Source organism: Nitrobacter hamburgensis X14 (genome assembly GCF_000013885.1).
Lineage (GTDB): Bacteria > Pseudomonadota > Alphaproteobacteria > Rhizobiales > Xanthobacteraceae > Nitrobacter > Nitrobacter hamburgensis.
On sequence record NC_007959.1, the window covers coordinates 114,045 to 225,847 of the forward strand.

At 59.8% G+C, this 111,803-nt stretch carries 103 protein-coding genes, 33 pseudogenes and 1 other annotated feature (2 of these 137 cut by a window edge); of the genes and pseudogenes, 69 read left to right on the forward strand and 67 right to left on the reverse strand.

Translation table 11 applies throughout. The annotated features are described in order from the left end of the window. A protein-coding gene (locus tag NHAM_RS21285) for a chemotaxis protein CheB (protein ID WP_049769464.1) crosses the window boundary here: on the reverse strand, positions 1 to 2,679 show its 5' portion. 432 nt of this gene lie to the left of the window's left edge; the window shows 2,679 of its 3,111 coding nt (coding positions 1–2,679); it begins with the start codon at positions 2,677 to 2,679; the stop codon falls past the left edge of the window. Between the two features lie 609 nt (positions 2,680 to 3,288). Between NHAM_RS21285 and NHAM_RS27180 the strand changes: the two genes are divergently transcribed. Both NHAM_RS27180 and NHAM_RS21295 read left to right on the forward strand, forming a co-directional pair. After that, positions 3,289 to 3,471, forward strand: coding sequence for a hypothetical protein (locus NHAM_RS27180; RefSeq protein ID WP_157043818.1), 183 nt, complete (start codon positions 3,289 to 3,291; stop codon positions 3,469 to 3,471). 846 nt (positions 3,472 to 4,317) lie between these two features. Then, a complete protein-coding gene (locus tag NHAM_RS21295) occupies positions 4,318 to 4,824 on the forward strand; it encodes a ferritin-like domain-containing protein (protein WP_011504950.1) in 507 nt (168 codons plus the stop codon). Positions 4,825 to 5,135: 311 nt separating this feature from the next. Here the strand turns inward: NHAM_RS21295 and NHAM_RS29480 are convergent. Then, positions 5,136 to 5,574: pseudogene (locus NHAM_RS29480) on the reverse strand (hypothetical protein). 350 nt (positions 5,575 to 5,924) lie between these two features. Between NHAM_RS29480 and NHAM_RS21305 the strand changes: the two are divergent. Both NHAM_RS21305 and NHAM_RS21310 read left to right on the forward strand, forming a co-directional pair. Next, positions 5,925 to 6,257, forward strand: a complete 333-nt coding sequence (locus tag NHAM_RS21305) for a hypothetical protein (protein WP_041359424.1) — start codon at positions 5,925 to 5,927, stop codon at positions 6,255 to 6,257. A gap of 167 nt (positions 6,258 to 6,424) precedes the next feature. After that, the gene (locus NHAM_RS21310) at positions 6,425 to 6,658 is read left to right on the forward strand and encodes a hypothetical protein (RefSeq protein ID WP_011504948.1); all 234 of its coding nucleotides are present in this window, start codon (positions 6,425 to 6,427) and stop codon (positions 6,656 to 6,658) included. Between the two features lie 132 nt (positions 6,659 to 6,790). On the opposite strand, the pseudogene NHAM_RS25645 reads toward NHAM_RS21310, so the two are convergent. The 3 genes and pseudogenes from NHAM_RS25645 to NHAM_RS21330 form a co-directional block, all read right to left on the reverse strand. Then, positions 6,791 to 7,548: pseudogene (locus NHAM_RS25645) on the reverse strand (IS5 family transposase). A gap of 162 nt (positions 7,549 to 7,710) precedes the next feature. Next, positions 7,711 to 7,968 (reverse strand): (2Fe-2S)-binding protein, encoded by a 258-nt coding sequence (locus NHAM_RS25650; RefSeq protein ID WP_011504947.1) that lies wholly within the window; start codon positions 7,966 to 7,968, stop codon positions 7,711 to 7,713. 434 nt (positions 7,969 to 8,402) lie between these two features. Next, positions 8,403 to 8,624 (reverse strand): annotated as a pseudogene (locus NHAM_RS21330) (transposase); the annotation flags it as partial. Positions 8,625 to 8,877: 253 nt separating this feature from the next. On the opposite strand from NHAM_RS21330, the gene NHAM_RS21335 reads away from it, so the two are divergent. Next, positions 8,878 to 10,095, forward strand: a complete 1,218-nt coding sequence (locus NHAM_RS21335; RefSeq protein WP_198137033.1) for an IS110 family transposase — start codon at positions 8,878 to 8,880, stop codon at positions 10,093 to 10,095. Positions 10,096 to 10,146: 51 nt separating this feature from the next. On the opposite strand, the pseudogene NHAM_RS25655 reads toward NHAM_RS21335, so the two are convergent. The 3 pseudogenes from NHAM_RS25655 to NHAM_RS21340 form a co-directional block, all read right to left on the reverse strand. Next, positions 10,147 to 10,503 (reverse strand): annotated as a pseudogene (locus tag NHAM_RS25655) (transposase); the annotation flags it as partial. 38 nt (positions 10,504 to 10,541) lie between these two features. After that, positions 10,542 to 10,751, reverse strand: a pseudogene (locus NHAM_RS25660) (IS5/IS1182 family transposase); the annotation flags it as partial. 79 nt (positions 10,752 to 10,830) lie between these two features. After that, positions 10,831 to 11,281 (reverse strand): annotated as a pseudogene (locus NHAM_RS21340) (IS256 family transposase); the annotation flags it as partial. A gap of 3 nt (positions 11,282 to 11,284) precedes the next feature. Between NHAM_RS21340 and NHAM_RS27185 the strand changes: the two are divergent. Continuing rightward, complete coding sequence (locus NHAM_RS27185; RefSeq protein ID WP_157043819.1) at positions 11,285 to 11,515, forward strand: hypothetical protein; 231 nt, start codon at positions 11,285 to 11,287, stop codon at positions 11,513 to 11,515. Then, a complete protein-coding gene (locus NHAM_RS27190; protein ID WP_041359432.1) occupies positions 11,506 to 11,838 on the forward strand; it encodes a hypothetical protein in 333 nt (110 codons plus the stop codon). Before NHAM_RS27185 ends, NHAM_RS27190 begins: the two co-directional genes overlap by 10 nt. A gap of 23 nt (positions 11,839 to 11,861) precedes the next feature. Here the strand turns inward: NHAM_RS27190 and NHAM_RS27195 are convergent, their stop codons facing one another. From NHAM_RS27195 to NHAM_RS21360, 3 genes are all read right to left on the reverse strand, one after another. Continuing rightward, entirely contained in the window at positions 11,862 to 12,584 is a 723-nt protein-coding gene (locus NHAM_RS27195; protein ID WP_157043820.1) for a hypothetical protein, read from the reverse strand. Between the two features lie 300 nt (positions 12,585 to 12,884). Continuing rightward, entirely contained in the window at positions 12,885 to 13,274 is a 390-nt protein-coding gene (locus NHAM_RS27200) for a recombinase family protein (protein WP_157043821.1), read from the reverse strand. 48 nt (positions 13,275 to 13,322) lie between these two features. Further along, complete coding sequence (locus NHAM_RS21360) at positions 13,323 to 13,904, reverse strand: DUF1236 domain-containing protein (RefSeq protein WP_041359435.1); 582 nt, start codon at positions 13,902 to 13,904, stop codon at positions 13,323 to 13,325. 246 nt (positions 13,905 to 14,150) lie between these two features. On the opposite strand from NHAM_RS21360, the pseudogene NHAM_RS27205 reads away from it, so the two are divergent. Beyond that, a pseudogene (locus NHAM_RS27205) lies at positions 14,151 to 14,300 on the forward strand (IS630 family transposase); the annotation flags it as partial. A gap of 54 nt (positions 14,301 to 14,354) precedes the next feature. Here the strand turns inward: NHAM_RS27205 and NHAM_RS28630 are convergent. Continuing rightward, positions 14,355 to 14,519: pseudogene (locus tag NHAM_RS28630) on the reverse strand (IS481 family transposase); the annotation flags it as partial. A gap of 287 nt (positions 14,520 to 14,806) precedes the next feature. Then, positions 14,807 to 15,154: pseudogene (locus NHAM_RS21370) on the reverse strand (IS630 transposase-related protein); the annotation flags it as partial. A 175-nt stretch (positions 15,155 to 15,329) separates the two neighbouring features. Here NHAM_RS21370 and NHAM_RS28635 point away from each other — a divergent pair. Further along, positions 15,330 to 15,710, forward strand: coding sequence for a transposase (locus NHAM_RS28635; RefSeq protein ID WP_086008377.1), 381 nt, complete (start codon positions 15,330 to 15,332; stop codon positions 15,708 to 15,710). A 43-nt stretch (positions 15,711 to 15,753) separates the two neighbouring features. Continuing rightward, on the forward strand, positions 15,754 to 16,257 hold the full coding sequence (locus NHAM_RS28640; RefSeq protein ID WP_086008378.1) for a transposase: 504 nt from the start codon (positions 15,754 to 15,756) through the stop codon (positions 16,255 to 16,257). 219 nt (positions 16,258 to 16,476) lie between these two features. Here the strand turns inward: NHAM_RS28640 and NHAM_RS21380 are convergent, their stop codons facing one another. From NHAM_RS21380 to NHAM_RS21455, 16 genes are all read right to left on the reverse strand, one after another. Further along, on the reverse strand, positions 16,477 to 18,666 hold the full coding sequence (locus NHAM_RS21380; RefSeq protein ID WP_011504942.1) for an amylo-alpha-1,6-glucosidase: 2,190 nt from the start codon (positions 18,664 to 18,666) through the stop codon (positions 16,477 to 16,479). Positions 18,667 to 19,033: 367 nt separating this feature from the next. Next, entirely contained in the window at positions 19,034 to 20,815 is a 1,782-nt protein-coding gene (locus tag NHAM_RS21385; protein ID WP_011504941.1) for a glycoside hydrolase family 15 protein, read from the reverse strand. A gap of 68 nt (positions 20,816 to 20,883) precedes the next feature. Next, positions 20,884 to 21,879 (reverse strand): SDR family oxidoreductase, encoded by a 996-nt coding sequence (locus NHAM_RS21390; RefSeq protein ID WP_011504940.1) that lies wholly within the window; start codon positions 21,877 to 21,879, stop codon positions 20,884 to 20,886. Between the two features lie 19 nt (positions 21,880 to 21,898). Next, positions 21,899 to 22,240, reverse strand: a complete 342-nt coding sequence (locus NHAM_RS21395) for a cytochrome C oxidase subunit IV family protein (RefSeq protein WP_011504939.1) — start codon at positions 22,238 to 22,240, stop codon at positions 21,899 to 21,901. Then, positions 22,237 to 22,872 carry a cytochrome c oxidase subunit 3 family protein gene (locus NHAM_RS21400; protein ID WP_011504938.1) on the reverse strand — a complete coding sequence of 212 codons (636 nt, stop codon included), beginning with the start codon at positions 22,870 to 22,872 and terminating at the stop codon, positions 22,237 to 22,239. Before NHAM_RS21400 ends, NHAM_RS21395 begins: the two co-directional genes overlap by 4 nt. Beyond that, the gene (locus tag NHAM_RS21405; RefSeq protein WP_011504937.1) at positions 22,869 to 24,542 is read right to left on the reverse strand and encodes a cytochrome c oxidase subunit I; all 1,674 of its coding nucleotides are present in this window, start codon (positions 24,540 to 24,542) and stop codon (positions 22,869 to 22,871) included. The genes NHAM_RS21400 and NHAM_RS21405 overlap by 4 nt, the downstream gene beginning before the upstream one ends. Further along, the gene (coxB, locus tag NHAM_RS21410) at positions 24,539 to 25,483 is read right to left on the reverse strand and encodes a cytochrome c oxidase subunit II (protein WP_011504936.1); all 945 of its coding nucleotides are present in this window, start codon (positions 25,481 to 25,483) and stop codon (positions 24,539 to 24,541) included. The genes NHAM_RS21405 and coxB overlap by 4 nt, the downstream gene beginning before the upstream one ends. Continuing rightward, positions 25,483 to 26,271: an SCO family protein gene (locus NHAM_RS21415; RefSeq protein ID WP_011504935.1), complete on the reverse strand. Its 789-nt coding sequence runs from the start codon at positions 26,269 to 26,271 to the stop codon at positions 25,483 to 25,485. The genes coxB and NHAM_RS21415 overlap by 1 nt, the downstream gene beginning before the upstream one ends. Then, complete coding sequence (locus tag NHAM_RS21420; protein WP_011504934.1) at positions 26,268 to 26,660, reverse strand: hypothetical protein; 393 nt, start codon at positions 26,658 to 26,660, stop codon at positions 26,268 to 26,270. Before NHAM_RS21420 ends, NHAM_RS21415 begins: the two co-directional genes overlap by 4 nt. Then, positions 26,650 to 27,696, reverse strand: coding sequence for a hypothetical protein (locus NHAM_RS21425; RefSeq protein ID WP_011504933.1), 1,047 nt, complete (start codon positions 27,694 to 27,696; stop codon positions 26,650 to 26,652). Before NHAM_RS21425 ends, NHAM_RS21420 begins: the two co-directional genes overlap by 11 nt. Beyond that, positions 27,693 to 28,214, reverse strand: a complete 522-nt coding sequence (locus NHAM_RS21430; protein ID WP_011504932.1) for a c-type cytochrome — start codon at positions 28,212 to 28,214, stop codon at positions 27,693 to 27,695. The genes NHAM_RS21425 and NHAM_RS21430 overlap by 4 nt, the downstream gene beginning before the upstream one ends. Then, entirely contained in the window at positions 28,211 to 28,735 is a 525-nt protein-coding gene (locus NHAM_RS21435; protein WP_011504931.1) for a DUF3341 domain-containing protein, read from the reverse strand. Before NHAM_RS21435 ends, NHAM_RS21430 begins: the two co-directional genes overlap by 4 nt. Beyond that, positions 28,732 to 30,102 (reverse strand): NrfD/PsrC family molybdoenzyme membrane anchor subunit, encoded by a 1,371-nt coding sequence (gene nrfD / locus NHAM_RS21440; RefSeq protein WP_011504930.1) that lies wholly within the window; start codon positions 30,100 to 30,102, stop codon positions 28,732 to 28,734. The genes NHAM_RS21435 and nrfD overlap by 4 nt, the downstream gene beginning before the upstream one ends. Continuing rightward, positions 30,099 to 32,942 (reverse strand): 4Fe-4S dicluster domain-containing protein, encoded by a 2,844-nt coding sequence (locus tag NHAM_RS21445; protein WP_011504929.1) that lies wholly within the window; start codon positions 32,940 to 32,942, stop codon positions 30,099 to 30,101. The genes nrfD and NHAM_RS21445 overlap by 4 nt, the downstream gene beginning before the upstream one ends. Beyond that, positions 32,939 to 33,595 carry a cytochrome c3 family protein gene (locus tag NHAM_RS21450; protein ID WP_011504928.1) on the reverse strand — a complete coding sequence of 219 codons (657 nt, stop codon included), beginning with the start codon at positions 33,593 to 33,595 and terminating at the stop codon, positions 32,939 to 32,941. The genes NHAM_RS21445 and NHAM_RS21450 overlap by 4 nt, the downstream gene beginning before the upstream one ends. Positions 33,596 to 33,687: 92 nt before the next feature. Further along, positions 33,688 to 34,065: a sensory rhodopsin transducer gene (locus NHAM_RS21455; RefSeq protein WP_011504927.1), complete on the reverse strand. Its 378-nt coding sequence runs from the start codon at positions 34,063 to 34,065 to the stop codon at positions 33,688 to 33,690. 387 nt (positions 34,066 to 34,452) lie between these two features. On the opposite strand from NHAM_RS21455, the gene NHAM_RS21460 reads away from it, so the two are divergent. The 5 genes from NHAM_RS21460 to NHAM_RS21480 are packed head-to-tail and all read left to right on the forward strand — an operon-like array spanning position 34,453 to position 40,632. Beyond that, positions 34,453 to 36,237 carry a thiamine pyrophosphate-requiring protein gene (locus NHAM_RS21460; RefSeq protein WP_041359438.1) on the forward strand — a complete coding sequence of 595 codons (1,785 nt, stop codon included), beginning with the start codon at positions 34,453 to 34,455 and terminating at the stop codon, positions 36,235 to 36,237. A 1-nt stretch (position 36,238) separates the two neighbouring features. Beyond that, positions 36,239 to 37,333 (forward strand): enolase C-terminal domain-like protein, encoded by a 1,095-nt coding sequence (locus NHAM_RS21465; protein ID WP_011504925.1) that lies wholly within the window; start codon positions 36,239 to 36,241, stop codon positions 37,331 to 37,333. A 9-nt stretch (positions 37,334 to 37,342) separates the two neighbouring features. Next, the gene (locus NHAM_RS21470) at positions 37,343 to 38,347 is read left to right on the forward strand and encodes a hypothetical protein (RefSeq protein WP_011504924.1); all 1,005 of its coding nucleotides are present in this window, start codon (positions 37,343 to 37,345) and stop codon (positions 38,345 to 38,347) included. After that, a complete protein-coding gene (locus NHAM_RS21475; RefSeq protein ID WP_011504923.1) occupies positions 38,340 to 38,996 on the forward strand; it encodes a gluconate 2-dehydrogenase subunit 3 family protein in 657 nt (218 codons plus the stop codon). Before NHAM_RS21470 ends, NHAM_RS21475 begins: the two co-directional genes overlap by 8 nt. After that, positions 38,986 to 40,632, forward strand: coding sequence for a GMC family oxidoreductase (locus NHAM_RS21480; protein WP_011504922.1), 1,647 nt, complete (start codon positions 38,986 to 38,988; stop codon positions 40,630 to 40,632). Before NHAM_RS21475 ends, NHAM_RS21480 begins: the two co-directional genes overlap by 11 nt. 256 nt (positions 40,633 to 40,888) lie before the next feature. Here NHAM_RS21480 and NHAM_RS21485 read toward each other — a convergent pair whose 3' ends face one another. Both NHAM_RS21485 and NHAM_RS28645 read right to left on the reverse strand, forming a co-directional pair. Further along, positions 40,889 to 41,965, reverse strand: a complete 1,077-nt coding sequence (locus NHAM_RS21485; protein ID WP_041359441.1) for a flavodoxin family protein — start codon at positions 41,963 to 41,965, stop codon at positions 40,889 to 40,891. A gap of 124 nt (positions 41,966 to 42,089) precedes the next feature. Then, positions 42,090 to 42,305, reverse strand: coding sequence for a hypothetical protein (locus NHAM_RS28645; protein WP_011504920.1), 216 nt, complete (start codon positions 42,303 to 42,305; stop codon positions 42,090 to 42,092). A 309-nt stretch (positions 42,306 to 42,614) separates the two neighbouring features. Here NHAM_RS28645 and NHAM_RS21495 point away from each other — a divergent pair, with 309 nt between their 5' ends. Both NHAM_RS21495 and NHAM_RS21500 read left to right on the forward strand, forming a co-directional pair. Continuing rightward, positions 42,615 to 43,370, forward strand: a complete 756-nt coding sequence (locus NHAM_RS21495; RefSeq protein ID WP_011504919.1) for a DUF72 domain-containing protein — start codon at positions 42,615 to 42,617, stop codon at positions 43,368 to 43,370. A gap of 177 nt (positions 43,371 to 43,547) precedes the next feature. Beyond that, positions 43,548 to 45,323, forward strand: a complete 1,776-nt coding sequence (locus tag NHAM_RS21500) for an ABC transporter ATP-binding protein/permease (protein ID WP_011504918.1) — start codon at positions 43,548 to 43,550, stop codon at positions 45,321 to 45,323. A gap of 105 nt (positions 45,324 to 45,428) precedes the next feature. Here the strand turns inward: NHAM_RS21500 and NHAM_RS27215 are convergent, their stop codons facing one another. Next, positions 45,429 to 45,620 carry a hypothetical protein gene (locus tag NHAM_RS27215; protein WP_157043823.1) on the reverse strand — a complete coding sequence of 64 codons (192 nt, stop codon included), beginning with the start codon at positions 45,618 to 45,620 and terminating at the stop codon, positions 45,429 to 45,431. 526 nt (positions 45,621 to 46,146) lie between these two features. Here NHAM_RS27215 and NHAM_RS21510 point away from each other — a divergent pair. After that, positions 46,147 to 46,464: a hypothetical protein gene (locus NHAM_RS21510; RefSeq protein WP_245270091.1), complete on the forward strand. Its 318-nt coding sequence runs from the start codon at positions 46,147 to 46,149 to the stop codon at positions 46,462 to 46,464. A 581-nt stretch (positions 46,465 to 47,045) separates the two neighbouring features. Here NHAM_RS21510 and NHAM_RS21515 read toward each other — a convergent pair. Beyond that, positions 47,046 to 47,484: pseudogene (locus tag NHAM_RS21515) on the reverse strand (type IV secretory system conjugative DNA transfer family protein); the annotation flags it as partial. A 92-nt stretch (positions 47,485 to 47,576) separates the two neighbouring features. Between NHAM_RS21515 and NHAM_RS21520 the strand changes: the two are divergent. The 3 genes and pseudogenes from NHAM_RS21520 to NHAM_RS27220 all read left to right on the forward strand — a co-directional run bounded on the left by NHAM_RS21520 (position 47,577) and on the right by NHAM_RS27220 (position 48,392). After that, a complete protein-coding gene (locus NHAM_RS21520; RefSeq protein ID WP_245270092.1) occupies positions 47,577 to 47,714 on the forward strand; it encodes a TraC family protein in 138 nt (45 codons plus the stop codon). A 4-nt stretch (positions 47,715 to 47,718) separates the two neighbouring features. Then, positions 47,719 to 47,911: pseudogene (gene traD, locus NHAM_RS25680) on the forward strand (conjugal transfer protein TraD). Positions 47,912 to 48,224: 313 nt separating this feature from the next. Beyond that, positions 48,225 to 48,392: a hypothetical protein gene (locus NHAM_RS27220; RefSeq protein ID WP_157043824.1), complete on the forward strand. Its 168-nt coding sequence runs from the start codon at positions 48,225 to 48,227 to the stop codon at positions 48,390 to 48,392. A 489-nt stretch (positions 48,393 to 48,881) separates the two neighbouring features. Here the strand turns inward: NHAM_RS27220 and NHAM_RS21530 are convergent, their stop codons facing one another. Together NHAM_RS21530 and NHAM_RS21535 are read right to left on the reverse strand one after the other, a co-directional pair. Further along, a complete protein-coding gene (locus tag NHAM_RS21530; RefSeq protein ID WP_011504914.1) occupies positions 48,882 to 49,214 on the reverse strand; it encodes a hypothetical protein in 333 nt (110 codons plus the stop codon). Between the two features lie 346 nt (positions 49,215 to 49,560). Beyond that, on the reverse strand, positions 49,561 to 49,758 hold the full coding sequence (locus NHAM_RS21535) for a twin transmembrane helix small protein (RefSeq protein ID WP_011504913.1): 198 nt from the start codon (positions 49,756 to 49,758) through the stop codon (positions 49,561 to 49,563). A gap of 239 nt (positions 49,759 to 49,997) precedes the next feature. Between NHAM_RS21535 and NHAM_RS21540 the strand changes: the two genes are divergently transcribed. The 3 genes from NHAM_RS21540 (at position 49,998) to NHAM_RS29485 (ending at position 51,205) form a co-directional block, all read left to right on the forward strand. Beyond that, on the forward strand, positions 49,998 to 50,195 hold the full coding sequence (locus tag NHAM_RS21540) for a hypothetical protein (protein ID WP_041359447.1): 198 nt from the start codon (positions 49,998 to 50,000) through the stop codon (positions 50,193 to 50,195). A 413-nt stretch (positions 50,196 to 50,608) separates the two neighbouring features. Continuing rightward, the gene (locus tag NHAM_RS27225; protein ID WP_157043825.1) at positions 50,609 to 50,791 is read left to right on the forward strand and encodes a hypothetical protein; all 183 of its coding nucleotides are present in this window, start codon (positions 50,609 to 50,611) and stop codon (positions 50,789 to 50,791) included. Positions 50,792 to 50,986: 195 nt separating this feature from the next. Beyond that, a complete protein-coding gene (locus NHAM_RS29485; RefSeq protein ID WP_430707716.1) occupies positions 50,987 to 51,205 on the forward strand; it encodes a DUF6894 family protein in 219 nt (72 codons plus the stop codon). Here NHAM_RS29485 and NHAM_RS27230 read toward each other — a convergent pair. Together NHAM_RS27230 and NHAM_RS25690 are read right to left on the reverse strand one after the other, a co-directional pair. Then, a pseudogene (locus tag NHAM_RS27230) lies at positions 51,185 to 51,380 on the reverse strand (IS3 family transposase); the annotation flags it as partial. The gene NHAM_RS29485 and the pseudogene NHAM_RS27230 overlap by 21 nt on opposite strands. A gap of 365 nt (positions 51,381 to 51,745) precedes the next feature. Continuing rightward, entirely contained in the window at positions 51,746 to 52,072 is a 327-nt protein-coding gene (locus tag NHAM_RS25690) for a transposase (protein ID WP_081435090.1), read from the reverse strand. A 15-nt stretch (positions 52,073 to 52,087) separates the two neighbouring features. Here NHAM_RS25690 and NHAM_RS29490 point away from each other — a divergent pair. The 5 genes and pseudogenes from NHAM_RS29490 to NHAM_RS28655 form a co-directional block, all read left to right on the forward strand. Then, positions 52,088 to 52,231: pseudogene (locus NHAM_RS29490) on the forward strand (IS481 family transposase); the annotation flags it as partial. Positions 52,232 to 52,462: 231 nt separating this feature from the next. Continuing rightward, positions 52,463 to 54,127 (forward strand): sensor histidine kinase, encoded by a 1,665-nt coding sequence (locus NHAM_RS24265; RefSeq protein ID WP_245270093.1) that lies wholly within the window; start codon positions 52,463 to 52,465, stop codon positions 54,125 to 54,127. Between the two features lie 354 nt (positions 54,128 to 54,481). Beyond that, a protein-coding gene (locus NHAM_RS21555; protein WP_086008380.1) for an IS3 family transposase occupies positions 54,482 to 55,713 on the forward strand; the annotation gives its coding sequence in 2 pieces (ribosomal slippage) (positions 54,482 to 54,773 and positions 54,773 to 55,713; 1,233 coding nt in all). Beyond that, positions 54,766 to 54,882 (forward strand) — a sequence feature (AL1L pseudoknot). It overlaps the preceding gene by 117 nt. Positions 55,714 to 56,260: 547 nt before the next feature. Continuing rightward, positions 56,261 to 57,186 (forward strand): annotated as a pseudogene (locus NHAM_RS21560) (DEAD/DEAH box helicase); the annotation flags it as partial. 433 nt (positions 57,187 to 57,619) lie between these two features. Further along, positions 57,620 to 57,809: pseudogene (locus tag NHAM_RS28655) on the forward strand (hypothetical protein). Positions 57,810 to 57,829: 20 nt separating this feature from the next. On the opposite strand, the gene NHAM_RS25710 reads toward NHAM_RS28655, so the two are convergent. The 9 genes and pseudogenes from NHAM_RS25710 to NHAM_RS21605 form a co-directional block, all read right to left on the reverse strand. Further along, positions 57,830 to 58,590 (reverse strand): IS5 family transposase gene (locus NHAM_RS25710; protein WP_086008381.1). Its coding sequence is split into 2 segments (ribosomal slippage): positions 57,830 to 58,257 and positions 58,257 to 58,590, totalling 762 coding nucleotides; the frame shifts between segments, so codons are not numbered across the junction. 155 nt (positions 58,591 to 58,745) lie between these two features. Further along, positions 58,746 to 59,306, reverse strand: a pseudogene (locus NHAM_RS25715) (carbon starvation CstA family protein); the annotation flags it as partial. Beyond that, entirely contained in the window at positions 59,225 to 60,187 is a 963-nt protein-coding gene (locus NHAM_RS21580) for a L,D-transpeptidase family protein (protein WP_011504903.1), read from the reverse strand. The pseudogene NHAM_RS25715 and the gene NHAM_RS21580, both read right to left, overlap by 82 nt. Before the next feature lie 420 nt (positions 60,188 to 60,607). Next, positions 60,608 to 62,587 carry a glycosyltransferase family 2 protein gene (locus NHAM_RS21585; RefSeq protein ID WP_011504902.1) on the reverse strand — a complete coding sequence of 660 codons (1,980 nt, stop codon included), beginning with the start codon at positions 62,585 to 62,587 and terminating at the stop codon, positions 60,608 to 60,610. After that, positions 62,587 to 63,756, reverse strand: a complete 1,170-nt coding sequence (locus NHAM_RS21590) for a hypothetical protein (protein ID WP_011504901.1) — start codon at positions 63,754 to 63,756, stop codon at positions 62,587 to 62,589. The genes NHAM_RS21585 and NHAM_RS21590 overlap by 1 nt, the downstream gene beginning before the upstream one ends. 53 nt (positions 63,757 to 63,809) lie before the next feature. Beyond that, the gene (locus NHAM_RS21595; RefSeq protein ID WP_198137069.1) at positions 63,810 to 65,030 is read right to left on the reverse strand and encodes an HlyD family secretion protein; all 1,221 of its coding nucleotides are present in this window, start codon (positions 65,028 to 65,030) and stop codon (positions 63,810 to 63,812) included. A gap of 19 nt (positions 65,031 to 65,049) precedes the next feature. Beyond that, a pseudogene (locus NHAM_RS27240) lies at positions 65,050 to 65,157 on the reverse strand (IS5/IS1182 family transposase); the annotation flags it as partial. A gap of 79 nt (positions 65,158 to 65,236) precedes the next feature. Continuing rightward, positions 65,237 to 65,623 carry a hypothetical protein gene (locus NHAM_RS21600; protein WP_347336458.1) on the reverse strand — a complete coding sequence of 129 codons (387 nt, stop codon included), beginning with the start codon at positions 65,621 to 65,623 and terminating at the stop codon, positions 65,237 to 65,239. A 37-nt stretch (positions 65,624 to 65,660) separates the two neighbouring features. Further along, a pseudogene (locus NHAM_RS21605) lies at positions 65,661 to 66,863 on the reverse strand (glycogen synthase); the annotation flags it as partial. Positions 66,864 to 66,914: 51 nt separating this feature from the next. On the opposite strand from NHAM_RS21605, the pseudogene NHAM_RS25720 reads away from it, so the two are divergent. Then, a pseudogene (locus NHAM_RS25720) lies at positions 66,915 to 67,184 on the forward strand (helix-turn-helix domain-containing protein); the annotation flags it as partial. Between the two features lie 129 nt (positions 67,185 to 67,313). Here NHAM_RS25720 and NHAM_RS25725 read toward each other — a convergent pair. Beyond that, positions 67,314 to 67,553, reverse strand: a complete 240-nt coding sequence (locus NHAM_RS25725) for a glycogen/starch synthase (protein ID WP_011504897.1) — start codon at positions 67,551 to 67,553, stop codon at positions 67,314 to 67,316. Positions 67,554 to 67,909: 356 nt separating this feature from the next. Between NHAM_RS25725 and NHAM_RS29135 the strand changes: the two are divergent. Both NHAM_RS29135 and NHAM_RS21610 read left to right on the forward strand, forming a co-directional pair. Further along, positions 67,910 to 68,210: pseudogene (locus tag NHAM_RS29135) on the forward strand (hypothetical protein); the annotation flags it as partial. 314 nt (positions 68,211 to 68,524) lie between these two features. Next, entirely contained in the window at positions 68,525 to 69,130 is a 606-nt protein-coding gene (locus NHAM_RS21610; protein WP_198137059.1) for a YoaK family protein, read from the forward strand. Positions 69,131 to 69,518: 388 nt separating this feature from the next. Here NHAM_RS21610 and NHAM_RS29140 read toward each other — a convergent pair whose 3' ends face one another. Continuing rightward, positions 69,519 to 69,947: an SDR family NAD(P)-dependent oxidoreductase gene (locus NHAM_RS29140; protein WP_347336459.1), complete on the reverse strand. Its 429-nt coding sequence runs from the start codon at positions 69,945 to 69,947 to the stop codon at positions 69,519 to 69,521. A gap of 6 nt (positions 69,948 to 69,953) precedes the next feature. Continuing rightward, entirely contained in the window at positions 69,954 to 70,178 is a 225-nt protein-coding gene (locus tag NHAM_RS29145) for a hypothetical protein (protein ID WP_347336460.1), read from the reverse strand. Between the two features lie 124 nt (positions 70,179 to 70,302). On the opposite strand from NHAM_RS29145, the gene NHAM_RS21620 reads away from it, so the two are divergent. The 6 genes and pseudogenes from NHAM_RS21620 to NHAM_RS21640 all read left to right on the forward strand — a co-directional run bounded on the left by NHAM_RS21620 (position 70,303) and on the right by NHAM_RS21640 (position 73,491). Next, complete coding sequence (locus NHAM_RS21620) at positions 70,303 to 70,524, forward strand: twin-arginine translocation signal domain-containing protein (protein ID WP_081435092.1); 222 nt, start codon at positions 70,303 to 70,305, stop codon at positions 70,522 to 70,524. 68 nt (positions 70,525 to 70,592) lie between these two features. After that, positions 70,593 to 70,787, forward strand: a pseudogene (locus tag NHAM_RS28660) (hypothetical protein); the annotation flags it as partial. A gap of 703 nt (positions 70,788 to 71,490) precedes the next feature. Next, a pseudogene (locus tag NHAM_RS21625) lies at positions 71,491 to 72,127 on the forward strand (phosphatase PAP2 family protein). Beyond that, entirely contained in the window at positions 72,114 to 72,716 is a 603-nt protein-coding gene (locus NHAM_RS21630) for a cupin (protein ID WP_011504892.1), read from the forward strand. Before NHAM_RS21625 ends, NHAM_RS21630 begins: the two are co-directional and overlap by 14 nt. Beyond that, positions 72,713 to 73,060, forward strand: a complete 348-nt coding sequence (locus NHAM_RS21635; RefSeq protein ID WP_011504891.1) for a DUF3147 family protein — start codon at positions 72,713 to 72,715, stop codon at positions 73,058 to 73,060. The genes NHAM_RS21630 and NHAM_RS21635 overlap by 4 nt, the downstream gene beginning before the upstream one ends. Further along, the gene (locus NHAM_RS21640) at positions 73,057 to 73,491 is read left to right on the forward strand and encodes a DUF3147 family protein (protein ID WP_011504890.1); all 435 of its coding nucleotides are present in this window, start codon (positions 73,057 to 73,059) and stop codon (positions 73,489 to 73,491) included. The genes NHAM_RS21635 and NHAM_RS21640 overlap by 4 nt, the downstream gene beginning before the upstream one ends. A gap of 24 nt (positions 73,492 to 73,515) precedes the next feature. Here the strand turns inward: NHAM_RS21640 and NHAM_RS21645 are convergent, their stop codons facing one another. Further along, complete coding sequence (locus NHAM_RS21645; protein WP_011504889.1) at positions 73,516 to 74,619, reverse strand: IS630 family transposase; 1,104 nt, start codon at positions 74,617 to 74,619, stop codon at positions 73,516 to 73,518. A gap of 672 nt (positions 74,620 to 75,291) precedes the next feature. Between NHAM_RS21645 and NHAM_RS21650 the strand changes: the two genes are divergently transcribed. Further along, positions 75,292 to 75,873, forward strand: a complete 582-nt coding sequence (locus NHAM_RS21650) for a hypothetical protein (protein WP_011504887.1) — start codon at positions 75,292 to 75,294, stop codon at positions 75,871 to 75,873. A 116-nt stretch (positions 75,874 to 75,989) separates the two neighbouring features. On the opposite strand, the pseudogene NHAM_RS25750 reads toward NHAM_RS21650, so the two are convergent. After that, positions 75,990 to 76,458: pseudogene (locus NHAM_RS25750) on the reverse strand (NAD(P)/FAD-dependent oxidoreductase); the annotation flags it as partial. Continuing rightward, positions 76,440 to 76,634 (reverse strand): annotated as a pseudogene (locus NHAM_RS21660) (IS5/IS1182 family transposase); the annotation flags it as partial. The pseudogenes NHAM_RS21660 and NHAM_RS25750, both read right to left, overlap by 19 nt. 1,195 nt (positions 76,635 to 77,829) lie before the next feature. Between NHAM_RS21660 and NHAM_RS21670 the strand changes: the two are divergent. The 5 genes and pseudogenes from NHAM_RS21670 (at position 77,830) to NHAM_RS21690 (ending at position 83,648) form a co-directional block, all read left to right on the forward strand. Next, positions 77,830 to 78,900, forward strand: coding sequence for an IS630 family transposase (locus NHAM_RS21670; RefSeq protein WP_011504885.1), 1,071 nt, complete (start codon positions 77,830 to 77,832; stop codon positions 78,898 to 78,900). Positions 78,901 to 79,221: 321 nt separating this feature from the next. Continuing rightward, a complete protein-coding gene (locus tag NHAM_RS27245; protein ID WP_041359452.1) occupies positions 79,222 to 79,437 on the forward strand; it encodes a hypothetical protein in 216 nt (71 codons plus the stop codon). Positions 79,438 to 79,937: 500 nt separating this feature from the next. Further along, a complete protein-coding gene (locus NHAM_RS21680) occupies positions 79,938 to 80,615 on the forward strand; it encodes a gluconate 2-dehydrogenase subunit 3 family protein (RefSeq protein ID WP_198137060.1) in 678 nt (225 codons plus the stop codon). Between the two features lie 11 nt (positions 80,616 to 80,626). Then, a pseudogene (locus NHAM_RS21685) lies at positions 80,627 to 82,392 on the forward strand (GMC family oxidoreductase). A 368-nt stretch (positions 82,393 to 82,760) separates the two neighbouring features. Beyond that, positions 82,761 to 83,648, forward strand: coding sequence for a c-type cytochrome (locus NHAM_RS21690; RefSeq protein WP_245270095.1), 888 nt, complete (start codon positions 82,761 to 82,763; stop codon positions 83,646 to 83,648). Positions 83,649 to 84,046: 398 nt separating this feature from the next. Here NHAM_RS21690 and NHAM_RS27250 read toward each other — a convergent pair whose 3' ends face one another. Continuing rightward, positions 84,047 to 84,277 carry a hypothetical protein gene (locus NHAM_RS27250; protein WP_157043830.1) on the reverse strand — a complete coding sequence of 77 codons (231 nt, stop codon included), beginning with the start codon at positions 84,275 to 84,277 and terminating at the stop codon, positions 84,047 to 84,049. Between the two features lie 22 nt (positions 84,278 to 84,299). Between NHAM_RS27250 and NHAM_RS27255 the strand changes: the two genes are divergently transcribed. Both NHAM_RS27255 and NHAM_RS21700 read left to right on the forward strand, forming a co-directional pair. Beyond that, the gene (locus NHAM_RS27255) at positions 84,300 to 84,443 is read left to right on the forward strand and encodes a hypothetical protein (protein ID WP_157043831.1); all 144 of its coding nucleotides are present in this window, start codon (positions 84,300 to 84,302) and stop codon (positions 84,441 to 84,443) included. Positions 84,444 to 84,550: 107 nt separating this feature from the next. Then, positions 84,551 to 85,021 (forward strand): annotated as a pseudogene (locus NHAM_RS21700) (IS110 family transposase); the annotation flags it as partial. Between the two features lie 8 nt (positions 85,022 to 85,029). Here NHAM_RS21700 and NHAM_RS25765 read toward each other — a convergent pair. The 3 genes and pseudogenes from NHAM_RS25765 to NHAM_RS21710 form a co-directional block, all read right to left on the reverse strand. Beyond that, positions 85,030 to 85,321, reverse strand: a pseudogene (locus NHAM_RS25765) (IS21 family transposase); the annotation flags it as partial. 213 nt (positions 85,322 to 85,534) lie between these two features. Beyond that, positions 85,535 to 86,107: a LuxR C-terminal-related transcriptional regulator gene (locus NHAM_RS24280; RefSeq protein WP_081435093.1), complete on the reverse strand. Its 573-nt coding sequence runs from the start codon at positions 86,105 to 86,107 to the stop codon at positions 85,535 to 85,537. A gap of 828 nt (positions 86,108 to 86,935) precedes the next feature. Then, positions 86,936 to 87,959: pseudogene (locus tag NHAM_RS21710) on the reverse strand (IS110 family transposase). A gap of 309 nt (positions 87,960 to 88,268) precedes the next feature. Here NHAM_RS21710 and NHAM_RS27760 point away from each other — a divergent pair. From NHAM_RS27760 to NHAM_RS25780, 6 genes and pseudogenes are all read left to right on the forward strand, one after another. Then, complete coding sequence (locus tag NHAM_RS27760) at positions 88,269 to 88,481, forward strand: hypothetical protein (RefSeq protein ID WP_041359455.1); 213 nt, start codon at positions 88,269 to 88,271, stop codon at positions 88,479 to 88,481. 29 nt (positions 88,482 to 88,510) lie between these two features. Further along, a complete protein-coding gene (locus NHAM_RS21720) occupies positions 88,511 to 88,825 on the forward strand; it encodes a hypothetical protein (RefSeq protein ID WP_245270096.1) in 315 nt (104 codons plus the stop codon). Positions 88,826 to 89,074: 249 nt separating this feature from the next. Beyond that, a pseudogene (locus NHAM_RS25775) lies at positions 89,075 to 89,643 on the forward strand (IS5/IS1182 family transposase); the annotation flags it as partial. A gap of 262 nt (positions 89,644 to 89,905) precedes the next feature. Next, on the forward strand, positions 89,906 to 90,283 hold the full coding sequence (locus tag NHAM_RS21730; RefSeq protein ID WP_011504876.1) for a PRC-barrel domain-containing protein: 378 nt from the start codon (positions 89,906 to 89,908) through the stop codon (positions 90,281 to 90,283). Positions 90,284 to 90,537: 254 nt separating this feature from the next. Continuing rightward, positions 90,538 to 90,585 (forward strand): annotated as a pseudogene (locus NHAM_RS29150) (hypothetical protein); the annotation flags it as partial. A 51-nt stretch (positions 90,586 to 90,636) separates the two neighbouring features. Further along, positions 90,637 to 90,992, forward strand: a pseudogene (locus NHAM_RS25780) (SDR family oxidoreductase); the annotation flags it as partial. 618 nt (positions 90,993 to 91,610) lie between these two features. On the opposite strand, the gene NHAM_RS27265 reads toward NHAM_RS25780, so the two are convergent. The 5 genes from NHAM_RS27265 to NHAM_RS29155 form a co-directional block, all read right to left on the reverse strand. Then, entirely contained in the window at positions 91,611 to 91,778 is a 168-nt protein-coding gene (locus tag NHAM_RS27265) for a hypothetical protein (protein ID WP_157043832.1), read from the reverse strand. A gap of 97 nt (positions 91,779 to 91,875) precedes the next feature. Beyond that, positions 91,876 to 92,130 carry a hypothetical protein gene (locus NHAM_RS21740; RefSeq protein WP_011504875.1) on the reverse strand — a complete coding sequence of 85 codons (255 nt, stop codon included), beginning with the start codon at positions 92,128 to 92,130 and terminating at the stop codon, positions 91,876 to 91,878. 198 nt (positions 92,131 to 92,328) lie between these two features. After that, positions 92,329 to 92,508 (reverse strand): hypothetical protein, encoded by a 180-nt coding sequence (locus NHAM_RS27270; RefSeq protein ID WP_157043833.1) that lies wholly within the window; start codon positions 92,506 to 92,508, stop codon positions 92,329 to 92,331. Between the two features lie 123 nt (positions 92,509 to 92,631). After that, entirely contained in the window at positions 92,632 to 92,850 is a 219-nt protein-coding gene (locus NHAM_RS21745; protein WP_245270097.1) for a hypothetical protein, read from the reverse strand. 68 nt (positions 92,851 to 92,918) lie between these two features. Further along, complete coding sequence (locus tag NHAM_RS29155; RefSeq protein ID WP_081435094.1) at positions 92,919 to 93,122, reverse strand: hypothetical protein; 204 nt, start codon at positions 93,120 to 93,122, stop codon at positions 92,919 to 92,921. A gap of 214 nt (positions 93,123 to 93,336) precedes the next feature. Here NHAM_RS29155 and NHAM_RS21750 point away from each other — a divergent pair, with 214 nt between their 5' ends. The 6 genes and pseudogenes from NHAM_RS21750 (at position 93,337) to NHAM_RS21775 (ending at position 97,432) form a co-directional block, all read left to right on the forward strand. Then, the gene (locus NHAM_RS21750; RefSeq protein ID WP_011504873.1) at positions 93,337 to 93,555 is read left to right on the forward strand and encodes a hypothetical protein; all 219 of its coding nucleotides are present in this window, start codon (positions 93,337 to 93,339) and stop codon (positions 93,553 to 93,555) included. Between the two features lie 32 nt (positions 93,556 to 93,587). Next, the gene (locus NHAM_RS21755; RefSeq protein WP_245270098.1) at positions 93,588 to 93,908 is read left to right on the forward strand and encodes a hypothetical protein; all 321 of its coding nucleotides are present in this window, start codon (positions 93,588 to 93,590) and stop codon (positions 93,906 to 93,908) included. 180 nt (positions 93,909 to 94,088) lie between these two features. Further along, positions 94,089 to 95,045: pseudogene (locus NHAM_RS21760) on the forward strand (IS5 family transposase); the annotation flags it as partial. Between the two features lie 440 nt (positions 95,046 to 95,485). Beyond that, entirely contained in the window at positions 95,486 to 95,668 is a 183-nt protein-coding gene (locus tag NHAM_RS21765) for a hypothetical protein (RefSeq protein ID WP_041359457.1), read from the forward strand. Positions 95,669 to 95,783: 115 nt separating this feature from the next. Further along, positions 95,784 to 96,863, forward strand: coding sequence for an IS630 family transposase (locus NHAM_RS21770; protein ID WP_081434946.1), 1,080 nt, complete (start codon positions 95,784 to 95,786; stop codon positions 96,861 to 96,863). Between the two features lie 113 nt (positions 96,864 to 96,976). Then, positions 96,977 to 97,432: a hypothetical protein gene (locus NHAM_RS21775; RefSeq protein WP_011504870.1), complete on the forward strand. Its 456-nt coding sequence runs from the start codon at positions 96,977 to 96,979 to the stop codon at positions 97,430 to 97,432. Between the two features lie 27 nt (positions 97,433 to 97,459). Here NHAM_RS21775 and NHAM_RS21780 read toward each other — a convergent pair. Continuing rightward, positions 97,460 to 98,295, reverse strand: a pseudogene (locus NHAM_RS21780) (IS5 family transposase). 1,283 nt (positions 98,296 to 99,578) lie between these two features. Between NHAM_RS21780 and NHAM_RS21790 the strand changes: the two are divergent. The 3 genes from NHAM_RS21790 to NHAM_RS21800 all read left to right on the forward strand — a co-directional run bounded on the left by NHAM_RS21790 (position 99,579) and on the right by NHAM_RS21800 (position 100,642). Beyond that, complete coding sequence (locus NHAM_RS21790; protein WP_157043835.1) at positions 99,579 to 99,755, forward strand: hypothetical protein; 177 nt, start codon at positions 99,579 to 99,581, stop codon at positions 99,753 to 99,755. 92 nt (positions 99,756 to 99,847) lie between these two features. Beyond that, positions 99,848 to 100,357, forward strand: coding sequence for an ArdC-like ssDNA-binding domain-containing protein (locus NHAM_RS21795; protein ID WP_011504868.1), 510 nt, complete (start codon positions 99,848 to 99,850; stop codon positions 100,355 to 100,357). A gap of 99 nt (positions 100,358 to 100,456) precedes the next feature. Continuing rightward, positions 100,457 to 100,642, forward strand: coding sequence for a hypothetical protein (locus NHAM_RS21800; RefSeq protein ID WP_049769479.1), 186 nt, complete (start codon positions 100,457 to 100,459; stop codon positions 100,640 to 100,642). A 35-nt stretch (positions 100,643 to 100,677) separates the two neighbouring features. Here NHAM_RS21800 and NHAM_RS27280 read toward each other — a convergent pair whose 3' ends face one another. Further along, positions 100,678 to 100,953, reverse strand: a complete 276-nt coding sequence (locus NHAM_RS27280; RefSeq protein ID WP_157043836.1) for a hypothetical protein — start codon at positions 100,951 to 100,953, stop codon at positions 100,678 to 100,680. A 244-nt stretch (positions 100,954 to 101,197) separates the two neighbouring features. Here NHAM_RS27280 and NHAM_RS21810 point away from each other — a divergent pair, with 244 nt between their 5' ends. The 5 genes from NHAM_RS21810 (at position 101,198) to NHAM_RS21825 (ending at position 104,275) form a co-directional block, all read left to right on the forward strand. Continuing rightward, a complete protein-coding gene (locus NHAM_RS21810) occupies positions 101,198 to 101,479 on the forward strand; it encodes a hypothetical protein (protein ID WP_041359464.1) in 282 nt (93 codons plus the stop codon). A 54-nt stretch (positions 101,480 to 101,533) separates the two neighbouring features. Next, complete coding sequence (locus NHAM_RS21815) at positions 101,534 to 101,953, forward strand: hypothetical protein (protein ID WP_011504866.1); 420 nt, start codon at positions 101,534 to 101,536, stop codon at positions 101,951 to 101,953. A 617-nt stretch (positions 101,954 to 102,570) separates the two neighbouring features. Continuing rightward, on the forward strand, positions 102,571 to 102,738 hold the full coding sequence (locus NHAM_RS27285; RefSeq protein WP_157043837.1) for a hypothetical protein: 168 nt from the start codon (positions 102,571 to 102,573) through the stop codon (positions 102,736 to 102,738). A 301-nt stretch (positions 102,739 to 103,039) separates the two neighbouring features. Continuing rightward, a complete protein-coding gene (locus NHAM_RS21820) occupies positions 103,040 to 103,201 on the forward strand; it encodes a DUF2934 domain-containing protein (RefSeq protein WP_081435100.1) in 162 nt (53 codons plus the stop codon). Between the two features lie 81 nt (positions 103,202 to 103,282). After that, a complete protein-coding gene (locus NHAM_RS21825; protein ID WP_011504865.1) occupies positions 103,283 to 104,275 on the forward strand; it encodes an IS5 family transposase in 993 nt (330 codons plus the stop codon). Positions 104,276 to 104,484: 209 nt separating this feature from the next. Here the strand turns inward: NHAM_RS21825 and NHAM_RS21830 are convergent, their stop codons facing one another. Continuing rightward, entirely contained in the window at positions 104,485 to 106,815 is a 2,331-nt protein-coding gene (locus NHAM_RS21830) for a relaxase/mobilization nuclease domain-containing protein (protein ID WP_011504864.1), read from the reverse strand. Further along, complete coding sequence (locus tag NHAM_RS21835) at positions 106,812 to 107,240, reverse strand: hypothetical protein (RefSeq protein ID WP_011504863.1); 429 nt, start codon at positions 107,238 to 107,240, stop codon at positions 106,812 to 106,814. The genes NHAM_RS21830 and NHAM_RS21835 overlap by 4 nt, the downstream gene beginning before the upstream one ends. Positions 107,241 to 107,836: 596 nt before the next feature. On the opposite strand from NHAM_RS21835, the gene NHAM_RS21840 reads away from it, so the two are divergent. Both NHAM_RS21840 and NHAM_RS27765 read left to right on the forward strand, forming a co-directional pair. Next, entirely contained in the window at positions 107,837 to 108,526 is a 690-nt protein-coding gene (locus NHAM_RS21840) for a ParA family protein (protein WP_011504862.1), read from the forward strand. Beyond that, positions 108,523 to 108,936 carry a hypothetical protein gene (locus NHAM_RS27765; RefSeq protein ID WP_011504861.1) on the forward strand — a complete coding sequence of 138 codons (414 nt, stop codon included), beginning with the start codon at positions 108,523 to 108,525 and terminating at the stop codon, positions 108,934 to 108,936. Before NHAM_RS21840 ends, NHAM_RS27765 begins: the two co-directional genes overlap by 4 nt. 290 nt (positions 108,937 to 109,226) lie before the next feature. Here NHAM_RS27765 and NHAM_RS21850 read toward each other — a convergent pair whose 3' ends face one another. Next, positions 109,227 to 110,411 (reverse strand): extracellular catalytic domain type 1 short-chain-length polyhydroxyalkanoate depolymerase, encoded by a 1,185-nt coding sequence (locus NHAM_RS21850; protein WP_011504860.1) that lies wholly within the window; start codon positions 110,409 to 110,411, stop codon positions 109,227 to 109,229. 4 nt (positions 110,412 to 110,415) lie between these two features. Continuing rightward, positions 110,416 to 110,835 carry a CopG family transcriptional regulator gene (locus NHAM_RS21855; RefSeq protein ID WP_041359469.1) on the reverse strand — a complete coding sequence of 140 codons (420 nt, stop codon included), beginning with the start codon at positions 110,833 to 110,835 and terminating at the stop codon, positions 110,416 to 110,418. An 846-nt stretch (positions 110,836 to 111,681) separates the two neighbouring features. On the opposite strand from NHAM_RS21855, the gene NHAM_RS21865 reads away from it, so the two are divergent. Continuing rightward, positions 111,682 to 111,803: the beginning of a transcriptional regulator gene (locus NHAM_RS21865; RefSeq protein WP_011504857.1), read on the forward strand. It continues 250 nt past the right edge of the window; only the first 122 of its 372 coding nucleotides appear in the window; its start codon is at positions 111,682 to 111,684; the stop codon falls past the right edge of the window.

Below are 111,803 nucleotides of genomic sequence, written 5' to 3' on the forward strand. Positions count from 1 at the left end.
CGGTCGAACACGAAACTGGTCATAGAAGGCGCGATTGGCGGACTGCACCCGCAGATCTCCATTCAGAACGAGCAACGGCTGCCGGATCGTTTCGACGATGCTCTCGGCATAGATCCGTGCTTCGTCAGCGGCGTCGGCGGCGTGTTTCCGATCGGTGATGTCGCTGAACGTGACGACGACCCCCGCGATGTGGTTATCCTGCGTTCGGTAGGGAAGCATGCGCCGTAGATACCAGCGTCCCGCATCGCTCGGCACCTCGGCCTCGATCACGGTGAGCTTGTTGAGCACTGTTTCGGCATCGGCAAGCAGGTTCTCATCGGAAAATTTGCGCGCGAAATGCGCAATCGGACGGCCGATATCGGGCGCGACCAGATCGAACAGCTCCCTAGTCGCGGGTGCGAACCACCTGATGCGGAATTTCTCATCGAGGAACAAGGTCGCGGTTTCCGACCCCGCCAGCAAGTTGGTGAGGTCGTTGGTGGCGGCTTCCAGTTCGCCGATCTTGTGCTGAAGCTGATTGTTGACGGTGTTGAGTTCTTCGTTGAACGACTGAAGCTCCTCCTTCGAGGTCTCCAGTTCCTCGTTGGTGGACTGAAGCTCCTCGTTCATCGAGGTCGCTTCTTCGTTCGACGCTTTCAACTCCTCGTTGGCGGTTTCCAGATGCTCGATGGTGTTGCGCAATTCGGCGCGGGTCGAGACCAATTCATCCTGAAGCGCCTGCTCGCTCGCGGACGTGTCGGCGACGTCCTCGCGGAGAACCCTCGCCCCAACCGGCTCGGATGCGGGTAGGCCCGGAGCGAAACTGACGAGCAGAAAGCTGCTGTCACGCGAGGACGCCGGCAGCGGCACGACCGTCATCGCGACAGTCCGGGCCGTGTTGCCGTGCCGGATGTGGGCGTCGACCGTGACACTGCCGGTTCCCTCTGAAGCCTCTCGGATTGCGCCGCGAAGTTTCAGGGCCAGGCCATTGCGGGCCATGCGCAACAAATCCCGCGTCGGCTCGCCCGGCGGCTGCTCCAGATAATCCCGCGTCGCGCCGTGAAAATACAGCACGCGGCCTTTTTGGTCGATCAACACCGACGCCGGGGCGTAGCGCTCCAGCAGCACGCGCCGCGCCGTCTCGGTCACCGAGGCGTTGGCTGGCTCGACGAGCGGCGGTTCAGCCCTCTCGCGTGGCTCGACGGGTCGGCGCGCTGTTGGCGGATAATCGATCAGGTCGTGCCGGGTCGAGCCTTCCCGGCGATAGATCCGCCATTTCTTGGACACGGTCTCGAACAGGTCGCCGTGCCGCCCGACCGTTTCAGCATTGCCAAGAAACAGATGGCCACCCTGGCGCAAGCCGAAATGACAAAGCGCGACGATGCGCTGTTGCCCCTCCGGTTCAAGGTAGATCAGGCAATTGCGGCACGAAATGAGATCCAGCCGTGAGAACGGCGGGTCGCACAGCAGATTCTGTTGCGCGAACACGACCATGTCGCGAAGCTCCTTGCGGACCTGAAAGGAGCCATCGAGCTTCTCGAAGAAGCGCTGCAAACGTTCCGGCGGAAAGTCGGCCGTGGCGGCGGCTGGATAAACGCCGTCGCGCGCCTTGCGCAGATTATCCTCCTGGGCATCGGTCGCGAACACCTTGAGGTCGAACCGCTTCCGGGCCACCTCCGCCCGCTCCGTCACCAGCATGGCGATGGAATAGGCCTCCTCACCGGTGGCGCATGCCGGAACCCAGATCCGGATCGCGGCGCCGGAATCGCGCGCCGCGACGAGCGGGTCGATCACCGATACGGTGAGGGCATTCCACGCCTCAATGTCGCGAAAAAACCCGGTGACACTAATCATCAGGTCCGCCACCAGGGTGCGGACTTCATCCGGATTGGCGCGCAACTCCTCCAGATAGCCGTTCAGCGTCCCGATGTTTCGGAGTCCCATCCGGCGGTGAATGCGCCGACGCTGCGTGCTGCGCTTGTAGCTGCCGAAGTCGTGTCTGGCGCGGGCTCGCAACAGTTCCAGAACTTGTTCGATGGTTGCCTGATCGTCCGGCGACGCCGGTCCCGGTTCGGCCGGTGCGGCGACATAACCATGGCGCGTGTAGGCAATGATGGTCTCCGGCATCTTTTCCGGAGCCAGAACGTGATCGGCCATATCCGCCGCGATCGCGCTTCGCGGCATGCCGTCGAATTTCGCGGTCTCAGGCGTCTGCACCAGGCTCATGCCGCCCTCGGCCCTGACCTCCTTCAATTCATCGGTGCCGTTGCTTCCGGTCCCGGAGAGCACGACGGCAATCGCCCGTTCGCGCTGATCCACGGCAAGCGACTTGAACAGCACATCGACCGGATGGCGGTGACCACGGGCTTCCGACGGTTTGGACACCTGCAGCCGACCGTTGCGCACCTCCAGATCGGTATCGGGCGCGATCACATAGACGTGGTCGCGATCGATCTGCATTCCGTGCTGGATCTGCGCGACCGGCATCGCCGTGCGGGCGGCCAGAATGTGCGCCATCTCGCTTTCGCGATCCGGATCGAGATGCAAAACGACCACGAACGCGCAACCGCTATCGCTCGGCATGGCCTCGAAGAAGCGGCTAAGCGCTTCGATGCCGCCCGCCGATGCGCCGATGCCGACGACGGTCGGCGATGGTCCCGCTTGGTCTGCGCGTTCGGTTGTGCGAGATTCTGCTTTCACCAGGTCCTATCCTCTCGCGACGTCCTGACGAGACGCGTATTACCCGATCAGCCTGTCGTCGCCTTGGTTGTATCATTTTCAGAATTCGACAGAAATTGAATTCAGAACTCCTATCGCGGCGCAACAATGCGAGAGACGCCCAGGATCGTCCCTTTGCGCGCCGATATCACGTTTAGGCAAGGCAGGACCGACGAGCATGTCAAGCAAAGCGAGGTGAGCTGGATATCTTTTTGTCGTTGCGGAGCCACCCAGCGCCGCGATTGGCTCCCCGATCTGTTCCAGCGGCGGTTGGAGGGTTTACTCACGCGCGGCAGTCACAAAATATTTCTTCTTCATTTCACCGGTGTTCGAATTGCTAACGTGGCGCGCCCCGACTGCGGGCGCGACCGCGCGAAAATCGCTGAACATTTTGGCGGTCGCACGAGCAGGCATAACGTGAGCAGAGTCGAACCGCCGATTCGTTCCGCTCCATGCCGTTAAATAATTCACTGGCGTCCCGAAGATTGGGACAGCAAACTCTGCCCCTCAGCGTCCGGCCCCTGAGTAATCATCGGTGATCGAGAACGCCGGTTGCGCTCCCGCCTCCCTCGAAGCAAAAGGAGCAGTGCCGTGCAGCAGATCGATCTCCCACTCCAAGGTCTTTCTGAACTTGCAGCTGACATCCGCGAAAAGATCAGCTCTCTTCCTTATGGACTCGAGCGACACACAATGCTGAAAGCAATCTGGCAGAGCGATGACGTCGCAAAACTTGAGGAATGGGTAAGTTCACTGGGATTGCAGCTGCCAAAGTAAAGGTCGCACTTCCTCGCTCAGAGCAGATCCTGCTCAGTGAGTAGCAGACCGATCTTCCGGATCAAGATACAAAAAGGCGCGGCTACTCGCGCTCACTTTGTCGAATTTAGGAGCAACGTGCGGAAATCCTACGGCATCTCATATTTGCGGCGACGCGACGGTCCTTCTTGAGATCGCTCCGCACCAGCCCGGCCGTCGGAGACATGGCGTGCCGCTGCAGACATAGCGATGCGCGAGGCCTTCGTTGATCAGAACATTGCCGACATCCCGCCCGTCAACGGTCAGCACGCCGCGAGCTGCCGCTCGGAATCGCAATGAGCCAGATCATCTTTTTCCGAAATGTCGAAGCCGACCAGGCGATATTGATCGCCGCCTGATGCGACGTTATCTCCCTCGATCACGCGGAGGCCACCGAACGGAGCTCGCAGGATCTGAGTCGCTACCGGCAAGCGGTCGGTGAGGATGGCGAGGTCGAAGTGTTATTGCAGCACAGGCCACTGTCGATCGCCGCCATAACGGTGTCGCAAACGACAACAGGCAAGTTGACCGGCGTCTGCCATCCCACCCGCGCGCGTCGTGGTTTCTAAGCGCACCGGCTGGCGACGCCATCTCTGTCCCCCAGTCGAGGTTCATGGTGCCGCTGCAACCGCGGCGAAAATCGAATTCACGATGAAACGGCTGCGCAGCGCTGATTGACGGCCTCTTCGAGGACCGGGGAGTGCCAGGCGGAACGTTTGTGGCGCGCCGAGCATTGGAATGCTGCGGGCCACCTTTTCCCCTCCAATCATCCCCACGGCCTGCCGACTTCCCCTCGGCGGGCCGCCCCCTGCGAGCGAGATGCTGATTATGAATCGCGCTGAAGAAAACCTCATGGCGTGGCTTCGCGACGCCCACGCAATGGAAGAACACGACGTGACCATGCTGAACAGTCTGGCAAGCCGGACCGGTGACTACCCGGATGTGAGGGCGCGGCTCGAACAGCATCTGCTCGAGACGCGGAGGCAGGCTGAAGCGCTGGAAGGATGCATTCTACGCCGGGGCGGCGACACTTCAACCTTGAAGGATCTGGCCGGTAAGATGATCGCTTTTGGCCAAGGCATGAGCGGCATGTTTGCCGACGATGAAATCGTGAAGGGCGCGATGGCGAGCTACGCGTTTGAGCACATGGAGGTTGCAGCCTACCGAGTGCTGATCGTCGCGGCCGAAACCGCCGGCGACGCGCACACGAAAGCAGTTTGCGAACGCATCTTGAAGGAAGAACTTTCGATGGCGTCCGATCTGGAAGCTCATTTGCCAGACTTGGCGCGCGAATATTTGAGGCGCTCCCAGGTGAGACGTTCCCAGGCCAGGTGAAGCCTAGATATGTCGTGCAAGACAATTCAACATGGGTCGGAGGCCCCGGATAATCCCCGGGGGGGCGGCGGGATGTTCCTAATTTAAGCCCAACAATGGCTGCGAACAAAAAAGTCCGCGCCTCGAGAACGCGACACTCCGACTTCGTCCGTCGTGCGCTGGCGGCGGCGTGTAGCCAACGGAGTATACTGCTTTGCCCTGCCACAGATGGGAACGAAGGGCGGTTGCCAATGCTGTGCGGATGCGGCGGTTATCGGGCGGATCACAATCGTGGCCGCCCGCTGTCACCTCACAACCTACCGGCATCACGGCTAAACAGCATCCCGCTCACGCCGCGCGGCAACCGGAGCATCTTGCGACCGCATGGTGCCCGGCTCGGCCGTTGCGCGCACTGCGCCATGCGGAAGTTGCAGCACGATGGCGATCTGGCCTTCGACCAGACGGGTGAGCAGCACGATCTCGCCGTTGGCGAATTCGAGCGCGTCGTGATGCGCCGTCGGCTTGTCGAGCGCGACCTGGCGGAAACGCGCCACCCGCTCGCCGATCCGACGCTTCGGCATCAAGGGAAAGTTCGCCCTTGACCTCGCGGTCGAACGCAATTTCCGTCCCCGGAAGCAGGCAAATCACGACGGCGGGCTCACCAATTTCGGTGAAGCCGCGCGTCATCGATGTGGGGAACCGGGTCGTCACCAGTCGCTGGCCGGCGGCGGCGGGACGAGACGCAACGTGCTGCAAGCTGTAATCGCACATCAGAAGCCTCCATCGTGAGCCAGCCGCGGTCGGGGTCGGAAGCCGGCGCTCACGCCGCGCGCTGATCGGCTGGACGTGCCACTACTTCTCTGGCGGCTGCAATCCCGGCGAGTTTGCCTACGCGTCGATCTTTGCCGTCGGCCTCAGCCACCTCGTGTATCACTAGGCCGGCATAGATCGCCCGGCAGTTCTCCAAAAATATCCATCTCGTTATCCTTCATTGTTGAAACACGCGTCGCCGCATCACCCCGATCAAGCCTCCCTAATGGAACCGAACCCTAGGAACGATTGGTCGGCGGAGTATGTTGTCTGCGCGGCGGTATTGTTGCCGACCAGAAGGAGAGACTTCCATGAAGAGGATCGCGATTGCGTTCTTGGCTGGCTCCGGCGCTCTGCTCGCACACAGCGCCATGGCCGCCGACATTTCCACGACGGGGCCCTCGCCTATTGGCATAAGCGAACCTGGTATTGAGCAAGTCCGGCTCGTTTGTGATGACTTCGGGCGATGCTATCGAACAAGACCGCGGCGAGTGATCATCGACGAGGACGCCTACGATGACGGCCCACGTGAGCGCTATATCGAGCGCCGGCATTATGACGAGGGGCCGCACATCGGCGTGTATGGCGCTCCCCGGTTCGGTGCTCCAAGCATTAGCATTGGCGTCGACGACGATCGCTGGTAGGCGCGAGAAGCGGAACTAGCGGCAATTAGCAAACAACCGCCGGCTTCAACCGGCGGGCCATTCATCAAGCGCCGACGCTGCACGCGTCTTCCACCGGAACGTTCGCGCCCGAGCCGAGTTTATGCACAACACGGGAATGGACTGTGTGACAAACAGGAGCGTCAAAAATGAATTTGAAATTATTGGCTGCGGCCGCCATCATCGCTGCTTTCTCGGCTCCCGCGTTCGCGGCGAACTCATACTATGTCGTGCAAGATTCCACGACGAAGAAATGTACAGTCGCACATGAAAAGCCAATGACAACTACATCTGTGGTGGTTAGCCCGGCTGGCAAGGTCTATACGACAGAGGCCGATGCCGAAGCCGCTATGAAGACAATTACTGCTTGTGAAAGCAAGTAAGTCCTTGGTGTTTTTTGGTGGCCGGGAAGTCATCCGGCCACCTGAATTCTTGAGGTCGAGGCTCCCCTGGCGGCGCTGGCCATTTGATAAAGCCACTCGACCCTTTTCGAAACCGACTCTTAGGGTCTGGACTCATAACCAGTAACTGACAGCCGCAGCGATGCAGACGGCTGCGAGGAAATTGATTGCGAGACGATCGTATCTGGTTGCGATGCGACGGAAGTCCTTCAGGCGACAGAACATGCGCTCGATCGCGTTGCGGCTTCGATAGAGGACGGGCGAGAAGCAATTCTTCCAGCGTCGGTTCGCCTTGGGCGGGATGTTCGGCATCGCACCCTTTCCCTCGACCTGTCGGCGGATGGCATCGCTGTCATAACCCTTGTCGCCGTGCAGGATCGCGGAACGTGGCATCTCTTCGAGCAGAACCGCTCCGGCGGTGCAGTCGGCTATCTGACCCCCGGTCAACAAGAACGCGACGGGACGACACTCGGCGTCGGTCAGAGCATGGATCTTCGTGGTCCGCCCGCCGCGCGATCGGCCGATGGCCTGCTGATGTTCCCCCCTTTGCCGCCAGATGCGCATCGATGCGCCTTCACGGCCGAGCTATCGATCAGGACCTGCGCAGGAGGTCCGCCGGCCGTTGCGAGTGCGTGGAATATGTCTACCCATACGCCCTTCGCTGCCCAGCGGACGAAGCGATTGTAGAGTGTTTTGCGCGGACCATAGACCTCCGGCGCATCGATCCAGCGTCCACCGGACTTCAGCACCTGGATGATGCCGCTGATGACCCGCCGATCATCGACCCGTGGCTTGCCGCGCGTATCGTTAGGCAGAAGCGGCTTGAGCCGAGCAAACTGATCCTTCGTTAGCCAAAAGTAATCGCGACTCATGAGGGGCCTCCTGTCGGAGACCGTGAATCACAAACTCAGCGCAGAAGGAATCATTTTATGGGTCCCGACCCTAGAAAGGATCATGCCGGTTGTAATCTCGCACTGCTTGATACAATCGCCCGGGAGGGTTCCGCAGCAGAAAGAAATCCGCGAGAGGATCCGTCAGAGGGTGATTTCGATCTGAATCTGCTCGACTTCTGCGTGCATTGCGGAGTGGGGACACCCGTCGCAACATTTCCGAGCACAGGCGCCGAGCGCTTCCTTGATGATAGTCTTGATGGTCCGGGCACATCGCCCACATTCCGCGCTGCACCCAAGACATCCGTAAACCTGTTTGGGTGAACGCCGCAGATCGTCTGCTGCGGTCACGGCGGAACGGACGTCGTGATCGGTCAACACGTTACAGGAACAAACGATCATGAAGACGGAATCCAATTACGACACGCGGACACGGGCCAGATATTGTTAGACCGTGTCGCGAAACGCAAAGGGAAATCCGCCTCTTTCAAGCTATTCCAAACTATCGGTAAGTCCGAATACCGGTCGCGATTTGATCCCTCCGCTCTGGGGTCTCTGGCCGGTCAATGGGGCGACCTTTACGGTTGTTCTTGATGAGCTTGTGACCGGCTCCCGGGCGTCCCCCTGGTTATGCAGCCGAGAACTCCCGTCAGTGAGCGTGTGAGCTTCGTGCTGAGAGGCAAAGGATCGTTGAACGCTGCGAGAGGTGACCTCCGAGGCAAATGTTCTTCCAAGGTTTCAGCAGTGGGGCACGATAGGCGAGCTGTTCGGCCTTACTTCGGTGGACGGCGTCCGGGACTGTCAGGATTTCCGTGTGAGAGCGGGGCGGTTAAACATTACGCTGCCATGGCCTTGATGAAGCGTTCGCCGAAGATAACGGCGAACTGAGCCTTGGCTATGGACCACTCACGCGGCGGCATTTTCCACTCTTTCTCGGACCTGTTCAAGATCAGATAGAGAAGCTTGGTGGCGGCTTCGTCATTGGGGAAGTGCCCTCTGGCCCTGACGGCCCGCCTGAGTTTTGAGTTCAGCGCCTCGATCGCGTTGGTAACCGGTATGAGATTCTTGGTGCCGATGTCCGGCTGCGGTTTCGTGATCGCGGCGTATGGTGCGACCATCCGGGACAGAGGCACCGGGAGCACGAAGTGCGGGCAGGCCGATCTTGCACGTTGAGCTGCGAGCTCGTGTTAGTAGATGGCCGCCTCTGCGACTCGCCCGGTTGCGCTGAGAGCGCGGATCCGTAGTTGTCGTGTCGCCCGCTGCTCCCCCTCTGATTATCGAGAGGAGACAGGAATGCGACGTGTAATCGGAATTGATACCCACCGTACCTTTGGGGAAGTAGTAATCTGGGAAGATGGTCGACTGCGACACATGGGTCGGGTCGATATGACGCGAACTGCGCTGGAAGGCTTCGGCAAAACGCTTCTGACCACCGACGAGGTGGTCATCGAGGCTACCGGTAACTGCATGGCGGTCTCTCGGGTGCTGTCACCGTTCGTGAAGCGGGTAGTGATCGCCAATCCACTGCAGGTGAAGGCGATCGCGCACGCCCATGTGAAAACCGACAAGATCGACGCCGGCACGCTGGCCAACTTGTATGCAGCCGGCTACCTGCCGGAGATCTGGACACCCGATGCTGTCACGGAGCGGATGCGCCGCCTGGTGGCGCGACGCTACCAGGTTGTCCGGCATCGGACCCGAATCAAGAACGAGGTGCACTCGATCCTCTATGCTCACCTGATTCCGCAGTGCCCTCATGCCGACCTGTTCGGGCGGCTCGGTCGTGCCTGGCTCATCCGACAGCAGGTGCCGGATGACGAGCGCGCCGCGATCGAGCGTCATATCCGGGAACTGGATCGGTTGGGAGAGGATCTCGGCGTGCTTGACCGGGAGATCGCTGAGGGCGCCCTCAGCGATACGGCGATCGAACGGCTGCTCACAATCACTGGCGTCAATCTCACGGTGGCCGCCGGGCTAGTGGCGGCGATCGGCGATATAGGCCGCTTTTCCAACCCCCAAAAGCTGGTGAGTTACTTCGGCCTGAACCCACGCGTGCGCCAGTCGGGGCTTGGGGCAGCCCATCACGGGCGGATCAGCAAGGTCGGACGCAGTCATGCCCGCGCGATGCTGGTGGAAGCCGCCTGGGCAGCCGCCAAGACGCCAGGCCCACTCCATGCCTTCTTCGTCCGCGTCCGGGCCAGGCGGGGCCATCAGGTCGCTGCCGTTGCAGTGGCGCGCAAGCTGACCGTCCTGTGCTGGCATATGCTGACGAAAGAAACGAACTACCTCTGGGCACGCCCCAGTCTCGTTGCCCACAAAATGCGCGGCATGGAGTTGCAAGCCGGCCGACCGCAGAAGAAAGGCAACACGCGCGGCCCCGCCTACGCCTACAACGTCAAGAAACTCCGGAACCAGGAAATGCGCGTCGCCGAACAGGCACAGAAGGGCTACGAGCACTTTGTCGAAGCCTGGCGCCCGCGCCCGCCAAAAAAGGCGCGCGGGCGCCTCAATCCGGCAAGGCTCGAATAAGGCTGCCCGGCAGCGCTTTCAGCCGATGCACCGCGCTCCGCCACGAGGTCGCCCACGCAGCAAAATAATATCACGACCGGAAAGAAACTGCTTGTCGATCTCATCCGTCGTATAGATATATCCGGCGTACGGCCTCCGGGAAGGCAAAGACGGGGACGACCTCGCTCCATACGCGCCGCCAGCTCTGACCGATCGCCGGATAGCGCTGCCCCCATTCGCTGGCTTCAAAGGCCGTCAGCGCCTGCTCGGCGGCTTTGGCGTCAACGGCGCGATAGATGCCCTTCAGGGCCTGACGAGCGGCTTGTGGTCTTTCCAGGACACCAAGTCCATGGAGTTGCGTAGCAGGTGGACAATGGGGTCATTGAGAAAGCCGAGTTTTGGCGGGAATGCTGAGCGAGCGCCCGAAGGCATCACCTCTCGCCAAAATCCGTGCCGGCGCCCACGCCCATCAGGCGACGATCATGAACGATGCCGAGCAGGAAACCGGCCAGCATCAGGCGAACCGCAACCTCAGGATCGATGCCCGGTCGACCGTTGTCGAGGCAATATAGATCGGAGAGGTCGTTCCGGAGCCAGGAGAGATCGAGCACGCCGTCTACCCGAACCAGAACGTGCTCGTCGGGAATGAGTTGTCGGAGCGAGCCGGAAATGAACAGCTCTAGTTAGTCCCGTTCCTTGCGACCCAGCATGCCGACCCCCAATCGCGATCAGATCGAGAGAATCACGCGAAGACAGGTTTTTCAACGACCCCACAATGCAGGTCTGGACCACGGCTTCGGGGAATACGGCGGTGATGGCATCGGGGAAGCCCTTGAGGCCATCGACGACGGCGAGCATGATATCCTCAGTGCCGCGGTTCCGATCTCGTTCATGACTCGCAGCCAGAACTCGGCGCCTTCATTCTGCTCGACCCACATGCCGAGCACTTCCTTGCCGCCATTGGCGCGCACGCCCAACGCAATGTGGATCGCCTTGGAGCGGACCATGCCCTCGTCGCGGATCTTCACCCGGATTGCATCGAAGAAGACCAGCGGATAGGCGGGATCGAGCGGGTGTTGCTGCCAGGCCGCGACTTCCTCGAGCACGGCGTCGGTGACGGTCGATATCAGGTTCCGGCGAGACGTCGATGACGTAGAGTTCCCGCAATCTCCCGCGTGCTCATGCCGCGCGCGTACATCGATACAACTCCGTGATGTACGTGCGGAACGTCTACTCGCACACGATAGACAGGCTGGACTTCCGCGCGTCCTGCCTCGACATCTTCAACGGGGCGCTCATCGGCGGCGACCCCATATCGAACAACGTCTATACCCTCTTCTCGGGCTTCGATGACGACGAGGCCCCGATTGAGAACTACTGGCAGGACGGGCAGCTCAACCTCGGCACCGACCGCTCAAACGGGCGCACTATATGCGCGTGACCAGCCTCATCATGAAGGACCAGAGCATCAAGGTATCGTTGGTGCTCGACGATGGCCAGCCGGTGGAGGCCTTCACCATCGAGGGCGATGGCGCCTATGTCGACCAGGGCATCAACACCACCATCGGCAGCGAGACTATCGGCTCCCATCTGGTCGGCGGCGGGGGCGAGGCGACTGCCCACCCCTTCGACGTGAGCTTCGAGATACACACGGACAAGTTTCAGCACATCAGCGCGCGCTTTCTGAAAGACGCGATGAACAACCAGGACGCGAAGGCCCAGGGGGGACGAAGGACAATCCGTGCATCCTCTTTGACGTGGTGACCGAGCTCCAGACCAACGACCTGCTAATCGCCGACTTCGGGCAGCTCTACAACCAAACGCGCACAAAGGACGAGGCCACGCTCAAGCGGGTTTCGAACTTCGTGACGAACAACCGCATCCGCGTTGAGGCGCATACGGCCCTTACGCCGATGCGCGGGCGCCTCTACCAGCAGCATCGCCCTGACTTCATCCTCAGGGACGACCTCGAAAACGCCGTCACGGCGGACAGTCCAGCCATCACCGAGAAGATCATCCGGCTTCTCGACGAGGCAAAAGGCGGCATGGCCGGGCGCGGGGTGTCGCTTACTCTCGGAAATTTCATACTCGAAGCGGGAGTCATGGGCTACGTGCGCAAAGCCGTGAATGGATCGGGCGGACGGGCGCGCTTCATCCCAATCGTGAACCGGCAGGGAGAGCCGGCCTGGCCCGACAAATACGTCAAAACCGACGCTGACGCTGCCGCCGTCAACGCCGATATCGCGGACCCGAGCAAACGCAAGATATCGTTTGAAGGAAAGCGGCGCGAGCTGAACGCCGGAGGGCGGCGCGTCTACGAGGTCGAAATGCTTCTCGATCCAGTCGCGGCCGGTTCCCCATTTTTCGACCGCCCAACGATCGAGCGGCTTATCGCGCAGTGCGTTAAGCCGACGGGCGAGAAAGCGGGCCTTTTCCTTTGGCAGGAATACAACCCCTCGCATCGCTACGCGATAGGGACTGACACCGGCAAAGGCAACGGCAACGACCATAGCACGTCCGTCCTCATAGACTTCTCGACGATCCCGGCCCGGAAGGTCGGGTCCTACGCGAACAATCTCATTCCCGCGGACCAGTTCGCCTACGAGCTTAAACGGCAGGCCGACCTCTTCGGTTCCTGCCTCATCGCGCCTGAGAAGAACAGCGAGAGCGGCGGCTCGTGCCTCACGACGCTCAAGATGATCTATGACGCGAGCCTGATCTACCGGCAGGTGCCGCTGGACCGCTTAACCGCCAACACGTGCAGCAATCAAGTATTTACCGCAGCTACGGCGGCGGGCGTGTTCATATGCTCAACCGTCTCGAACGCGATGCTCACGAATTCGACCATATCGGGTGTTGCCCTGGGCGGCACGCTCAATGCACTCACCGCCACCGACAGCACGCTCACCTTCTCGGGCAGCTACAACGGCTCGCCCGCGCGCCATCGGCATCAATCTTGCCAACACGAATACGTGGACCGCCTTACAGTGCTGGCTTTCACCGCTGGCCAGGCGCTCGCGTATCTCCGCCAGCTGCTTGGTATTGAGCTTGGGCCGTCTGCCCATCTTCACGCCGCGTGCCCTCGCCTGCCGGCGGCCCTCGCTGGTGCGTTTGTGAATGCGCTCGCGCTCATCCTCGGCCATGGCGGAAAACAGCGCCATGAACCCTTTGCCCGAGCACGCGGATAGTGGCACCGGCATCAATGACGGACTTAATGATGTGCAGACCCGAATAAGGAATTAATTCGATCATTTGACGCCGCCGATGATGGCAGCGACGCGGCGGGAACGTTGGTCCACGATGACAAGTTCGTCGCCGGCGATAACATACTTATCTCCCGAAAATCCTTTCAATGCTTTGGGCACTTCAGGCGGTAGATCCGCCAGCGGAGTCTGTTCTGCCACTGAAGCGCCTATCATCAACTCGAAGTTCGGGCGCGCGACCGTTGGCGGATGGCCAGAGGCAAAAATCGCGCGCAGCGTCGCACGTTGCGCGTCATCTATGTTGATCGGCTCAGAGGTTTTGATAGCGCTGGCGTGGCCACCAGATGCACGTTCCTCAATTCCGGGATTTTGCTTCGCGGTCTCCCCGCCTCCGGGATTTTGCTTGGCGGCGATGCTCGTGGATTGGCTCTGCGCCGGAATGGCATTGCCCGCATTAGTTGCTGGGGTATGGACGTCTGAGCCGGTGGAAGGTGTTGCTAAAAGCTCTTTGCTGCGCTGGAACCAAGAAAAGGCGAACCAAGCTCCAACCAGCAGTATGAGGGCCACAACGGCAGCGCGATTCAGGAGCTTGCGGGAGCCTTCTTCGCTGTGCGGGAAATCTATCATTACTGTGCCTTTCACGGATTCTGGGGACCAATTCTGAACTGTTATATTCGTTCCCAGAGTGATCGCTCGTACCCTGGAGCGAAGACGACGCGGCAACTTTTTTACAACGAAAGACACGCGTGAGGTCCGATCATGCAGGCAAAAGCAGCGCAAACCGGGTCGGTAGTTGACGAGTCGTCGTCGGCACTGACAATTTCACCTGAGAAGGTGTGCTTCATCGTTATCAAGTCGTGATTCAAGATCGGGATGATCCCCGAAGCAAGAAAAGTTCGCCTTTCGAGGAAAGATCACAACGTGCTTGAGGCGCGTTGTCGCTCACCGGTGACGTTGCAGCGCGATTTGAAGCGAGCGCGGATAGTTCTGTTGGCGGCGGACGGGCGCAGCACGCTGAGCCTCTTGGACTCACGTATCGCCCATTCTGTAACGACTCCCGCACTGAGCCCCTGAATCCTCCGCCTTGCCGCAATACTCCGTGCCGCCGTCCGTCAGCACCCGGCATAGCACAATGCCGTGCTCCTCGACCTGATCGTTCAGAATCTCAGCCGCGGTGATGGGCGTCTTGCGGTCGCAGAGCGTGGCATTGATGAAAGTCTGTTGAAAAATTCGGCCGAAACCAGGCTTTACCGCGACGGACCCACACGCGTCGTTGCCGTACAGCGACCAACTTAGACTCAAACAATGTTGAGCCTCCATGGTTAAATGGGTGAAAGCCCGTCGCTCAAGCCCCGCAAAGCGCCGCCACAACTAACATGCGCGAACGTGGGGGCAACTGCCGGGCTTACGACCCAGCGCCTGGTCGAGCGCCGCCACGCTCTAACCAGCTTGCCCGTCGGAGCGCGCGCGACGGGTTTGGAAACGTTGTGGTTTTCTTTGACCTTTTTCATTTTTCAATCCATGCGCTGTCTTTTTTTAAGTGTGATCTTTCTGCGCTGGAAGAAACGCCAGAGCGAAGCAATGCCGGCCGATATTCCACGACGTTTCAACAGGTCTCGCAACTCGGCGAGCGTGATATCCGGCTTCGCTGTCACCGCGTCCAAAATCAATTGTGAATGTGCTTCGATGCGCTGCGATTTGCGGTCTCCGCCCTGGCGTTTAGGAACGATGTCGCCAACTTCCTTGAGGCGAGTGCGCCAGCGGATCGCGCTGGCCGCGCTGACACCATAACGCTCGGCGGCCTGTCGACAGGACAAGCCACCGTCAATCGCGGCCACCACCCTTTGGCGAAGATCAACGGAAAGCGCCTTGGTCATGCATGCTGACCTCCTTCGCCAGCATGCAACTTGAATCTGACTCGCACCGTTTTGGGAATCCCCACCGATTCATTCCGGTCGGAAAATGCTCTAAAGGAGACCTGTGCGCGGGTAGTTCTGGACGCGGCGCGTTGCTTTTGATTCCATCCGTTTGAGCAACGGATTGAGGTTTGCAATGGGGCGCCGTCGGATTGGTCAGGAGACATTTTCATTTTCGGCGGCGGGTGACCGCCCGCGCTCATCGCTGGATGAGCTTTCGAACCTGATCGATTGGACGGCGATCGAGCGCCATGTGAGCTTAATTTCCTGCGCGGCCAAGGGCGAGCCGGCGTGGCCGCCTCTCGCGTTGTTCAAGGCGATGCTGCTGGCAGTCTGGTACGATTTGTCTGATGTGAAGCTCGCCGAAGCGCTGGACGATCGAGCTTCCTTTCGGCGGTTCTGCGGGTTTTCAGCTTCGGAGCCAACGCCCGAACGCACGGCCTTCGTTCGTTTCCGCAAGGCCCTTGTAGATCATAAGCTGGACAAGCCCCTGTTCGAGGCGATCACCGGCCATTGAAGGCCAAAGGGGCAAGACCGGCACGCTTGTCGATGCGACGTTCATCGCATCGGCCAGCGAAGATGATGGCGAGGCGCATTGGGTCAAACACAAGGGCAAACCGGCTGTTCATGGCTTTAAGGCCCATGTTGGCGCCGATGCCGATACGGCGCTTGTAGAACAAATCGCCGTCACGCCCGCCAACATCAACGATGGCAAGGCCGGCCCCGCAGCACTGCCCGACAATCCCGGCGAAGTATTTGCCGACAGCGCCTATCGGGGAAACCATTTCGGCGATGCCGTCCGCGCCAGGGGCGGCACACCGCGCATTGTCGCCACCGGCATGTGGGGGCGCGATGAAGCCGAAACGCTGGCGCGCCTTGCTGCCTGGAACCAACCCATTCATCGGATACGAGGTCGGATCGAGAAGATCTTCGGCACCTGGAAGCGAAGCTACGGGCTGCGCCGAATGCGATGGCGAGGACTGGCCAAGGCCGCCGCTCAGATTCGTCTCACCGCGATCGCCTACAACCTCAGGCGCACCTTGACGATCATCGCAGCGGCTTGACGATCACCGCTACAATATGCGCGGCGGGCCTCATCACATGACGAGGCCTTGTGTCAGCTCCATCCAAAAACCGTCAATACTCTTGCACAGCCCAAACTGCCCAGAAATCAAGCGTCCAGAACTACCCGCGCACAGGTCTCCTAAATCCGGCTGGTGCAAACGTTCTGCAAACGTTCTATGTGCGATCTGAAAACACCCCCGGCCAGCCTGACGCGCAAATCAAGCTTCGGAACAATACCGCTGTGCATCCGTTGGACCTGAATCAACGTCACATGCACTCAACCGCTCTACCGCGTCGGGACTGCCCTTCAATATCTTGAAGATCGTGCTCTTGCCGTCCCGCCAGAAACGGATATTGAAGCGCCGCCGCCCCAGCCGCAGATCGGTGAGCGTCACGTCCGTCAACCAATCAGGCAAGGCTGGGTCGACGTACAGCTTGCCGCGCGGCGCATCCTGTTGGAGGCCCAGCATGGCCTGTAGCAGCATGAAGGGGGCTCCCGCCGCCCAAGCCTGCGGAACGTTGGCGCCGAGATACTGCACGGGGAAGCTCGTGGGGTCGCGCTGCAGCCCGGCAAATAGCTCAGGCAATTGATTCAGCAGGAAATGGCTGGCGGCGCCGCTGATGTCGCGCGCCACCGCGGCGGCCTCGGCAGCAAAACCGTAGCGCCGCATACCCAATGCGATCAGAGAGTTGTCATGCGGCCATACCGCGCCGGTCTGATAATTGTAAGGATTGAACGAGGGATGGTCCGATGACAGCGTACGGATTCCCCAGCCGCTCCACATATCCTTTCGCATCAGCCGCTTCACCACGATGCCGGCTCGTTCGGGCGCGATGATGCCGGACCATAGGCACTGCCCGACATTCGATGCCACTGACATCACCTTTTTCTTGTTGCCGTCCAGTGCATAGGCGTAGAACTGAGATTGCTCGTTCCAAAATATCTCGTTGAACTTCCTGAACAGCACTGCCGCCTTCTTGCGTAGCGCGTTGGCACGCCGCTTGTTGTCCAGTTCGTCGTAGATCTCGGCCATGCGCAGCCATGCGTCGTAGACGTAGCCCTGCAACTCACACAGGGCCTTCGGCCCGCGCACCAGCGTGCCGTCGGGATACATCACCGCGTCGCCGGAATCCTTCCAAGCCATGTTCTCGTAGCCGGCTGGCGAGCGTGTCTGATATTCCTGAAAACCATCGCCGTCGCGATCACCGTATTTGTCGATCCAGGTCAGGCAGGCTTCGGCATTTGGCAGGTACCGTTCGATCAACGCGCGGTCGCCGCTGGCTCGCCACGCTCCATGCAGCGCGATCAGATAGAGGGGCGTTGCGTCCGCCGTGCCGTAGTACGGCGTGTGCGGGATCAACTTGAAATGCGCGAGTTCGCCATAACGAAGCTCGTGCAGGATTTTGCCCGGCTCAGCGTCGCGGTAGTCGTCGCGCTGCGTCGCTTGATATTGCGCCAGAATCTCGAGCGTCCCGGCGGCGAATTCCGGATAGACGATCATCGTCTGCAGCGAGACTATAAGGGTGTCGCGGCCGAACAGCGCCACGAACCATGGCAACCCGGCAGCGGGAACGAACACCATGTGATCCGTGTCTTTTAGTGGTAAGCGCAAGGCGGCCATGTCCTGCACGCCTTGACTGAAACAGCGGTAGAATTCCTCGTTGCTGGTGTCGATTTTCAGAACCGTCCGCCGCCATTTGTCCATGTTTCCGGCATGTTCCGATGTCGTGCCGGAATGACTGCATTTCCGCGGCGCCCGGATGTGTTTCGTGCCGTCCACCAGGTCGTAGATCAGGCAGCGATGCCAGGCTTGCCCGGCTTTCAGAATGACATCGAAGCTCAGGCGCCCGTTGGCATTCACCGCCGGCTCGCCGTCTCCCTCGCCAGTGCGGACCATGACTTCGCGGCAAAAGTCCTTGTTGCGGTAGGTGATGCGAAGGATCCCTCGCTTCGCCGACCAGGAGGTGACGGTGCGGCCGCGGCGTACGATATTGTCGCCCTTCACCTCGAAGACGTCGGCGAAATCAGCCCGGATTGCGATCTCGAGGTTGAAACGAACCGGCTTCTGACTGTTATTGGTGATGTCGAGATCTTCGTGCAGGCCGCCATCGATATGACGGCCGATCACAAGACCCAGCGTCCGCGCCGCGATCGGCCCGTCTTTTGTCACAAAGCCGCGATTGGTGAGTAAAACGCGTGCCACGTGCGGCGCAGCGCCGCCGCCGTTCAACAGCTCCCAGCGCTCGCCGTTGGCATAGATTCCCCAGGCACTGATGACCCTGGTGTCGCGGAAATACAACCCGCGCTTGCTGGGCCAGTTTATCTGTCCATCCGGCTCGGTCACCAGCACTGTCTGCCCCTGATGAATGGCGATCTGCGCCGGACCTACCTGAACCTTGAATGACATCGGCGATTCACTTTCCGGGAGCGATTGCTCGTCCGGCATTCTGATCAACAGGCGATGACCTGAATGGTTCAACAACCCGGAAGCTTCAAACTGGCAGTCCTTGCGGCGATGGAACCTGACGAAGTGCAGGCGCTTCGCCTTGTTAATCTGCGTATTTCCCAGGCCTAGTATCGGCCAATTGGTACCACAGGAGCGCTTGCAATCACGGCGACCGCGGCGATGCTCAGAAAGGCAGTCTTCTCGCCCGCGGGCTGCCAGACCAATCCGCTCAGCAGTCTTTCACATCAGCCGGTGCGGCAATAGCTCCAGCAAAGCTCGAACCGAGAGTGAAGAAGACTACGGACATGCAAGCCTAATTGAACTTTAATCAATCGGATGCGGCTTTCTTCTCGGATCGTTGATTCAACGACTTCTCGGCCTGCGAGAGGTTGTGTGCGGTATTGATAAGCGAAATATGTGAAAACGCCTGGGGAAAATTTCCGACCAGGCAGCGATGATCGGGGTCGTATTCCTCCGACAGCAAGCCAAGGTCATTACGGAGGGCGAGCAACCGTTCGAATAATGCCTCAGCATCCGCAATACGCCCCAACATCTGGTAGGCGTCGGCAAGCCAGAAGCTGCATGCCAGGAACATGCCTTCCCCCGGCGGAAGGCCGTCATCAGTTCGACCGGTGTCGTAACGCCGAACAAAACCATCAACCAGCAAGTCCCGCTCGATGGCTTCGACAGTGGCACGCACGCGACGATCCGTCGGCGGCAGAAAGCCTATCGAGCACATTAGCAGAAGGCTGGCATCCAGCTCCTTGCCGCCATAGGCTTGAACGAAATGTCCCAGATCGGGATCACACCCGTTAGCGCAAACGTCACGGTGAATATCATCCCGGATGCGACGCCAGTCCTCGACAGGACACGGAAGATCGAATTCTTGCGAGCTCTTGATTCCTCGGTCGAACGCAACCCACGCCATCATCTTCGAATATGTGAAATGACGGGGTTCACCGCGAATTTCCCAAATGCCAGAGTCAGGCTGTTGCCAGATCGAAGCCAAGTATTGAAGGAGGGCACACTCCATGTCCCAAGTCGGTTCGCTCGCCGGAAGACCGCCGCGCCGCGCCTGATAAAGCGCATCCATTAGCTCGCCGAATACATCAAGTTGCAACTGGTCGTGAGCGGCATTGCCGACGCGCACGGGCTTTGAATCTCCGAAACCGCGCAGCCACGGCACCTCCCATTCCCACAGCCGCCGCTCGCCCGCCACGCCGTACATAATCTGGAGCTGATTGGGGTTGCCGGCGACCGCCCGGACTAGCCAGTCACGCCAGGCGCTGGCCTCCTGAAAGTATCCCGAGCCCATCAACGCCAGCAAAGTGAGCGTCGCATCGCGCAGCCAGCAAAACCGGTAATCCCAGTTGCGGCTGGCGCCGATCTTTTCCGGCAACGAGGTCGTCGGCGCCGCTACAATGCCGCCGGTCGGTGAAAAGGTCAGCGCCTTTAGCGTGATCAGCGAACGCAGAGCTGCTTCCGACCACTTGCTAGTTCCCTGGTAAGTGGATGACCACTTGCGCCAGAACTGTTCGGTGTTGGCAAGTGCGCTGAAAGGATCCGGCAATGCCGGAACTGGCAAATAGGAGGGCGCATGGGTCAAGACGAAGGGCACCCGGTCACCGGCCGCCACCGTAAAGTCGCCGATGGTTTTCATGTCTTTGCCGCGAACGGAAACCGGCGTGCGGAGCAGAAGCATGTTTGGTCCGGCAGTGGCACGCAGGACACCATTTTCTAATCGGCTGACCCAAGGGATCGCGCGACCATAATCGAAACGGATCACGAGTTCGCTTCGCATTCTGACGCGGCCTTCAATACCGACCACAATTCGTATCACGTCGGACGCTTGGCCTTTTGGCGGCATGAAATCGATCAGGCGGACACTTCCTTCGGCATTCGTGAAGGTGGTCTCGAGGATGAGCGTGCCCTCACGATATCGCCTGTCAGTGACTTCGGACGGCGCTCGCGGAGCGATCTGCCATCGGCCGTCCTTTGGCTCACCGAGCAGCGCCGCAAAACAGCTATCGGAATCGAAGCGCGGCAGACACAGCCAGTCGATCGATCCGTTTCGTGCAATAAAGGCCGCAGCTTCGCAATCACCGATCATTCCGTAGTCTGCGATACCATCGGCCAAGGATTGCGCTCTCTATCGGAAGATGACTTTGCCGGTGACTCTCAGGCACGCCGTGAGCTGGCGATAGCGACCAAACCCGCAACGCCCGCAATCAACGCACAAGCAATCCCGACCCGAAGGCGAACCGGATCAAAGCCCATCACATCGCGGCGGGCGGAGCGGTCGAAACGCCCGTGGACCCCAGGGTCACATGGAACGGGTTCAAACAAATTGTCTTTTCGATCCGGCGAGGCCAATTCCGCTGTCATCTGCCCACTGTAACCTTCGCTCGCAAGGATCCGGTCACCTAGCAAGGGCAGCAACATTGCGCCAAAAATGGCCTTTAGCGCCGATCTGCCGATCCAGAGTTCACGGGGAGCCTCAAGCGCGGCGCGCACGATCTCTTTTGCTATGGCTTCCGGCTGATAGATTGGGGGCACCGGCTGCAATTTGCGCGGCATCCGCGAGCGAGCCCAATCGAACTGCGGCGTATTGACGGCCGGCAGTTGGACCATGGTCAGGCGAATGCGGCTTCGCTCGTGATCGAGTTCACTGCGCAGCGCATCGGTGAAGCCGCGAATGGCGAACTTGGCCCCGCAATAGGCCGACTGTAACGGGATGGCGCGATAGCTCAGCGCGGAGCCCACCTGAACGATCGTGCCCCGGTTGCGGGGCCGCATGTGCTTGAGCGCGGCCATCGTGCCATAGACCTGTCCGAGGTAAGTGACTTCGGTGACCCGGCGAAACTCGTCCGGTATGATCTCCTCGACCGGCGCAAAGATCGTAACCATTGCGTCATTGACCCAGACGTCGATACGCCCCCACTCTGCCATCACCTGATCTGCCGCAGCAAACACCGCGCCGGCATCCGCGACATCCAGTGGCAGCACGAGAGCGTGACCTCCAGCCGCTTCCACGTCCCGTCGCGCGCCCTCGAGGCCTTCTTTCCCGCGCGCGATCAAGGCCACGTTCCAGCCTTTTTGCGCGAACGCGATTGCCACGGCGCGGCCGACGCCGGCGGATGCGCCGGTAACGACCACTGTGCTTCGGTTGGACATCTGGCTACCTCCGTCTGTCTCAACGGTTGCGAGAGAGCGATTGTTCCCCGCGCGTCGGTTGCGGGTGAGCGTTCCCGAATTGACGGCTGGCGATCACATCGGTGAGGGTCAGGACGAACAAGATGGTGAGCCAGAATACGCCAGCGGCCGCGGCAAGCCTGATGAGCGAAGGCGAGTTGCCAAGCCCCATGAAGATCACGATGACAAGCGTGACTTTGATCCCGGCGATCGCAAGTGCGATCACCACGTTGAAGTCACCAAGGGGAAGACGGGCAGCCCCAAACGTGAGCCCCAGCAAGACCAGGAGCGCCAGCCAGACGAGGCCGTTCTTTCGCCAAATCGCGTATGTTTGCGCACTCATGATCGTCCCATGAGATAAATCAAAGGATAGAGGATAATCCAGATCACATCGACGAGATGCCAGTACAACGCGGTTACCTCGACCTGCGGATTCTCGCGCAACTCAACCCTGCGCAACGCGCCGAATATCGCAAGGCGTCCGACCAGGCCGAGGCCGATGCTGAGATGGACCGCGTGGACCGCCGTCATGATCCAGTAGAGCGCAAAGAAGAGCTGCGCCGCGGGTTCTTTCATTGCAAAATTGACGCCGGGTACGAGGTGCTTACCGATGTCCTCTGCGTACTCGAAGCCCTTGAATACCAGGGACATCAGGCCAAGGACCACGGTAGCTCCGAGGCTCCAGATCGCAAGGCGTCGCATATCGGCTTCAGCCGCCTGGGCGGCCACCGCCATGGTGAGGCTGCTTGTCATCAGGACGGCCGTATTGACTGTGCCGTACCAGAGGTCGGTTTCCCGGCCGGCGATGGTAAAAACATCTGGATTGGCGACACGGTAAGCCGTGTAGAGCAGCAACATGGAGCCGAAGAACAGCAGTTCGCTCGCAAGAAATACCCAGATGCCAAAGGTCGCGCCTTCACGCTGCCGCGTGAGCTCCTGCCATGGCGCTCGAAGGACGCTGGTTGGCGTTGTCACGCCCGATCTCCCTCAGTGCGGTAGTTATCTTCGCCGTGTTCCGGGGCGAAGCCTTCCGGATGGTAGCGATAAGGACCTTCTTCGACATGAGGCGTTGCTGCGAAATTCTCCCGTGAAGGAGGCGAGCTTGTCTTCCACTCGAGACCTGTGGCGTTCCAGGGATTTCGGCCCGCTCGGGCGCCCCATATCAAGGACCAGGTCAGATAAAGAGGCGGCAAAAGGTAGGCGGCGGCAAGCACGAAAGCTCCCGCCGAGGACAGGACATTGTAGAGCTGAAACTCGGGCGGGTAGACATGGTAACGCCGCGGCATTCCCAGATAGCCAACGATGAATTGTGGAAAGAACGTGAAGTTAAAGCCAAAGAACATCAGGATGGCGGCGAAACGCGCCCAAACATCGGGATACAAACGTCCGGTGATCTTCGGCCACCAGTAGTGCAGTCCCGCAAAAAAAGCAGAGACCGTGCCACCTACCATGATGTAATGGAAATGCGCGACCACGAAGGTGGTATCGGTTACGTGAACATCGACCGGAATCGACGCGAGGAATAGTCCGGTCAGACCGCCGATCGTGAACAGCCCCAGAAAGCCCAGCGCATAAAGCATCGGAGCATCGAAGCTGATCTGGCCGCGATAAAGCGTCGCCGTCCAGTTGAACACCTTGATGGCGGATGGCACCGCGACGATGAAGGACAGAAACGAGAAAACAAGGCTCGCGTAAGGCGACTGGCCCGATACGAACATGTGGTGGCCCCAGACGAAAAAGCCGATCACTGCGATCCCGACCATGGCGTAAACCATGAAGTCGTAGCCGAAGACGCGGCGACGGGCGAAGCATGTGATGACTTCCGAAATGACCCCCATTGCCGGCAGGACCATGATGTAGACCGCGGGATGGCTATAGAACCAGAACAGGTGCTGGAACAGCAGCGGATCGCCGCCAAAATCGGGATTGAAGATGGGCAGATGCAGCCAGCGCTCCGCGATCACAAGAAGCAGCGTAACGGCGAGTACGGGCGTCGCCAGCACCATCACGAGGCTTGTTGCGTAGATCGCCCAGACGAAGAGCGGAAGGCGAAACCAGGTCATGCCGGGCGCGCGTAGCATGTGCGTCGTCGCGATGAAGTTCACGCCCGTGGCGATTGAGGAGAATCCCGCGATAAACACGCCGAGCGCCGCTGCGATGACGTGCGTGTTGGAGAACATGGTCGAGAACGGGGTATAGAAGGTCCATCCGGTATCGACGCCGCCGGCGATCAGTGCGTACAGCGTACATGCGCCACCGGTCACGATGAGATACCAGCTGAACAGATTGAGGCGCGGAAATGCGACATCTCGCGCGCCGATCATCAATGGCAGCAGGAAATTGCCAAAAGTGCCGGGAATCGACGGCACCATGAAGAACCAAACCATGATTACGCCATGGAAAGTGAAAAGCTTGTTGTAAGTATCGTCCGAAAGCAAATCACCTGCCGGCGTAAACAGATCCAGCCTGACCAGTGAGATCGCAATGCCGCCGAGAAAGAAGAAAAAGGTAATCGTCGCCGCATACAAGATCGCGATGCGCTTATGGTCCGTCGTGGCAAGCCACGATGCCACGGTGTGGCCGGCAGCGAGGTAGCTGGGTTCGCGCGGAAGCGGAAGTTCGCCGCTGATCGCAACGTCGGTCATTGGCTGTTTCCCTCTCTTCCCGAGAGCGAGCGAATATAGGCTGTCAGCGAAATGATTTCGCCGTCGGTGAGAATTCCGGCGTAGCTCGGCATGATCGGTTCGAATCCAGCGACAACATCTCGCCGCGGCATCAGCATCGAATCGCGCAAATAAGCCTCGTCGGCAGTTACGGTACGGCCGTCCGCCAGCTGAACCTTACGTCCGTAAAGGCCGTTCAGATCGGGGGCATGCACCCTGGAGGCTTCAGAATGGCAACCAGAGCAACCCCGCGCGCGAAAGACAGTCGCGCCTGTTTTTGCCAGGCCGTCGTCCTCCGGCTGGGCCGCGAGCCATCGGGCGTAGGCCTCCTTCTGCACCACCACGATCCGGCCGGTCATGCGGGAATGTTCGCTACCGCAGTATTCCGCGCAGAACAGATGAAAAACGCCGGGTTTGGTCGCTCGAAACCAGGTTTCGGTGTACCGGCCCGGCAGGACATCTTTTTTCATTCGGAACGCCGGAACGAAAAACGAGTGTATGACGTCTTCGGACGTCATAACGAGTCGCACCGGCGTGTCGAGCGGAACATGAAGTTCATTGATTTCACGCGCGCCATTGGAATGCTGCGTTTTCCACATCCATTGCTTGGCGACGACATGGATTTCGAGCGCATTCTTCGGTGCGGCAAGGGCCGACAAATGGGTTGAACTGACCCACCAGAAAATGAACAGCGCCAGGAACAGCGTCGCCGACGTCCATCCGATTTCGAATTCCCTGCTCATGACCTTAGGCAACGCGCCACGTTTGGCTTTCGACCCGCGCCGATAGCGGATCGAAAAGACCAGGATCAACGCCGCCACCAGCAAGACGATCAATCCCGAGAACGCCAGAAGTACAAAGTAGATTTGATCGGTCCGCACGGCCTGCTGCGAAGCGGCGTCTGGCATAAAAATGGATGACATCAGCGAATGTCCTTGCTCATGCGCCGGCGTCTTTCGAGAACCGCAATCGCACCAAGGACACTGATGACGGTGAGCGCGGCGAAGAGTTTCAACATTCGCGCAATCGCGGGTGCATATACTCCATGCGCGGCATCAAATCCGTAGCAGAGTAAAGTTAGGCGGTCGGCGAATGTTCCGATATGTCCCGCCCCCGCCTCGACGAGCGCGAGACGCAGATCCCTTGGATTGAGCGCAAGGCTCGACAGGGCTCTCGAAACCCGGCCATCGGCTGTCATGACCAGTGCGCCGGCGGGATGGGCGAACTGATCCGCGGCGACATCGTATCGATAGCGATAGCCGAGGGCGTCGGTGAGCCGATGCACGTTACCGGCATCGCCCCGAAGCAGGATTGTGACGCGTTCGACGGCGGAATCTCCGATCTGCCGGGCCATCAAGCGAGCGTCTTTAGCGCTGTCCTTCGGATCAAGACCGATCACGACGAGCCGGTACTTCGCGGGATCGAGACCGGTCTGCGCCAACGCCCCCGACGCGATCGCCAGCGCGGGCCCGCAAATGGTCCGGCAGTTGTAGTCCACAAACAGCAGAAGACTCGGCCGTCCGCCGATCGCCTCGCGCAGGGTCAAGCGCCTGTCGTCAATATCGCGAAATTTTAGCGCGAGCGGCGCGGCCGCATCGGCTGCCGGCGAAAGAAACACTCCGTCAAGCTCGTTGCGGGTCAACGCGGCCTGCGCACCGGTCGCAAGAACCAACGGTGCCATGATGAAAAGGGCGGCGAATAGCGGCTTCACGGCGACTGTCCTCCGCCTGCACCGGCAGGTTGTTTGGCTGAAGTGTTCGAATCGATCGGCGCATAGGCATCGGCGCCCCGCGCCACGACACGTTTCATCGCTTCTTCGATCGGGATGGCGATGATGCCCTTCTCCCGGTCAACCCACGCATACCCGCCAAGCCGGCCGCGTTGTTCGGCCTGCAGCCTGGCAAGATCGGCGGCGTCGTTTGTTTGAAGCCGCGGCTTGGCAAACAGGGTCGGCGGCACAAAGACCACGTGGCCGGTCCGTTCGCCGTAAAAGATGCGCAGCACGACGAGGGATATCCCCACAAAGACCAGAAATCCTATCGCCGTGAACAGCACGGCGCGCGTTGCGACGGCAGGTGATTCCGGCCGGTCATTCGGCATGGGCGGCTCCGCTCAATCGGACAACGACGCGATCGAAAAGGCCGAGGCCGAGGCCGACGAGTGCGACGACGGCGCTCGAGGCCGCGACAATCGCACCGCTCCCGAAAGCCGGTGCGATCAGCCAGGCCACATGCAGAAAAATGCCGAGCAGGATCAGGCTGCCGATCAGGCGAAGCGCGATACGGCTTTGCCGGAAACTCTGCTTCAGCAGCAGGCAAAGCGGCACCAACGCACCGATCACCACGGCGCTGGCAATAAGCCATTGCCACCCATCGCGCCCTCGCAGCAGATACCACGCAGCCTTGTCCGGCAGATTGCCGTACCAGATGACGATGAACGACATGAGGGCGAGATAGACGGTGCCGAGCAGGGTCGCCAGGATCAATCCGGCAAGATCCGCGATTGCTCCGGGTTGTCGCGCCTCCGGTCCCGCGATCGCGGCAAGCGCGAGGGCGGAAAGAAGCTGCTGAATCGCAATGGCGGCGGCGAATGCTGACGAGGAAAATCTGCTGTCGATCGACAGGACCCAGTCCACTGCGACAAGGCTGATGACGACCGCATGAAAGACGAGGCCGAGTCCTGCCATCAGTGCCGTGCAGCGCTTCCTGACCACGGCAACGGCGAGCACCGACCAACCGAGGAGAGCGACCGCCGACCGTAGCAGGAAGGCAGGCTGGTTCAGATAGACGTGCGCCACCGCAGGCCGGAGCATCGAGGTGTCCGAGGCCCAGCGGTAGAGCGCGGACAGACCGAACGCCAGCGGCAGAAAGGCGAGCGCGAGCAGCGGCAACATGGCAGCGGCCGGCATCAACACCGGCGCAAGCGCTGCTCCCCAACGCCCTCCCGTCAGCCTGTGGATCAGCAGCAGGACGAGACTGCCAATCGTGATGCCACTGACGAACACAAACGCGATCAGCCAGCCCTGCATCACGGATTTCGGGCTCGCCACGAGACCGACCGCGAGGGCTACGAGCGCGCCGGCTGCTGCGATCAGCATCGGCCACCGCCAGAAAGGACGTGCCACGCGCGCGCTCATGGCAGTTTCTCCCGTGCCTGCGGCATGTCGGCGACGCGCACATGCCTGGACTCTTGCAGGGCACGGATATACGCGACGATGGCCCAGCGGTCGTGCGGAGGAACGCGCGACGCGTAGGAATACATCACGCCATACCCATTGGTGATGACGTCGAAGAAGTACCGGGCTGGCGCTTCCCGCAATCGGTCGCTGTGGTACGACGGCGGCGCCGGAAAGCCGCGTTGAACGACCATGCCGTCGCCGTCACCAGCCAGACCATGACATGGCGAGCAGAAAATCTCGAAGTCTTTGCGGCCCGTCCGCATCAGGGAATCGGTCACGGGTGGAGGCTCTTTTACATCCCGCGCGCGGGCAAGATCGCCCTGCGCGACGACCCCCGCAGGCAACGGCTGGGCTTCGCTGCCGTTTGGCCAGATTTTTGAAGGAGCATAGGTGTCATACCGGTTCTGCTGCCGCATCGACTGGTCGTCGCAGCCAGCGACGGCAAGCACGATTGCAAGCAGAAGCAGTCTCGTCATGACCCCTGCTCCCGCACGGCCACGGCGCCCGAATGCTTCAACAGCTTGCGGAGCGAGGCGCTTCGTTCTTCCTTGCCGGTCTGCGCAGCAAGCAGAAAAAAACGGTCCTGAGTCGCGCGCGCAAAATCTGTTGTGTCGAAAATCGGGTGATAGAGGCGCGGCAGCCGACAGGTCCACAGGAATGCGGCGAAGCCGCTCAATGCAGCGGCAAGCATTCCGACTTCGAACGGCACGAGGAGGAAAACCGGCCAGCTATTGAGCGGCCGTCCGCCCGTGTTGAGCGGGTAGTCGATCACCGAGCTGTACCATTGCAGAAAATAGAAGAAAGCGGCCATCGCCAGACCGCCAACCAACATCGAAAGCCGAATCCTGGATGGCTTCACGATGAGGATGCTGTCCAGTTCGGGCAAGCGGAACGGCGTAAACGCATCCAGAAGCTGATGGCCCTCCCGCTTGAGGCGGACGGCCGCGCTGATCAAGCTGTCAGCATCGCTGAATTCGGCGATGAGCGGCTTTGTCATGCCACATGCTCCTCGCGGCACAGTTTGCGCAGTTCGTTCATCGGTACCGCCGGCACCAGGCGGACAAAGCAGAGGAAGAAGAAGACGAACAGCCCGACGGGACCAACCAGGAGGATCCAGTCCCACAGCGTCGGATAGAACAGCCGCCACAGCGAAACCGCATAGCCATGCGAGAGCGTATTCCAGATGATAAGGATTCTCTCGAGCCACATGCCGATATTGATCCCGATCGCAATCAACACCACGCAGAGAATGCTGCGCCGGACCCGCGGGAACCAGAGTGCCTGAGGCAGCAGGCAATTGAACGACAATTGCATCCAGTAAAGCGGCGCATAACTTCCCGTGAACAGGAACACGAGAAGCGAGCGGTCCGCGGCGGCGCCGGCGTACCAGGCCATGAACCACTCTGTTGCGTAAGAGCAGGTCATCACGACCGACGCCAGCAGCAGAATCTTTGCCATGGCGTTGAAATGGTGGACCGTGATGACAGCCTCGAGCCGCAAACCCCACCGCACCAGCGCCGTGAGAATGGCGACCGAGGCAAAGCCGGAAAACAACGCGCCGACGACGAAGTAAGGAGGAAAGATCGTCTCCTGCCAGCCCGGCATCAGGCTGGCAGCAAAATCGAGACCAACGATCGAGTGCACCGATACGACAAGCGGGACGGCCAGCGCGGCGAGCGTGATCTGGAACGTCTCATAGCAGCGCCAGTGGTGCGCAGAGCCTCGCCACCCGAGCGCGAAGGCCCCGTAGAACACCTGGCCATAGACGGTGGTTGCACGGTCACGCATGGTAGCGAGGTCGGGCAGCAGCCCGATGTAAAGGAACAGGAGGGAGAACAGGAGATAGCTCACGATCGCCCAGAAATCCCACACTAACGCGCTGCGCCACTGCGGCCACAAAAGCATGGTGTTTGGATATGGCGCCAGCCAGTAGAAATATTGCGGTCTGCCCAGATGCAGGATCGGAAACAGGCCCGAGATCGATACCGCGAAAATCGTCATTGTCTCGGCGAAGCGATTGACCGATGCGCGCCAGCGCTGACGGGTGATCAGCAGCATCGCCGAAATCAGGGTGCCGCCGCTCCCGATCGCGATCCACCAGACGTAGCTGGCAATGGCATATCCCCACACGACGGTGGAATTGACCCCCCAGACGCCGATGCCTTCCGTAAAAAGCACGTAGATGGCCACCATGGTCGCAAGGACGAACAATCCGCTCACACCCAACGCGATCCACCAGCGCCACCCGGCTGGCCGGAGCAGGACGGAATCGGCGATCAGAGCAGTCACCTCACCGTAACTGGCGTGGTCTGCGGCTATCCAGGGATGAGCCGGATTGGCGGGAGCGGACGCAATGACGCTCATGAACGCTCCCCTTTGAGCGCGCCGTTCGGGTTGCGGAGGTCCGCCAGATAGGTGGTGCGCGGACGCGTATCGAGGTGACCGAGCAGCGCATAATTCCGCGGATCGTTCTTGAGACCCTTTACTGCACTGCTCCGATCGTTGAGGTCGCCAAAGGTAATGGCCTGCGTCGGGCACGCGCTCTGACAGGCGGTAACGACTTCGCCGTCGGCAATCGTGCGATCCTCCTTCTTCGCCTCACGGCGGGCGCGGCTGATGCGCTGAACGCAGTAGGTGCATTTTTCCATCACGCCGCGCTGCCGGGTCGAGACATCCGGGTTGCGCTGTGCCTTGATCGTCTCGGCGCCGAGGTTGGCGTACTCCTGACCATCCGCGTAGCCGAAGAAATTGAAGCGACGGACCTTGTAGGGACAGTTGGCCTCACAGAAGCGCGTGCCGACACAGCGATTATAGACCTGTGCATTCAGGCCCTCGCTGTCATGGACGGAGGCGGCGACGGGACAAACCGGCTCGCACGGCGCGTTTTCGCATTGCATGCACGGCACTGGCTGAAATCCCGTCTCTGGCATGTCGGATGTGCCGTGATCGTAGATATCGATGCGCAACCAATGCATGTCGCGGCCGCGTGCAATCTCCTCGGGACCGACGACCGGCACATTGTTTTCGGCCTGGCAGGCGACGACGCAGGCGTTGCAGCCGATGCAGGCCGCGGTGTCGATCACCATGCCCCAGGCATAGGTGTCCGAGGCCACCGGAGGATAAAGCGTCGGCAGCGGACGATCCGTTGCATCTGGCCCGGTTGCTTCTGCGATATCCTTCAACGACCGGATGGGATAAAGATCGCGCGCATCCCCCTCCAGCCGGACGTGGTTTTGGGTAGTCAGGATCTCTCGTCGCTCGGCAGTGGCTGCGATGGTAACGCCTTCGATGGTCCACAGTGCATCGGATGTGCGAAGGCGATAGGCATTGGCGCCGATCGAACTACCGATGGCGCCGGCATTCCGGCGGCCATAGCCGAGTGTGAGGTTGACGACGCCGGGCGGGCATCCGCCGGTCACGAGAACTGGCGTCTCGACCGCACGGTCCTTGACGGACAAACGAACCACGTCACCGGTCTTCAGGTTGCGCCTCTCAGCGTCCGCGGTGCTGATCCACAATGCATTGCCCCAAACTTCCTTGCTGACGGGCTTGGGACACTCCTGGAGCCAGGGGTTGTTGGCAAACCGGCCGTCCCATGCGCTGGAATCGGGAGACAGAACGAGCGTCAATTCACCCTGCGCTTCGGTCGAGGTGATCTCCGGGCGCTTCGGCGTTCCGGCGGTCACGGGCTGAGCCGCGGATGCCGGCACGACGCCGTCATGCAAAGTTTGCCGCCACCAGTCTTCGAACGAAGCCGCTCCGCTCGATCGCCACGTTTCACGAACAAGATCGTAAGACGAGACAGCATCCTGCCCAGTCAGCATCGTCAGGAAATCGTGCGCGGAACGGGTCGCGTAGAGCGGGCGGATCAGCGGCTGCACGATCGCAGCCGTGCCGTCGATCGCGCGCAGGTCGGACCAGCTTTCAAACGGATGGGACTGCGGAAGGTGCCAGTGACACAATCCGGCTGTCTCATCGGCGTATAAACCGAGATGAGCGCTGAAGGAAACCTTATCCAGCGCGGTAGCGATCGACATATCCGCGGGCGCGTCGTAACCGATGTTCGTATCAACGATTACAAGCGTTTCGACCCGTCCAGCCTGAAGATCGTCGGCGAGCGCCGCAAATGCGGACGGTTCATGAGCCGATGAGCGGTCGAACGGCGCGATGAAATCAAGTGGAGCATCGAGTCGGGCATTGATCCAATGAGCGAGGGCATGAATGTCTGCCCTCTGCGTGCGTCCCGCCAGAACCAGCGCGTGGCCCTTGTGCGCGATAAGGTCGCCCGCCGCCGCCTTGGCAAAGCGCTCTGCGGCCGGCGAGAGTTTCGGCTGAGCCATTCCCGCGCCGAGGGTGTTGGCGACCGCGATTGCAATGTCGGAAATGCCAGCGGGATGCAACGCCAGACGATGGTCGGCCTTGGTGCCGGTCAGCGTCGGCCCGCTTTCGACGACGTAGGACCTCGCAAAACCGGAAGGAGTTTTGGGATTTCTAGCCTCGATCCAGTGCCGCGCGTTGGCGATCTGGCTCGGACCCGACCCCAGCGGATCGGCATCCAGACAGAGCATCACTTCGGCTTTGTAGAGACGCGGCAATACATGCAGCGCCCGGCCGAACGCCAGAACAGTGCCTTGGCGCTCCAGGCTGTCGTCGATCGGCTCATGGACGTGCCACATCGCCTGTGGATAGCGCGCGAGCAGGCCGTCGATCTGGCGCAACAATGTGGGCGAGGTGACGCGCCCGGTCAGCAGGCGCAGGCCGTTGCCTCTATTCCTGTCGTGCTTTCCAAGCTGCGGCAGCAGCGCGGCACGGAATGCATCCCACGATGCGATACTCCCCTTCTGGGTCGGGGTGCGGGACCGGTCCGGATCGTACAACGACAAGACCGCCGCTTCGGCGAAAACGTCGGTCGCCCCGAGGCTGGCGAAATGACGCGGATTGCCCTCGACCTTGATCGGGCGGCCATCCACCGAAATCCCCATGATCCCCAGGCCATAACCGCCCATTGGCACGGCGGTGGCGAACCGCAACGGTTCGCTGGGCACGAGGCCCTCCGGCATGTTTACATAGGGGACGATTTCTTCGACCGGCTTGCTGCATCCGGCAACGGCGAGCGCCATGTGCGCGGCGAATATCCGAAGCGCATCGCGCCGCGAAAATCGCAAGACGTCGTCCGACTTCACCCCGGACAAGTCTGGCTTCATCGGTGACACTTTGAACAATCCGTGAGGTGAGCCGTATCGATATGATATTCGCTCATGAGCCGACGCCCTTCCGCGATCTGGTTTCTTGGCGGCGTCCACTTCATGTCGAAGACCTTGTCGCGTGGACGAATCGCGGTTTCGGGATGGCGATGGCAGTCGAGGCACCAGCCCATGGTCAACGGCGCCGCCTGCCGCATCAGAGGCATCCGATCGACTGCGCCGTGACAGGTAGAGCAACCGACGCCCTTCGCGATGTGAATGCTGTGGTCGAAATAGACGTAGTCAGGGAGGACATGGACCCGCTGCCAGCGAATCGGCTTGTTGGCGGCCAGGCTTTCGCGGACCGGCGCCAGCATCGCCGCATTGGTCCAGAGCTGCGAATGACATGTCATGCAGGTTTCGGTGGGAGGAATTCCCGCAAAACGCGCGGTCGTCACCGAGGTGTGGCAATATCGGCAATCGAGCCCCAAGCCGCCGACATGGTGGGCGTGACTGAATGGCACCGGCTGCTCCCGGGTAACCGACTGGCTCGTGATATAGGACGATGTCATCAGCGAATAACCAAGGCCTGCGGCCAGAACGGGGACCGCGCCAAGCGATGCCATGACCAGCAATGCGATCGTGTTCGCTGCCGGACGAAAAACCTGCGCCACTTACAATGCCCTCGCCGCGGGGACTTGCCTGACTGATCTGAGTTCGATCACGGTCGATCGAGGACCGGTTTCAGCGATCCTTCGGACTTCGGTCACGCAGCAAACGCCACTGTCGAGAGCAGCGCGATATTCGGATTTCTGGAGTCAAGTCTGGTGTGCTGTACAACTATCGGCACCGTCGATTCGATCACCGACGCGTAGCTCGTGTCACGTGGCACCGGTTCCGGATCCGCCAGATCGTTGAATCGCAGATGCAGCGTGCGGCGCGCGCCAACTTTCGTCCGGTATGGGCCGCATGGCTCCCGATCCGTGAAAAACAGCGTGATCGCGATTTCAGCATCTTCATCGGACGCATTGAGAATGCACGCTGTCTCGTGCGAGACAAGCGCGCGATCACCGCTGACGCTCTGGCCGGGAATATAGCCCTCTGCAATTGCCCAGACTCTACGGCCCACCGCTACCCCGCTCATTGCTTTGGCCCTATCCGGACGAGACCAGATTTGGAGCGAACAAACTCTTGCAGGCAAGCCGTCGTCTCGTCACCGGTCTCCAGGGCGACCGCGAACGTCCCTTGGCCGTGATCGTTGCTTGGCAGTTGATGACCCATGATCGGATGGCCGGCAGATTGATGCAAATCATAACCGGGCCGCCAAGCGAAAGTTCCGGTGCGAGTTCGCTATCCCGCTTTAAATCACGCGCTAGGGAGCATCTTCGACTTTGGCCTAACGAAATTTTGGTGGCGCCAGAACTTACGGAATTCGCACGTCAGCTGCCCGCAGTGACTGCAACGTTTCATGCCCTTCGGCGTTGCCGATGTGGCGGCCGCAGCACGCATCCCTCTCAGAGTGGACACACCCATGGCTCAAAACGTCAGCGATTTCATTTGGCATCGGCTTTCAGAGTGGGGATTGAAACGTGTCTACGGCTACCCGGGCGATGGAGTCGGCAGCCTGGATGTGGCGCTGGAGAAGGCCAAGGATGTCATGGAATATGTCCAGGTGCGCCACGAGGAAATGGCCGCCTTCATGGCATCCGCTCATGCCAAATTCACCGGTCAAGTCGGTCTTTGCTATGCGACCTCCGGACCGGGAGCGATCCATCTGCTCAACGGACTCTATGACGCCAAACTCGATCACATGCCGGTGATCGCACTGGTCGGCCAGCAGGCTCGCACAGCACTTGGCGCGAGCTATCAGCAGGAAGTTGACCTGCAGAACCTGTTCAAGGACGTCGCAAGTGAATTTGTCGGAATGGCGAGCGTCCCCGAGCAGGTTCGCCATCTGATCGACCGCGCGGTCCGGATTGCGCACACCAGACGGACAGTGACTTGCGTGATTTTGCCAAACGACCTGCAGCAGCTCCCTTACGAAGACCCTCCGGTAGCACATGGCGCGACACATACCGGCATCGGCTATGCGGGGCCCGCAAAGCTGCCGGATGAAGCGCTGCTCCGTGCCGCAGCCGATGTGCTGAACCGCGGCAAAAAGGTTGCGATGCTGGTCGGTGCCGGAGCGCTCGATGCGACCGACGAGGTGATTGCCGTCGCGGAACGCCTCAAGGCAGGTGTCGCGAAAGCGTTGTTGGGCAAGGCGGCCCTGCCGGACGATCTTCCGTTCGTTACCGGTTCAATCGGTCTGCTCGGGACCAAACCGAGCTGGGACTTGATGAAGGGATGCGACACCTTCTTCATGGTCGGCTCGTCCTTTCCTTACAGCGAGTTCCTCCCCGAGCCGGGTGCGGCGCGCGGTGTGCAGGTCGACATCGACGGTAGCCGGCTTAGCCTGCGCTATCCCATGGACGTCAACATGGTCGGCGACAGTGCGACTACCTTGCGTGCACTGCTGCCGATGCTGAAGCAAAAAACCGACAAGGCGTGGACTAAAGAAATTGAGAGCAATCTCAAGTCCTGGTGGCAGACGCTCAAGGATCGCGCGATGGATTCCGCGGAGCCGCTCAATCCTCAACGCGTGTTCTATGAGCTGTCGCCTCGGTTGCCGGACAACGCCATCATCACGGCCGATTCCGGATCGGTCGCCAACTGGTATGCGCGCGATCTCAAGATCCGGCGCGGCATGAAAGCCTCGCTCTCCGGCGGGCTCGCCTCGCTGGGCGCGGGCACTCCTTATGCCGTGGCGGGTAAAATGGCATTCCCGGACCGCACCGTGATCGCCTGCATGGGCGATGGCGCGATGCAGATGAACGGCCTCAACGTCATGATCACGATCTCCAAGTACTGGAAGAAGTGGTCCAATCCGCGGCTGATCGTGCTCGTGCTCAACAACCGCGACCTCAACCAGGTCACCTGGGAAGAACGCATCCAGCTCGGCGCCGGCAAAACCGAATCGACCCAGAGCATTCCGGACTTTCCCTACCATCGCTACGCGGAACTGATCGGGCTCAAGGGCATCTTCGTCGATAACCCCGACAAAGTAGGCGCCGCCTGGGATGAAGCCCTGTCGGCAGACCGACCCGTGATCCTCGAAGCCTATACAGATCCCAATGTTCCGCCGCTGCCGCCGCACATCACGCTGAAGGACGCGAAAAACTTCATGATGATGATGCGGGATGAGCCGGAACTCGGAAGCGTGTTGAAGAATAGCGCCAAAGAACTTCTGACCAGTATCATTCCCGGCAAGCGTTGAAATGAAAATACAAGCCCCGGTCGAACGGGTTCGGACCCGCGCATTCAGGATCCCAACCGACAAGCCAGAAGCGGACGGTACGATTGCGTGGGACGCCACCACGCTCGTTCTGGTCGAGGTTTCGGGCGGGGGAATGACGGGACTCGGCTACACTTATTCGGGCGCGTCGATCATAGGATTGATTCAGGGCGAACTGGCAAAGGCGATCGAGGGCCTCGACGCTCTCGATCCGCAAAGCGCATGGCTTTCGATGCAGCATTGCGTTCGTAATCTCGGTCGCGAGGGCCTGGCTGCCACCGCCATCTCCGCCGTCGACGCCGCATTGCACGACCTGAAGGCGCGGCTGCTGGACCTGCCATTGGCAAAGTTGTTAGGCAGTTATCGAAACAGCGTTCCGATTTACGGCAGCGGCGGCTTCACCAGCTATTCGGATGACGCACTCGCAAACCAGCTTTCGGGCTGGGTGTCCGATGACGGTTGCGCCTTCGTCAAGATGAAGATCGGCTCTCATCCGGAAGATGACCCGCGGCGTGTCAAGCTGGCGAAGCGCGCGATCGGCGACGCTCAATTGTTCGTGGATGCCAATGGCGCCTATACTGTCCGGCAGGCGCTGAGCCTCGCCAATTCCTTCGCGGAACAAAACGTCGGCTGGTTCGAAGAGCCGGTGTCGTCCGATGACCTCCAAGGCCTCGCCGCGATCCGTGCGCGGATTCCGGCGGGAATCGAGATAGCGGCAGGCGAATATGCCTACACCGTTGGCTATGTCCGCCGAATGCTCGAAGCCCATGCTGTGAATGTGCAGCAAGCCGACATGACGCGATGCGGAGGCGTGACGGCTTTCCTTCAGATCGCTGCCGTATGTGAAGCCTTTCACATCGACTTGTCCGGTCATTGCGCTCCCGCGCTGCATCTGCATGTCGCGTGCGCGGCGCCGCGGTTGCGCCACCTCGAATGGTTTCACGATCATGTCCGTATCGAACACATGCTGTTCGATAACGCACCGGTGCCCAGGAAGGGCCTGATCGAACCCGATCTGTCGCGGCCCGGACACGGACTCGTATTCAAGGAGAGGGATGCAGCGCGCTATGCGGCATAGGGAGAGGCAATGAGACGAACGAATGAAGCAACGGCGGCGCAAATCGCGCTTGGCCTGGCGACGCTGGCGGCGGGCTCCGTCATGCTTGACAGACGTTCTCTCTCCCGAAGGCAGAAAAATCGTGCCCGCGCCATTAAACGCCACGCCGCAGCCATTTCCGAGGTCCGCGCTCTGCGCCCGAAGCTCGATCCACCCGCCACGGTGACCGCGGCGAAGCGGCTCAATCGCGCGGCCGGTATGCTTGCGCTCTCGGTGCTGGCTGACAGCGGCATCGAGCATTACCGCGGTTCGTTCCGGAACAAGGCGATGTTCACCCCGCTGATCGTCTCGGCGCTGACGCTCGGCATCAGCATCCATGGCACCGCCGACCGGCGCGAAAGCGCCCACGTCATACGCGACACGACCTATCTGCTGACCGCGGCTACCGGCCTGATCGGTACCGGCTTCCACTTCTACAATGTTGCGAAGAAATCCGGCGGGTTTAGCTGGCAGAACCTGTTCTATGGCGCGCCACTCGGCGCCCCGATGGCCATTCTCCTGTCGGGCCTGATCGGATTCTGCTCCGAGCGGGTGCGTGAAACGCCTCGCGGCACGACGCCTTCAATTTTTGGTCTTCCCGCCGGCCGGGCGATGGCGGCGCTCACAAGCGGCGGACTGCTGGGAACGGCCGGCGAAGCTGGCCTGCTTCATTTCCGCGGCGCCTTTCATAACCCGTTCATGCTGTTGCCAGTGACGCTGCCGCCGATCGGCGCAGCGCTACTGGCGCGCGCCGCTGCCGCGGGTCCCGGCCGCCGCCATCCGTTCGCACGCTGGTGGATGCGGCTGCTCGTGACGATGGGCATCGCGGGGGTCGGCTTTCACGCCTATGGCGTGTCCCGGAACATGGGCGGGTGGCGCAACTGGAGCCAGAACGTGCTGAACGGTCCCCCCCTACCCGCACCTCCAAGTTTCGCAGGTCTGGCCCTCGCAGGTCTGGCCGCATTGGCATTGATGAGAGATCATCCCGATGCCTGACTCCAGACCTGGCACCCGCTTCCCGGGCTACGACGTGTTGTCGAAACGGCAAGGCCCGTCGTGGAACGACAAGACTCGAGAAGTGATTGCCCGGCGTTTGTCCACCGGATCGGAGCCGCAGTTCTTCGCCGCCGACGAGTTTTTGACCGTCGTTGCCGCCGCAAACCGGATCGTGCCCCAGCCGCCAACGCGATCGGCAATTCCCGTCGCTGCGCTCGTCGATCGAAAGTTGCACCTGGCCCAGTCCGACGGTTACCGGCCGCCGGGCACGCCGCGGGACGGCGATGCCTGGCGGCTCGGCCTCAAGGCTCTCGATGCCGAGACGCGGGCCGCATTTGACGCTCCCTTTCACATCTTGCTGGAGGCCGACCAGGACGTTCTGCTTCAGCGCATGCAGAAGGGGGAACTGCGAAACCCCGCATGGACCGAAATGACCTCGGACGTGTTTTTCAGGATGCGTTTGGCGAGAGACATTGTTCTCGCCTACTACGCCCATCCGACGGCGTGGAGCGAAATCGGCTGGGGCGGTCCGGCGAGCCCGCGCGGCTATGTGCGGATGGGCTATGACGAGCGCGACCCCTGGGAAGCCGCCGAAGTCAGGGACGGGGACATCGAATCCGCGCGCCGGAAGAACAATCGTGTCAGATGATCCCTTCGCCGCTCCGCGCGCCGCCCATGGCCGCGCCCCCGATGTGTTCCGTCCCGGCGGATGGATTCCGATGCGACAGCACCGGCAAGACGAGCCCGTCGACTTTGTCATCGTCGGCACCGGCGCCGGCGGCGGCACGCTCGCTTGCCGCCTTGCCGAGCACGGCTTCTCCGTCGTTGCCATGGATGCGGGACCGTATTTCCGGCCACTCGAGGATTTCGCATCGGACGAGTCGGAGCAGACCAAATTGTATTGGACCGATGACCGCATCGTCGACGGAGCCAATCCGCTCCAGATGGGCGGCAACAACAGCGGCAAAGCCGTCGGCGGATCCACCGTGCACTTCGCGATGGTCTCGCTCCGGTTCCGTCCGGCATGGTTCAAATCGCGCAGCCTGCTCGGCTATGGCGCTGACTGGCCACTCGATTGGCGCGAGATGTGGCACTATTACAGCGAGGTCGAGGACGCATTGAAGATCGCCGGCCCGGTCAGCTATCCCTGGGGGCCGCGCCGGCCACGATATCCCTACCGGGCCCACGAGCTCAATGCCGCCGCACGCGCGCTCGCCGACGGTTGCGAAGCATTGGGAATCAAATGGACGGAAACGCCTATCGCCACGCTTTCGGCACCACGCGGATTGGCGCATCCGTGCGTGTATCGCGGATTTTGCACGTCGGGTTGCGCGACCAACGCCAAGCAAAGCGCGCTGGTGACCTGGATTCCGCGCGCCATCGCAGCCGGCGCCGAAATCCGCGATCTCGCAATGGTCGGCAGGATCGAAACGGACAATTCAGCCGTAGCGACCGGCGTGCACTACTATCGCGACGGCCAGTGGCGTTTTCAGCGCGCGCGCAATGTCGTCGTCGCAGGCTATGCGATCGAAACGCCGCGACTGCTGCTGAATTCCGCGACCGGTCGTTTCCCCGACGGACTCGCCAACGGCTCCGGTCTGGTCGGCAAGAATCTGATGGTGCAGTCGAACCAGGCCGTCTGGGGCACGATGGAGAGGGAAGTGCGCTCCTACAAGGGGCCGCCGTCCCTCGCCATCACCGAACACTGGAACTACGAGGATAAGGGCAAGGACTTCTTCGGCGGCTATTGCTACATGAGCCAGGGCCCGCTGCCGCAGTTGTGGGCCAACACCCTCATGAGCGCCCGCGGCCTTTGGGGAGCGCGGCTGATCGAAGAAATGGAGAAGTACAATCACGTCGTCGGTCTCAAGATCGTCGGCGAAATGTTGCCGCAGGAGACCAATCGCGTCACGCTTGCCGACGAGACCGATCAATACGGACTGCGGATCCCGCGCATCACCTACGCGTGGTGCGACAACGACCGGCGCCTGATCGATCACTCCCTCGCGTTCATGACCCAGGCGCTCGAGGCCGTCGACGCAACCGACCTCTGGCGTCAGAATGACGACACCTGTCATTTGAACGGCGCGGCGAGGATGGGAGATGATCCGTTCACCAGCGTCGTCAATGCCGATTGTCGAAGCTGGGACGTTCGCAACCTCTGGATCTGCGACGGGTCGGTCTTTCCCACCGTCGGCGGCGTCAATCCCTCCCTGACAATCCAGGCGATCGCCTGTCGGACGGCCGACCGGATCAAGACCATGGCCGGCCGAGGCGAACTTTAGCTGCACGACGAAGATGGATCAAGGTGGTGATCAAGGCCGCGAGCGAGTTTCGACCATGGCATATGCCCGCGGATCTCGGACGCGTGCGTCAGGGAGGTGGAGTTGGCGAACCAGATGGCAGAGGCAGCGAGAAAGGTGCAGCGCGCAGGATGTATCTGTTGTCGCGCAGCCAATCCGGCAAAATGGATTACTTGTCGATGCAGACGATTGTCATCCGGCATGTGCATAATCGCTCCGGCGCTGACTCGTTGCTTTTTTATTTCGGAACGGGATCGCTTAGCCCTTCAGCGGGATTATCGAGGCGACCGGCACGCGCGAGTCTGACGGCAGCGCCCAACGCCCGGGCCGCGTTACCCACTTCCTCCTGGAAAGCCGTGTCCTTGTCGAACTCCTCGTGAGAGGTCGCATAGGGTTTCATGTAGCCTACGTAACCGTCGCACTCCGCCATGTTGCCGGCGGATATCAACTTCATATCCGTCAGCCAGTCGGAGAGCGACCGCCGCAATGTTTCCGCGCCAATGCTGTCGCCATGCACAATCAGGCCAAAATGCCGCCCGGCCAAATGGCGAGGATAAGGCCAGCCCCGCAGTTCGAGCTCTTTTGCTTCGCTGACGGTTTTGCCGTGGGTTGAAGATGGATCGGGATTGCCACCGTCGGCGCAGACCAGCCGATCGATCATCGCCTTCAACGCTGTCGGTGCCTGATACCAGTTGACCGGCGTGACGATCATAATGCCATGAGCGGCGACCCAAAGCGGATAGATCTCGTTCATCCAGTCGTCGGTCTGCCCCAGCGAATAATTGGGATAGCAACTGCACGGCCAGTGGCAAAGCGCCATCGACGTCGATGCGCAAGACTTGCACGGATGAATCTGCTTTCCAAATTCCGACGCCAGTCGCGACAGGTTGAGCACATCGACATCAAATCCCATTTCGACAAAGCAGGATTTTGCAATCTCCACCATCCGCCAGGTCTTGGACATTTCGCCCGGGCAGGTGTGTTCGCTGCGCGACGAGCCGTTAATCAGAAGAATACGCAAGCTCAGACCCGTGTCATCATAACGTTGCTGCGCCTGATCGATCGCGTCGCGCGCCTTGAGCCAGTCGACGGCGAGGTCATAGTCAGGATCGGCAAACCCAGCACCGGCCTTGCGGGTCGCCGGTGACTTGCGCGAATGGCTATAGGCATCCCATGCCGCTGCTATGATCGTATCAAGCTCGCGCCCGAGCGGCGAAAACACAGGATCCCGAAAGCGCTCACGATAACGTCGTTCAAATTCATTACGATCTAATCTAACAGGAGGCATTCCCGTTCGGACCATCGATTCAACCATGAGTGCCTTCTTTATAACGTGTTTTTATAACGTGTTCGTCCGCACCGCCAGAAACTCATTGATCTAAGAACCCGGCCGGCAAACGTCGAGTGCGCCGCCATGTTTGGAGACCGCGACGGGAGGATCACCTTGTTTCCGCGCCTAGTGCAGTCCTGTTGCCCGCCGATCGACCCGGAACGCTGATGTGAATTTCGTGCCCTTCACGTATCGCCAGGCTTGCCGTGGCAACCGCCGCCTCAAAGGCGGCTTCCTTAGTTGCGTAATCGTTCGTTGCATCTCCATCGTACAGGATCGTCCATCCCTGCCCGCGCACGACCACTGCATATTGTGCAAGTCCCATAACTGAAGCCCTCTCGATCCATCGAATCCCGGTCGCTGTACATCGGCGCCAACCGACGTGGAGCCTCCGCTGCCACTCTGCCACTTCCATCGCACTCCTTGGCACCAATTCCGGCCCGCAGCCGAGGTTCCTGAATCATGCCGCGAATCTTTTTCCGGGCCATGAGGCAGCCAAACAGGCCCACACACCTGTCTGATTTGGTCTGCTTGCTTAGTTGCTCTTGCAGCACATCTGCCCCAGGAACCGGCGCGCCGAGCTGCCGTTAATACTCGGTGTCCGCTCAATTCGAGGCAAGAGGCTTTCCGAGCGATGAGCAAGAAACCAAAGCCGGTTCTTCTCATCGGAACCTCTGGCTGGAGTTACAAATCCTGGCGCGGTCCGTTTTTCCCGCCGCAACTTCCGGCCCGGTTTCACCTCGACTACTACTCACATCACTTCCGCACGACGGAACTTAACGGGGTTTTCTATCGGACACCGACAACCGGGGCAGTCCGTGCCTGGGTCGAACAGACTCCCCAAGAATTTGTCTTCGCCTGGAAGGTCTCAAAGTTCATCACGCACTGGAAACGGCTCGGCCCGAAATCCGGCAACAGCCTCGCCCTGCTGGAACGTCGCCTCCGCCTTCTGAAGGCGAAGGCTGGTCCCGTGCTGTTTCAGCTTCCACCGCAATTTCAGAAGGACACCACGCGGCTTGCGTCGTTTCTCAAGCGGCTCCGCAAACCGCGCCCTTACGTCTTTGAGTTTCGTCATCCGAGCTGGTACACGCCGGAAACCTTCGATCTTCTGCGCGATCATAGCAGCGCCCTTTGCATCTCGGACCATCACGACGCACCGGCACCATGGAAGGTAACCGCACCCCATGTCTACGTCCGCGCTCATGGACCATCGGGAAACTATCGCGATCGTTATGCGCCGCAAACACTGACGGCTTGGGCGCGGCGGCTATCACGCCTGCGAAACGAGGGACACAGTATCTACGTTTATTTCGACAACGATCAGAAGAGCGCGGCTCCGCTCGATGCCGCACGGCTGATGCGGCTGATGCACTTGAAAGCTGACGCATAGGCGGCCTTTCAAGCAGTTGTCACCGCGGCACATTTTTTGGAACATTTGTTCTCGGAGAGGATGCAGGAGCCGTGATCTGCAATATGTGGCAAACCATCGGAATGTTCCCGTTGGGCACGTCTCGGTTATCACTGAATGCTCATGGAATTCTCCCTGGGTTATTAAAAGGAAAAGCGGTTGGAGCGGCAAACGTTCCGGCGCGGGGCCGAGGACCGGTTCCAGAGCGACCAGGAGTTGGCTCTTCTCGCCTTGATTATTACAAACGTCGGGTTCCAATACGCCATCAACGTCTGGAATCGCGCGATCTTTGACGCCATCGAGAAGCGCGACTCCGCTACGGTTTTTTATCTAACGGGGGTGTTCTTCCCGCTCGCGATCGGCAGCGTGGCACTCGGCGTATTTCAGGTGTTCGCCCGCATGGGCATCCAGCGCCGCTGGCGCGCGTGGCTGACCGATTCGGTGGTGTCGCGGTGGTTGACCAACGGCCGCTATTATCAACTCAATCTTGTCAGCGGCGACCACGAAAACCCGGAATATCGCATCGCCGAGGATCTGCGGGTTGCCACCGACGCGCCGGTGGATTTTGCTTCCGGCGTGATATCCGCGTTCCTTTCGGCGGCAACTTTTATTGTGGTGCTCTGGACCATTGGGGGGGCGCTGACCCTGACGATCGGCGGGTCGACATTTACCATGCCCGGTTTTCTGGTGGTGGCGGCGGTGATCTATGCCGGAGTTACCAGCACTTCGATGGCCTACATCGGCCGCCACTTTGTCGCGGTTTCGGAGGGTAAAAACCAGGCCGAAGCCGAATATCGCTACGCGTTGACGCGTGTTCGCGAGAACGGCGAAAGCATCGCCCTGTTGGGTGGTGAGGAGGAAGAGCGCGACGGAATCGACAAAACGTTCGCCAGCGTCATCAAGCAATGGGCGCTCCTGTGCGGTCAGCACATGCGTACCACCATCGTATCGCAGGGATCGAGCCTGATCGCTCCGGTCATCCCGCTGTTACTATGCGCGCCGAAATTCCTCGATGGCAGCATGACGTTGGGACAGGTGATGCAGGCGGCGTCGGCCTTCACCATCGTGCAAAGCGCGTTCGGCTGGCTTGTCGATAATTATCCGCGTCTGGCTGACTGGAATGCCTGCGCGCGGCGGATCGCGTCGCTGATGATGTCGATTGACGGGCTGGATCGCGCCGAGCGTGGCGACGGCATCGGCCGCATCCAGCGCGGCGAGAGCGCGGGCGACGCGATCCTCAGCCTTAACGACTTGTCCGTGACGCTCGACGACGGCACCGCCGTGGTGAGAGAAGCGGAAGTGATCATCGACACAGGCGAGCGCGTGCTGGTCGCGGGTGAGTCCGGGACCGGCAAAAGCACGTTGGTGCGGGCTATCGCTGGCCTGTGGCCATGGGGTGGCGGCAGCGTCAGCTTCCATCCGGACCGTCGGTTGTTCATGCTACCGCAAAAGCCGTACGTGCCGTTTGGAACCTTACGTCGCGCTGCCGCCTACCCCGCGGGTGCGGAAGACTGGACTCTTGAACAAATTGGCACCGCGCTGGACAAAGTAGGGCTGGGTCATCTCAAGGAGCGACTTGAGGAAGAAGCGCCCTGGGACCAGACGCTTTCGGGCGGCGAAAAGCAGCGGCTCGCTTTCGCCCGGCTGTTTTTGCACAACCCCGATATTATCGTGTTGGACGAGGCAACGTCCGCGCTCGACGCAAAGAGCCAGGATAAGATGATGGAACTCCTCAATAAGCAGCTTCCCAACGCCACCGTCGTCAGCGTGGCACATCGGGTCGAACTCGAAGCCTTTCATACTCGAAAGGTCGTTCTAGAGCGACGCCAGGGTGGCGCGAAGCTGGTAAGCGATATTGACCTCATTCCGCGCAAGGGAAAACGCCGCCTGCTGGGTCGTTTCCTGCGCCAACGCCAGAGCAATGCATCTCGTTGAGCGAGAGCGCTGCGACGACAAGTGAGATATCCTCGCGGCCGCGCCAGGCCTGACCACAGCTGCGTCGCGGCAACAATCGGCATTATGCGCGCCAAGCATTGCGTTTCAGTTGATCAGCTGCGGCCGTCCGAACCCACGCTCCAACCGGTCGATCGCGACCACCAACTCGTGCCGATCCAGAATTTCGACCAACCGATCAATCGTAATTTCCGGAAACCCGGTGCCGACTTCAAGATATCGGTCGATAATATCCTTTATCTCAACGATGACGTGAAGCAATACATCATGGTCTCTCATGTCCACCTCCTGCGGAGACTGGCCACAAAAACATAAGTCAACCGTCGCTGGCTGTCGGTTCAAATGCAGATCGGCTTCTAGGAGAAACTCGAACGTCCTCATCCCGCCAACGTTGTCGTCGGGACCGGTCCGCACGCTTCGGATCGCGCTGGCCAGGCGCCGCCAGAGACAATATGTACATGGCGGATCAATTGTGACCGACCTTGTTAAGGAGAGTCCTCGGCAAGGCGAGTGGCGGCGTGAAGCGCGCGGCTGGCAAGGCCGTCCAATCCGGATTCGAAAATGCCAAGGATGCGGTGTTGTCGGCGGCCGATGCCGCCGCAAAGAGCGTGTCCCAGGCGGATCTCGGCAAATCCGCCGACGACATGACGCGAGATGTGTCCGAAAGACTGAAGGAAGCAGCCGACGACATCGTATCCGCGGATCCGACGCCGCAAACGCGATCAAAGATCGGTTCGGAGAAGGGGTCACTTACGCGCGCGAGAGTTTCAGCGAGGCGGCCGACGCGCTGCCCCCGAAGGAGACCATGGCGAAGGTCCAATCCTCCCTTTCCGATCTGCTCGAGAGACAGCCGCTGGTGCTCGGCGCCATAGGTTTGGCGGTCGGGGTTGCCGTTGCAGGGGCGTTCACTGCGTCGGATCTCGAAAATGAATGGGTCGGTGAAGTCAGTGACCGCGTCAAAGAGGACCTGAAGGCACGTGCCGGAGCCGTCTCGCATAGCGTGCGAGAGGCTTCCGACACGCTAAAGGCCGAACTTGGTGACATCGGATCGGAAGCCGTAGATCGGCTGCGCGAGACCGGCCGCAACGCGATGAATGCAGCCCGTGGGAAGGCGAGCGCATAAGTTCGAACCGCCTCGACAGGAGAGCACGCCGTGACATCCTCGCACAGCTGACCAGAGACTAAGGTTCATCTTTTAACGGAGAAAGTCATGAGCCGAGAAATGCCATCCCGATCGGTGGCGACGTCAGCCACTGCAGGAGACCCGGCGGCATCAGCTCCAGCATCGGCAATTTTGAAAGAAGAAGGGTCGGTCGATTGTTCAAAAGGGGTTTGGCCTCACTTTTCATCCTCGTGTCTTCGAAATGATCATGGGACTGAGGTTCGTTTAATCACAGCCAACCGTCGTTGATAAATGGACGACGGTCCCCTGAGCAAAAAGAGCTCGGCCTACCTTTGGATAAAGCGATGAAAGACTTTGCCAATGCATCCTTCTCGCCGGAGGTCGTGGCGATCCTAAGATCCGCCATGGATGCGGCCGTCGAAACACTTCCCGAGCCCGTGAGTTCAGCCAATGACCCGGTCGCTCCGCGGCGTTCTGATAGCTTCGGCCGCGAATTGCCATCGTTTTTTTCTTATCGGCCAAGTGCAATTAGAAAGAGGTCGGATTTGCACCTCGAACAATAATTCCGCTCCGGTCGGCGACAGGCCGCCGCCCCATTTGAGTGCGGTCGGCACCGTGACCGATGTGGTCTTGAAGCCGCCGGAGCCCGCGAAGACGATGCCATGTGAGGAGCCGAAGGAGGCATCGAAGCAGAGCAGCGGGGATTTGCCGCCGGCTCCCCATGTGTCCACCTCGTCGGCGCGAAAGGCCCGGTCGGCGACCGCGTCTCGATCGACGCGATAACGCTCGCCGACCACGATGCCGCCCGTATCGGGAAACAGCCGCGCGGCCTCGGTCATTGGCATCCAGTCGGACTCGCCATGGATGGCCCGTCGTCCCCGGATGCGGCGCGGCGTCCGCGAACGCGGCATTGCCGCGCATCGCCACCCGCAATCCGAACACGGCCACGAGCGCCGCGATCGTCGCGCCGATCACGGTCGAGGGATCGGCATAGGCGAGCAGCCGGTCTCCGGCCGGCACGGCGTTGGGGAGCCGTAGCGGCTGAATTCTCGTGGCGCCGCCCCGCATTTTCTGGTGAAGAGCACCAAGTCCCGGAAGACATTACGACGTCCGTGCGGATCGAAGAGGCCGCTCTGCTGTCGGCCTTCGAGGAGGTAGCGAGCAGGTTTCGCAAAAGCGGCGGCCGGACGTCGAAGGCGGCCACGGGCGTCGCATCTGGCGCGTCTGCGGGCGCGGCTCAAGAGGGCTGAGCGGATGCGCCGCTCCGATTCCGTGGAGGCCCGCAAGAAGGACACGCGGGAGAAGATCGAGCTCGGCGGCCTGATCGCCAAGGCCGGGCTGCGCTACGAGAAGCGCGCGCTGCTGCTCGGCCCTGCTGCTCGATGCCAAGGCTCGTCTTCACGGTAACGAGACGGAGCGCGGGCGCCTGACGGCGAAAGGCCGATGATTTGGGTTCGCGCGTGAAACCTCCACCCAGCCTCGAGACAAGGTACGCCGGACGGCAATGGCGTCCTTCGATCACTGTCCTGCCGCGGCATGCTTGTCGGAAGTCGGAGCGGCCTCCGCCGCGTCTGGACTGGCCTACTTTTACTCCGCCCAAGTGTCCGGGTTTTGCTCCGCCGTTGACAAATAATCGCGCGTACGGCGACAGGTCCGACAGCAATTCGACGTCGAGACAAGCTCACGGTCAACGCGCTCAAGGTGGCGCGCCTCTTGGTGCCAGGCCTGAGATCTTCACACGTCTTTCCTGGAACGCGCTGGTGCACTTGGCGTCGCCTGCGCTCACAGCGGCCGCTCGGGAGGCGCTGGAGCGGCGCACACTTGCTGGCGAGAAGATCGGCGCGCCCGAGATCCGTGCAGCGCGCGAGGCGCTCAGAGCAGGTAAGGGGCATCAGACCAACCAGCGGGCGCGGCGGATGGCGGTGTGACTGCGGCTCGGCGCCAACAGGCGCAGGCCGACCACCGCTTTTGTCCGGGAGACTTTCAGGCAGCGCAGGAAACCAGCGAGGCATTCCTTGAGATCGGGCTAAAACAAACCCGCCGGCGCGGGAATGAGCACGGACGGGTCCGGCCGGGACACCGCAACCCCATCCAGGAACCCTTACGCTGGGAGTGGCTACAGACCCGTCCGCACTGGCAACGCCGCGAACAGAGGGTGCGTTCCGGATAGAGGGGCCCCACCAAAAAGGCCCGCCGGAAGGAGCAACGGCGGGCCTGATCGGGTTCGGGGTTGTGTGAGGTGCTGGTTCTTCCCCCATCCGGTAAATGCGGCCCGCTGTAAGACGTTCCTATAAAAGAGCCAGAGCGAACTCTAAGTTTGGAGCAAGACAATCCGGCCCCGGCGAGGTTTTCTATAATGGAAAAGGCCGCCCAGTGGGCGGCCTTCATGTAAGGGTTAGCGCGACTGCGCGGCTCGATTAGGGTCCGCCGCTGAATCCGGTTTTTTCTTGGCCCCGAGGGTTGTTGTCCGGATCATCTTCCTCTACGGCCTTCCTGATTTCGGCCTTTCGGGTGGCTTCATCCTGCTCCTGCTGCACCCGCGGCCTCTCGCCTCGGTTCTGCTGTTGGTCAGGGTTGTTCTGATTCATAGACGTCTGGTCGGGATATCCAGGGTCTGGGTTCGGCGTGTTTGCGGGCGCCGGTGGACGCCCCTGGCGCATGTTATTAGGGGCCGCCGGCGGATGAACACCTTGCGGGTCCTGATGCACATCTTGGCCCACACTGGGCCGCGTTTCGGGATCGTTGCTCATAGGGACGCTCCTTTCCACGTTGTGAAGACATCAATCCCTCAACTAGCCCTTCGTTCCTTTGCGGCGCGCGCCCGGCGCTGCTTGGGCCTCTCAGAGGCATACAGGCCGTCCCAACACAAACGTCAGCGGCGCGCGCCGGCGTTCGTAGCATTGGTGAGGCGGCAGCATTCAGCGTAAAAGTCCGAGGCTGGCCGCCACAATCAGTCCGACCGCCACGAGCGCCGCTACAAATCCAAAGCCGCCGACGGCAAGGAACAGATTGTCGGTCGGCCCCTGGGGCATTGGGCTTTCCCTGTCTTCATCCATATGAACTCATCCTTATTTTTTGGTACCGGTGAGGACCCTATTACTGTGTGCCCATTACCCAGATCGTCGCCATGGTGATGACAATCGCGATGAACTGTAGGAGGATCCGCATTCGCATTAGGTTCTGCGAGCGGGTGGGACTGCCACCGCGCATCATGTTTGTGAGGCCCATCAGCAGCACCGCCGCGACGGAGGCTAGTGAGATTGGCACCAAAACTTGGCTAAGGAATGTGATCATGGGCAGTTGGATCTCACCGCTAGATCTCTAGCAACTGTGTGGGCGGAGATGAGTTCCTAGCCACGTGAGGTGCGTCGCGGCTACATCAAAAAGGCCCACCGTGGGGGCTGGCGGGCCTAATCGGGACCGGGAATTTGGCGGGTGGGAGCAAGTTCCAGAATCGGACCTCCGATCTGGTCCATCAAATAGAAGTAATTCCGCTGGCGTTCCCGAGGCCTTCCTCAGCAGGGAGAAGCGCCATGGCAAAACGCTTCCAGCAAATCAAGACATTGACTGAGCGGCTCGGCGAGTTCGCCCAAAACGCGCGCGACGAAGCCAAAAGGTTGGAACCGGGAGGACCTGAGCGTCAAGCGCTATTGGAGAAAGCTCGCAAAGCCGATGCTACGAGCGAGCTTAAAGCATGGGTCAACTCTCCCGGCTTGCAGAGGCCTAAATAGAGGCCATCATCCGCGTGGACAGTCGAACACGAGCAACAAAGAAGCGCAGTTTAAAAAGGCACATTTTGATCATTCGCTTCCCTAGCGATGAGGTCGATGATTGCTCATCGCCGGGCAATCATAAAATATTACATCCTCATTTCATCCGTGTTCGAATTGCAGAACGTGGCGGGCCGTCGCTGCGGATGCAACCGCGCGAAAATTGCTGAACATTTTGGCAATCCTACGAGTAGGAATAAAATGTCCAGAACCGAACCTCCCGATTCGTTCCGCCCCATGTCGTTAAATAATTCAGTAGCGTCCCAAAGATTGGGACCGCACACTCTGCTCATCAGCGCACGGCTCTTGGCAAATATTGGTCACGAGAACGCTAGCTGCGCACCCGCCTTCCTCGAAGCGAAAGGAGCAGTGCCGTGCAGCAGATCGATCTTCCACTTCACGGTCTTTCTGAACTTGCAGCTGACATCCGCGAAAAGATCAGCTCGCTTCCATATGGACCCGAGCGACACACAATGCTGAAAGCAATCTGGCAGAGCGATGACGCCGCAAAACTTGAGCAATGGGTAAACTCACTGGGATTACAGCTGTCAAAGTAAACGGCCGCACTTCCTCGCTCGGATCAGCGAATGCGTTGGCGCCCCGCGCGTCGGTCCCCCCGTGGTCGCGCGGTGGCCGGTTATTATGGAGATATGTTCCGCGTCACAATGTGGACGCACCAGTCCACACTTCCAAGGAGTGGAAGGAGATGTGCTTTGTTTAAGTTCGAATCAAACTCGACGACGTCGGGTGCTATGCCGCGCTACTACTTCCACGTCGTAGGACCGGCGGACCTTCGTGATCGCTTTGGACTGATACGTTGCGACGATGCCGCTGCGATCGCTTGGGCACAAAATGTCGCTGATGCATTACAGAAACGCCATGCATCAGCCTCTGTTGTGGTTATAATGCATGAGGACGGTCGAGAGATTGCACGGATTCCAGCTCCTCATGCTCTTGAGCCACTTGGCTAGGTCGTCCGCCACATAACTCGATCCATTGTCGCTCAGAAGACAGCGGTTGTGTGATCGAGGCCGGAGGCCGAGAGTGCTTGGTCGAGCGTGGCCGTGACGTCAGAGGCACACATCGTGGGACCCAGTCTCCAGGCCACGACAGATAAAACCAGCCCCAGCCGATCATCTTCAAGTAGGGTCTTTAATTGATCATCGACGCTCGGTAAGTTTGTAGCGTATGGCCACCTGCAAGGTTCTTTTCGAAGTCGCCCCAATTTGGCGCTTCATCTCGGCATTCAAGGCACCGGAATCCGAAATGTGAAGTTCGCGATGCATTTGCCCGCATGTACCTCGATCGGGTTTTCCCGGTAGCCTGCCGCTCTGACCGGATACGAACTGTCGCCGGCGCTGTTGGCGCGGGACTTTCTGATCAGGCCTCCCTGGACTCGAACTCTGTGCCGTCTGTCCAGATAGCATGCATGATCACTGCCAGGTTCCGGGCCAAGGCTACGACGGCCTTCTTATGGCTCGTGCGCTTCTTTATGGCGTTGGCCCATTCTTTCAGGTGCTGCCCAGGCCAGATTTCACCCGGCATAGCAAGCTGTTGGCCGCTTCATAAAGGATTGTGCGCAACATTCGATCGCCTCGCCAGGATATCCGGCCACCATAATCAATCTCGCGCGATTGGTATCGTCTTGACGTTAACCCAATGTATGCTCCGACCGACTTGGATCGGGCAACAAACCGATCTACTGTATCGCGACGCACGAGTTCTGCGGCCAGCATCACGGCTGCAAGCAACGCTGTCAGCTTGATTGCAGTTCCGATGGCGAAAGGATTGCTGATTTGAAGTTCAGGCGTCTCCTGCTGGACATTTCTGAACAACATAGGGTTAGTCGTCTATCCTATCCAACATCAGATCGGCGCGCCCAGGAGCTGCCGGTCTGGCTGCGCATCTGGCACCCGACCCATGGTGGTATAAAATCTCAAACGCAGATCAGCGGGTTCGGTTTGAGCAAGGACAACGTTTTGAGGTTCCACACCTAGATGGCGCAAAGCGGCTCGTGCTCTACGGCCGGCACGCGAAACTCGCGGGCGAAGGGGGTATCACCGGCGGGTCGAAGGTTCGCGCCCTTCTTGGCATATTCAAATCGGATTGGCGCCTCTCCTGAATTCAAGTTCGAACCGGCAATCGTATGTCACCCGCGCTCGCCCCGTCTCCGCAATCCGACCAGGTCGCATGGGGGCAAGCGCCACCGGGCAGGACCAAGGAATGAAGTGGCTGACAGCAACCCGCAATTGAAAGCGCCGGTTGACACACCGTGCGATGTTAAGCTTGAGACTGACGGAGGGGAAGTTAAAGCCGAGGCCAAAGCCGTAACGATGATCAACTGGTTCAAGACTCCGACCAACCCACGCTGGGCTTGGTTTTATTTTCTGATGTTTGGTGGAACTTACTCGGTACTCTGCATTTTCGGTGCCCTCACGGCAAACGATAAGATCTTGTCGTTGATCTGGCCCGCCAACCCGTTCATGCTCGGTATGCTCATGCGCTTTTCTTTATTGGCGCTTCCCCTGGGCTGGGTCGCTTGTCTTGCCGGATTCGCAATCGCGATCCCGATTATCGGTTGCGGGCTTATGACAGGCGCGGGTCTGGCCGCATATAATTTCGGTGTCGTGGTCATCGGCTATGTCTTGCTATCCAGGCTCGATCGGGTCGACCAGCGTCTCCAGCGCCTGACTTCGGTTTTCTACCTGCTCTTTGCGGTGGGCGCCGCGTCCATATTCGCCGGCATCGTTGGCTCAATCATGATCGGTCCTTTATTCCATGATCCGGCAGCAGTAAGCTCCTTTCGGTACTGGTTTTCCGTCGAGCTAATAAACCAGCTGGCTTTTTTGCCGATAATCCTGTCCTACCCGGAAGGCCGTAAATGGGGGCGGCGGCAACTGCCGCAGCCGACCTTTCACGACCAAGCGCCGATTATTGTGTTGGTGCTCTCGGTCGTCACGGGGATCTTTTTCGGAGGAGTAGGAGCTCTCGCATTCCCTGTACCGGCCCTTCTCTGGTGCGCAATTTCCTATCGCGTGTTTCTGACGGCCTTACTGACCTTCGCATTCTGTATATGGGCGATCATGGCGACAACGTTGGGCTACATTGACGTGTCGCATGTCGATCAATCGCTAGTGCTGTCGATCAGCATGGGGGCTGCACTTATTACTCTGGGCCCGCTCATCATCTCCACGACCACTGCGACGAGAAATGAAATCCTTGACCAGCTCAGGCAGCTGGCGGCCGAGCGTGAGATTGTGGCCAATGAACTTGATCATCGGATCAAGAATCTGTTCGCGCTCGTCAACGGGCTGATCAGCCTGTCAGTCCGTGGCAAACCCGAGATGAAACCGCTGGCAGACACACTGAGAAACCGGCTCGTGGCATTACACCATGCGCATGGTCTTGTTCGCATTCGCACCGGGACCGCGTCGTCTGACGCTGCCGGGGGATTCACTTCACTCAAGGAGTTCATCGGTACCCTGCTTCGGCCTTATGAGGATGGTGAAGACAAACACTTCGTCGTCGATGGCGATGAAGTGTTCATCCATGGTAGAACCGTTACGCCGCTGGCTCTCGTTTTCCACGAACTAGCGACAAATTCGACCAAGTATGGTGCGTTGAATGATCCGGACGGCGCCTTGGGCGTCCATATCAGCCGCGGCATTGACGACCTGCGTATCAAGTGGATCGAGAGGGTGCCGGTGAAGACGGGCTATTCTGATGCCGCGGACAGTGGCTTTGGTTCGAAGCTTCTGGATCTTACAATCAACAAACAATTGCAAGGCAGCTATGCCCGTACCTATCCAGAAGGCGGCATGGATATCGAGATCATTCTGCCGGGCAAACTGTTTGGCGACATCCCATCCAATCCTTCCCTCTTGTCATCGTAGTTCAGCGCGAACTGCATTCGCATGACGTGGTGCATGCGCTCCGTAACCTGCCGCGCGGATCGCCGCCTGTAGGCTTCCGGTCCTTTCTCTGTCGTCAGTCGGCCGAGGAAGGCGAGGTAGGAGCCGACCTCGAAAGGCCGTAACAGGTCGGTCGGCAAGCCGTGGTAAATGGTGCCGATCCAGTTGGCCTCATTTAAGGGAGCGTGCTGATTATCCGATATTGAAACGAACGGCGCGTCGGGAAAGCGGCGGCGCGGCGCTGCGGATGCCGGGACATCTAAGTCCGACGCCGAAAACGGCGCCATGAACCGTACCGGGTTTGCCGGAGGCTCCAACTCCTGAGAGGATGGAGCCATGACAAGCAAGACGACGAACAAGTTTTCACCGGAGGTTCGGGCCCGAGCGGTTCGGATGGTTGTGGATCACGGCAGCGAGTATCCGTCTCGCTGGGCTGCGATTGAGGCGATAGCCCCCAAGATCGGCTGTTCCGGCCATACCCTGCTGGAATGGGTGAAGAAGGTGGAGATCGACAGGGGCAAGCGAGCAGGTGTTCCGACGGACGTGGCGGAGAAACTGAAGGCGCTCGAGCGGGAGAACCGCGAGCTTCGGCAGGCCAATGAGATCTTGCGCAAGGCGAGCGCTTATTTTGCGACGGCGGAGCTCGACCGCCGGTCCAAGCCATGATCGCCTTCATCAGCGGTCATCGCGAGGCGCACGGGGTCGAGCCGATCTGCAAGGTCTTGCCGATCGCCCCCTCGACCTATTACGCCGATGTGGCCAGACGGCGCGACCCGGCCAGGCTGTCGGCACGCGCCAGGCAGGATGCCGCCATGAAGATCGAGGTTCGACGCGTGTTCGATGAGAACTTCCGGATGTATGGCGTGCGCAAGGTCTGGCGGCAGCTCAAACGCGACGGCTTCGATATTGCTCGTTGCGCGGTGTCGCGATTGATGCGCGACATGGGCTTGCAGGGAGCCATCCGCGGCAAATCCGTGAGAACCACGATGAGCGACAAAGCCGCGCCATGCCCGCTGGATCACGTCAATCGCCAGTTCAAGGCGCCTCGGCCGAATGTCCTGTGGCTCTCCGACTTCACCTATGTCGCGACCTGGACCGGCTTCGTCTACGTCGCCTTCGTCATCGACGCCTATGCCCGCAGGATCGTGGGTTGGCGAGCGTCGCGCACGGCGCACGCCGGCTTCGTGCTCGATGCGCTGGAGCAGGCCCTGCATGATCGGCGGCCGGTCCATCGCGGCGGGCTCGTGCACCACAGCGACAGGGGCAGCCAATACGTATCCATCAGGTACACCGAGTGCCTGACTGAGGCTGGCATCGAGCCGTCGGTCGGCAGTGTCGGAGATTCCTATGACAACGCTCTCGCCGAAACCATCAACGGTCTCTACAAGGCCGAAGTGATCCATCGGCGCGGACCGTGGCGCAGCTTCGAGGCCGTCGAGTTCGCCACTCTCGAATGGATCGACTGGTTCAACAACCGAAGGCTGCTGGAGCCCATCGGCAACATCCCGCCGGCCGAAGCCGAGCAACGCTACTACGCTATGCTGGAGCAACCAGGCATGGCGGCGTAATTTACACCAAACGGCCTCCGGCAAACCCGGTACGGTTCACCAGCAAGCGTGCTGTGATATGTTCGATCCGCACGCCAAGCTTCTCGCGCCCCTCCCGCCGAATGAGACTCACCACGCTGCTCATCAGCCGCCTCCGGCGGCTTCCGGCCGCACGCACGATGGCGCTTTTGCCCGACCAGGCTACTTCACTACCTACAGTTCAACTTCGTTAAAACCGGTCGCAAGGTCCCGAAAAGGCGCGCACCAACGCATGCAGATGCACGCGCTAAAACTGTTTCCAGCCTCCGCCGATACCAACAATGAATCAGCGATCTCACCCCCTCAACGGCGGAGTTTTCAACACAATCGACCCAAGGCGGACAGTGGAGATGCACGACGAAAAAGTCCCCGAACATGCGAGATATGGGCAGCCGGCCGCTCTTTAGCGTAAAGCGCTTCAATCTCAATTAAATCTCCCACATATGCGGCTGTGAATCTGCCAGCACGCAGCTTTATCCCGTTCGATTCGATGTGATGGGGTCTGAACGCCAACAAGATTTGTCATCCGGTGCCATTTCCGACCACACCTCCGCCACTCGCCCGAGCTTTAGCCGAGCGCAGCTACGATCAGCCGACCCCTGTTCAGATTGCCGTGCTTGCGGACGAAGCTGTCGATCGCGACCTTCTTGATTCGGCGCAAACCGGATCCGGCAAGACGGTCGCCTACGGGCTGGCAATCGCAAAAAACCTCCTGGGTGGCGTCGAATGGTTCCAGCGAGCGACCATGCCGCGCGCCTTGATCGTCGCGCCGACGCGCGAACTTGCCTTGCAGGTCCATCGCGAACTCGCATGGCTTTATCAATACGCGAATGGGCGCGTCGTCTCGTGCGTCGGCGGCATGGATCCGCGCCGCGAACAGCGCGAGCTTGCCGCGGGCGCCCACATCGTGGTTGGCACGCCGGGGCGATTGTGCGATCACTTGCGGCGCGGGCGTCTCGACGTCTCGGACTTGAAGGCGGTCGTGCTCGACGAGGCCGATGAAATGCTCGATCTCGGTTTTCGCGATGATATGGAATTTATCCTCAAGACCACGCCGGAAATGCGCCGCACGTTGTTATTCTCGGCGGCTTTACCGCGCGGCATCGTCGTGCTGGCAAAGCGATATCAGCAAAGGGCCTTTCGGATCGAGGTCGCTGACGACGAAGGCGGTCATGCCGATATCGAATACCGCGCCATCAGAATCGTCGCCAGCGATGTCGACCACGCGGTGGTCAACGTCTTGCGATTCTTTGAATCGCCGAGTGCGTTGGTGTTTTGCAACACCAGAAATGCCGTTCGGCATTTGCAGGCGACACTTCTGGAGCGCGGCTTCTCGGTGGTCGCGCTCTCCGGAGAGCTGACGCAGAACGAGCGACGCAGGCCTTGCGGGACGGACGTGCCCGAGTCTGCGTGGCGACCGATGTGGCCGCGCGCGGCATTGATCTGCCGAACCTCGGCGGGTCTGACGTCGGATGTCCTTCAGCACTTGTTCTGCCGGCGCTTTGTCCGGCCCGGATTTCTGTTTCATTTGCGCTCCTTACGGCTACGATGAACCAGAAATCCTACCTCCGTGAAGTCCCTCAATTGGTCTCAAAGGCCCTGACGGCGAACAATAAGGCGACCTATTGGCGAACGCCGCACAGCATCGTAGCCGCCGTCATAACTGCGCCCGCGCAGCTCTTCGAAGATATGGATCCACGTCAGCGGTTCGCGAGCGGATTTGGCCACGTTCGCGCCACCAATCCGTCGAGAGCCTCCCTTCGCAAGCCGCTTAATCAGTCTCAAATTATCTGACGACGGACAATCAAATTGGAACCGGAGGAACTGCGCAACAGGTTGCCGCTTTATCCTGAGATTGGGCTTAGACACAAATTCATGGAGATGATCGATGCGCCAACTAATGCTCGCCGCTATCGCCTTACTGACCGGAGCGTCCTCGTCATTAGCTCAGGGCCATATGGGCAGCCCGCAGGAGCAACAGGCGTGCACACGAGACGCACAGCGACTTTGCCGGACAGAAAAACCGCACGAAGCTGAGCAAGCGGTGCCAGAAGGTATTCCAGAGCCACGGAATGTAACTAGGCTCAGGACTCATTGATTAGAGCCAGAAGATGACTGCGGCTGCGATGCAGATTGCGGACATGAAGGTATGAGCGCATCGATCGTAGCGGGTATGGATGCGCCGCCAGTCCTTGATCCTGCCGAACATGTTTTCGATCTTGTGCCGCTGGCGATAGAGCACACGATCATGGTCGATCGGCTTCTTGCGGTTCGACTTCGACGGGATGCATGGCGTGATGCCGCGCGCGGCGAGCGCCTGACGGAACCAGTCGGCGTCGTATCCCTTGTCGCCGAGCAACTGCTTCGCCGGCGGCAACGGCAACGCGTCGATCATCAACGCAGCGCCCTTGTAATCGCTCATCTGGCCTTCGCTGAGCAACATGATGATGGGACGTCCCTGGCCATCACATACGGCGTGCAGCTTCGAGTTCAAACCGCCCTTGGTGCGCCCGATACGTCGGGGAACAGGCCCTTTTTTAAAAGGCTCGCAGCGGTACGGTGCGCCTTCAGATGAGTCGCATCGATCATCAATCGGGATGGTTTGCCGGCCTTGCGGGCCAGTTCCGCGAAGATTTTGTTGAACACGCCAAGTCGGCTCCAGCGCACGAACCGATTGTAGATGGTCTTGTGCGGGCCGTACTCACGCGGCGCATCGCGCCAGCGCAGCCCGTTCCTGATAACGAAGACGATGCCGCTGATCACTAGCCGATCATCAACCCTCGCAACTCCGTGCGACAACGGAAAATACGGTTCGATCCGGCGCATCTGCGCCTCCGACAGCAAAAACAGATCAGCCATGGTGACGCCCCCTCGCGACACCAATGAATCAGCCAATCATGCCAACCGCAAGAATTTAATAGGTCCTGATCCTAGAGAGTGCCGGCGTCCGGTGGCAACAGGCTATCAGACATCCAGCGAGCCAAAAACGTCCGGATGGTGAAATAGCCCATCATCACGATCAGCACGAACATCACCGTAAGCGTGCCGCAGATGTAATTGCTTAGCGCGACGCGCTACATTTCCGCGATGCTCTTCGCAGGAGCCAAGATAGTACCGGCCGATGTCGCCTCGCTGTACTTGTTTGCCAGCGAATAAAAGCCGATTCGCGGATCAGACGAGAACACCTTCATCCATCCGGCTGTGAACGTGCACACCAGGAGCCATGCAGTCGGCACGAGCGTCACCCATGCGTAGCGCTCGCGCTTGAGCTTGATGAGCACAGTTGTGGCCAAGAACAGTGCGATACCGGCGAGCATCTGATTGCTAATACCGAACAGCGGCCAGATCGTGTTCACGCCGCCGAGGGGATCAATGGTGCCTTGGTAGACGAAGTAGCCCCAACCGGCGACGCATAGCACTGTAGCAGAGATATTTGAGAAAATAGACTCGGTCTGGCCAAGCGGCGCGTAAATGTGGCTGAGCAGATCCGGAATCATGAAGCGGCCCGCCCGCGTCCCGGCGTCGACCGCGGTAAGGATGAACAGCGCTTCAAACAGGATAGCGAAGTGGTACCAAGGCTTCCAGCGTCTTCGGCGACGCGCTCGGCATCCCAGTTCGTGAGGCGGATGCAGCCGTGCGACTCGGATTTGGACACCTTCCCAGGAGATGACGTGCCATGGACGCCGTAGCCCTCGCCGGAAAGACTGATCCAGACCGTGCCGACCGGATTGTTCGGCCCTGGCGCTATAGTGAACGGTTTGCGTGAATGGACGCCACCGAAGTAATAAGCTGGATTATAATGATAGGTCGGATTGCGTTTGACCGTCGTCACCTTCAGGGTACCTGAGAGCGATGGTTTCTCCTCGCTGCCGACGGTCGCGGGGTAGAATCCGATCAACCCGTTCGACTTGTCAAAGAGCTTCACGGTCTGCCGTTTTTTGTCGACTTCCACCTTTGCCGCCTTTTTAGGAATTTGGCCGGTACCGGTATCGATGACGACGATGGTTACTCCGGCGCGGTCGATATGCCGTCCGGGATTTAAAGCCACGAGCAGGTCCTCGCTCACGTGAAACTTTTCGGCCAACCCCTCTCTTGCGCTCACATAGGACAGCTTTGGGATGCCCTTCATTTCTTCCAATTTGGCAGGAAGCTTGTGGAGAAACGGCCCGGCAATATCCCTATCCATGATGGTGTGGTTCGCGATCACTGGACGGTCGTCCGTCGCGAGCTTTCTCCAGGCCTCGACGCTGACATTGTCCGAGCTTGGCAATTGCTGGGCCTCTTCGTAGGCGCGCAGCGCCTTCTTCGCGTTCTCTCCGAATACGCCGTCAATCTCGCCCGGCGAGAAGTGCGCCCTATCCAGCAGGACCTGCAGCCTAACGCCTGCCGGGGTCGGCTTCTCGTTCGACAGGGTCGTCTTCGAAGGCTCAGCGGAGTTAATGGCAGGCGCGTTCATCTCGGCGCCGGCCGCGGAGTTAGCGGCCCATGCCAGCACAAAGCCAATGAAGATGTACTTCGCAGTCAGGTTTCATAGCGGCAGCTCCGGCTTCCAAGGAAGTCCTCAGACAGCCAGGAAGAACGAGTTCAGCCTCGGCACCCCGGGCTCCCAAGGTGCTTTTCGACCTTCCTGCGGCTTTTCTGTCGCCAACGTTCTTGACCGCCATCTTCACCGCGCCACCCCGCTCTGTCGTACTTGATTCATTATGCGCACCGTATCCTGTACTACCCGCGCCAGGTCTTGCTTTGCGCACGTGGGCCTTCGCTGTCTTTTTCGCCGCGGCCTTGTCGTTCCTCTTCGTGGATCGCGACTAACGCCCGAAGGATTCCCGGGTTCCGGAACGAGTCCAGCCACCGGCTATAATCGTGTCTGATCAGATTAGCGCCCGCGAAAACCGCGTCTAACCAGGCCCGCGATGACGCCGGTGATGCGCACGGTCTCGACGACGTCACTCGGAGGCAACCCGAACAGCCAGATCACGAGCCGCCTTCGCTGCTCGAAGGTCGGATGAAGATGCCCAAGGGCGGTCTTGCCGGTCGCCGCCGCGACGGTGACCGCGACCCACCCCAGCCGCTCCATGTAGAGCCAAGGCTGGGCGCTTTCGGTCAGCGGACGCATTGCTGCCGTCCATGTCAATTCCACGGAAGAGGTGGAGAGCGCGGCGACGCGGCAGGGAACAGCATGATCATTGCCCGCGAGCGCCAGCGCGCCGGCCTCGTTGACAGGAAAGAACTTGTCGCCTCGCGGCAATTCGAAACAAGCCACGAACGCGATGAATGCGATCAGCATCGAAATGCCGGCCCACAGCAGATTGAAGTAATCGCGAGACGAAATTTCGCTGGCCGCATAGGGAGAAAGAAAAGCCCATGCGATGCTCGCCGCGGAGCCGAACGCAATCAGGCCGAACGTCAGCGCCAGCTTCCACCGCAGCTTCGGCGCCGATCGGTCACCGCCCTTGTCGGTGATCTTGAACGGCCGGCCGAACGGCTTGACCACGGCGCTGATCAGCGTCGCGGAGACCGCAAACGAAACGATCGCGTGCGTCGCCTCCATGAACAAGGGAACGGTGCGCGATCGTGAAATCCAGGCCATGTAGATGGTCTGACCCAGAATGGCCGGCGCGCCGTAGCGCAGGAACGCCAGATAGTCGGCCTCGAATGCCGGCAGACCGGCGAACCAGTACATCATCGGCGCGATGAGAAGTAGAACCAGGAACGGCTTGCAGAGCCAGTTCAGAATTCCGTGGATGTAGTGCAGCCGTTGAATCGCGGAGTGTCCGCGACCGAACAACGGCCCGTCGCGCAACAGTGCGACCTGGATTGTGCCGAGACACCAGCGGCTGCGCTGCGTGATGTATTCGGGAATGCCTTCGGCGGACAATCCGCAGCTCAGTTTCTCGTTGAGCCACCAGGTCTGATAGCCATGCGCCAGCATCGTGTAGGTCAGGTTGATGTCTTCCGAGATTGCCTGACTGGGAAATCCGCCGATCTCAACCAGACGATCGCGGCGCACGACGAACGAGGTGCCGACGCAAAACGCGCATCCCCAGGCATCCTTGGCAGGCTGAAAGACGTCGAAGAAGAACCGCTGGTCATCGACCATGCTTTGCGTGGCCAGCAGATTGTGCTGGATCGGATCGCTGTTGTAGTAGAATTGCGGCGTCTGAACGATCGCTACACCCGGGTCCGCCAGCAAGCCAACCGTTCGTTTCAGCAAATGCCGTTGCGGGGCGAAGTCCGCGTCAAGAACCAGAATGACGGGCGCATTGGTCGCGGCGGATGTCACCGTAAGCGCGTTGTTGAGATTTCCGGCCTTCGCCGCCTTGTTGTCCGATCGCGTGATATATCGCGCGCCCGCTTCCAGGCAGTAGTCGCGAAGCCAGCTTCTGCGCGTGTCGTCAAGCACCCAGACGGTGAAATCCGGATAATCCAATTCGAGCGCTGTCAGGATGGAGCGCTCGATCACCTCAAGCGGCTCGTCATAGGTGCAAATGAAGACATCGACGGTGGGCCAGGCGTTGCGGACGCGCATATCGTGCTCCGTCCGATCGGCCTGTCCGGACCGATCGACGCTGCGGAACAGAATGACGATCGACATCAGCGTGTAGACGACCGCGATGAATTCGAGCGTGAAAAACAGGTGCGGCCAGAGGCTTTGCGCGGACATCGAAAGCCGCGGCAAGGTGTCGTGCCAACACCAGAAGATATAGATCACGAGCAATGCTCCGGCTGTCGACCCGAAGATCATCCGATCGAGCGCCCGTGAGGGGTTGAGCAGGCGCGCGCTCACAAGCAGCCCGATCCACAGTCCAAAATCGATCATTAGGATCGACGAATTGTCGGCGGCGCTTTCCAGCATCAGCTCATCTTTCGCCCGGTGAACGGGTTCCAGCCGGTTGCCGCCAGCGCGGCCCATGCGGTGGCGCCGAGGTGGGGCCTGCGATAGTAGAAAAAGTCGGCGTTCGTGCTGGTGGGGTCGATCGACAGGCCGGTGGTCACCCTGGCGCTGCGCGTGGCGTTGAGCAGGCCTGATTCCGTTTGATCCGAGCGAAGCGCGGCCAAAATCGCCCGGCTGCGCGCAAGGTCGCCGGACATGCGATAGGCCAGCGCCGCTTGCGCGGTTCCTTCAACCCACAGACCGTCGCGGTCTCCATTGAAGTCGAAGCCTCCGGGCACAGCCAGATGCGTCTCTGCGAAACGAAGCGCGCTGCGCCACTCGGCGGGCGCATCGGGGACCGCCATCCATGGCCAGAGCTGAACGTCGAGCGCGAGCATGGCGTCGTCAGCCGGTTTTCCGTCGGGGTTGCGTCCGAGCAGAAAGTGGTCGTCGCGAAACGAAGCGTCGAGAAGCCGCCGCGCCTTCGACGCCGCCTCGGCATATTTCGTGTCGCCCGTCAGCCGCAACAGCCAGTTGGCAACCGCGTACACATCTGCGTTGTGTTCGGTCGACACCCAAGCGAGCCGCACCTGGGCGGGATCGTAGCCGTGGAAACCGCCGCGAAAGCCCTCGGTTTCGGCGGCGGTGTTGCGGATGATCCACGCGAGCAGCCGCTCCGCATCGGCGAGATAGGCCGCGTCATGGGTCGCTTGATGCAGCGTCAGCAACGCCAGCGCAGCCCACGCGACGTTGCCGGTGGCGGTGCCATCCTGTGCGGGATCTTCCGCCCACAATTTCTTGTCGCTGTCCCACCAGCCTGGAAGCGCGGGCGGTCCCTTGCCGACTGGGCCGGCGCGATAGGCGTTGCGGATGCGGCCGTCATGGAACGTGCGGTCGGCGCGAACCGCCTTGCTCAGCGCGTCGCCAATCAGCCGCGCTTCCGGCAGGTTTCCACACGCCACCAACGCGATCGCGGCCAAGGCGTTGTCATAGACAAATGCCGTCGTGGCCAGTCCGCGAGGCAGATGATCTTCACCCTGCCCGGGTTCATAGCTTCGGATAAAGACAGGCTCCGAACCGCGCGCCTGGGACGCCACAGCCCGGCTTAGCCCGGCGCAATATGGATTGTGGCTGGAGGCTGGATCGCCCATTGCTGCGGAACCTGACGCAATCGCGATGCACAGGCCGACGATGAAGGGCCGGATCACTTCGAAACGACCGCTTCGGTGCGGGCCGGCCAGTCTTCCCATTTCGCCGAGGTGTGGCGGTTCTGCGGCGCCTCGCGGAATTTAGCCGAGAGCCGGGCCAGTCCCGCTTTCCGATTGCGCTCATGAAGCGGTTCGGCATTGGCCGATTCCCACGAGGTCACGAAGGCCGCGAGCTGCCGCCAGGCGACCGACATCGACGGGACAACGACGCCGTTGTCCCGCGTCACCGTGACCCATTTGCCGACCGCGCAAGGCGAAAATTGTCCAGCCGCCTCGGCGGATTCGGTGCGCAGGCCATCGCCGTTCTTTTGATCCGGCATCACCATCGCATACATTTCCCGCCGTTCGGTTTGCGGAAACGGCACCGCGTAGCGTTCATCGAGCTTGTCGCTGGTCTTCGGCAGCAGCGAGGTGATGATGCCGGACCCGAAGGGTGCTCCATCGACCCGAACATGGGTGCCGGCCGCCAGGTTCTGGCCCTGCCGGTACGAGAAGATGGCGACGACGAACTGCTGCTCGCAGTCGACCAGCGAGGCCAGCGCGTCGCCGGCACTGACATGGCGCCCCCTGGAGGCTTCGACTGTCAGGACCATGCCCCGGCCCGAAACCCGCACCTCCGCCGCGGCCAACTTGTCAAGCCGGGTGCGTTCCGCATCGATCAGCCCCTTCTGGTCGGCGAGCTGCGAAGACAATTCAGTTTCTTCGATTGCGAGCCGCTTGGCGTCAAGGTCGATATCCCGCCGCTTCTGGACAAGTGTGGCAATGGGGATCAGATCGTCGCCGACATAGATTCCTTTTTCCAAGGCGTCGAGCTGGCTGATTTTCTGGCCGAACTTCGCCTTCTCGGCGTCCGTGTTGTGAAGCGCCGCTGAATATTGCTTCAACGTCGGGTTCAACATGTCCATGCTCGCGGTGTTGCGTTCGACCATCCTGGTTTGCCGATCGACCAGCGCCTTCTTCGCGCCGCCAAGTGAGTCGGATTCGGCGACCCTGGCGCGCAACTCCTCAATCTGCGATTTGAATTGCGATTTCAGTTGCGCCAGCTGGCCCTCGATTTCCGCATTCAGCGACGTCAGATAATCTAAGTCGGAACTCCGCTTTTCTTGCGTCGCCACCAGTTTCTGCCGTGCGTCGGACGACTTCTGCTCCAGCATGATGAGGGTGCTTCGATCGAGCCTGGCATTGGAAATGTGCGCCACCACGTCGCCGGCGTTCACCTCGCGCCCCGGTGTCGCACAGCCGATTGTCCGCTCCGGTCCGCCCCGGATCACCGACCTTGCCTGGCAGCAACGGTGCAATCGTTGCCCACTGCCGATCGCTCAGCTCATACCGCTTGATCCCCATCGTGCAACTCCGTGCCAGAATCACGGAACCCTATGAATCAGCGATCAGACCGCTTGGGAATCCTGAATGTCGATCCGTCCTAGTCGCTCAGTAGGTGTTTTAGCATCGCATCGCAGGCGACTTCGGCCTCGTCGAAAGACTTAAATGGTGAGCCGATGATCTTGATTGCGCCACGGTCTCCGTAAAGCGGACGCCATGACGCCACATAGCCTGGCCTTGCGTGAAATCCGGCACCGGCAAAACTTTCGAAGAAACTGATTGTGAAGGAATAGCCGTCGCTATTCGCACTCCATATCTCCATCTCCTCGACACGGTGGAATTGGAGCGCCTCTATCCGATAGGCGGGGTCTTTCGGAATCCAAGACATCGCGATACTCCACATGCGATGCAGAAAATGTAATGCTGCCGCCGCCGATTGGGAGTCCAGCGTTGAACGACGGCTTTGGGTTGCGGAAGCGCCCGGCACGTCGATAATGCTGATGAAGGCAAGTGCTACCAGGGCTTCACCCCGGACGCCTGTCGATCGACGATTTGTAGAGTGCTACGTATGACTTGGCCGATTTCGTCCAGCTGAAGGACTGCGCCATGGCAGATCGTCGCATGTGATCAAGGCGGTCTTTCATGCCAAAGGTCGAGAATGCCCGGCAAAGACTTCCGAGGAAACCGGGTGCCGAAGCGCGGTCGAACAAAAAGCCGGTCTGGCCGTCCACGATGGTCTCGGCGAGGCCTCCGGTGCGATGGCCGATCGGAAGCGAACCGAAGCGCTGGGCGTACATCTGGCTCAGCCCGCAAGGTTCGAAGCGCGACGGCATCAGCGTGAAGTCGCTGCCGGCGAAAATCTTCCGCGCTTCAGCATCGTCAAAGCCGATCCTCACGGCAATCGCGCGCGGTGCGCGGGTCTGCTCCTCGAGCAGCTCTTCCTCGAACCGCGTTTCGCCCTTGCCGGTGACGACGATCTGGCCGCCGGCCTCGACAATGGCTTGAGCACTCTCGATTACGAGATCGACGCCTTTTTGATGGATCAAGCGCGCGACAAGCGCGAACAACGGACCTCTCGAAACCGCAAGGCCGAACTGCTTCCGGACATCGTCGGCGTTGAGCGAGCGTTCCGCCCAGTCGCCAGCGCCGAACGGCTGGAATAGAGACGAGCAGGTCCGCGGATCCCAGCTCTCGTCGATACCGTTCAGGATGCCGGAAAGCTGGTTGCGGTCGGCCCGTCGCTTCAACAGGCCTTCGAGGCCGCAGCCAAACTCGGGGGTGGTTATTTCCCGGGCATAGGTCTGACTGACGGTCGTAAGGTGAGAGGCGTAGACTAGGCCGGCTTTGATGAACGATAGCCGGTTATAAAATTCCACGCCGTCGATGTTGAAGCTTGCCTCAGGGATTCCCAGCGGGGCGAGCGAGTTCCGGTCGAACACGCCTTGATAGGCCAAATTGTGGATCGTGAATACCGTCGGAATGTGCGCGTACTGCCATTCGAGATAGCCAGGGATGAGCGCGCATTCCCAGTCATTCGCATGGACCAGATCGACGGCCCAGTTCTTATCTACGAGCCCTCGGGCGAGCTGCGCGGCGGCATAGGAGAATGTCGCAAACCTCACATTGTTGTCGCCCCAATCGGCCCCACGGCCGTCGGCATAGGGGGTGCCGTCTCGCTCGTATAGCTCCTGACACCGGACGACGTAGTAGCTCAGCCCGTCGGCGGTGTGCCCTAGTACCTCCTTTTCTTAGAAGGTGAGTCGTGATTCAAGATCGGGATGATCCCCGAAGCAAGAGAAGTTCGCCTTTCGAGGAAAGATCGCAATGTGCTTGAGGCGTGTTGTCGCTCACCGGTGACGTTGCAGCGCGATTTGAAGCGAGCGCGGATAGTTCTGTTGGCGGCGGACGGGCGCAGCACCCGCTCGATCGCCAAAGAAGTCGGGGTCCAGCCGCGGATTGTCAGCCTTTGGCGGCACCGCTATGCCGATCATGGCCTTGAAGGGCTGCAAGACAAGCCGCGACCCGGCAAGCAGCCGATCTATACGAAGGCTCCTTCACAAGCCTCAAGCAGCTTCAGGAGCACATCGATGCCTACGTCAACGCGTACAACGACAAAGCCGAGCCCTTCCTCTGGACCAAGAAAAAGGTCCGTCAACGTCGCTTCCAAGGCCGCCGTATCACTCAGCTATGATTCCGGGTACTAGGCCGATCTCGAAGGCGGGAAGGGATGCGTAGGGCGCGCATCGCCCCACGATTTCGAGGTCCTGCAAGCCTCGCAGCACAGCAGGGTAGCCGGGAATGATGAGGCGTACGTCAGCAAAACGGCGCAAGGCGCGCGGGAGAGCCTCAGATACGGCGGCAGGTCCGCCGACCTGAACAAAATCCGATACTTCTGGCGTTGCGAAAAGGATCCTCACTTGTTACGCCCCATTTGCAGAGGGGAACAGTGGTTTTCACGAACCACCTTTGGAATTCCGATTGCGCTTCCCCAATCACGCGCAATTCCTGAATTCGGCGTCACAACAAAGGTTCCTAACATCCGCGAGCGAGAAAGCATTAAAAAGTGTACACAGCCTGCGCTGCCGGATGATCGAAGATCGCGAAGGGTTAACGGCCGGCGCGCGCGTTGTGAGGGCCTGCAGGCCAACGCCGGCGCAGTTTGCGAGGAACGAAAGCACATATGTCAGATTTTTCTCGCCAGACGCATGCTTACGCAGATCGTAAAGGGCTTTCCGGCGCGGATCGAGCCTCGCCGGAGACTCCTTGGGCGGCGCTGGTTTTGACACCGGCGCTCCATCAGTCGTGAAAGCACGCGGGTGGGCCGCATCTCGCGATACGGCAATGGGATGATGCGCTCGTTGCTAGCGGCCAGGTGATGCTAACCCGCGTCAAGAAATGGTCTTGGCTGAAAGCCTGAGCAATGAACGTTGCCAAAACGGCGCGGCCAGCAGAAAGCTATCGTCGCTTTGGCGCGTCGCCTTCCACGCTCCACCAACCGATCACGCAGGCTTTGGCATCGTAGGCTCTATCCGCCAGCAATCGCCGGGCCGGAGCGTCTGCCAGATGCTCGATGACATAGTCGCGCACGATATCGGCGCGGGCGAAGCGGGACCTGGAACTGAAGTCAGAGATCGAGCGCGTGTTCGCCGAGAACTTCGAGGTTTATAGCGCGCGCAAGGTCTGGAGGCAGATGCTGCGCGAAGGCTTTGCCGTTTCAGACCTTGAGTCTTGTCGCAGAATTCGCATTCTGCGACACTGCAAAAGTGGGCGGCGTAGTGGTTGCTTTAGTCAGGAATTGGCGCACGCCAGGCGTGGCCACCGCGCGATCTGCTACGATCATCGAAACGACGTCTTTGAACGACGCACCCCAATGCCACAAGAGCCAACCATGTCCCTCACGCCCGCAGGCGCACGCGACCGCATTACACTTGGCCTCGCCTTGCTGTCCTTCGCTGCTGGGAGCATGGACGCGATCGCCTTCCTCGTCTTGGGCGGGATCTTTACCTTGGCGATGAGCGGCAACACCATCGTCCTTGGTCTTGCAATTAGTCAGGGGCATTTCAGCGCGGCGATGCACTCCTTCGCTGCCCTCCTCGGCTACGTGGCAGGGGTATCGGTAGCGTCCCTGTCACTCGCAAAATCCGAGCGCGGGAGCGGCTGGACGCTCGGCCTCGAAGCGCTCTTCCTTGCCTCCTTTGCCGCGCTGTGGCCTTTCGCGGGCGATCCTGTCCACTCATCAGTCGTCTATGGCCTCATCGTCCTTTCGGCGGTCGCCATGGGGCTGCAAGGCGCCATCGGTCGCACGATTGGTATCCCCGGGATCATGACGGTGATCTTCACGAGCACCTATACGGCGATCGTCGGCGACCTCGTAGAGCGGACGCTGGCCGGCCATCGTCCCCTGCTTACTGGTCTTGCAGCGCAGCAACTAACCGCGCTTGCCGCATACCTCGGAGCGCCGTCGTTGGCGGCATCATCGCCACGCATTGGCTGAGGGTCACGCCCTTCCTTCCCCTTGCCGCCATTCTGGTGCTGCTCGTGGAGCTGCGTCTACGCTGGCTCCGCTTTGACAAAGGGCCGTCCTGAGCGGGCACAAACTGCAATCCGCCCAGGCTCCACCGCGTATCGGGTTGTCTTGCCAGCAGGCTTCCAGACACAGTCGCCAAATTGATGTGTTGCCGCCAGCTCAGGCGGTATCGTTGGCGCCGTCGCCCCCCGTCACGTCATAGGTGGCGCCCGAGACCAGGTAGCCTCGTCGCTGGCGAGAAAGACGACTGCGGGGGCAATTGCCTCGGGAGGGAGCCAAGCCACGCCGAGCGGAGACTTGGCGCTGAGCTTTTGTTTCGCTTCAGCTTCCAGCTTGTCCAGCGGTTCAGCATTGGTCAAATCATCGATCGCTTGCGCGTATCGCTGCCTATGGCGCGTGAGCGGGGTGTCGACCAGACCGGGGATGACCGCGTTGACCGTGATTCCGTATTCCGTATTTGCCCGAGTTCCAAGGCCGCAGATTTCATCAGGCCTATGATGCCCCATTTCGAGGCCGTATAGGCTGTCCCGTACTTTGTGCCGTGCCGCCCCTGTGTCGACGACGTGACGATGATACGGCCTCCGCCGTTCTTGACGAGGTAGGGAGCTACCGCGCGGATGGCATTGCAGGTGCTAGTGAGATTGACGTCGATCTGATCCTGCCAATCAGCACCCTCCATCTTAAGGAGAGGCCTTAATGCCTGAATGCTGGCATTGGCAAAGAGGATGTCGATCTTGCCAAAGGTTTCGGCCGTCCATGCAGCCGCTTCGCGCAAAGCGGGCAAGTTACGCTAATCAAGCTGGCGAGAACCCCATCTGCCGCCCGCCGCCTCGACGAGCTGTCCCGTTTCATCCAATTCGTCGCGCGTGGCGGGCTCCACCTCCAGCGTCGCGCTAACGGGTCCCGCGATATCGATCCCTACAATGGTTGCACCCTCGCGTGCAAAAGCGACGGCGGTTGCCGTCCGATACCACGTGCGGCTCCTAACCTTGTTTTCCAGTCGCTTCAATGACATCGACTTGTTCCTTCCTATTGTGTCAGCGCATTGATTTCAGCGACGCAGGCTCAAGCCAAGTCCGATTCATCCCCTGCCCGCGAAGATGAGGTCGATGCCGAGCAAGATCCCGATGACATAAAGGCTGGAAACAGCCAGTGCGTGCAAGCGTAGAGATTTTGTCAAGGGGTGTGCAGCGGCCTCTGTCCTGTTGCTGCCGAGCATCGCCAGCGCCGCCAAAGGCAACAACGCGAATAACGCACCGGTCTCAGGTACCGATTTGCACATCGAGAAATCGATCAAGGCCAACTTCGGCGGTGGCTTCTCGGTACGGGCTCACTTACGGCGCCGCTGGCGGGCGCGCTGACTCAGTCGCAGGGCGTGTCGCGCGCGTTGCTTATTCTGGGGGCGGGATTCCTGGCCCGTTACTCTGCTTTGCTTTCTGGCCGTAAGCCCCCCTCCGGCAGCGTGTGCATTGTGGCCGCGACCGGAACGATTGTGCGCGAGGTCAAGATCGCCAGCGATCCCGAGGCACTCGTCCGCTATTTCGACGAACTGGAATTACCTGTCGGCCGCATTGGGCTCGAAGCCGGGCTATTGTCACAATGGCTGCATGCCGGGCTTATGGCTGCGAGGCGCTCGAGTTCGAGGCCGAAGCGAACATTATCCGCGATTCGATTCGGCGGACCGACGAGATCGCTTCGCGTTTCGCAGGTGTGTAGGGCGCGGTTTTCAGCCGAGTCCCGCGTGCTATGTTCGCTTTGGTAGGGACTGCTCGTTTTGCTGCACCACACTGACCTTAATGGCCCGCTTGACGCGTCCTGGCTCCCCAAAGCCGTCACCAGTCTCGGGCGGCTTATGACGTAGAAATTTGCACGTCAGAACCGGTCCGCCGCAACCGATCTCCACACGACATCGAGCAACAACCAGCCTTCTCCCAAAGCTTCCGAAAGACGAAGTCGTCAAAGCAATTGCGAGCGCATGAACGGAAAAAGCCACTCCGTCATTGAGGCCGACTTCTGATGTGAGGCTGAATCTGATTTCACCACCCTCTACCTTCGGCCGGCGGTCCGACTGAAGTCGGCCGCAAGAACCGGATCGGTCGGAGCAATGGCTGCGGCGATCAGAAGGGCCGAAGCCAATGGAAGGCTCGGAACGACGGCGCCGCGTCGCTATTCCCGCGGATCGCCGCTTACATGCCACCTTATAGACCAGGTATGGGCCGTGCCGCCGCCGTCGGTGATCCAGTAAGGCAGATAAAATGAACCCGCGCGATCGGGAGGCGTTAGTAGTCAACTCTTGAAGCACGCGTAGCACCAGTTCTCAGGCCACAATGAGTGCACGTCGGACCTCCGCAAAGATCTTCGGCTTGAGGCCAAGCCATCCATTTCCCGTGGATGTGAAGCCCGCTCAAGCGGATGTCGAGATCGCACAAGCAATCGCGCACCATACCTCACCTGTTCCCGAGGAAATCGCCAAGGCGTTGACATTGGGGGGCAGATGAGAAGGTCTTGCTCGTTCTGGCCGCCATCGGATGGATGGCTTCGCGAGGCGGCGGTGAACAGCTTCGGCGAGCCGGCAACCATGCGCTGCTGGTCACAGTGGCGTCCTCATTATTGCCGCACGGTATAAAGCTAATTTTCGATCAAACTCGTCCCGATCGAACAACGGTGCTGGGGCATGTCCACGGCATTTCGTTCTCTGGCAAACGCGACGATGCTTTTCCCTCGGGGCACGCACTCCATATGGGCGCGTTAGCCTCCGCAGCCGGCGCCTTGCCGACTGGACCGCGGCGAACGATCCGAGCCATCGCGGTGGGCCGTTCTCTCACTCGAGTCGCGGTCTTGGCGCATTGGGCGTCGGATGTACTCGCCGGGTTCGCGCTCGGCGCGGTTCTGGAGCGGCTCCTTCGGCTATGGACCGGATATCCGCCCGAACTCTTGGAGGAGAAAGAGGATGCCGATCGTTGAAGATCTCAAGGAGTATGCGGAGCGCGCCACCGGACTGCGGCGACCGGGCAAGCGTGCAGTTGCAAACTTCGTGCGGCAACGCAACCCGCACGGCGTCCGCTTCAGAGATGACGGTCTGGTGCCCAATCATCCTCGTTGGCCGTTAATCCTCTATCGAGGCGCGGTCCACTTTGACGAGCGCCTCGATCCGGCGGCCGTGTTCGAAGACTTATTCGAAGCCAATGGATGGGGCGATACCTGGCGCAACGGCATCTACGATTATGTGCATTACCACTCCCGGATCCATGAGGCGCTGGGGATCGCGCGCGGCAAAGCTCGGGTCCGTTTCGGTGGCAAAACCGGCCGGACCTTCGCGTTAAAAGCGGGAGATGTCGCGGTGCTGCCCGCCGGGACGGGCCACCGCAGTCTCTCCGCCTCCGCGGATTTCCTAGTCGTTGGGGCTTATCCACCGACGGGAACGTACGACGTTTGCACGAGCATCGAAGACCGTGCCCGCGCTCTCGGGAACATTCCCAGGGTATTGCCACGCAAGGATCCGGTCTACGGAAAGGAAGGACCACTATCGAAGCTCTGGAGGCGGCCGAAATGAGCGAATATGTCATCCGCTTCTTTCTGGGTGGCATAGCGGTATCGGCATTCGCGATGGTCGGGGACATCCTGCGTCCCAAGAGCTTCGCCGGTTTGTTCAGTGCTGCCCCGTCAGTGGCGCTCGCGACGCTTGGCATCGCCGTCTATCTGCATGGAGCCGGCTACGCGGCAGTGCAGAGCCGCGCAATGATCGCCGGCGCGATCGCGCTTGCCATCTATAGTGTTGTGGTCTGCCAGCTCCTCGTTCGGGCGCGCTTGACGGCAATGCCGGCCGCGCTGATTTCGCTTGTCGTTTGGCTGATGGTAGCTTTCGGCCTGTTGGCGATGTTCGGAGCCCGGACGTGACTCCGATCCGCATCTCGTTTTCATCGCTGCGCGAGGGGCGTCCTTACGAATATCTGGTCCGTTTCGCGCTCGGTGGCGCCGCGACCGTGGTCACCGGCCTAATAAGCAGCGATTACGGAGCATCCATTGGAGGTTTGTTCCTGGCTCTTCCGGCTATTTTCTGCGCCAGCGCCACGCTGATCGAAAAACACGAAATTCGTCGGAAGAAAGAAACAGGTCTCAACGGCTGTCGGCGCGGGCAGCAAGCGGCGGCGCTGGACGCGGCCGGCGCCGCGCTGGGCGCGCTCGGGATGTTGGCCTTCGCGCTTGTCTTCTTCATCGTGGTCAAAGCCAGCATTTCGGCTGCCTTCGTCACGGCGTCGATCGCCTGGCTTGTCGTCTCGATGGCGGCTTGGTATGCGCGGCGCAAGACGAGGCCACGTTTGCGTTGACACTTTGAGACTAGTCAGGTGAATCTAAAATTCGTGGCATAAGGTTTGCTGAGTTTTCTGGCAGAAGCGTTTGACGGAGGCGAGGATTTCGTCAGCTGACTTTGTCCATCGATATGGCCTGGGATTTTCATTGTGCCGCTCGATGAAGGCGCGGATATCTTTTTCCAACTGCTTGGTCGAAGTATGGACGCCGCGGCGGATCTGCTTGCGGGTGAGTTCAGCAAACCAGCGCTCGACCTGATTGATCCACGATGCTGATGTTGGCGTGAAGTGCACATGGTAGTGCGGTCGTCGCACCAGCCAGGATTTGATCACAGCAGTTTTGTGAGTGGCGTAGTTGTCCATAATGATATGGATATCGAGACCGTCGGGAATGTGAGCGTCGATTTGCTTCAGGAAGTCGAGGAACTCCGCAGCACGATGGCGCTTGTAGCATTTGCCGATCACAAATCCGGAAGCACCATCGAGGGCCGCGAACAGCGATGTTGTGCCGTGGCGGATATAGGAATGCGTCCGGCGTTCCGGAATGCCCGGCATCATCGGCAGGACCGGCTGCTCGCGATCAAGCGCTTGTATCTGGCTCTTCTCGTCGACACTGAGCACCAGGGCCCGATTGGGCGGCGACAGATAAAGACCGACGATGTCGCGGACCTTGTCGACAAATAATGGGTCGCTGGAAAGCTTGAATGTCTCCGAACGGTGCGGCTGCAAGCCGAAGGCGTTCCAAATCCTTCGGATCGTCGTGTGCGAAAAGCCGGTCGCGGTCGCCATCGAACGGATGGACCAGTGCGTGGCGTCGCTCGGCGTGGAGCGGAGCGTGCGTTCGATAATTGCAGCGACCTGATCGTCATCAATCGTGCGAGGCCTGCCAGGGCGGGCTTCATCCAAGAGCCCTTCGATGCGCCCCTTCAGAAAGCGCCGACGCCACTTGCCAACTGTATGCTCATGGACACCCAGTTCGTGCGCAACGGATTTGCTGGGTATGCCATCCGCGCATCGCAGGATGACGCGGCATCGCTCAGACAAAGAACGCGCCACGCGATGACGACGAACCTGCCGTTCGAGATACGCGCGCTCATCCGCGCTGAGGATCAAGGGAGAAATCGGGCGTCCTGCCGCGTTGGCCATAACTGCGCTCCCGCACTCTTGCGAATGCGGCAGATTATAATGAAACGAACTTCAGTTCCAGGTGACTAGCCCGCTTTCACTCAACTCGGCACTCTTGGGACGGGGCGGCCCTTTCTTTTGATTAGGAACCTCTCCCGATCGCAGAGCATTGACCGGCTGGACGCTCCATTCAACAGAACCTAACTTGGCCCGCTTACTCGCCCGTGGCGGGCTGGCCGTCCGATTTGGCCCCGTCGTTCGTCCCGGCGCGCCTTTTGGAGCGCGGTGGCCTTAGTCGGGCGCTGCCTTCGCATCGTGAATTCGATTTCGCGCCAGGCAGTTCAAGCCACTTGAGTTTGCGCGTGCGCGTCGCCGGCAGCTTCGGCCGCAGCGATCAATACTCGGTACTACGCCACCTCCATGTGATCGAAGGTGTAGCTCGCGATCGCCCTTCACAATTTCGTCGTCGACAAGCGGCCATCAGCCAGCGGGGCACGTTGATGCTGACGCGCTCAAGTCAAGCAACTTTTGCGAGCCTCGGCGCGACAGTCCGCGACCGGAACTCGCAGGCAACGCCGGCGTTAACAAGGGCTATCGGACGATCGGACATACGACACCATCATTAAAGGCGCGGATATTGCCCGGCCTCAAGTGACCTATAAGGGCGATGACCTTCGATCCGGAGTAGACACCATGCGCGCAGAAGCGAGCCCTGATCAGGCGCCACCAGCCGATCTACAAATTATGTCCGTTGAGCCGGGACGGACAAGCATTTGGATGAAAGAACTCCCCTATAGTCTCGTTCTGCTACTAACCATAATCGGCGTTGCCTATACGAGCTTCTCGAAACAACCGATTGCTGTCTATTGGGAGATTCTGGCGGTGGTGATTGGAGCCATCTGTATCGGCACCGGATGGCCGAGCGCAGGTGACAAAGACGCGCGATGGCGGTTGGTTTGGACGCAGGTACTACATTGGTGCGCATTTCTGCTCGTGATGAACATGATGCTGTTGCCGAGCGTGCAGAGGATCCTCAATGCCAATGTGACTGGGCTCGCCATTTTCACCTTGCTGGCACTTGGTACGTTTACCGCTGGCATCCATGTCGCTTCTTGGAAGGTCTGCCTTCTCGGACTCGTCATGGCCCTGAGCATTCCGGCGATTGCGTGGATTGAGAGTTCGGCCTTGATTGTGGTTCTGGTTGTGTCCCTGGCGCTTGGGGTTGGCGCCGTGCTTTGGTGGCATTGGCATAGAAAGACGCCCATCCCAGATTGACACAGAGACAAGCAGCGGGCGCAGTTTGCATTCGATCACGCAAATGCCGAGCTCGCGGAGGTAAGAGCCTATCGAATTCTCGATACCAGGGTTTGAAAAGGTCCGTGGCAAGAGATTAGGCTTTTGCGAAAGTCAGGAAGGATCCGGGGGCCAGCCTCAACCAAGACGACGCGCGATTCTCGCGTGTCGAAGTTGCGCCAATCGTGGAGCAAGGTGTCCCGCGCGAGGTCGGCGATCGTGCCCGCAAGCTCCACGCCAGACGGGCCGCCGCCGATAACGACAAATGTCAGATTACTTGGTGCGTTCTGCTTCGTCCCCCGCGCGTTCGGCAAATTCGAACGCGGAAAGGATTCTGCGCCTGATCGTCGTGGCGTCTTCGATGGTTTTCAAGCCGGGCGCATAAGACTCCCAGTCGTCATGACCGAAGTAAGCATGACGGGCGCCGGTCGCCAGCACCAATATATCGAACGGGATCGTTTCGCCATCCTCCAGCAGGATCTCCTTCTCCCTGGTGTTCACGCCGACAACATTGCCAAGCAGCGTCGTCACGTTCTTATAGCCTCGAAGGAGGGATCGGATCGGCCAGTATCGAGTTGGCTCATGTAGCGCGCCACGCTCTCTTCGATCTGCTTCTGGCGGCGCCGTATCTTGCCCTGCGTGAAGTTGTTGTCGCGACTGTTAACGGCCTTGAACTTGCTGCCGTCGATGGCAACACTGACCTTCGCCAGCAGGCCGATCTTGCGGCACAACTCGACAAATCGCGCAGAACGCCCGAGGCCGCGATCACCGCCAGCAGCAGCACGGCCGGATGTTACATGGTCGCGATCCAGCGGTTGACGATGCGGAAGAGGTCAGAGACGCGAAGTTGGCAACCACGATCAGCATACTGAGCAGCAGGATGATTCGCGGCTTCAGCCCGATCAATGCGATAGGCGGGCAACGTGCCGATGGCAACGACGGCGTAGGTCGCCGCTAAAAGCGCGCAGCGTCTGAACGTTCGGCAAAGTATTCATCACGGCGAATCCGCCTTCTGCAGCCTGCCAATTCCACCAAGAATACCATGACCGCTTTGGCTTGAGTTTCTTAACCTAATCAAGGGGCGTGGGACCGCAGAATCTCATAAAAGTGATATGCGGTAATAGGTTATCTTCGGGTCCAAGGACTCTTCGATGTAGACATCGGAGTATCTTGGACGTGTTCGATTTTGCATTCAGCAGAAGTCGTAAGACCAGCGGTGGAACCGAAGCGACCGGCCTACATTTTTGTAATGCATTGAAGCCTTGAGGCGACTGAAGCCGCTGATCGAACCTGGGTTTCGTGGATTTCGTATGTTGTGCCGCACGAACTAAATCGATCCGAAATGATCAGCGAGTGTGACGTAGTGAGAGGTGTGCCCTTGTCCGTCCGCAACCGATTGTTGTTGGCACTTCCGACGGCCGAGCTGAGCGGAGTTTTGCCGCTCATGGAGTTGGTGACGCTGCGGCAGGGACAGATACTTACCGAGCCCAATTGCGGGATCCAGCACATCTACTTCATTGAGACCGGCGCGGCTTGCGTGTTTTCTCGAGGTAAGCAGCCAGTCGAAATTGCTATGGTCGGCCGCTTTGGGATGGTCGGCCTTCCCGTCGCCCTTGGCATCGATAAAGCTCCGTTCCGAAGCGGTTCAGCTTTCTGCGCTGGCGTTGCGTCTAAGCGCCAAGAACTTTCGTTCAGCGATGGCCGAGCATCCCAGGCTTCGCGAGCTGCTACTAAAATACGCTCTGTTCAGGCTCATTGTGGAAGCGCAAGCTGCCGTGTGGTTCCTTTCGGGCGCATTCCCGCGACGGCAACACCCAATGCGACAATAACCGGCGGAAATGAGATTCCGCGAGCAGTGACGAAAACCCAGAGCGGAGAGCTCCTGCTGAGATCTAGTGCCTCCTTTTCTTAGAAGGTGAGTCGTGATTCAAGATTGGGATGATCCCCGAAGCAAGAGAAGTTCGCCTTTCGAGGAAAGATCACAATGTGCTTGAGGCGCGTTGTCGCTCACCGGTGACGTTGCAGCGCGATTTGAAGCGAGCGCGGATAGTTCTGTTGGCGGCGGACGGGCGCAGCACCCGCTCGATCGCCAAAGAAGTCGGGATCCAGCCGAGGATTGTCAGCCTTTGGCGGCACCGCTATGCCAATCATGGCCTTGAAGGGCTGCAAGACAAGCCGCGACTCGGCAAGCAGCCGATCTATACGAAGGCTACCGACAAGCGGATTCTGAAGCTGTTGGACAAGCCGCCCCCACAAGGGTTTGCGCGTTGGACCGGCCCTCTGCTGGCCGGGGCGCTGGGCGATGTTGACGTCCAATATGTCTGGCGGTTCCTGCGCAGCCACAAGATTGACCTCGCGGCTCGCAAGTCCAAGTCCTGGTGTGAGAGCAACGACCCGAACTTTACGGCCAAAGCCGCCGATGTTGTTGGCCTTTACGTCGCCCCGCCCGCAAAGGCCATCGTGCTATGCGTGGACGAGAAACCTTCGATCCAGGCATTGGAGCGAGCGCAGGGTTATCTGAAGTTACCCAATGGCCGCGTCTTGACCGGCCAGAGCCACGATTACAAGCGGCATGGCACTACAACATTGTTTGCGGCCCTCGAAGTTGCCACCGGAAAGATCATCGCGGCTCATTCAAAACGCCGTCGCCGCGTCGAGTTTCTTGACTTCATGAACAGCGTCACCGCGGCCTTTCCGGACCGAAAGCTTCACGTCATCCTCGACAACCTCAACACCCACAAGAAAAACGAGCACTGGCTCAAGGCCCACCCCAACGTGCAATTTCATTTTACGCCGACAAGCGCGTCCTGGCTCAATCAGGTCGAGGTATGGTTCTCGATATTGCAGGGCCAGTCGCTTAGCGGAGCCTCCTTCACAAGCCTCAAGCAGCTTCAGGAGCACATCGATACCTACGTCAACGCGTACAACGACAAAGCCGAGCCCTTCGTCTGGACCAAGAAAAAGGTCCGTCAACGTCGCTTCCAAGGCCGCCGTATCACTCAGCTATGATTCCGGGTACTAGCACGGCCTGACCGCCGGCATCATAGTAGGCCCTGCCATCGCGGCAAGCCTGGGTATCGTTGGTCGCGCGCAACGTCGCTGCGGATCGGCCGAAATCACCGCTACAATGCGGCCGGCAATTCCCTAACGGCTGCCATGATGGGAGTGCTGGGAAAGTATTTCGCATTGAAGGCATTTTTCTAACCACCGCAGCTCTCACCGTCCCGGCCTTGATCAGTCCGAGTCGAAACCGCAGGGACGAGATCGATTACAGTCGCGCGCAATGCGGACCGCAGGAGCCGGCTGCTTCAATCTGGCTCGAGCGTCGGCATGGTCACGGGCATTGCCTCCATCAGCACATCACTGAGCGGTTTGATCTGGCAGGAAGCCGGCGAAAAGGTGGTGTTTTCTTCACCGCTGCTTACTTCGCTCGGCAGGACAAGATGGACTTTGGTGCTGGGAATTTGCATCGGCTCTGCCGGCCAGGTGGCGCTTCTCGTTGCGCCCCTGCTGGTCATCATCTCTGGTTCATTGGGCGTCCGATGACGCTCGTATTCTCAAATGCGCTCGAGCTATTTGCAATCGGGGGCGCGGTCTTCACCGTGAATGCGATTGCGCGCGGCGTGCTTTTTGGGGGTCGCCTTCTTTGTCGTGGACGGGCCGTGAACCGCCATGACAGCGGCCGGTGACCCTTCACCGCTCAGCAGAAGCCGGCGCTCTTCTCGTGCGGCTCTGCACGTGATGAAGATCGTGAGTCTGGGCAGGAAACCGAGATCGGTCGGCCGGGCAGCCACGGTCGGTGGGGTTCACCACTTCTGCCCTTGATATCCGCCCGGGCCCGCCCGGTAAGCAGCGGTAAAAAATCCGTACGGTATCGTACAAAATTCGGAACTCGGACCGACGCGGAGTGTTTCTCGGTACGTCACAGCGTGCCGGACGAATCTTCCCAGCCGGGGGAAGACAACATGAGCCATGGGCGACTGACTCGCCGAGGGTTTCTGGCCCAGACCGCGGCATTGAGTGCGGCCTCCGCTGCGAGCGGACCGTTGAGCGGGGCGAATGCGCGCACGATCCAGGGCGAAGTGCCTTGGGCACCCGGCGAGGCTGACGCGCCGACCCAGGTGTCGCAAACCGCATCATATGTTTATTTCACTCCCGAGGAGGCCACGTTCATCGAGTCAGCCGTGGCACGGCTAATACCCGCCGACGAACTCGGCCCTGGAGCGCGCGAACTTGGGTGTCCGTTGTTTCTCGACCGCCAGCTCGCCGGTGCATATGGGCGGGCGCAGCGCTGGTACATGCAGGGGCCGTGGGCGAAAGGCTCGAAGACGCAGGGATATCAGTCGCGGATGACACCGGCCCAGATGTACCGGGCTGCGATCAAGGCGATCGACGCTTACTGCCGTAACAATTTTGATAAAAAGAGCTTCGCCCAACTTGGCCCGGACGATCAGGATAAAGTTTTGGGCGGCCTCGAAGGCGGCCAGATCAAGCTAGACGAGGTCGATGCAACGGCCTTCTTCAAGCAGTTCCTCCTCAACACCCGAGAAGGCTATTTCGCCGACCCTTTGTATGGCGGAAACAAGAATATGACGGCCTGGAAGATGATCGGCTTCCCCGGCGCCCGCTATGACTACCGCGATTACGTCGCCAAGCACGGTGAGCGATTTCCCCTGCCGCCGGTCTCACTTCGGGGCCGCCCCGCATGGAATCCCAAGAGCTGAAGGAGCAGGCCATGGCGAAGAAGCTTCCCGCGGTCGACGTACTGCTCGTCGACTTCGGCTGGACCGGCGCTATCATGGGCCAGGAATTGACGGACGCCGGCCTGCAGGTTCTAGCCCTCGAGCGCGGTGCCTGGCGCGACACCCCAACGGACTTCGCGACGACCTTCATCCAGGACGAGTTGCGCTTCTATTATCGATACGAGCTGTTTCAGGAGCCGGCCCGGGAAACTCTCGCCTTCCGCAACAACACAGGCGAGACCGCCCTGCCGATGCGTCACCTGGGCTCGTTCTTGCCGGCAGCCGGCGTGGGTGGCGCAGGCATTCACTGGAACGGCCAGAACTGGCGCTTCCTGCCGACCGATTTCACGGTCCGCAGCCAGACGACGCAGCGCTACGGAGCGCAGATGATCCCGGGGGACATGACCATCCAGGACTGGGGAGTTACCTACGACGAGTTGGAGCCTTATTACGACAAGTGGGAATATCTCTGCGGAATCTCGGGGAAAGCCGGTAACATCAAGGGGCAGATCCAGCCCGGCGGCAATCCGTTCGAGGGGCCGCGTTCGCGCGATTTCCCGAATCCGCCGATGGAGATGAGCTACGCACCGGTGCTATTTGCCCAGGCCGCGAAGGAAATGGGTCTCTACCCATTCCCTGCGCCAGCCGCCAACATGTCGCGCGCCTACACGAACCCGCTCGGCGTGCAGCTCGGACCATGCACCTACTGCGGATTCTGCGAGAAGTTTGCGTGCGGCAATTACTCCAGGTCGAGCCCTCAGACCACGATCTTGCCCGTGCTGATGCGCAAGCCGAATTTCACGCTCAAGACCGACAGCGAAGTCATCAAGATCAATCTCGATAGCTCGGGAAAGCGCGCTGTCAGCGTGACCTATGTCGACTTGCAGGGCGAGGAGTATGAGCAGCCGGCCGATCTCATCATCATGACGGCCTTCATCCTGCACAATGTGCATCTCTTGCTAGTGTCTGCGATCGGCATGCCGTACGACCCAGCCACCGGCAAGGGCACGCTGGGCAAGAACTACGCCTACCAGATCGTTTCCGGCGTCGATGTCTTTTACGACGACAAGCTCCTCAACCTGTTCATCGGCGCCGGCGCGCTCGGCATGATCGTGGACGATTTCAACGGCGACAACTTCGACCACTCGAAGTTAGGGTTCATTGGCGGCGGCTATCTCGCTTGCTGGACCACGAACGGCCGTCCCATCGAGACCGATCTGACACCGAAGGGCACGCCGAAGTGGGGCGCGAAATGGAAGAAGGCGGTGGTCGACAACTACCTTAAGTCCATATCCCTCGCCACTCATGGAGCGGTGATGAGCTACCGCGGCAACTATCTCGACCTCGATCCCACTTATCGCGATTTTCTCGGACGTCCGCTGATGCGGATGACCTTCGACTACACGGACAACGAGCACAAGATGTCGGATTTCCTGACGCAAAAGACCGCCGACATTGCCAAAGCAATGAAGCCGCGAGAATTCCATGCCAAACCGCGCGAGGGTCATTACGACATCACGCCCTATCAAACGACGCATAACACCGGCGGTGCGATCATGGGGGCAAACCCGCAAGAGAGTGTGGTCAACCGCTACCTGCAGCACTGGGACGTTTCTAATCTCTTCGTGATGGGATCAAGTGCCTTCCCGCAGAATCCCGGTACAACCCGACCGGAACGGTCGGCGCCCTCGCCTATTGGGCGGCCAATGCGATCAGGACGAAGTACCTGAAGAACCCCGGTCCGCTCGTGCAGGCGTGAGGGAGTGTAGGCCATGCATCGCAAGTGGATCTATCCGGCTTCGGTATTGGTGATAACCGCCGCCACTTTGCTGTCTTCCGATGCCGGATGGGCGGAACAACTTTCGTTCGGCCAGGTCGAGCGCGGAAAGTATCTTGTCGAGGCCGGCGACTGCCAAGCCTGCCACACCAATACAGGTGGCCAGTCGTTCGCCGGCGGCCGTCCGATTCAGACGCCATTCGGAGCGATCTTCGCCCAATATCACGCCGGACCGCGAAACGGGAATTGGCGCATGGACAGACGATCAGTTCTATCGGTCGCTTCACGAGGGAATCGCGGACAATGGCTCCCATCTCTACCCGGCATTCCCGTATCCCTGGTATACAAAGGTGACGCGCGACGACGCGCTGGCGATCCGCGCCTATCTCAATTCGCTCGATCCGGTCAAAGCCGAACGCCGGCCCAATGATCTCATCTGGCCTTTGAACCATCGTGAAATGATGGCAGGCTGGAATGAAATCTTCTTCACGAAGGGCGAGTTCTCCCCCGATCCTAAGAAATCCGCGGAATGGAATCGGGGCGCCTACCTCGTCGAGGGACTTGGTCATTGCGGCGCATGCCATACTCCAACGAATTTCCTTGGCGCAGCGAAGGCGAGCGAGCGCCTACAGGGTGGCACGCTGCAGGACTGGTATGCGCCCGATCTCGCCGGCGAGTTGAGATCGGGGCTTGGCAGTTGGAGCGCCGACGACATCGTGCAATTTCTCAAGCTAGGGCGAAACAACAGGACTGCCGCTTACGGGCCTATGGCGGAGGTGATCACCAATTCGACCTCAAAGCTCAATGATGGGGACCTCAAGGCGATCGCCACCTACCTGAAGGATATGCCTGCACCCGCCACGGAGAAGAAGCCCGGCAAGCCGGACCCCAAGCTGGTTCAAGCAGGAAAAGCGATTTACATCGACAATTGCTCTGCATGTCACCGATCGAACGGCGAAGGCACGCCGGGAACATTTCCGTCGCTCAAGGGCGATACGACCGTTCAGGATCGCGATCCAACAACAATTATCCGCTTGATCCTCGACGGCGTGCATGCGGTCGCGACGGACGCTCGTCCGACTCCATTATCGATGCCGTCGTTCAGTTGGAAGCTGTCGGACGAGCAGATTGCGGCCGTGGCGAGCTATATCCGTAGCGCCTGGGGAAATGCAGCATCTCCGGTTTCGGAGTCCGACGTGCAGCCCATGCGACAAGTGCTCCACGGGACCGCAAAATAGCATGATGCCCCCAAGGAGGTTAGCGAACTCACTCAATCGATAGATCGCCTGCGCTGCCCGAATTCATTCGTTACTTGGCCCGCAATGAACCGATTGGCCGGAGCCGTTTGGATGATTGAGGCGATGTCTGCAAGTACGCAGTGCCACAAGCACATCGACACCTTCCTCATTGTCGGCAGCGCCTATGCCCGATTAAGAGCCGCCAATGGTATCGTTCTCTGTCGCTCAGCTGAATGTGATGATCCAATCAATGTCGGAGCAGCGATGAGCTTTCGACGCGTCTGTCCTTAATTCTGGTCAAAAAAGCCCTGTGGTCCAGAAGAACGCTCCCGAAATTTCTGATCTCCATACAAACAATCGCGGCAACGACATCTCTCGTCGGGCGTGCGCTGGAAAGCCTAAGCACGGCGACGCTGCTGGACCGCCTTGACGATATTCTCATCATCAAAGATGCTGCAAAAGCATTGTTCCGCAGAAACTCCGCCTTCTTCCGAATTGCGAATCAAAACCGAGCCTTTGTGAAAGGCGACTTGGATCTTGCGGCTCTTGATCTCGTATTGCGGCGCTCCCGCACTCGCAAAACTGCTACCGAAGCCGGAACATTTCGATGCGGTGGCTATTTTAGACAAGGGCGACTTTTCCGGAGGCCGATTGGCCACGACGATGCAGCAACTCCGAAAGTTCATTCTTACCGAGGAAGGTCAAGCTATTTTGGCGGTCGTCAAAGACGGCTGGTTGCAGCTCGCAGTCGGCACGCTAGTAGCGATGTACGTCATTGGAGATCTGCTTTCCTAGACCCCATGTTCGCGGCTGAGGGCTAGCGGCCCGCCCCACGGCAAGCTCCTATCGAAGGATGCGCCGGAAGGACCGGTGCCGAGCCTCAAGCATGGGGGACGGGCCTGATGAACTTTATCACGTACGTAGGACTGGATGTACACAAGGCGACGGTCTCGGTCGCCATCGCCCAAGGCCAGCGCGGGGGCGAGGTGCTGCACGTCGGCGTCTTTCCGAACCGGCCGGATCATATCGCCAAGTTGGTCGAGCGGCTCGGCAGGAATGGGCCGCAGTTGAGCTTCTGCTATGAGGCCGGCCCCTGCGGCTATGGTCTCCAGCGCCAGCTTACCGAACTCGGACACGACTGCATCGTGGTTGCCCCGTCGCTCATTCCGATGAAGGCGGGTGATCGGGTGAAGACGGACCGACGCGATGCGGTCATGCTGGCTAAGCTGCATCGGGCCGGCGAGCTGACGAGCGTCTGGGTACCGGATGACGCGCACGAGGCGATGCGTGATCTCATCCGCGCGCAGGCAACAGCAGTGCGCGTACTCGGCAAGGCGCGACAGCATCTGCAAGGCTTTTTCCTGCGCCATGGACGCATCTAGCCGCCGCCGAACCCATGCTCGTCGTGCAGCCGCTCGAAAATCCGTTTCGCCGTATGCCGCCGCTTCACCAACACGATCCGCCTCCAGGATCGCATCGATCACCGGCAGCAGCGGATCCAGCTTCGGCTTCATCACAGGCTTCGAGCGCGTATAGCCAGGCGGCAGCGAGAACCGGCACATCTTCAGCACTGTCTCGCGGCTCAGCCCGAAGACCCGGGACGCCTCGCAACGGCTATGACCCTCGACGAAAACAAAATGCCGGACGGCGGCATAGACTTCCACGGCAAATATTCCCGGCGACCCCCAAAGGGATCAGCCTAGCCACTGGACAGTTTTTACTCCGCACCAGCATCACGCCGGCGCTCCATGGCCTAATTTGCCACCGCCTCGCACACTTCATTCAGCGCGACAATTACGTCTTATCCAGACAATCATTTATGCTCTTCGTGATGGCGTTGCCCCTGTGGCCGCGGGTGCTTATGATGACCGATTAATGCGGCTCTTCTAGATCGGCGACTGGAAGATATCATTTGCCGATTTTGCCAGTACCGGGTGGTTCATCCCCCAAATCGCAGCCTGCGTTCGATTCTGGACCCAGATCTTGCGAAGAATTGCCTTAACGTGAACCTTTACGGTCGCTTCTGCGATGCCGATCTTTCGCGCAATGGACTTGTTGGAGCTGCCGCTGATAAGACAACGCAGAATCACCAGCTCTCTGGGAGAGAGCGGCGGTGCCCCCGTGTTCTCTGAACCAAGGATCGCGCCTACGTCTTCGTCGGCCTGCGCCGCGTTGCGTCCCTGCTCGCTTTCGAGATCGAGAGCTGATGTCTGAAACACCGGCGGGAAAACCGCCTCACCCATCATAATAAGCTCGATGGATTTGACAAATGCATCGCACGACATGTCGCATACGAGATAACCAGCCGCGCCAATCTGAAATGCTAAATCCGGTTCGGGTGACCTATAATGATCGGCCACAACTACAATACGCCCGCTGGGATGTTTATCTCTCACGAGGCTGATATGTTCAGATGCTAGGGAGACGTCATCGCTGGTATGAACAATTAAAAAGAGCATTTGGCCCTTCGAAATGCGCCCGTTAACTGATCAGGGGACGATACCGATGACCGGACACGGAAGTTTTCCGCGCGTAAAATTCGGACAATGCCTTCTCTCAATAGAACACTTTTTCCTATGAGAAAGGTTTCAAATCGAGGCCCCCTCGTTTTCATTTGACCCTCCTGGTCAATATGCAATTGGAACTTTCAGCAAACGTTTTTGTGAGTGCGCACGGCTATAGCTGATGCGCCCTCCATAATAGAGTCGGCGTAATTCGGTGGGTGAAAACGAGCTTCCCGGCGACACTAACCGGCCGAGTGGCTCTAAGTTCCTGTTCACATCCATCCAGCCGTGTGAACAAGGCGCCTTCCAAGAGCGGAAGACGGGAGCGCAACCGGCGTTCCATCCCCGATAAAAGCCACGTTCCGTGCGGTGATGGCTGTTAACTTTTGGCACTGACCTTAATTGCGGAGTGCTGGGCTATGATTTTCCTCCCGTCCCCCTCCGCGAAGATCGCGAAGCGGCTGAAGCGCACTCCAAGTGCAACAGCTGCTAAGGCGTACACGCTCGGAGTGTCGCTCAGCATGCAATAGTTGCTTCTGTAATGGGCCTTTGTTCGTCAAGTCCCTCTGAACAAATCTCATCGCCAGGATCATGCTTCTGTCCGTGGTCGGCACGAAGACCGCCACACCATGCCATCAGATCCAGAGCCGGCAGGTCAATCTAGGACGCGTGATCTGCCGCAGCATTCACAGCACTACTCCCGACCTTGCCAAGCCCTCGTCCCGGCGACGGGACCTCAGGAGAACGTACCGTTTCCGGCTCGTTCCGAACCCTCTCTATCTCCTATGCGGCCTTGCTCCAGCAGAACCCGGTCGCGTCCACCCACATGCGATGCAGCACAACGCCCAACTTGCGAGCAAGGGCCACTTTGGCGCGCTTCATGCCCCGACGTCGCGCAACCTCGAGTGCCCAGTGCTTCAGGCTCGAGAAGCGTGTCGCACGCGTCAGCATGATATGCGCCGCTTCAAAGAGCGCGGTCCGCACCATGACGTCGCCGACCTTGCTGACGCCTCCGTCCCGGTCGATCTCACCCGACTGATATTTTTTCGGCGTGAGCCCGAAGTAGGCGCCGATCGTACTGGATTTTCCGAATCGCGACGGATCATCCACCGCCGAGCGATATGTCAGGGCGACTAAAGCGCCGACGCCAGGGGTGCTCATCAATCGCCGACAAACCTTGTCGGCCCGCGCGATCTTCAACATCTCACGATGCAACCTGGTGAACTCGTTCCACAACGCCGTCCTCGCAGCGAGCATCGCACCAATCACCATTTCCAGGGTCACATGCTCCGCTGTCAATTCCCGAATGCGCGCTTCAAACCGTCCACGGCTCACTTCGCCGACCTTCAGCCCGTAGCCACGCAGGATGCCGCGGATGCTCAGCTCGACGTCGAGAAGCTTGCCCTGCAGAAGTTTTCGTCCAACAAGCAGAGCCCGGGTATCCTTGCAGGGCACCGATTTCGCGTGAACCGGACGATACCAGCCCATCCGCAGCAACTGAGCGATCCCGCGCGCATCCTTCCGGTCGGTCTTGACGGTCATGGCCGAGAGTGCTGGCTTTCACATGCCGTGTCTCAAGCAAAACTGCATCGCGCCCGGCGGCCAAAAGCGCGGCATGCAGCCACTGCGACAACGGCCCAGCCTCGAGCCCAATGCGGCTGACAGGTAATTCCAACTCGCCGAAATAGCCAATAAGCACCTCAGCCTCGCTGGCAACCTTGACCTCGCGGACGACGTTGCCAGTCCCGTCAACAACGCAGATGCTGCTCTCTTTCAAAGACACGTCGATCCCCACATAATAGTCCATGGCTGTTCCTCACTTGATGCCTGGAGCCGATCACTCGGACTCCGTTTCAACATCATAATTCTGAGGGACAGCCACCTGACCTGGCTAGGCTCGCGAAGGCCGGCCCATTACGGCATCTAGGCGCCATTCAGCCTGAGCGCCGAACTTCTGCGACTCGGTGGTTCGCTATTGCCAGAACGGAACAATCCATCCCCTGATGCGTTACGCCAGATGGTGAAAAATTCAGACGCATTTCGCGAAAACGCACAGAACTGCCTGCACCTTGCTGAAAGGGGAGCTAACGAGCCAACAGCGAACCGTTACAGACGGATGGCCCAGGCTTGGACCGATTTGGCCACCGAGCAAGACTGGCTCGATGGGCACTCCGGGCAAACGCCAACCGAACGGGCAAGCGACTTGGCTGAAGGCACGATCGACAAGTTGAGCGAGGACGGTACCAGCAGCGCCGACGTGAACGACCGGAAGAGCCAGTTGATAGATGGCCCCGCCGAGTTCCGGGACACCCGCGTCGACAAGGACTAGCTTATGACCAGTCCTACAGGTTGATCCTCATGTCGGTCGCCGTTGCTTGTTTGGGGGCGCATCACCATGTGAGGATGACTTCAACAAGGATCGTAATGAAAACTCTACACAAACCGGAACAACCGGAGGACCTTCGCCCCTGGAACCCTCAACGTGCCAACATCATCCCCACCGAAGGATTTGCAATGGTGGTGGATGGACGGCTAAAAGCCAATTTCGTCGATGAGGAAGCCGCCAGGGCGGCTGGTGCTGAACTCCTAGCAAGATTTCCGATGCTTCGAGTCGAAGTGTACAATGCGGAAACCAGGGTTCGCACCAAAGTCGAAGCCTTGGCCACAGGTTAGTCGAGCAAGTCGTCCCGTTCTTTCTTCCCGTGCCCACGCAACCTTTGATGCATCAGCCGGCGTTTGCGTCCATACTACTTAGTCGCCCGTGAAAAATGCAGAAACCGTCCTGGCGGAATGATTTCGCGGGTTTTGAAAGTATTCGATATCGCCGGTTTTGGGAATGTCGATATCGGTTCCTTGCAATTTGATTTGGCGGAATTGGCGTGATTCCTTGTCTCCGGCTGGGTTTGAGTCGGAGATATCGCGATGCTTCCGAAGGAGCGGCGAGACAGCGGACAGAATGATTTGTTCAAGTCGCGCCTCGACCAGATCGTCGAGATGAACCACGCGTTGGCGAAGCTGGCGCGCAAGATCGACTGGGGGTTTTTCGAGGGCAGATTCGGGGCGGTCTACGCCGATGTTCCCGGCCGGCCGCCGCGGCTGATGGCGGGGTTGGCGATCCTCAAGCACACGTTCAGGAGCGCCTGAATGTCGCCACGCGCGTTGGCGCGGCCAAGCCGTCGGACTTCACCAGCATCATCGTCGATACGACGGCGCAGCCGAAGGCGGTGGCGTTCCCGACCGATGCCAAACTCATGCATCGCGCCCGCGAGACGCTGGCGCGGTTGGCCAAAAAGCACGGCGTCGTCCTGCGGCAATTCTACGAGCGTGTTGGCAAGCACGCGTTAATCGCGCATCAGCGCTACGCTCACGCGAAACAGCTCAGGCGCGCCGACCGGGCGCTGAAGACGTTGCGCACGTATCTCGGCCGCGTGATGCGCTACATCAGGCGCAAGATCGCCGGCGATCCGGACAAGCAGGCGGCTTTCGCGCAACACAGACATGACCTGCAGATCCTAGGTCGCGTTAGAGGAGGAGAACTGCATGGGCGAATTTCTGCGAAGTGGTTCATGTTCGCCGTAGAGGAGCGGGCCGAGACGTTCCGCGCGGAGTTCGGCGGCGAGCGGATACCTCCCTCGGAGAGGGGCAAAAGGAAGCGCTGATCGCGGTGGAACAGGGGCTCTTACAACGCGCGGTGATGGGAACATTCGGCGCGCTTGCCGCGTTTTTCCTTCCCAATGAAGGAAGGAGCATCGCATGGCCACCGAAGCGAGAGAGACAAGCACATTGATCGGCAGCGACAAGGTCGCGGGCACCGCCGTGTACGGCCCCGACGATCAGGAGATCGGAACGATCGAGCGCGTTATGATCGAGAAGACGAGCGGGCGCGTGTCGTACGCCGTCCTGGGATTCGGCGGATTCCTCGGAATCGGCAATGACCACTATCCCCTTCCGTGGAACGCCTTAAAATACGATACTCGCGTCGGCGGCTACCGCACTGGCATCACCGCCGACCAGCTCAACGGCGCGCCGAAGTATGCCTCCGAGAGCAGCTGGGACTGGGAGGAGCCCGGGCGCTCCAAGTCGGTCGACGACTACTACGGCTCCCGCATTACCCATTCGGCCCTCGAATAGGAACGAACAACGTAGGCTGCGCGTAGACCGACCTCGCAGCACGGCCCTGCAGTCTTCCCCCTTCCTGCGGGGCCGTGCACACCTGCAGCCAAGACCGAATGATGTCAAAGCAGAGGAGTACCCCAGACAGGAGGAGAATTGCCTGGACTATCCCGACAGGCAGATGTGGCTGAGCCTCGCGGATGATTGGATAATCATAGCGCAGGAAGTCGAACGGCGGACAGGCAGGGGAAAACCCGGACAGAGCAAAGATAATCAAGCTCGCTAACGAGCTATGGGAGCAGGCTGGCTGTCCCGAAGGACGTGCCGAAGAGTTCTATCATCAGGCCGAGCAGGAGCTGCGCGAGCAAAATGAGTGGCGGATGACGTTCGCGTGAATATCCACGCGATGTTTTATTTCCCTAAGGCTACTGTGCCGTACATGAAACCGGGCAGCGCCATTATCAAGACGGCTTCCATCAATGCGGATATGCCCAATCCGATTTTGCCACCACCCAGGGGCGCCATTCAGAATTTCACCGGCGATTTGGCGCAGATGCTTGCAGAATGCGGAATCTGCGCGAATGCGGTCGCACCCGGCCTCGATCTGGGGTCGTAACAAAGTTCGGCGAGCAGCTTCCGATGAAGCGGCCCGGCCAACCCGCCGACTCGGCGATGGGCCTATGTCATGCTGGCCCATCCGCTTTCGAGTTACACATCCGGGCCGTGATGCCTAAATCGGCAAGCCAGAGCAGGCGCTTCGCTGGTCTTCTTCCAAGGATTCGAAAACTTTGCGCATGGTCCCTCTCCTCTTGCCGGATAACAGGGGCGATGGTTACTTGTTCCTACGAGACTCATTTATGGTTTCCGGCGGGTAAACCGCAAAATGCCCGATTAATGGCGTTGATCCAGCATCGATGGCCACAATGTACGAAGAGCGAGTGGTATGGAATGAAGTTGCCAGCGAGATCCGCGCCGCGCTGTGAAGATCGTTTACCGCTATATTCGCTTTTCTGGTTGCATTTTGGCGTGGGGTTGCCGCTCGGTGCCTAGATACTTCTTCCATTTGGCAGGCCAGCTTCCAGCAACCAACTTGATCGGCCACGAGTGCTTGCACGACGATGAGGCCGGAGGGCACTGAAACTTCATCTGGATGACGAGCTGTTCAAAATCACGATTGCATCGACATTAAGCGAAGCAAAAGCCACCATGGCGAAATAAGATCAGGGAATAAGCCGAGCGGGTCGTGGCGAGGAACAGCCTAAGGACAAAGAACGTACGCAGACCGTCCATAAAACGAAGCCCGGCGATACACTTCAACCCTTGCCAGAATCAAGGACCGCAAGGTCTATGCAGTATGTCCGGGGTCAACATCCTTCGGCGTTTTCTTTTCGCGTTGTGGAGTCATTTTCGCCGGGCTTTCCTTTCCCGGCACACCGCGTGGCCCTAGTTGCTCGCGCTGCATATCCTCTTCTGAAAGCTCCGCCTCGCGGCCATTGATTGGTTTCTTTGGCACGGTGACTTCCTAAACGCCGCACACAGTGGCGGGCATTCTCTCGGCTCCTTTTGGCGTACTCGCTGCTACCGCAGCGTTCGCGCTAGCTGTTCCAACATTAGCCAGCGCCGAAAAAATTGTAATCAAGCGTCACGATCACGACGGGTGGCATCACCGCCATCATGACCACAGCTGGCACCGTCACGAAGGATGGCGTCACCACGAAGGTCGCCATCATCATCTCCACGATGGTGGTGGAAGAACAGTGATTATCAAACGCGACCACCACGACTATTGATTTTAATGGCTCTGTTTCGACGGGGCCTTTTTTCTGTTCGGCGAAGCTAGCGAAGATATCGGCCGGTGGGGTCACTAAACGTCGAGCGCCGTATCTGATATTTTATAAGGAAATTACTTGCTGGTCGGGCTTCCCATACTGAATAAGCATATCCTACGCGAAGGGCATGATCTTCGTAAAAGTCCAATCCCTTGTATGCTGGATTTTATCGCCAATAGTGACAATGTCACTCACGCAAGTCCCGCCGCCACGAACGACGACATATGGTTGCCATCAAGCCCGTGCATCTTTCCTAAATAAGTGGCGGCGCAGGTCGGCTCGCATCTCACACGTTACCTCGCCTCGGCCAAGGCTGCGCGCCTGCTTTTTCTCCGCAATAGAAACCCGCTTGAAATCAGCATCGCGAGCCTCTGACAAAAATCCAAATTGACCCTTTACTTTCTTCGACATCATCCACCTCTTTCAACCCGCGAAACCGAATAGGCCCCGGGAGTCATTGAAGCATCGCGGGTTGGGTTCGGTCGCACTGGTCGCGTATTAAAGTCAACGAGAGGCCGAGCAATGCAAGGTCATGGTCTATCCGTCTCGCTCGAATTCTTTGACGGTGTCGAGGTCTAGATGTGCTTCGGCGATCCAAGCATCGCCTTCGCGCTTAAGAGCGTCGAGAGGTTCAGCGTCTGTGGGCAGCTTGCCGACACGGCGGCCGTTCTGCATCACGGGGATTCGTTCGAGCCCCAGCCATTGAACAAGATTTTCCGCCCCGTATATGGCAACAGCATTTGCGTCGAGGCTCACGTAACGACCATCGTCCAACTGATACGTGAGGGTCCCGCGGCTTCGGTCCGTTGTCGTTTCCACTCTTTTCATCTCGAAAGCCTTTTGAAAGAGCTTGCTCTCAGCAATCCTTCGGACTTGAGGTCGCGATACTCGATGTCGGCATAGAACGTCGGCTCAACCCAAGTTGCCTTTGGTTTTCTAATGGGCTTGGTCAACATCGGTTTCGATGACTGGGCTGCGAGGAACGCCTCAGAATTTCCCCGCCAGTGGCGCCCCCGGCCGCCATGCATTGCGAAGCCATGCCATGAGATTTTCTTCGGCTTTAGTCATTGTTGGGACCTCGCTAGCATCTGGGGGCAGCCCACCAAGTTTAGACGGGCCGATGTGGATGGACTGGGGGGTCTCCACCAGCACCTTCAATCCTCGGCGTGCCACAAACGTTCCAGTACGGCCCGTCGGGGAACGAATTGGCTAATCGCAGAGACCGCCTAGACTGGAGAGGAAGTGATACTAGGCAAGCTGCTACAATTTGCCCGCCGCCACTCCAAATCCCGCTATGCCGACGACAAGGCAGTTGATGATTTCGCCTGTGTTGCCGAGGACCAGGGATTGCCGCTCGACTACGACGGCGACAAGCGGCTGGTTGAACTGCTTGGCGGCGACAACGACCCAGCCGGGAACCTGGAAGAGATCGCCAACCTATTGGGGCAGTCCAAGCCCTAGGATTCCGCCCGACCGCGCCTAGATTCTGGCAAATGGGCCTCTCCCTCCGCAAGACCGTCATTGCCGGCGACACTCTTAAGGACGACTATTGCGTCATCCATGAGGGTCGCTGCGTCGGAAGGATCAGGCTTGCCGATGAGAGATCATGGCAGGGCATTGTCTGGACGTGGAACGTCAACCCGCCCCTCCCGATCCCGCCATGGTGCAATGGATCGGCGGATAGTCTGGAAGTCGCCAAGGGCGAGTTCGGGGCCGCGTGGGAGCGGTTTTATTCGTCCCTGACGCAGAGGACATTGAATCCTGGCACCGCACCGAGGGCCTTGCCAAGAGGAATGCGTCGTGGCTTGAAATGAACTGGTCCCGCCGTTTCGACGAGCCGCTCACGAGGCCGGATGGCAAGACGCTGCGCACGTTGAAGGATGCAGCCGATTATGTTCTGGCGCAACCGCCCGAGATCCAAGCTGAGTTAGGGAAGCTCTGAACAACTTGGCGACTATGGCACTCTTCGATCATTGATTCGGGGCGGCGCTCGGATGGAACAGCTGAGTTTCGCGTCGCTCAATTATCGGCCAAGAAGAAGCGCACGAAGCGAGATGCGTTTTTGGCTGAGATGGCAGCCGTGGTGCCTTGGGTCGCGCTCGAAGCTTTGATCGAGCCGCATTATCCCAAGGCTGGTCCGAGTGGCGGTCGGCGACCATTTCCATTGGCCGTGATGCTACGGATTTATTGCTTGCAGCAGTGGTATAACCTCTCTGATCCCGGCGCGGAAGAAGTCCTTTACGACATTTGCTCGATGCGCACGTTCGCGGGTCTGGAGCTCGGACGCGACACAATTCCCGATGAGACGACCATCTTGAACTTCCGGCATCTGCTGGAGCGTCACGAGTTGACGAAGGCGATATTCGTCGCGATTGCAGAGTTTCTGGAGACTCGCGGTGCTCTGCTGCGTGGCGGCACCATCATCGACGCGACGCTGATCGCGGCATCGCCATCGACGAAGAACAAGGCACAGAAGCGCGACCCCGAGATGCGCTCATCGAAGAAGGGCAACCAGTGGTACTTTGGCATGAAGGCCCACATCGGTGTCGATGCGACAAGCGGGCTCGTGCACACCGCAGGCGTGACCACAGGCAGTGTGCATGACGCCAAGGTCATGGACAATCTGATCCGCGAGGATGATCGTGCGGTGTATGGCGACAAGGGATATGCCAACGACCGCAAACAACGACAGGCGGAAGCAGCGGGCGTTCTGTGGGCCGTGAAGGCGAAAGCGAAGCCCGGGCGCCCCCTGTCGATATCGCAACGCCGCCGCAATCGCCGCTTCGGAAAAATCCGCGCCAAGGTCGAGCACGTGTTCCGGGTGATGAAATGCCAGTTCGGCTATCGCAAAGGTTCGCTATCGCGGCATCGCCAAAAACGGCGCACAGGTCTTCGCGTTGCTCGCTCTCGCAAACCTATTCCTTGCCCGCAGGACACTTGCGTCCGCTTGACAAAGTCGCCGGACGATTGCCGCCCGCGGCAGGTGCAAACAAAGAACCCTTCACCGCCAGCGCAAACCTGTTGCGACTGCTTCAGAAAAAGTGACGTTGCTCAGAGGTTCCTTAGCATGGCAGCGCGCCGCTCGAGAGCTGAAGAACGCCGCCGAACTTGATCCAGCCTGGCGATGGTTTGCACGCTCCGCCATGATGCACGCGCTGCTGGGACCAGATAAGCCGCCGATCGGTAATCCGGGGGGGAAGAAGGGGCGCAGGTGGCGGGCGAGGCGGAAACTGGCGAGGGATCGTTGAAACGAAGAAAGCCCTTCAGTCCCGCCTCTTGCAACTAATTCGATTTCCAAAAGTTAATAGCCGTCACCGTTCGGAGCGTAGCTTTTATCGGTGATGATAACGTCCGTTACGCTCCCGCTTCCTATTATGGGAAGGAGCGTGCCATGAAGCGGCGTCATATCAGCGATATCCCACTTCAGGATCGTCTCTTGGCATTCATCGATGCCATGCGAGCGCGCGCCGCCCTCGTCCCACCCGGCTCAGAACGCGACGAATTGCTCAATAAGGCAAAGAAAGCCGAGGTAGAGCTGTGGGCCAACTCCTCGGAACTACAGCCGCCGAAATAAAGACAGCCTCGGCGGTAGTCCCAAATAGAAAGCCTCGCCGGAGCTAGTGGATCGCGTCTGACATTTGAATCCGGGATGGGATTCCCATCTGACTGGATGCATGCGAGTCTGGCGCATGCGAACCGGAATTTTCATCACCCTTAAGCCTGCCGACCGCCGCCATCTGAAGGCGCTGGCGCGGAATCGCAACACCCCACACAAGCATGTTTGGCGGGCCGAGATCGTACTGTTGAGCGCGGACGGTTTCGGCACCCATGAGATCATGCGCCGGACCGGCAAGTCGAAGACCTGTGTGTGGCGCTGGCAGGAACGCTTCATGGTGGCGGGTTATGACGGCCTCCTGCACGATAAGACACGCCCCTCGCGCATTCCGCCGCTGGGGTCGGGCATCGCTGAACGCGTCGTGGCGCTCACCCGGACCGAGCCGCCAGCAGAGGCGACCCACTGGACCTCGGCCATGATGGCGAAGGTCGTCGATATCAGCGCGAGTTCCGTTCAACGCATCTGGCGCGCCCATGGGCTGCAGCCGCACCGGGTGAAACAGTTCAAGCTCTCCACTGACCCGCGCTTCGTCGACAAATTGCGCGATGTCGTCGGCCTCTATGTCGATCCGCCCGCCCATGCCGTCGTTCTCTCGGTCGATGAAAAAAGCCAAATCCAGGCGCTCGACCGCACCCAGCCCGGCTTGCCAATAAAGAAGGGTCGCGCCGGGACGATGACCCACGACTACAAGCGTCATGGCACGACGACACTGTTTGCGGCCCTCAACGTCCTCGACGGCACCGTCATTGGCCGCAATATGCAGCGCCATCGGCACCAGGAGTTCATCCGCTTCCTCAACGCCGTCGAAGCGCAGGTGCCGCCGCGAAAGCAAATCCACGCTATCGTCGACAACTATGCAACCCACAAGCACCCGAAAGTGCGCCAGTGGTTGGCCCGGCATCCCCGCTGGGCCTTCCACTTCACGCCCACATCAGCATCCTGGCTCAACGCCGTCGAGGGCTTCTTCGCCAAACTCACAAAACGACGACTGAAACGCGGCATCTTCCGATCGGTCGTCGACCTGCAGGCTGCAATCAATCGCTTCGTAATCGAACATAACGCCGAACCGAAGCCCTTCACATGGACTGCCGATCCCAACAAAATTATCCGAGCCGTCAGACGCGGGCACCAAGTGTTAGATTCCATCCACTAGGTTAGGAGCAGCGTCAAGACGTTGGCTCCGGTTTTTTTGCCGATGGCCAGAACTTACTTCAGTCAAAGGTGTTGGCTGCATACCAGGGGGCTCGCTCAATACGGAGGCTTCTGATGTGCGATTACAGCTTGGAGCACGTTGCTTCCCGTCCCGCCGCGGCCGGCCAGCAGCTGGTGGTTACGCGGTTTCCTCCATTTATGACGCGCGGTTTTGCCGAAATCCGCAATCCCGGCGTTGCGATTTGCCTCCTTCCGGGGACGGAAGTTGCATTCGAAACCGAGGTCAAGGCTGAGCCCAACTTTCCCTTGATGCCGAAGCGTAGGATCGGCGAGCGACTTGCACGCTTCCGCCAGGTCGACCTCGAAAGGCCGACGGCGCATCATGACGCGCTGGAATTTGCCAACGGCGAGATCGTGCTGGTTAACCGTCTAATCTTGGGCCAGATCGCCACAGTGCTGCAGCTTCCGAAGGAAGCGGGGCGCGCGAGGGCGACGGAGACAAGCACCATGCGCGCGCAAGACGCTCCGGCCGCCGACCAAACTCAAAAGGACAACGCTCGTAGCGGATAACCGCTGACTAAGAGTCGGTTTCGAAATTCAGGCGTCTCTGGCGATGCGGAGAACGAGCAGCATGATTGAGGCGGCGTAGAGGAAAGCTCTGGCCGAATCGATTGTCGCCTCGAAATCCTTCGCCAGTCTTCGGTTTCGGTTGATCCAAGCGAAGAAGCGCTCGACGACCCATCGGCGCGGGAGGACGACAAAACCGACCTGGCCGGCAATCTTCCGCACAATTTCGACGACGATGCTCGTGGAATTGGCCACCCGCTCGTGGTTGTAACCGCTATCGGCGAAGCCACGGGCAACGAACGGATACAGGGCGCGGGACGCACGTAACAGCGGCCTGCCGCCATCGCGATTCTGAATGCTGGCGGGATGCGGTTCGAGGAGCAGCGCACGTCCATCCATGTCGACCATGGCGTGGCGCTTGCGCCCGTTGATCTCAGCGCAACGTCTTCGTTGTCGCTTCTTTCCGGCATCATAGCCGCGCGGACCGCCAGCTTCCGTGGTTTTGACGCTCTGGCTGTCGATGATTGCGGCCGAAGGACCGGCCTCGCGTCCGACGCGCTCACGATCCGCGATGACGAGGGCATGATTGATCCTCTCGAAGACGCAGCCGTCCCGCCAGGCCGCGAACCAGCGATAGACCGTGCTCCAGGGCGGAAAGTCCGCAGGAAGCAGCCGCCAGGCGCAGCCCGATCGCATGACATAGAAACTTGCGTTGACGATCTCGCGCAACGGCCAGCGCCATCGCCGTCCTCTGGTCTTCGGCTTTGGAAAAAGCGGCTCGATCACCAGCCATTCCTAATCGGTAACATCGCTCTGGTAGCGCAATGTGTGGCGCTATACTTCTCGCGAGTGGCAGGGGTCCACATGAAGGCTCCAAAGTGGGAATCAGCAATCACCTTGGAATCACTCGGACCTCAGCCACTCAACCCTTTTCGAAACGGCCTCTAAGCCCCAATAGAAAACCCCGCCGGAGCGGGGCTATTTTTTTCTTTTCTTGTTTATATCCTTTGCCGGGGCGGCTTCCTTTTGCGGCTTAATTTTCCGACGTTGCAGAACAACTCGAAGCCATACGCGCCGCCTGCATCAAGGCAAACCCGGAGATATCAATGTGCGTCCGATGTGAAAAGACGCCTCCAATATAAAGTGCGGGGACGGGTTACCGCATTCAGTCCTTAACAGCCCCATTCGCCTCGCTGATGTGCTGTTGGCGCTTGCAGACGCCCGCGTCAATATGATTGCAGATGCCTCGTATCAAAGCCGGCTACATCAATATCTTCCGGCTCCAGACTCGCCGCGCCGCTTTATGCAGGAGCCCACTTGGTGCCGTTGGGATGGCCACCAAGACGACCTCGCCCAGCAGAGCGATGAGTGCGTGCCGTTCTTAGCGCAACTGCTCGGATAACGCTTCGCCGTTCAAAACCAGCGTCCGCGGCCATAGTAGCCGCCACCGCCAATGAGAAGCACGATTACAATGATGATGATGAGCGTTGTAGTGTCCATGTCGGACCCCTAGTAAGGTTATATCCAGCAGGGAACCACCAACTGCCCGCTTAGTTCCAACATTTAAAGCTAACCAGCTTAATTCAATGAACTACGACCCCCTCAAGAAAGCGCGGCAGCTGCTCGCCAGCCAAGGCGGGAAGGCGAGTGCCGATGCGCTCACCCCAGAACAGCGGAAGGCACGGGCGGTTAAGGCTCGCGCGGCCCGGACGGAGAAGGCGCGTCGTCTGGCGCAGGAGTATCAGGCGCGGCCGTAGTGCCGGCGTTGTACTCGTCGACTGCGGCCTCGAATTTGGCCTCACGAGCCTCTATCTCATCGTCCACGGTGAAGTTCTTGGCAGGAGCCTCTTGCGTGCGTTGTGGCGCATCCTGTGCGGTCTGGCGGGCAGTCTTGCCGGCGGCCACCTTACAAGGCCGCTCGTTTCGATAGCGGGCCGTCTGCTCGTAGTAATACTGCCGGCCACTGCCGGCCCCTGATAGTCTTTATGACTGTATAGCTCATCCGCGAGTCTATACGCCGCTGGAAAGGATTTGTTGAGTCGCCGCATGGTGCCGCGCCACTTCTCATGCTGATCACATGCGCTCATGGCGAACGACGATTTTTTTCCGCAGTACAATTAAGCACGGGTGAACCTCACAGGAGATGACCGTGAAGAGGCCCGTCAATTGCGACGTGTCCGAGAAAGACCTCGCAGATGCAAAGAGGCAGTTCGAAGAAGAAAAGCACTGGCAGATGAAGAACCCCGCGCGGCAAACGCTCATCGAAGCCATCGACAACGCCATCAGCTTTCTTGAGGGCTTACGAAACGACCTACGCGATAAGTAACTCAGGCGCTTAAGTGGGGCCTTTTCTTTTCATGGGATAATTGGTCGAGCGCTCTTCAGCCTTAGAAGGACGTTCGGCAAGTCGGCAGCATCATGCCCAACAACGGCGCGACGAACAGGCCGTATTCCGGCAGCAACGTGCTCCTCCTTTGGCACGCGAAGCTCGAGAAGGGATACAAAACTTCAAACTGGCTCACGTACCGCCAGGCCCACGAGCTGGGCGGCCAGGTACGCAAGGGAGAGAAGAGCACGGAAATTCTCTTTACCAAGCAGCACACCGTCAAGGACAACCAGACCGAAGTAGAGAAGCGGATTTCGTTCCTGCGGACCTACAACGTATTCAACGAAGACCAGATAGACGGCCTGCCCGACCGCGGCGTTGAGATTCTGCCCTCAGTCGACCCTCGCCGTCGATGCGTTCATCAAGGCGATCTGGGCCAACATCTAGGAGGCAATCGCACCTTCTACGATACGAGCTGCGACCGCATACATCTGCCCGACCCGTCGCAGTTCAGGACCGCGGAGCACTTCTATGCCACCAACCTCCATGAAAGCGTTCGTTGGAGCGGAAGGGCTCATAGGCTTGGAGACGCTTCAGTCTGACGCCGGAACCCGCTAATGCGCAGAATGGAACCGCAGTTCCCTCGGAACGCATCTGGAGCGCGCCGGTTATCTCGTATGTCTAGCGCAAAGGAGATGCACATGGGCAACGATAGCAGCACGAACTTCCCTCCAGCAGGACAGCCGAAGGAGGACCCGAAGAAGACCCTCGGCAAGACCATGGAAGAGCTGACCAAGGAAAAGGAAAAAGAGCTGGACGAGAAGATGAAGAATAGCGACGGCAGTATCAAGTACGCCAAGCCGGGACGGAGCGACATTCTGCCATAGAGAGTTTACGTGCGTGCCAATGCGAGGAAGAGCCGTCAGTGCCCATAACGGGGCTGGCGGTTTTCGTCCGTTTGGGGATGTGGCATGAACGGTCCCTTCTGCTCGACGGCGCGGATGCCGGCATTGGCCAAGCGTATGCGATGCGTCATTCCTCCCGACCATGCGGACAAGATGGTGGCGGCGACCAAATGCTCGGCGCCATCCCGAGGCTCTACTTGGCCAGTGCCTTGCAGGTAATCGAGCGCTACTTCCAGCGCTTCATTGAGAACTGGATCGGGGTAGCGCAGCGGCCACTCGTATTCGTATCTCATCGCGCTTTCTCCAGTTCTGGAAACGCGCAAGGGGATTTTCCGTTCCTCGGCGCGTGATAGCATCATGAAGAGCCGGAGGGGTCGCCGCCAGTCCTTACGCATAGGGGCAACGGGTAACACGAGTTCGATTCCGTGCGCCGTGCAAGTCGGCATGCTTCATAGCCTGGTCGGCTTATCCGGGGCGTCTGCGGTTCGACTCCGCGCGGCTCATACGTGTGGTAGAATATTATCAACGCAATTCAATATGGCTAAAGGCGGCGCACGACCAGGAGCAGGACGACGGAAGGGTACAGGCATCAAGCCGTTCCGCGAGTACGTATCTGAAGAGGAACGCCAGAAGTTCGTCGAGTTCATTTTAGATAGCTACATGGGCGACATGCGCCTTGCCCAGTGGTTCGACAATCAGCTATTCGGCCAAGCGCCGCAGTCCATCGACCGCACGATCTTAAGAGAGAAATTGCCGACGCCGCTTCTAGCGCATGTACCAACCGACGACGGCCCTGCGCCGGATACGAAAGCTAAATAAGCGCCGCCGCATCGTTCAAGGAGGCTCCTCCGCTGTAAGACCATCGCGATTTTGATGATACTCATAGACCGCGCGCAGCAGGAGCGCGGCAAGCTCATTTCCATTGTGTCGGAGACCATGCCGCACATGCCGCACCTCAAGCGCGGCGCCATACGCGACTTCCTCTCCATCATGGAGGAACACGGCTGCTACAAAGACGCGAGATGGAATCGCTCCGACTTCATCTACGGGTTCGAGACTGGCAGCAAGATTGAGTTCTTCTCCGCAGACAGCCCCGATAAGGTGCGCGGCCCTAGGCGCGACATCCTCTTCATCAACGAGTGCAACAACGTCAGCTTCGAGACCTACACCCAACTCGCCATCCGCACCAACGAGGATAACTACGCCGACCTATGCCCGGACGAGGTGATGAAGGTGCGCATCCAGCTGTGGTGCCGGGATATCTGGCAGGAGTTGGAGGATATGGGAGATTAGGGCCAAGGTTTTAAACGCCGCCAGAGGCACGAGACCCCCGACATGGGGGTTTTCTCGTCTGGCGCTGTTGCGTGCGTAGGACCCGTTTAAGGGCCGTGAAACGGAGATTCAGGCGTGGGAACCAGCGGCCGGGGCTCGAAGTTATGGATAAGCTGCCTTGCCCGGGACCCCTGACTTTGCCCGGGCAGCATAAGCGGCCCCGGTTGCTCCTTTCCTGGGGCCGCTTATTCACGTCGAACCCGGCCTGGAATGGTAGCGTCGTGGGTTCGGCCATATTGGTGGATAAAGGATTCGCGCTCCCTCACTTATAGGCGCACATTCTCTCTCATCTGCGCTCCCGCCTTGCTCTTTTTGAAAGAACCGGCGCCGTGGAAAGTCAACGTATCAAGCGTCCCGACTCCTTCTCCGAGCGCTGCTTGCTAGAGGCAAAATGCCTGCGGACTGAGGCCGAAAAGCTTCCGCCAGTCCCTGAGCGGGACGCACTTGAAAATAAGGCGGGCCAGGCCGATACGGCCGCTAACATAGATGAGGGGCTGCGGTCGCCGAGTCTCCAGCTTCCGAAATAAATACAACGCTGCCGAACGTCGCAACTAAACTATCGCGTGGCGTTGGCGAATATGTCCCGTTTTTTTATTATCGTCGCGATGACCGGCTTGATGATGTTGCTCACCGCGCTGTTGGTATGGTGGTTCGGCTTTCATACGACAGAGGCGCCAAGGGTATTCTTAAGCCTGGACCATGTGGAGATGGAACGGGGTTACGGGGAATATTTGCCGCGCCAATAGCGTTTTTTCTTCCTAGCAAAGGAGAAGCCAATATCAACCGAAGCCGGAGCAAGCATAGTGCGAGCACCATGGCCGAATATTCGTGTGGGATGTCCGACCAATAACATATTGCGCTCTATCGAAAGAGGGCGGAGGAATGCCGCCAACAGGCGGAGAATTGTTTAGATTCTCCCGACAAGAAAGTGTGGCTGCGCCTTGCGGAAGATTGGACTACGATGGTGCAGGAAATCGAACGATGGCTCAGCCGAGAATAGAGCGTCGCAGGACGGACGGCGAGCTTTTGGAACGAAGGCGGAAGGTTATGGAAACCCCCGACAGAGCAAAGATAATGAAGCGCGCCTACGAGCTGTGGGAGGATGCCGGGATGCCTGAAGGGCGTGCCGAAGAGTTCTATCATCTGGCCGAGCAGAAATTACGCGAAGAAGAAAAGTCAGATCCGCCGCAGACGCCGGATAATCAGTAAATTGACCACGAGCCCTAAGGAAGCTCTGAACAACTTGGTGACTATGGCACTCTTCGATTATTGATTCGGGGAGGTGCTCGGATGGCCCAGCTGAGTTTCGCGTCGCTCGATTATGCGGCCAAGAAGAAGCGCACGAAGCGAGATGTGTTTTTGGCTGAGATGGCAGGCGTGGTGCCTTGGGTCGCGCTCGAAGCTTTGATCGAGCCGCATTATCCCAAGGCTGGTCCGAGTGGCGGTCGGCGACCATTTCCATTGGCCGTGATGCTACGGATTTATTGCTTGCAGCAGTGGTACAACCTCTCTGATCCCGGCGCGGAAGAAGTGCTTTACGACATTTGCTCGATGCGCACGTTCGCGGGTCTGGAGCTCGGACGCGACACAATTCCCGATGAGACGACCATCTTGAACTTCCGGCATCTGCTGGAGCGTCACGAGTTGACGAAGGCGATATTCGGCGCGATTGCGGAGTTTCTGGAGACTCGCGGTGCTCTGCTGCGTGGCGGCACCATTATCGACGCGACGCTGATCGCGGCATCGCCATCGACGAAGAACAAGGCACAGAAGCGCGACCCCGAGATGCGCTCATCGAAGAAGGGCAACCAGTGGTACTTTGGCATGAAGGCCCACATCGGTGTCGATGCGACAAGCGGGCTCGTGCACACCGCGGGCGTGACCACAGGCAGTGTGCATGACGCCAAGGTCATGGATAATCTGATCCGCGAGGATGATCGTGCGGTGTATGGCGACAAGGGATATGCCAACGACCGCAAACAACGACAGGCGGAAACAGCGGGCGTTCTGTGGGCCGTGAAGGCGAAAGCGAAGCCCGGGCGCCCCCTGTCGATATCGCAACGCCGGCGCAATCGCCACTTCGGAAAAATCCGCGCCAAGGTCGAGCACGTGTTCCAGGTGATGAAATGCCAGTTCGGCTATCGCAAGGTTCGCTATCGCGGCATCGCCAAAAACGGCGTACAGGTCTTCGCGTTGCTCGCGCTAACGAGGAAAATCGGAAATACCGATTTTTCTCTTCCGTTGCGGATGCCGGATAATCCGAATACGAGCCGTACCCTTTAAGTTGGGATGGCTCTAATTCGTTATGAGAAGCGCCGCCGCTCTTTCACGCATGCAACTGAAGACCCTTTCGCCTGAAAGAGAAAAGTGGGATTCGCTCCGAGACTTGGACCCTCCAAATGTAATGCGGATGCTCTTCCGGTGTCTCCACACGCGGCAGCAATCGTATCAGCGATACTTTCTCACAAGGGCCGCTGCTAGAAGTTTGCTGTTCAGCGGTGCCTATGGCCTCTGATTGATTGAACATTTGATTTTTCATTTTCTAGTTCGTGCACAATTTTTTCCTGTTCCGCGCGAAGCTTTGCCAAGGCATCGGTCTGGATCGAAGCTCTTGGCAAAGGCTGTGCCGGGTGCTCAGCGATCGCTTGTGCGGCTTCAATGGCGGCGGCTGCCTCGCGAGCTTCACGCGCTGCCGATTGTTGCGAACCAACGACGTTTGCCCTTTCGGCCCTGAGCTCCTCCTGGGAGGCTGGGTCGATGCCACCGCGGGCCTCTTGCCGCCGTTCGGCGTCGATTGCCCGGTCTGCAAGGCGCTCCGCCGAAGTTGCCTCGCGCTCTCCCCTGATCTGAATTTCTTGCGCTCGCTCGACGAGCCGCTCGGCGTTCACGCCAACTATGGCTGCGACCTCCGCCCGGCTGAGCTGCTGGACGCCGCGTTCCTGTATGCGCTGGAGATCAATGCGATTGGCGAGTGTTTCCAAATAGCGTGCCGATGTCTCTCGAAATTGCTGCTTCGTCTCCCCATCCAACAGGTCGCTGGTCCGCGAAACCGCATCGTTCATGAGCCGCAGATCTTGGACCATCTGTTCCGACGTCATTGGCATTTCGCCCTCCTTGGTCAAAGACTCCACGCGCCTGACGATGGTGTGAAGAATGGCTCCGACAGTTTGCGCCATCAACAGCCGCTCAAGCATATCCTTTGCCATCCTGTTCGATGGCTGCTCCACCGCAACCGTCTTCCAGGCGATGATGCTCTCGTTCACCACCTTACGATCGGGCGCTGACATGGGCAGGCGAATGGGATTGGTCCTCGCCACCCGGATCCGCTGCCGCGCATTGTCGATGAGGCGTTGATTAAGGGGATCGGCGGCATAGGCGCGATCGCGGGCTTCTCGTGCGGGACGCGGCCGATCCGCCGCCTCCACGATCGCCTTGTCTTTCGGACCGTAGCTTTGCGACGAGGCTCGCTCTTTCGCCGAGGTCGCGACGATCTTCAAGCCTTGCGCCTGAGCGTGCTGCGCATACACTTGGCGCCACTCCGCGAACGTGTCCCGATTGGGATGGATCTTTTGGCCGGACTCGTTCTTCACGGTAATAACGGCGTGAGCGTGGATATGCCCGGCCGATTCCTTCTCCGTGTGAACGCCGAACATAAACTTATGATCGGCAAAGCGATCGTGCAGGAACGCGCGCGCAGCATCGGTCAAGGCGGCCACATCGGTTCCGGCCTTCGCCGAAATGATCAGGTGCATCGTATCGCGCGCGGATTGCGACCGAAGCGACGGCCCCCATTCCCGTGCGGCGATCCGCGCATCCGACACGTTCGACAGACTCTTGCCGCGATCGTCGATTGCTGTGCCTTTCTCGATCAGCTTGTTGAGCCTGTAGGTGACACCGTCGCGACCATGGCTGGTAGGCCCCGGCCGAATAGCCACAGCCTCCCCATCAACGCCCGGGACCGTTTCAATCCTGGCGCGAACAGCGGCATCGGAAACGGAATCGAGACGGCGTGGTCTAGCGTCATGATCCCGATCGGCGGCCTGGGCCTCTCTGATGCGAAACCGTTCCTTGCCGGTCCCGGCCATGGCGGCGACAACGCGCGCCTCCAGCGCGCCCTTGTCGTCGACGTCAACGCGAGCGGCGTGGCGATGTCCCGAGAAGGCGGCCGCGATCGCCTTCTCGTACGTCGCCCGGCCTTCGGCGGTATCTGGAACACCTTCAAGCTTCAGACGGAAAGTGCCGACGTCCTGGCTTTCCGCACGCTTCAAAAAGTCCGTCGACCAGGCCTTGATTTCATAGGCAACGGCTTCCCGGTCCATCAACATCCGCCCGTCATGGGTCTCGAGCGGGACGTCCTCCCGTTGAACATACTGACCGGTCGCGGTGGCGCGCGCGACGCCACGCGCATAAGACACCACCTTGATGACGGCAGGCTGATAGCTGGCGGCAAGCTGGCGAGCCCGGCCGACGGCGCCGCCGGAGTTCATCCCGGCAGCGCCGGCGCTGAATCCCCCGGAGATCGGACTCGCTGCGGCGCCAGACGGGCCCGAGGAACGCGCACCTGCTCCGCTGCCGCCGCTCGCGACTGGAACCGAGCGCGCCCGCTCCTCGTCGCGCTTGCCTGTGATCGTTGCTCCGCGAATGATGGCTTGCGCCGCCGGCATCTTGGGAAGCGGGTCAATACGCCCTCGCTTGGCGCGCACGTCGTCGTCCAGGGCGGCGGCGGACCGCGACCGTCGCCGATCCTCCCGTCCCTGAGCGACCGCGCGCCGCGCGGCCTCGACGTGTTCGATCCACCAGGCGATTTCCGCGACGCGGTTCATGCCTCCTCCTCGCGCGATATCTCCGCCGACACGGGGAGCTTCGCCTCCCGGCGCAGCTTCGACCCATAGGCGACGGTCATCTTGGTCAGTTCATCATTGATGGCGGCGACGACCTCGTGCAGCCCCCGCCACACGGGCTCGGTGTCCTCGATCCGCACGGCCTGGCCACGATGGATGGCTTTCAGTACCTGCGCCAAATTGCGGCCGACCGTGCGCACCTGCTGCGCGAGCTCGATTACAACCTTGGTATTTTCGGCCGACAAGGCTGGTCCCGCCTGAACAGACGCTCGGATTAGCCGGCGCACCACCTCGGCTTTCGGCAAGCCGAACAATGCGACGGCCTCTTGCAGACGCTGCTCATCCGCATCGGACAGTTCGGTCCGAAGCCTCGGCTTTTGTCTCGGTCCTGCAGCGGAGCGAGCCATTGGCGCTCCCCTCCTCTTTCTGTTCGCACGGCTCGCCGGCCGTCAGACGGAGCCGAATAGGCCGGCATCGATGAGATGCCGGCCTGAGCACGACAGCGCTTCCGGCTGCGCTCAGCAGCCGTTTCCCGGTTTGGCCCACAAACCGGTATCTTGTCAAGCAATATCTAATAGACTGAATGTTATAGACACGCAACGCATGAAGGGCGCTTGGGTCCGACCGAACTGTCCGGATGGACTCTCCAGCCCTGTGGTGGGCAGCGCCTCCAAGGCTTCGCCTGATTGCGGCAATACCGCAATGTGGCATTGCCGCGTTGCGTCATGTTGGGATTGCCGCACGAACGAAATACCGGAACACCGTAACCCGACAGGATCGCAACACCGCAAAAGGCGAATACGATAACACCGCAACACCCGATTCCAACATCGCAGCAATGAGGCATGACCGCGTTCGTTGAATAACGGATTGGCGTATCAACGCACTGCCGCAAAACGGCAATCCCGACTTACCGGAAAGAGATAATGCGTGATTGCCGCACGTTCATTATGTCGTATGTTGTAATTCCACAAAATGGGGAAAGGCGCCGAAGGGGGACCAAATGCCGAGCATCTTCGCCGTGGCGAATCCGAAAGGTGGAAGTGGCAAGACGACCGTCGCGATCATCCTAGCCGGCGAGTTCGCCAAACACGGTTACTCGGCCGCCATCGTCGACGCCGATCCGCAAGGATCTTCCTACCAATGGCATGCGTCGTCGGTCGCGCGCGGCTTGAGCCCGCAGGGCGTGGACCTGGTGCGCGCGCCTGATGAGAAAGCCCTAACCCAGGCGATCGATCGGCTCGATGGCTACGACGTCGTCGTCATCGACACTCCGGGCTACTACGGGGATGTCTTGATCCAGTCGGCGCTCCGTGCGGACCTCGTCGTCCTCCCTTGCAAGGTGCACACCTTCGACGCTTCGCAGGTCGTGCGCACAATCCGTAATCTCGAGCAGCATGCTGCTACTTCAAGACTCCCGATGAGCCAGCATCGCGTTCTATTCAACGAATACGACAGCCTCGACCGCAACACGCGCCCGCTCAGGGAGGTTGTCGCCTATCTCGACGCGGAAAAGGTCTCCGTCTGCGCCAATGCGCTGTACCGGCGCATTACCTATCGCACCATGACAAGCGGACATGGCACGTTGTACCAGATGAACGACAAGGACGAGTCGATCAGGAAAGCCCGTTACAACGCCGACCAGGTCGTTCGCGAATTACTCGCGGCAAGCCAGGGCGATGGTGCCGCATGACAGATCCAGCCTCTGCACAGAAACCGGGCCGCCCTCCCCTGCCCCGCGACGCATTCCGCGCCCATCGGGTTAACACGTCGGCACCAGATACCCTCGCAGCCAAGCCGGTCGTCGTCACGCCGACGTATGAAGATCAGGTCATCACGCCAGCGGCGCACTCCACCTCGACGGATGGTGCATCCCCGCGAAAGCAGCCGCGTCCTCAAAAGGCCCGCGATCGGAACCCATTCGACGCCTACGGCGAGCGATCATCCTCTCGGCCTTATGCGTTGCGCTTGCCCGATGCAATCGATCTTGTGGTCCGTCAAATGGCCGCCGAGGAACGAACGCATCCGCTTCGGATCATCGACCGCATTCTGTACGACCATCTCAAACGAATCGGGCGCCTACCGCCTTCGCGTGAGCCCTGACGGCCAGCTTCAGGCTGCCATGTATGGCAGCAAAAGTTTGCCGCGACGCAATGCGCCGACATGATAGGAGCAGGACACGCGGGATCGCCTTCAACGAAACATGATCCGGGAGGAAGACCGGAGGCCGTCTCGCTCACGGGCCGCACCACGCCCTTGCCGGGGTAGCGCCATCAGATCGACCAGACCGAGAATTCCCGAGGGACAGATGCGGGAAGCCTTTCCAATCCGCGCGAGCGCTGCGAATTCATCTTAATTTGCGTCCGTCCCGCCATCGGAATCGTAAAGTCCGACTACCCTTCGAGCGAATGCTCGAGGAAGAAACGCAGCATTTCCCTAGTCGCGTCCGGCCCTCGCGGATCGGTATAGGAGCCGGCTGGATTGCCGCCCGACCACGCGTGTCCGGCACCATGAATGTTCCAGTGTTCGGACATCGCCAGCCCGTCCCCGTCGGTAAGGATGGTACGGGTATAGGCATGGCCGTGCGGGACTCGTCCGCGAAGCACCTTCCTTGTCGGACGGGTTGCTTTGGCGGACTGCTCAAGCATCCGGTCGCCGTTATTGGGATGCACCGTAGTGTCGCGATCGCCATGGAAAACGATGGTCGGTACGGGAGAGCCAGCCTTCCCAATTGCGCCGGACCCGTTTCCCTGTCGCATCGCGACGAACGCGGATGGAAGGTCGCTGGCAGCGCCGCAGGCCAGGCCGGAATGGATGCCGACAGATGCGTAGAGATCGGCATAGGTCGCGCCCATGATGGCGGCAGCGGCCCCGCCGGCCGACAGACCCGCGACGTAGACGCGCTTCGGATCGATCGCATGGTCCTGCATGATATGGCGGGTGATGCCGGCGATCAGCGAGGGTTCGCCCCCACCCCGCCGCTGGTCGCCCGGGCGGAACCAGTTCCAGCACTTCGCGTGGTTGGCTCCGCTCGGCTGTTCGGGATAGACCACGAAGCAATTCTGCTCTTCCGCCAGGAAGTTCATCCGGGTGCCGGCGGCGAAATCGTCCGGCGACTGGGTGCAGCCGTGAAGCATGACGACCAGCGGAAGCTGTTGTCCCTGACAACGGCTCGGGGTGAACAGCTTGTAGCTCCGGCTTCCCGCCGCGTTGCTGAAAGTGCTCTCGATGAACTTTGTGCCATCGGGCACGATATCCGACGTGGACGGCGGAGCGCGTCCGAGCGGGCCTCGCAGGCCGAACCCGGAAAACTTCCTCATGCCGTCGCAGGGCGCGGGACGTTTGGGTCCTTGAGGAGACGCGGCCTGCGCGACCGGCCTGCTTTCGCTCTCCTCGCGGGCCTTTGTGTCGATTGTCGGAGGCTCAAGCCTGGCGAGCGGAGTCGGGGCGGCGCTGCGGGACGCCGGTCCTGGGTCACACTCGCCGCGGAGCATGCGCTGCAGGAGCGCCGTGGCCTCGACCAGTTGACCCGCACGCGTGAGGCGGGTTGCTTCGCGAACCATGTTTTGATTCAGCATCGTTTCACCTCATCCTGTCGGCGAGAGCGGCCTTGACCGCGGGAGTGGCATGCAGGGCGCCCAGCACCGAGACCGCGGCGATCGTGGCGCGAGCCAACTCGGCTGTGACGTCCTGGGCGATGGTGGCCAGGCCCAAAACATTGATCTGCAGCATCTCGCCGGCGCGCTGCGCCGCTTCGAGATCCTCGCGGCTGTAATTTCGCAGCCCGAGGTCCAGGCTCTTTCGGGCCGTGGATTGCCTGACGACATCTGCATGGCGTTCGAGCTGGTTCCGGATGGCCGTCCGGATGAAATCGGTCCGGTTCGAATAGAACCCTTCCCTCACCATGAGATCGACGTGACCGAGGTCGACATAGCCAAGGTTGACCGTGATCTTCTCGGTGTCGGGCGTCCTGGGGCGCAGCTCGCGCACATTATCGGCCATAGCAACATCCATTTTTACCATCCAACAGGATGGTTTGTGGATGTTAGCTAGATGTTCACGAGCAACTTTCAAGGGGCCGGCAGAATGGCTCCGCTCCCAATCCGCGGAGACGCGTCTTGAGAATGGATTTCACGTCCCTCACGGTTTCCTCCCGGTATCAGGCGCACCTTATCCACCGACGCCGAATGGCGTCATCATCGATGGCACGATCGAGACTCCGGATTCTGGCTTACAGTCGTGGAATTTTTTCTCGACGGATTGGGGCCCCAGCCCGGCCGATGTCTGTGCCCCGCCTGGTCTCATTGCCATCGCCGGGCTAGGACGCGGCAAGGCTGCTCCCATCGCCAAATGCGCGCGCAAGTTTCTCGAGGGTGGCTTGCGGGTGCGCGCTCGCGCCGACGGCCGGTCAAGCCTGTAGGGCTGCTCGTCGACGAAGGCAAACAGGCGGAATCGATCAACGGCGATCCGTTCCCATTCTCGTGTCGACGCTGCGGCAGCCAAGCGGTGCCGGCCTTCGACTGGAAGGCCTCCGAACGGAATCAGGTTTAAGCCGGCGTGAGTTTGCCAGCACCTCGGCATACCACGGTTGAGCTATTTCATCTTGACGTCAGCCGCTAATCCTAGCCGGATTACATCGAACTTATTGTTGAGCGCGCCGGCGGCAATTCGCTGAGATTGGTGCGTCTGGCAAACACGGCGGGCACGCGTCGCCCGGAGAGCCGCTCGGCAAGGTGAATCGTTTCAAGGACTTGCCTGTGAACGTTTCTAACGTCCAATATACTGGACCTCGGTTCTGCTGTATGGTCCCACGTCGTTTCTCGCCGTGTACCCGAAAGCCAGTTAACAATGCCGCCTGTTCGCAAGCCGCTGCCCATCGATCATTCGATCCTGAATGAGATGTTGGCGATCCGGCTGCAACAGCTCGAGATCGAGAACGGCGGCATGGAAGCCTTCCTCCCCAAGACAGG

What these genes read in the sequence shown, in the direction of transcription:
- NHAM_RS21295 (WP_011504950.1), top strand. Translation starts at nt 4,318, where the DNA reads ATGAATCGCGCTGAAGAAAACCTCATGGCGTGGCTTCGCGACGCCCAC.
- NHAM_RS21305 (WP_041359424.1), top strand. Translation starts at nt 5,925, where the DNA reads ATGAAGAGGATCGCGATTGCGTTCTTGGCTGGCTCCGGCGCTCTGCTC.
- NHAM_RS21310 (WP_011504948.1), top strand. Translation starts at nt 6,425, where the DNA reads ATGAATTTGAAATTATTGGCTGCGGCCGCCATCATCGCTGCTTTCTCG.
- NHAM_RS25650 (WP_011504947.1), bottom strand. Translation starts at nt 7,968, where the DNA reads ATGATCGTTTGTTCCTGTAACGTGTTGACCGATCACGACGTCCGTTCC.
- NHAM_RS27190 (WP_041359432.1), top strand. Translation starts at nt 11,506, where the DNA reads ATGCGCGTGACCAGCCTCATCATGAAGGACCAGAGCATCAAGGTATCG.
- NHAM_RS27195 (WP_157043820.1), bottom strand. Translation starts at nt 12,584, where the DNA reads ATGGTCGTTGCCGTTGCCTTTGCCGGTGTCAGTCCCTATCGCGTAGCG.
- NHAM_RS27200 (WP_157043821.1), bottom strand. Translation starts at nt 13,274, where the DNA reads ATGCCGGTGCCACTATCCGCGTGCTCGGGCAAAGGGTTCATGGCGCTG.
- NHAM_RS21360 (WP_041359435.1), bottom strand. Translation starts at nt 13,904, where the DNA reads ATGATAGATTTCCCGCACAGCGAAGAAGGCTCCCGCAAGCTCCTGAAT.
- NHAM_RS28635 (WP_086008377.1), top strand. Translation starts at nt 15,330, where the DNA reads ATGGGGCGCCGTCGGATTGGTCAGGAGACATTTTCATTTTCGGCGGCG.
- NHAM_RS21380 (WP_011504942.1), bottom strand. Translation starts at nt 18,666, where the DNA reads ATGTCATTCAAGGTTCAGGTAGGTCCGGCGCAGATCGCCATTCATCAG.
- NHAM_RS21385 (WP_011504941.1), bottom strand. Translation starts at nt 20,815, where the DNA reads ATGATCGGTGATTGCGAAGCTGCGGCCTTTATTGCACGAAACGGATCG.
- NHAM_RS21390 (WP_011504940.1), bottom strand. Translation starts at nt 21,879, where the DNA reads ATGTCCAACCGAAGCACAGTGGTCGTTACCGGCGCATCCGCCGGCGTC.
- NHAM_RS21395 (WP_011504939.1), bottom strand. Translation starts at nt 22,240, where the DNA reads ATGAGTGCGCAAACATACGCGATTTGGCGAAAGAACGGCCTCGTCTGG.
- NHAM_RS21405 (WP_011504937.1), bottom strand. Translation starts at nt 24,542, where the DNA reads ATGACCGACGTTGCGATCAGCGGCGAACTTCCGCTTCCGCGCGAACCC.
- coxB (WP_011504936.1), bottom strand. Translation starts at nt 25,483, where the DNA reads ATGTCATCCATTTTTATGCCAGACGCCGCTTCGCAGCAGGCCGTGCGG.
- NHAM_RS21420 (WP_011504934.1), bottom strand. Translation starts at nt 26,660, where the DNA reads ATGCCGAATGACCGGCCGGAATCACCTGCCGTCGCAACGCGCGCCGTG.
- NHAM_RS21425 (WP_011504933.1), bottom strand. Translation starts at nt 27,696, where the DNA reads ATGAGCGCGCGCGTGGCACGTCCTTTCTGGCGGTGGCCGATGCTGATC.
- NHAM_RS21430 (WP_011504932.1), bottom strand. Translation starts at nt 28,214, where the DNA reads ATGACGAGACTGCTTCTGCTTGCAATCGTGCTTGCCGTCGCTGGCTGC.
- NHAM_RS21435 (WP_011504931.1), bottom strand. Translation starts at nt 28,735, where the DNA reads ATGACAAAGCCGCTCATCGCCGAATTCAGCGATGCTGACAGCTTGATC.
- nrfD (WP_011504930.1), bottom strand. Translation starts at nt 30,102, where the DNA reads ATGAGCGTCATTGCGTCCGCTCCCGCCAATCCGGCTCATCCCTGGATA.
- NHAM_RS21445 (WP_011504929.1), bottom strand. Translation starts at nt 32,942, where the DNA reads ATGAAGCCAGACTTGTCCGGGGTGAAGTCGGACGACGTCTTGCGATTT.
- NHAM_RS21455 (WP_011504927.1), bottom strand. Translation starts at nt 34,065, where the DNA reads ATGAGCGGGGTAGCGGTGGGCCGTAGAGTCTGGGCAATTGCAGAGGGC.
- NHAM_RS21460 (WP_041359438.1), top strand. Translation starts at nt 34,453, where the DNA reads ATGGCTCAAAACGTCAGCGATTTCATTTGGCATCGGCTTTCAGAGTGG.
- NHAM_RS21465 (WP_011504925.1), top strand. Translation starts at nt 36,239, where the DNA reads ATGAAAATACAAGCCCCGGTCGAACGGGTTCGGACCCGCGCATTCAGG.
- NHAM_RS21470 (WP_011504924.1), top strand. Translation starts at nt 37,343, where the DNA reads ATGAGACGAACGAATGAAGCAACGGCGGCGCAAATCGCGCTTGGCCTG.
- NHAM_RS21475 (WP_011504923.1), top strand. Translation starts at nt 38,340, where the DNA reads ATGCCTGACTCCAGACCTGGCACCCGCTTCCCGGGCTACGACGTGTTG.
- NHAM_RS21485 (WP_041359441.1), bottom strand. Translation starts at nt 41,965, where the DNA reads ATGGTTGAATCGATGGTCCGAACGGGAATGCCTCCTGTTAGATTAGAT.
- NHAM_RS28645 (WP_011504920.1), bottom strand. Translation starts at nt 42,305, where the DNA reads ATGGGACTTGCACAATATGCAGTGGTCGTGCGCGGGCAGGGATGGACG.
- NHAM_RS21495 (WP_011504919.1), top strand. Translation starts at nt 42,615, where the DNA reads ATGAGCAAGAAACCAAAGCCGGTTCTTCTCATCGGAACCTCTGGCTGG.
- NHAM_RS27215 (WP_157043823.1), bottom strand. Translation starts at nt 45,620, where the DNA reads ATGAGAGACCATGATGTATTGCTTCACGTCATCGTTGAGATAAAGGAT.
- NHAM_RS21510 (WP_245270091.1), top strand. Translation starts at nt 46,147, where the DNA reads ATGGCGAAGGTCCAATCCTCCCTTTCCGATCTGCTCGAGAGACAGCCG.
- NHAM_RS21530 (WP_011504914.1), bottom strand. Translation starts at nt 49,214, where the DNA reads ATGAGCAACGATCCCGAAACGCGGCCCAGTGTGGGCCAAGATGTGCAT.
- NHAM_RS21535 (WP_011504913.1), bottom strand. Translation starts at nt 49,758, where the DNA reads ATGATCACATTCCTTAGCCAAGTTTTGGTGCCAATCTCACTAGCCTCC.
- NHAM_RS21540 (WP_041359447.1), top strand. Translation starts at nt 49,998, where the DNA reads ATGGCAAAACGCTTCCAGCAAATCAAGACATTGACTGAGCGGCTCGGC.
- NHAM_RS29485 (WP_430707716.1), top strand. Translation starts at nt 50,987, where the DNA reads ATGCCGCGCTACTACTTCCACGTCGTAGGACCGGCGGACCTTCGTGAT.
- NHAM_RS25690 (WP_081435090.1), bottom strand. Translation starts at nt 52,072, where the DNA reads ATGTTGTTCAGAAATGTCCAGCAGGAGACGCCTGAACTTCAAATCAGC.
- NHAM_RS21580 (WP_011504903.1), bottom strand. Translation starts at nt 60,187, where the DNA reads ATGAACGCGCCTGCCATTAACTCCGCTGAGCCTTCGAAGACGACCCTG.
- NHAM_RS21585 (WP_011504902.1), bottom strand. Translation starts at nt 62,587, where the DNA reads ATGCTGGAAAGCGCCGCCGACAATTCGTCGATCCTAATGATCGATTTT.
- NHAM_RS21590 (WP_011504901.1), bottom strand. Translation starts at nt 63,756, where the DNA reads ATGGGCGATCCAGCCTCCAGCCACAATCCATATTGCGCCGGGCTAAGC.
- NHAM_RS21610 (WP_198137059.1), top strand. Translation starts at nt 68,525, where the DNA reads ATGTCCCTCACGCCCGCAGGCGCACGCGACCGCATTACACTTGGCCTC.
- NHAM_RS29145 (WP_347336460.1), bottom strand. Translation starts at nt 70,178, where the DNA reads ATGTCATTGAAGCGACTGGAAAACAAGGTTAGGAGCCGCACGTGGTAT.
- NHAM_RS21630 (WP_011504892.1), top strand. Translation starts at nt 72,114, where the DNA reads ATGCCGATCGTTGAAGATCTCAAGGAGTATGCGGAGCGCGCCACCGGA.
- NHAM_RS21635 (WP_011504891.1), top strand. Translation starts at nt 72,713, where the DNA reads ATGAGCGAATATGTCATCCGCTTCTTTCTGGGTGGCATAGCGGTATCG.
- NHAM_RS21645 (WP_011504889.1), bottom strand. Translation starts at nt 74,619, where the DNA reads ATGGCCAACGCGGCAGGACGCCCGATTTCTCCCTTGATCCTCAGCGCG.
- NHAM_RS21650 (WP_011504887.1), top strand. Translation starts at nt 75,292, where the DNA reads ATGCGCGCAGAAGCGAGCCCTGATCAGGCGCCACCAGCCGATCTACAA.
- NHAM_RS21670 (WP_011504885.1), top strand. Translation starts at nt 77,830, where the DNA reads ATGATCCCCGAAGCAAGAGAAGTTCGCCTTTCGAGGAAAGATCACAAT.
- NHAM_RS27245 (WP_041359452.1), top strand. Translation starts at nt 79,222, where the DNA reads ATGGTCACGGGCATTGCCTCCATCAGCACATCACTGAGCGGTTTGATC.
- NHAM_RS24280 (WP_081435093.1), bottom strand. Translation starts at nt 86,107, where the DNA reads ATGCTCTTTTTAATTGTTCATACCAGCGATGACGTCTCCCTAGCATCT.
- NHAM_RS27760 (WP_041359455.1), top strand. Translation starts at nt 88,269, where the DNA reads ATGGCCCAGGCTTGGACCGATTTGGCCACCGAGCAAGACTGGCTCGAT.
- NHAM_RS21720 (WP_245270096.1), top strand. Translation starts at nt 88,511, where the DNA reads ATGTCGGTCGCCGTTGCTTGTTTGGGGGCGCATCACCATGTGAGGATG.
- NHAM_RS21730 (WP_011504876.1), top strand. Translation starts at nt 89,906, where the DNA reads ATGGCCACCGAAGCGAGAGAGACAAGCACATTGATCGGCAGCGACAAG.
- NHAM_RS27270 (WP_157043833.1), bottom strand. Translation starts at nt 92,508, where the DNA reads ATGATGTCGAAGAAAGTAAAGGGTCAATTTGGATTTTTGTCAGAGGCT.
- NHAM_RS29155 (WP_081435094.1), bottom strand. Translation starts at nt 93,122, where the DNA reads ATGCATGGCGGCCGGGGGCGCCACTGGCGGGGAAATTCTGAGGCGTTC.
- NHAM_RS21755 (WP_245270098.1), top strand. Translation starts at nt 93,588, where the DNA reads ATGGGCCTCTCCCTCCGCAAGACCGTCATTGCCGGCGACACTCTTAAG.
- NHAM_RS21765 (WP_041359457.1), top strand. Translation starts at nt 95,486, where the DNA reads ATGAAGCGGCGTCATATCAGCGATATCCCACTTCAGGATCGTCTCTTG.
- NHAM_RS21770 (WP_081434946.1), top strand. Translation starts at nt 95,784, where the DNA reads ATGCGAACCGGAATTTTCATCACCCTTAAGCCTGCCGACCGCCGCCAT.
- NHAM_RS21775 (WP_011504870.1), top strand. Translation starts at nt 96,977, where the DNA reads ATGTGCGATTACAGCTTGGAGCACGTTGCTTCCCGTCCCGCCGCGGCC.
- NHAM_RS21795 (WP_011504868.1), top strand. Translation starts at nt 99,848, where the DNA reads ATGCCCAACAACGGCGCGACGAACAGGCCGTATTCCGGCAGCAACGTG.
- NHAM_RS21800 (WP_049769479.1), top strand. Translation starts at nt 100,457, where the DNA reads ATGGGCAACGATAGCAGCACGAACTTCCCTCCAGCAGGACAGCCGAAG.
- NHAM_RS27280 (WP_157043836.1), bottom strand. Translation starts at nt 100,953, where the DNA reads ATGAGATACGAATACGAGTGGCCGCTGCGCTACCCCGATCCAGTTCTC.
- NHAM_RS21810 (WP_041359464.1), top strand. Translation starts at nt 101,198, where the DNA reads ATGGCTAAAGGCGGCGCACGACCAGGAGCAGGACGACGGAAGGGTACA.
- NHAM_RS21815 (WP_011504866.1), top strand. Translation starts at nt 101,534, where the DNA reads ATGATACTCATAGACCGCGCGCAGCAGGAGCGCGGCAAGCTCATTTCC.
- NHAM_RS27285 (WP_157043837.1), top strand. Translation starts at nt 102,571, where the DNA reads ATGTCCCGTTTTTTTATTATCGTCGCGATGACCGGCTTGATGATGTTG.
- NHAM_RS21820 (WP_081435100.1), top strand. Translation starts at nt 103,040, where the DNA reads ATGGAAACCCCCGACAGAGCAAAGATAATGAAGCGCGCCTACGAGCTG.
- NHAM_RS21825 (WP_011504865.1), top strand. Translation starts at nt 103,283, where the DNA reads ATGGCCCAGCTGAGTTTCGCGTCGCTCGATTATGCGGCCAAGAAGAAG.
- NHAM_RS21830 (WP_011504864.1), bottom strand. Translation starts at nt 106,815, where the DNA reads ATGAACCGCGTCGCGGAAATCGCCTGGTGGATCGAACACGTCGAGGCC.
- NHAM_RS21835 (WP_011504863.1), bottom strand. Translation starts at nt 107,240, where the DNA reads ATGGCTCGCTCCGCTGCAGGACCGAGACAAAAGCCGAGGCTTCGGACC.
- NHAM_RS21840 (WP_011504862.1), top strand. Translation starts at nt 107,837, where the DNA reads ATGCCGAGCATCTTCGCCGTGGCGAATCCGAAAGGTGGAAGTGGCAAG.
- NHAM_RS27765 (WP_011504861.1), top strand. Translation starts at nt 108,523, where the DNA reads ATGACAGATCCAGCCTCTGCACAGAAACCGGGCCGCCCTCCCCTGCCC.
- NHAM_RS21850 (WP_011504860.1), bottom strand. Translation starts at nt 110,411, where the DNA reads ATGCTGAATCAAAACATGGTTCGCGAAGCAACCCGCCTCACGCGTGCG.
- NHAM_RS21855 (WP_041359469.1), bottom strand. Translation starts at nt 110,835, where the DNA reads ATGGCCGATAATGTGCGCGAGCTGCGCCCCAGGACGCCCGACACCGAG.